Raw genomic sequence first — 110,412 nt, 5'->3', positions numbered from 1 at the left:
CTGAAGGATTACGGCGGGCTGGCCTTTACCCTGAAAGAGCTGAGCGAGATGGCGGGCGTGACCTCTTCGGTGGTCAAGGGGCTGGTGAAACAGGGGGTTGTGCGCGAAGAGGATACGCCGCGCGATGTGCCGTTCTTTCGGCTGGATTCGGAACATGCGGGCAAGGAGCTGACCGCCGATCAGGCGGCGGGTGCCGAGGCGCTGCGGGCCGGGGTACGGTCCGGTGATTATGGCACCACGTTGCTGCGCGGGGTCACAGGCTCGGGCAAGACCGAAGTCTACCTCGAGGCGGTTGCGGAAACCCTGCGCATGGGGCGTCAGGCACTGGTGCTGTTGCCCGAGATTGCGTTGACGGCAGAGTTTCTGACGCGGGTTGAGGCACGGTTTGGGGCAAAGCCTGCCGAGTGGCACTCGGGCGTGACCATGACCGAGCGTCGCCGTATCTGGAAAATGGTCGGGCAGGGGGGTGCGCAGCTGGTGATTGGCGCGCGGTCAGCGCTGTTTTTGCCTTATCAGAACCTTGGGCTGATCGTGGTCGATGAAGAGCATGACACCTCGTACAAACAAGAGGACGGGGTGTTGTACAATGCCCGCGACATGGCGGTGCTCAGGGCCAGCATTTGCGGTGCACGGGTGGTGCTGGCCTCGGCCACGCCTTCTTTGGAAAGCTGGGCCAATGCGGACGCCGGGAAATACGACAAGCTGGAGTTGACCGCGCGTTTTGGCGAGGCTGTGTTGCCGGAAATGCGCGCGATCGACATGCGGGTCGAAGACCTGCCGTCGAACCGTTGGATTTCCCCGACATTGCAAAAGGCGGTTGAAGCGCGGGTGGACCGTGGCGAACAGGCGTTGCTGTTTATCAACCGGCGCGGCTATGCGCCGGTCACGATCTGCCGGGCCTGTGGTCATCAGGTGGGCTGCGACCATTGCGATGCGCGCATGGTCGAGCACCGGTTCCTGAAGCGGCTGGTGTGCCATCAGTGCGGCGAGACCAAGCCGATGCCCGAAGAATGCCCTTCGTGTCATGTCGAGGGCAAGCTGGCCCCGGTGGGTCCGGGCGTGGAGCGGTTGGCCGAAGAAGCCCAGGCGTTGTTTCCGGACGCGCGGTTGGCGGTGTTGAGTTCGGACCTGTTCGGGTCAGCGCGGGCATTGAAAGAGGGGATCAACACGATTGCCGAGGGCGGGGCGGATGTGATCATCGGCACGCAGCTGGTGGCCAAGGGACATAACTTTCCTCTGCTGACCTTGGTGGGCGTGATCGACGCGGACCTTGGGCTGCAGGGTTCGGACCTGAGGGCAGCGGAGCGCACGTTTCAGCTGATGCGGCAGGTTGCGGGGCGCGCCGGGCGCGCAGAAAAGCGCGGTGAGGCGATGTTGCAGACCTTTCAGCCGGAGCATCCGGTGATCCGCGCCATTCTGGCCGGGGACGAGGTCGGGTTCTGGAGTGCAGAGGCCAATGAACGTCGTCATGCGGGCGTGCCGCCCTATGGGCGCATGGCGGGGATCATCCTGTCGTCGCCGGATGTGCAGCAGGTGTTCGACCTGGGCAATGCGCTGGCGCGCAATGATGGTGCCCTGCGCGAGGTTGGGGCGCAGGTCTTTGGGCCCGCGCCCGCGCCAATTGCCCGCGTGCGGGGACGACATCGGGTGCGGTTGTTGGTGAAAGCGGACAAGGGCGCGCCCATTCAGGCGGCGGTGGCCAAGTGGATCGGACAGTTTCGTCTGAAGGGGGATATCCGCCTGAGTGTGGATATCGACCCGCAGAGCTTTTACTGACCGGCGTTTTGGGGGCGCTGCCCCCGGAGTTCCAAATGCCAGCATTTGGAACCCCTCCCCCGGGATATTTTTGGCCAAAAGAAGCCTGGGTTTGGGCGTGGATCAGGCCGTCGCGGCAGCACCGCCGCGTTGATCGACAAAGAGATCGGTGGCCATGGCGCCAATCCACATGGCGAAGAGTGCCGCCCACGCGGTGCCAGCAAAGATCGACCCGCCGGTGACGCCCGCGCCAATGGCGCAACCGCCCGCCAGCATGGCGCCAAAGCCCATGAGAACGGCACCCGTCATGGAGCGGCGCATGTTGCTTTCGCCGTCAAAGCCCTGAAACTTGAATTCGCGGGAGATCACCGCCGCGAGGAACGAGCCGATGACAACGCCCGGGACCAGTCCGATGTCAAACTCGAGCACCGAGTTGCGGTCCAGGAAGAACATCAGCGTGTGTGCCGAAGGGCCGGAGAAGGTGGCGCTTTCGATCTGTACCGGGTCAAAGGCGACCTGGGCGAGGCCGTAGGTCAGCACCCAGCCCACGGCCACGGCAAAGCCGACTCCCGAGGCAAAGATCAGCCGCGATGCGCCAATGCGGTTCTTGCGCGCGATGACCAGCGCGAGGCAGGCCATCACCGCGCCAAAGGCGAGGCCCGACAGGTCGGGCAGGCCGAGAGTTGCGATCAGGTCCATGTTGCGTCCGCCGTCGGTGATCCAGAGGCTGGCCAGTTTGTCACGCCACGGCGACAGGATGCCTGAGAGGCTCATTTGTGCCACCACGGCGAAGATCAGGCCAGAGACCACAGACCGCAGGTTGCCATTGGCGGCCAGCACCAAGAGGCGGCCCGAACAACCGCGCGCAAGCACCATGCCAACACCGAACAGGAGCCCGCCGATGATGGCACCGGACCACGAGCCGGGCACCGCCATCATGCGGGCATCCGCCGTGTGCATCAGCCCCAGGGCCTGCGCACCCTGCACCCAGACAATCGCCGTGGAAATCGTCAGCAGCCAGACCGCCACCTTGTCACCCAGTTGCCCGCGGGCAAATTCGACCGTGGCGGCGCGCAGGCAGAACCGCGACCGTTGCGCCGCGACGCCAAAGATGATGCCCGTAATCAGGCCCAGCACAGCTGCGGTGGGCGCTTCTCCGATGTTTTCAACAAGCGTGAGGATGTCCATGGAAACCCCTTCAAGAATATGAATGGGTCGATATATGCCCGTATGGGCCATAAACGACTTTGATACAGATCACAGTTTGTCGCGTTTCGGCTCGCCAATCCGCCAAAAAGGGCATAAGTCCGAAGCATGTTAAGCAAAATGAGTCTCGCCGACGCCAAGGCCTTGGCGCTTTGGCGCCAGCCCGTCGGGCTGCTGTTCGTGATGGCAATGGCGATGCCGATTGCCTTTTACGCGTGGTATGCGCTTTTGAACAACTTCGTGATCGAAGTGGCGGATTTTGATGGCAAGGACATTGGTCTCTTGCATACGGTGCGCGAGATCCCGGGCTTTTTTGCCGTGGGTGTGATCGCCATCATCATCTTTGTGCGCGAGCAGGTCTTGGGCATGGTCTCGCTGGTATTGCTGGGCGTGGCAACGGCGTTCACGGCGTGGTTCCCGTCGCTTGGGGGGCTGTTGATGCTGACCTTCCTCAGCTCGCTGGGCTTTCATTACTACGAGACGGTCAACCAGTCCCTGCAGTTGCAATGGCTGCCCAAGGACAAGGCACCGCAGGTTCTGGGCTGGTTGATGGCGGTGGGATCGGGCATGTCCCTGGTGGTTTTTGTGCTGATCGTGCTGATGTGGGACACGCTGAATCTGACCTATAACATCGTGTTCATGGCCTCGGGTCTGGTCACGGCGGCGGCGGCGCTGTTCTGTCTCTTTGCCTATCCACAATTCGAAGCGCCAACGCCGCAGGTCAAGAAGATGATCCTTCGCAAGCGCTATTGGCTGTATTATGCGCTGCAGTTCATGTCGGGCGCACGGCGGCAGATTTTCATGGTGTTCGCAGGCTTCATGATGGTCGAGAAGTTCGGGTTCGAGGTGCATCACCTGACTGCGCTTTACCTGATCAACCTGGTCATCAACATGTTTGTAGGACCGTTACTGGGCAAGGCTGTCGCCCGGTTTGGCGAACGCGCAACGCTGATTTTCGAATACATCGGGCTGGCCATTGTGTTCCTGGCCTATGGCGGCATTTACTGGTTTGGCTGGGGGGTGACCGTGGCGGCGGTGCTTTATGTGATCGACCACATCCTGTTTTCGCTGGCGCTGGCCCTGAAGACCTATTTCCAGAAGATTGCCGATCCCGGAGACATCGCGCCCACGGCGGCGGTTGCCTTTACCATCAACCATATCGCCGCTGTTTTCCTGCCGGTCCTGTTGGGATTGTTGTGGGTGGTTTCGCCCGGTGCGGTGTTCCTGTTGGCCGCGGCCATGGCGCTGATCTCGTTGTCGCTGGCCTTGCTGGTTCCGCGCCACCCGGAAAAGGGCAATGAGACGCGGCTTAGCCGCTATGCCACGGCACCGGCGGAGTAAGGCATGGCACAGCGTGGACGTTTTCTGACCGGATCGACCATGGGGCATGTCGTGCGCATGACTCTGACCGGCGCGACGGGCATCACCTTTGTCTTCCTTGTTGATCTCGCCAATCTGTTCTGGCTGTCACAGGTGGGTGATCCAAAGCTGGTCGCTGCCATTGGGTATGCCTTTGCGGTTCAGTTCTTTTCGGTCAGTACGGGCATCGGTTTGATGATTGCCGCAACGGTGATGGTCTCAACCCGGATTGGCAAAGGGCAGCGCGAGCGCGCACGGCGCGAGGCAACCACGTCGATGATCCTGACGGTGGCGTTCCAGGCCCTGGTGGCTGCGCTGATCGTTGCGTTCCGCTATCCGCTACTGGATCTGGTGGGGGCCGAGGGCGAGACACGGGACCTCGCGGCGCGCTATCTGGCGATGACCGTGCCGTCTCTGATCATCATGGCGGTGGGACTTGTCGGGTCGGCAGTGCTGCGCGCCGAGGGGGATGGCAAGCGGGCGATGTTTGTCACGCTGACCTCGGGCACGATTTCGATGGGGGTAGACCCGTTCCTGATCCTGTACTTGGGCTGGGGGCTGGATGGCGCGGCGATCGCGCTGATCCTGTCGCGGTTCATCCTTGCGGGTATGGCGCTGCGCTTTGCGATTGGCACCCATAACCTTTTGGCGATTCCGCGCTGGCGCACGTTCAAACGGGTTCTGCGGCCCTATTTCCTCATCGCGTTTCCGGCCATGCTGACGCAGATTTCGACGCCCTTTGGCAATTACCTTCTGACTGGCGTGATTGCCGGGTTCGGAGACGATGCGGTGGGGGCATGGGCCGTTGTCAGCCGCCTGACCGTCGTGGCCTTTGGCGGCATCTTCTCACTGTCCGGGGCCATTGGCGGTATCTACGGGCAGAACTTTGGCGCCAAACAGTACGACCGCCTGCGCGACACATTCCGCGACAGCCTGATCTTTTGCGCCAGCTACACCATTGTAGCGTGGCTGTTGCTGAGCCTCTCGGCCAACTGGATGATCGCCACCTTTGGCCTCAGCGAAGAAGGCGCCGCGGTGTACCGCGCGTTCGCCTATGTCGGCTCGGCGGCCTTTGTGCTGGTGGGGGCGCTGTTCGTGTCGAACGCGACGTTCAACAGTCTGGGCAAGCCGATGCGCTCGACCCTGTCGAACTGGACCCGCGACGGTCTCTTGATGTTGCCTGCGGCGATGCTCGGGGCGGCCTGGTTTGCAGCCCCCGGCGTGGTCTATGCGCAGGCCTTGGCAGGGGGGCTTGCCGGCGCCCTTGCGGCGCTCTGGAGCTGGCATTTCCTGAAAGGCATCGGGCGCGAGGCTTGACGGCAGTCAGACAAGCGCCTAGGCCCCGGACAACCCTATCTGGAGCCATCCCATGCCCACATTTACCGCCCTGACCACTCTCCCCGGACGAGAGAACGCCGAAAAACTCAGCGAGGCGCTGGAACGCCTGACCCCGGAGCCAACCGGTGTCGGGACCTTTGAAATGGAAGATGGCTCGGGCCTGTGGGAAATTGGCGGCTATTTCACCGAGGCGCCGGATGAAACCGGGTTGGCGGTTCTGGCCGCGGCCTTTGGGGCCAAACCCTTTGCGATCTCGGAACTGCCGGACACTGACTGGGTGGCCAAGGTCAAACGCGAGTTGGTGCCGGTCGAGGCGGGACGTTTCTTTGTCTACGGCAGCCACGACGCGGACAAGGTGCCCGCAGACAAGGAACCATTGTTGATCGAGGCGGCGATGGCTTTTGGCACGGGCCACCACGGAACGACGCTGGGCTGCCTCAAGGCGCTGGACCGGCTGGCGAACGAAGGCTTTGTCGGCAAGAATGTCGCTGATATTGGTTGTGGTACAGCCGTGCTGGCGATGGGGGCCGCGCGGATCTGGCCCGACGTTGTGCTGGCCAGCGATATTGACGAGGTTGCCGTGGATGTGGCCGTGGCCAATGTGACGGCCAACGCCCTCGAAGGCCGCGTGCACTGTGTTGAAGCGGCAGGTTTTGACCATCCCGACCTGGCTGCCAAAGCCCCGTTTGATCTGGTCTTTGCCAATATCCTCAAGGCACCGCTGGTCATGCTGGCCCCTGAAATGGGGGGCAATATCTGTGCAGGTGGTCATGCAATCCTGTCTGGCATCCTGAACGAACAGGCCGACGAGGTGGTCGCGGCCTATGATGCGACCGGCTTTGATGTGCATACCCGTGAAGAGATCGGCGAATGGACCACGCTGACGTTGACGCACCGGTAAGCCAATTGAGGCAATTCTGCCCAAATTGGATGGGGTTGCCTTATTTCTGCCACAATTTTACGCCATTAAGGTCATGTTCGGTGGGGGCCGAACCTGAGAAGTCTGTCATGAGCGATTCGTATAACGAGTTTCAAGATCGTGTTGCCCGCATCTACAGTGCGCAAGGCAACAAATCCCTCCTTCGCAAGAACACCCGCGCGGTTTATGTTCAGGGCCAGGATGGCTACACCGTAATTCGCGGTCGCGAGCCCCGCCGCCCGTTCCCGTGGTCTGGCCTCGTGCTGTTGCTGGTTGCCTTTTTCATGGTGAAAGGCGCAATCATGGCCAACATGGGTCCTGAATTCTACACCCGAGAAGTGGCGCAGCTGGAACCGACAACCGTGCTCGAACATTTCCGCGTCTGGACCATGGGCGCCGACCCTGTGTCGTCCTGGGTGGCACAAATTCTGAAATCTCTCGGCTGATCCCTCCAATTCAGCAAGAAACGGCTCCGGTCTCTCTCCCGGAGCCGTTTTCTTTTGCGCGGTCCATTTCGCGTGCTCCCTGTGGGCAAGGCCCCGGACAAAAAAAGAACCGCAGCCGGGAGGAGCTGCGGTTCTCTTTGATCTTACGATCCGAAAACAACGGGCGGTGACGAAAGCTTCGTCAGCCGATGTTTTCGATGTCTGCGCGGGTCAGACCGATGTCGTCCAGCTCGCGGTTGGTGAGTGCCGACAGAGCGACGCGTGTTGCACGCTTGTCGTTCCAGTCTACAACTGCGCCAACCAGAGCGGCGAAGGCTTGGCCAATACGGCCAGCAAAACCAGCAGTTTCAAACTGCACGCGGGTGGTGTCAAAAGCGGCCATATCAATCTTCCTTCTGTTTTGGTTGATGGTCTGCGTTTTCGTAAAGCCGCATTTAGGGGCAGTTTGCCAAAGGAACAAGCAGCGAAAATTGCATAGGTGATATGCAATGTGCGCATATGTTAAATCCTGCGTAACCTATGGTTACAAAAGGTAAAAATCCGTGTCAGCACGTGTCGTAATCTGACGTTTCCAGTGTCGTTTTCAGGCCGGGCAATGTTCCTATTGCATAGCCGCGCCAAACCTATGCTTTGTGTGCAAAGCTCTTGGGTTTGTTCTGGTTTTGTGCTAGTGGGTCAAAAAAGCAACAAAACGTGGCAGGTGGGCGAAGAAATGCGGATACTTGGAATCGATCCAGGCTTGCGGAACATGGGGTGGGGCGTGATCGAGGCCCACGGCAGCCGACTCAGTCACGTCGCAAATGGTATTTGCCACTCGGTCGGCGAGGATCTGGCCAGCAGGCTGTTGTCGCTGCATGACCAACTGGTCGAGGTCGTGGAACGGTATGCCCCAGAGCAGGCAGCGGTGGAAAACACCTTCGTCAACAAGGATGCGGTGGGCACGCTGAAGCTGGGCCAGGCCAGGGGCATTGCCCTGTTGGTTCCGGCCAGGGCGGGGCTGACCGTGGGAGAGTATGCTCCCAACAAGGTTAAGAAAACCGTCGTGGGTGTGGGCCATGCGGACAAGCAGCAGGTTGCCTATATGGTCAAGCTGCAGCTGCCGGGCGTGGTGATCAACGGGCCGGATGCCGCTGATGCGCTGGCGATTGCCATGTGCCACGCCCATTACATGCGCCCCGGCACCGGGCTGGAAGCGGCTTTGAAGAGGGCAGGCGCATGATCGGAAAAATCTCGGGCCGGATTGATTATCGCAGCACCGATCACGTTTTGATCGACGTGCGGGGCGTGGGCTATATGGTCTATTGCTCGGACCGCACCATGGCGGCGTTGCCGAGCAATGGCGAGATGGTGACGCTCTACACTGATCTGTTGGTGCGCGAAGACCTTCTGCAGCTCTTTGGCTTTACCTCGCTTCTTGAAAAGGAATGGCACCGGCTCTTGATGTCGGTACAGGGCATCGGGGCCAAGGCTTCGCTGGCGATCCTCGGGGCTTTGGGGGCGGAAGGGGTTGGTCGGGCAGTCACGCTGGGCGATGTCACCGCGATCAAGGCCGCAAAGGGTGTAGGTCCCAAGACCGCGCAGCGCGTGGTGATCGAGTTGAAGGACAAGGCGCCCGGCGTCATGGCGCTGGGAGGCACGCTGTCGCAGGCCACGGGCGAGGCGCCGGCGTCTGACGATGTGCTGGAGGAGCCGTTGGATTCGCCGGCGCGAACCCCGGTGGCGCGTGGGGCAAGCGGGGCTGCCGCGGCCTCGACCCAGGCCGAGGCGCTGTCGGCGCTGTCGAACCTAGGGTATGGTCCGGGCGACGCGGCGCAGGCTGTGGCGCAGGCATCCGGGGATGACCCCGAAGCAGATACGCCCGCGCTGATCCGCGCGGCCTTGAAACTGCTCGCGCCAAAAGGTTAAGAGATGGAAAGATTTTCTAGAAAATCTTTCTCCCCGCCAATTCTTCTAGAAGAATTGGCCCCCCAGGAGAGATCATGAGCGAACCCGACCCGACATTGCGCCCCGAGCCGCGGCCCGAGGATGCCGACCGCGCCCTGCGTCCCCAGGCGTTGGAAGAGTTCATTGGTCAGGCCGAGGCCCGTGCCAATCTGCGGGTCTTTATCGAATCGGCCCGCCGCCGGGGCGAGGCCATGGACCACACGCTTTTCCATGGCCCTCCGGGTCTTGGGAAAACCACACTGGCGCAGATCATGGCGCGCGAGCTGGGGGTGAATTTCCGCATGACCTCGGGGCCGGTTCTGGCCAAGGCCGGAGATCTGGCGGCGATCCTGACCAACCTGGAAACCCGTGATGTGTTGTTCATCGACGAGATTCACCGCCTGAACCCGGCGGTGGAAGAGGTGCTGTATCCGGCGATGGAGGATTTCGAGCTGGACTTGGTGATCGGCGAAGGCCCCGCTGCGCGCACAGTCCGCATCGAGTTGCAGCCCTTTACACTGGTTGGGGCAACCACACGTCTGGGATTGCTTACGACGCCGTTGCGGGATCGGTTTGGAATTCCGACCCGGCTGCAGTTTTACACCGAGGACGAGTTGCACGAGATCGTCACCCGCAACGCCCGCAAGCTGGGTGTGCCTGCGGATGAGGGCGGCGCGCGCGAGATTGCGCGGCGCTCGCGCGGGACGCCGCGGATTGCCGGACGGCTGTTGCGCCGGGTGGTGGATTTTGCACTGGTCGAAGGGGATGGCCGGGTGACCCGCGATCTGTCGGATAGTGCGTTGACCCGCCTTGGGGTGGATCACCTGGGGCTGGACGGCGCCGATCGCCGGTATCTGACCTTCATCGCCGAGAACTACGGTGGTGGCCCGGTGGGGATCGACACGATTTCGGCGGCCCTGAGCGAGGCGCGTGATGCCATTGAAGAGGTGATTGAACCTTTCCTGTTGCAGCAGGGGCTGGTGCAGCGCACGCCGCGTGGGCGGATGTTGGCGCAGAAGGCCTGGCGACATCTGGGGTTGCAGGCACCAAGGCGGCCGGATCAGACGGAACTGTTTGAGTAGGGGCGCTGCCCCTCTGGGCCGTTGGCCCATTCACCCCGGGATATTTTTGGCCAAAAGAAACCAGCCGGGGCATGGTGATCTTCGGGGGGTTGCGATTTAGGCCGCATGCCGGGTATTTGGCGGGCATGACCGGAGCTCTTGCCATGACACCTGAAGCCGTTGAAAACCTCTTTACCAATCGCAATGGAAACTATGTCTTTGCGCGCTGGGGGCGCCCCATTGTGCCGATCGTGTTTGGTGTCGAGGATCAGACCCTGGCCACCGTGAAGGGCGCGATTGAGGCGGTTGCCGTGCTGGCGGGCCATCAGATGGCCGAGACGGACCCCGAGCTTGGTGCCAATCTGATGGTGTTCTTTTTCCGTGAATGGGACGAATTGCTGGGCGTGCCTGATCTGGATCGCCTGATCCCTGACCTTGCGCCGCTTGTGGCGCGGCTGAAGGCGGGGGACGCAACGCAGTACCGGGCGTTCCGGTTCGACGATCAAGGTGCCATTCAGGCGGCGTTTGTTTTCCTGCGCATGAATGACGAGATGTCGCGGATTCCGGCGGAAACGCTGGCGCTGGGGCAGGCCGTGCAGACCATCCTTTTGTGGTCAGAGGCTGCCTTTGCCGAGACCTCGCCGCTGGCGGTGCTACCTGACAGCGGCGCAACCGTGCTGCGCCCCGAGATCGCTGCGATCATCGCGGCAGCCTATGACCGCATGATGCCTGTCGCTGCGGATGATAGCAGCCATGCGCTGCGTATCTTTGCGCGGCTCAGGCTTGATCCCGAGGGCTGATGCGCAGTTTTGTGGCGCTGGAGTTGCCGGATGCGGTGCGCGGCGAGATTGTCGCGCTCCAGGCTGCGTTGCGCCCCGGACGCAAGGTGCCCGAGGAAAACCTGCACCTGACGCTGGCCTTTCTGGATGATCAGCCCGAGCCGGTGTTACAGGCACTGCATGACCACCTGAGCCAATGGCAGGCAGCGCCCTTTGATCTGTGTTTGACCGGGTTGGATATGTTCGGCGGTAAACGCCCCAGGCTCCTCTATTTGAGTGTTGCGGCCAATCCGGCGCTAATAGCCGTACACCGCCATGTGCGCCAGATAGCGCGGGAGGTTGGCATAGATCTGCCGCGTGAGAGGTTTCGACCACATGTGACCCTCGCGCGGTTTGGCCGAGACCTGCATGAGGAACAAATGGCACAGATTGGCCGTTTCATGGCCAGATACGGTTCGGTGACGATGCCGCCCTTTGAGGTCAGCCAGGTTCATCTGTTTGGCTCTACTTTGCATCCTGAGGGTGCAGTGCACGAGGTGTTGGCGACCTATCCGCTCAGGACGTGACGTCCGGGGTTGCCTTCCTTCGGCCCAGTTGCTTTTGTGACGCCATGTTCTGAGTGAGCCTACCCATGACCCACAAGCTACCGATCCGCGTCTACTATGAAGACACAGACATGGCGGGCATCGTCTATTACGCCAACTACCTGCGCTATATTGAGCGGGGGCGCAGCGAATGGGTGCGTGACAATGGCATGGACCAGAACGCCATGAAGGCCGAAGGCGTGGTGTTTGCGGTGCGCCGGGTTGAGGCGGATTACCTGCAACCGGCCAAGCTGGACGACGAACTGGTTGTGGAAACCGATGTGCTCAGCGTCACGGCGGCGCGCATGGTGATGGAACAACACGTCAAGCGCGGCGGAGAGGTTCTGTTTCACGCCATGGTCACCGTCGTGTGCATTGGTGACAATGGCATGCCCACCCGACTTCCGGCGAAAGTTCGCCAAATGTTGAACTGACACAGGCGAATTCGCGCATATGACGCCAAATTGATGGTGTTCCCCCTGCCTTTCCTGTAGGTTTCCTGCAAAACAGGGCCTGAAAATGGGCCGAACAATGAGCAGGCAGATTACATGGACGTCGAATTCTCGATGTGGAGGCAGATTGCTGAAGCCTCTTTTGTTGTACAAATTGTGATGGTGATGCTGGTGGGCGCGTCCTTTTGGTCGTGGTCGGTCATCATCCAGAAACTCATCTCTTACCGGACGGCGCGCAGCGAAGCGGCAAGCTTTGACCGGTCCTTCTGGTCGGGAGAACCGCTGGACGGGCTGTTCGAAGAGATCGGGCCCACCCCCAAGGGGCGGTCGCAGCGGATTTTTGCAGCCGGCATGATGGAGTGGCGGCGCAGTCACCGTCAGGATGGCGGGTTGATCGCCAATGCCACCAGCCGGATTGACCGCTCGATGGATGTCGCCATCGCGAAAGAATCCGAAGACCTGCAGAAAGGCTTGCAGATCCTCGCCACGGTTGGCTCGACGGCCCCGTTCCTGGGCCTGTTCGGCACGGTCTGGGGGATCATGAACTCGTTTATCGCCATCGCGGGTGAGCAGAACACCAACCTTGCGGTTGTTGCGCCGGGTATTGCCGAGGCGCTGCTGGCGACCGCGCTGGGTCTGCTCGCCGCCATTCCGGCGGTGATCTTCTACAACAAACTCAACGCTGACAGTGACCGCATCATCTCAGGCTATGAGGCATTTGCCGACGAGTTTGCCACCATCCTCAGCCGCCAGTTGGACGCCTGAGACATGGGGGCAGGGGTAGCCAAAAAAACGGGTGGCGGGTCGCGCAGACGGCGGCGCAGCCGGGCGCAGCCGATGGCCGAGATCAACGTGACGCCCTTTGTCGACGTGATGCTGGTGCTGCTGATCATCTTTATGGTGGCCGCCCCCTTGCTGACCGTCGGCGTACCGGTGGAATTGCCCAAGACGTCGGCCAACCCCCTGCCGGGTGAACAAGAGGCGCCGCTGACGGTGACCATTTCTGCGGATGGCTCGGTGGCGATCCAGACCACGCCGACGCCGATGGATCAACTGGTGCCCAAGCTGCGCGCCATTGCGGCCGAGAGGTCGTCTGACCGGGTGTTCCTGCGGGCTGACGGCGCGCTGCCCTATGAAATCGTTGTGCAGATCATGGGCGCGCTCAACGCCGGAGGCTTTTCGGATATCGGCCTTGTCACTGACATCGGCGGCCCGGCGCTGGACGCGCCTGCGAACTGAGGCCGCCCATGCATATCGGGCATTATATCTCGGGACTGGCCCATGCCGGGGTGATCGGCTGGGCGCTTTGGGGCGGCAGTTTTCGCGACGACCCGCCACCGTTCGAGGTGTCCGGTGTGTCGATTGTCACCACCGAAGAATTTGAACGGGCCTTGGCGGCAGAGCAGTCGCCATTGACCGCGACCGAGGTCACAGTGCCTGTGGCGCCATCCCTGTCCGACGCGGCCCCGGCGCTGTCCTCCGAGGCTGATGAGACACCGGAGTTGCAAACCCCCGATAGTGCCAGCGCCGAAGACCCCGACAGCCAGCCTGACCTGAGTGACATCACCGCGCCGAAACCTGCCGAGGTGACGGATACTGCGCCAACGCTGTCACCTCCGGGCGAGGAAATGGCCGTGCTGATCCCGCGCGACCAGACACGGCCCATGGTGCGCCCTTCGGACCGTGTGGCGCCGCAACCTGTCGCACCGCCGCCGCCGGATACCAAAATCGACGAGGTCTTGCAGGAAGCGACCAAGCCGGATGACACCCCGAGTGATAATGTCGAAGAACCCAAGGAAGAGACCGCCCCCGAAGAGGCCGCGACCGAAATCGTGACCGAGGCCAAGGAACAGGTGGCCCTGGCGCCCAAGGCCTCTTTGCGCCCTGTGCTGCGTCCCGGCTCGCGCCCGACGCCGCGTCCGCAGACCAACAGCGGCAGCGCGGCTTCCAGTTCGACGGATGCTGCCGTTGCGGCCGTGCTGGGCGAAGAGCCTGCCGCGCCTAGTGGTCCGCCGCTGACCCAGGGCGAAAAGGACTCGATGCGCATTTCGGTGCAGAACTGCTGGGTGGTGGATGTCGGCGGGCAATCGTCAAACGTCACCGTCACGGTGCGTTTCAACCTTGATCGCGAGGGCAAAGTGTCCAGTGCGATTGAGCTGTTGTCGTCCCAAGGCGGCGATGATCGTGCAGTGGAAACCGCCTATCAATCCGCCCGGCGCGCCATCCTGCGCTGCCAAAAAGGTGGCTATAAACTGCCGATTGAGAAATATGACCATTGGCGTGAGGTCGAAATCACGTTTAATCCGGAGAAAATGAGGCTGAAATGATGCGTTTGCTGGCAAGTCTGTTGATGGGCGTGATGGTCCTGGGGTCCATGGCCATGGCCCAGAGCGGTCCCTTGCGGATCGAGATCACCGATGGTGTGGTCGAACCCTTGCCCTATGCGGTGCCGGAATTTGTTGCCGAAAGTTCCGGTGCCAACCAGCTTGCCGCCGATCTGTCGCGTGTCATTGCCGAGGATCTCTCGGGCACCGGCCTGTTTCGGGAGATCCCCGAAAAGGCGCATATCAGCCAGATCACCAATTTCTCCAGCCCCGTACAGTTTGCCGACTGGAAGGCGATCAATGCGCAGGCGCTGATCACCGGCGCGGTCTCGGTTTCGGGCAATAACCTCGAAGTCAAGTTCCGCGTCTATGACGTTTTTGCCGGTCAGGAATTGGGCAATGGTCTGCGCTTTAAGGGCACCACCGATGGCTGGCGGCGCATGGCGCATAAGGTGGCTGATGCGGTCTATAGCCGGATCACCGGCGAGGGCGGCTATTTCGACAGCCGCGTGGTCTTTGTCTCCGAGACCGGCCCCAAGAACGACCGCCGCAAGCGGCTGGCCATCATGGATTACGATGGGGCGGGCCTGCAATACCTGACGGATTCCAATGCCATCGTTCTGGCCCCGCGGTTTTCGCCGACCGGCGACAAGGTGCTTTATACGTCTTATGAAACCGGCTTTCCGCGGGTCTTTGTGCTGGACGTGGGCAACGTCCAACGCAAGGTCCTGCAGGATCAGGAAGGCACGATGAGCTTTGCACCGCGTTTTGCGCCGGATGGCAAAAGCGTGGTGATGTCGATCACCCAGAATGGCAACACCGATATCTTTTCGATGCCGATCAACGGTGGCAATCCGCGCCGCCTGACCTCGTCCCCCGCCATCGACACCGCCCCGAGCTTTAGCCCGGATGGCAAACAGATCGTCTTTGAAAGCGACCGCTCGGGCAATCAGCAGCTTTATGTGATGAGCGCCAATGGTGGTGAGCCTAAGCGCATCAGCTTTGGTCAGGGCCGCTACGGGACGCCCGTCTGGAGCCCGCGCGGTGACCTCATCGCCTTTACCAAGCAGAACAAGGGCCGCTTTCACATCGGCGTCATGCGCGCCGACGGCAGCGAAGAGCGTTTGCTGACCGCATCCTTTCTGGACGAAGGCCCTACATGGGCCCCCAATGGCCGCGTGATCATGTTCACCCGCGAAACCCAAGGGGCGGACGGGTCTGCGGCGCTCTATTCCGTGGACGTCTCGGGGCGTAACCTGAAAAAAGTCCGCGTGCAGGGCGGGGCGTCTGACCCGGCGTGGTCACCATTGCAGTAACAACATCCGATTTTGCCCTGAGGCCGCGCCCATGGTAGAAAGAGACATAACGAGAAAACGCGAAAGCGAGGCATTGAAATGAGCAGTTTTACCAAAGTGGCCCTGTTGCTGGCGGGATTGGCGCTGGCGGGCTGTGACAACTCCGGCGTCTTTGGTCTGGATGACACCCTGGGCAACGATGCCGCGACCGAGGCGAATTACGAACAGGGCAGCGTCGACGACCCCACGTCGGTGGCGCATTTCCAACAGGTTGTAGGCGACCGTGTGTTGTTTACCGTCGATCAGTCCGACCTCACCGAGGACGGCAAACTGGTGCTTTTGAGCCAGGCCAACTGGCTCTTGGAAAACAGCGCCTACAACGCCGTCATCGAAGGTCATGCCGATGAACAGGGCACCCGCGAATACAACCTCGCGCTTGGGGCCCGCCGCGCCAGCGCGGTGAAAGAGTTCCTGGTCTCCCGCGGCATCGCAGGCACGCGTCTGCGTACGGTGAGTTACGGCAAGGAACGCCCGATCGAAGTCTGCTCGGCCGAGGCCTGCTATGCCCAGAACCGCCGTGCCGTGACCATTCTGCAAGCTGACCTCAGCGGCTGATAAGGAAGACCCCGATGCGCCTGATCGCGACTTGTTTTCTGGCTGTTACCCTGGCTTTGCCGGTTGGGGCACAGGCCCAGACCACTGAAACCCTCGCCGATATCCGCCAACAGCTTTCGGTGCTCTATGTCGAGTTGCAAAAGCTCAAACGCGAGTTGTCGACCACCGGCGCGCCAGCGGGCGTGAACGTGGGCGGCACGACGCTGGACCGCCTGAACGCCATCGAGGATGAGCTACGACGCCTGACCGGGCGCACGGAGCAACTGGAGAACCGCGTGGAACGGGTGGTACAGGACGGCACCAACCGCATTGGTGACCTCGAATTCCGGCTGGTTGAGCTTGAGGGCGGTGACCTCTCTACTTTGGGTGAGACCACCACACTTGGTGGCGATGTCGCGGTGCCATCCCTGTCGGATGGGACGCTGACCGAAACGGCGCCAACCACCGAGACCGAGCTCGCCGTGGGGGAAAACGCCGACTATCGCCGTGCCCGTGCGGCCTTGGATGGCGGTGACTACACCAGTGCGGAAACCCAATTCTCGGCGTTTCTGGCCACCTATCCCGGCAGCCCCCTGGCCCCGCAGGCGCATCTTGGCCTTGGCCTGGCGATGGAGGGCAAAGGCTCGTCCGATCAGGCCGCTATCGCACGGGCATTCCTGGAAAGTTATTCCAGCGACATGACCAGCCCGGTTGCGGATCAGGCGCTGTTTCATCTTGGTAAATCGCTGGGTCATCTTGGCAAGATCAACGAGGCCTGCGTGACTCTGGGCGAGGTCCACGCCCGCCACCCCGGTTCTGACATGGTGGTGCAGGCGCAGACCGAAATGCGCAATCTGGGGTGTTCGTGACACCAACAGAAATCGCGGCACTTTTTGATCGGCACTTCTCTGATGCCTTGCCTTCATCGGTTGGTGTTGCCGTTTCCGGCGGCAGCGACTCGCTGGCTCTGTTGCACCTCGCGGCGGATTGGGCGGCCTGCCATGGCATCGCCGTCCATGCCGCCACTGTCGATCACGGTTTGCGCCCCGAGGCCAAGGACGAGGCCCGTCACGTCTCTGACCTCTGCGCAGGGCTGAACATCCCGCATTCGGTTCTCAGTTGGCAGGGTTGGGACGGGCAGGGCAACCTGCAGGCCGAGGCCCGCAAAGCCCGCTATCACCTCTTGGCCGAGTGGGGACAGGCCCATGACCTCGACCAAATCCTGATTGGCCACACCCAGGACGATCAGGCCGAAACCTTTCTGATCCGCCTATGTCGCAAGTCCGGTGTCGAAGGACTTGCCGCGATGCAGCCGGTGTTTGATCGCCACGGGCAACGATTTGGCCGCCCATTGCTGGGTGTCGCACGCGACTCTCTACGGGAGCTGTTGCAGGCGCGTCACGTCACCTGGTGTGACGACCTGTCCAACACGGACCCCACGTTCGACCGGGTCCGTGCGCGCGAAGCTCTGCGCCATCTGTCTCCGCTGGGCCTTGCGGCAGAGACACTGGCGGCGGTGTCACGGAATCTGGCGTCTGCCCGGGATGCGTTGGATCATGTCACACGACAAACTGCGCAAACCTGTTGCCGGGTGGAACACGGTGACGTTGTGTTTGAGGCGGCGTCGCTTTTTGCGCTGCCGGACGAGATCACCCATCGCCTGTTGGGATCGGCACTGAAATGGATTTCCGGCAGTGAGTATGCACCACGCAGCGAGTCGATCGCTAAACTGCGCGCCGCGTTGCGTGCCGGGCAGACCGCAACCCTGTCGGGATGCCTTGCCACAGCCGCAAGGGGCGAGATTCGCCTGACACGAGAGGCTGGCGCGGTTCAGGGCCTCATCTCGCAGACACCAAGGTGGGATCGCTGGGAAATCACCGGTCCCTGGCAAGAGGGCATGCAGATTCGCGCGCTCTCGTCTCGGGATCTCTCCGGGCTGCCCGAGTGGCGCGACACAGGTTTGCCACGCAAATCTCTCCTCGCCAGCCCTGCGGTGTGCTATGATGAAATCCTCATCTCGGCGCCGCTTGCGGGGTTTGCGCAAGGCTTTGCTGCTAATCTTTTGCCCAATCGTGCAAATTTGCCGGTTCTGGGCGACTGACATGCGATAATTCGCATTGAACATGCTGTCGTGATGTCTATTTAACAGTACAGTCTGCCGTGATAGGGACGGCGTAGACCGACGACTGGGAGAAATTGCCTTGGGCAACGCACGCAATATCGCATTCTGGGTGGTTCTGTTTCTGCTGATCCTGGCCCTGTTCAACTTGTTCAGTGGCGGCAACAGCACGCTACAAAGCCGCGCGGTCGGGTACTCCGACTTTGTTGCAGCTGTCGAGGCCGGGCAGGTCTCCAGCGTAACGCTCGACGGCGAACAGGTTCGCTACAAGTCCAGTGATGGCAGCGACTTTGTCACCATCATGCCGCAGGACGCCGAGGTCACCTCGCTCCTGCTTGAATCCGGGGTTCCGGTCGAGGCGGAAAGCCAGCAGCAGTCGGGCTTTCAGTCCTTCATCCTGTCGCTTCTGCCGTTCCTTCTGCTGATCGGTGTCTGGATCTACTTCATGAACCGCATGCAGGGCGGTGGCAAAGGCGGCGCCATGGGCTTTGGCAAATCCAAGGCCAAGATGCTGACCGAGAAACAAGGCCGCGTGACCTTTGATGATGTCGCGGGCATTGATGAGGCCAAGGAAGAGCTGGAAGAGATCGTGGAATTCCTGCGCAACCCGCAGAAATTCTCGCGCCTTGGCGGCAAGATTCCCAAGGGTGCATTGCTGGTGGGCCCTCCGGGCACCGGTAAAACCCTTCTGGCACGTGCCATTGCAGGCGAGGCCGGTGTGCCGTTCTTCACCATCTCTGGCTCGGACTTTGTGGAAATGTTCGTCGGTGTCGGTGCATCCCGTGTCCGCGACATGTTCGAACAGGCCAAGAAAAACGCGCCTTGTATCGTCTTTATCGACGAAATCGACGCCGTGGGTCGCCATCGTGGCGCAGGCTACGGCGGTGGCAACGATGAACGCGAGCAGACATTGAACCAGCTGCTTGTCGAGATGGATGGGTTTGAGGCCAACGAAGGCGTCATCATCCTCGCCGCGACCAACCGCAAGGATGTTCTGGACCCTGCATTGCTGCGTCCGGGCCGTTTTGACCGCAACGTGACTGTCGGCAACCCCGACATCAAAGGCCGCGAGAAAATCCTCGGTGTGCACGCCCGCAAGACCCCGTTGGGTCCCGACGTGGACCTGCGCATCATCGCGCGGGGTACACCGGGCTTTTCCGGTGCCGATCTGGCGAACCTCGTCAACGAGGCAGCGCTGATGGCAGCCCGTGTGGGACGCCGTTTTGTCACTATGGAAGATTTCGAATCTGCCAAGGACAAGGTCATGATGGGCGCCGAGCGCCGTTCGATGGTGCTGACCCAGGACCAGAAAGAGAAAACCGCCTATCACGAAGCGGGCCACGCGGTTGTGGGCCTCGCCCTGCCGGAATGTGACCCGGTTTACAAGGCGACGATCATCCCGCGCGGTGGCGCGCTGGGCATGGTGGTATCTCTGCCGGAAATGGACCGCCTGAACTATCACCGTGATGAATGCGAACAACGCCTCGCGATGACCATGGCCGGTAAAGCCGCCGAGGTGATCAAGTATGGTGAGGACCACGTCTCTAACGGTCCCGCCGGTGACATCATGCAGGCCAGCCAATTGGCGCGCGCCATGGTGATGCGCTGGGGCATGTCGGACAAGGTCGGCAATATCGACTACGCCGAAGCCCACGAAGGCTACAGCGGCAACACCGCCGGTTTCTCGGTCTCGGCCCATACCAAAGAGCTGATCGAAGAAGAGGTAAAGCGCTTTATCCAGACCGGTTATGACCGCGCCATGGAAATCCTGCTCGAACGCAAGGATGAATGGGAACGTCTGGCCGAGGGTCTTCTGGAATACGAAACCCTGACCGGCGACGAGATCAAGCGCGTCATGAAGGGTGAACCGCCCCATGCCGAAGACGATGGTGACGACGCCGACGAAGGCAGCGCGCCCAGCGTGACCGCCATTCCGAAAACCAAGCCCCGCAGCAAGCCCTCGGGCGAGGGCGGGATGGAGCCGGAACCCTCTGCATGACGTCTGAGACGACACAACAAGATTGGAACCCCGGGGCCTATGACAGGTTCCGGGGTTTGCGCTTGCAGCCTGCGCTCGACCTGTTGTCGCGTGTGGGGGAATTGCCCAATGGCACGGTGGTGGACCTTGGGTGCGGCAATGGCGTGATGGGCCCTGCGCTGGGTGCACGTTTTCCGCGCCGCAAGATCGTGGCCGTCGACAATTCGCCCGCCATGCTGGAAAAAGCCGCCGAGGCGCGGGACTATGCCGTGCTGCAAGAGGGCGACATTGCCACCTGGCATCCGGACCTTACGCCTGCACTGATCTTTTCCAACGCGGCCCTGCAGTGGCTGGGGGATCATGACCGGCTGTTGCCCCGTTTGGCTGACCTGTTGCCCGCTGGTGGCGTGCTGGCCGTGCAAATGCCGCATCAGAATGCCGCCATCTCGCATGCTGGCTGGAACGAGGCTTTTGCCGGTCTGTTTGGCGACCAGCAGGTAGATCAGGGTCCAATGGTTCTGGAGCCAGAACAGTATTTCGATATGTTGTCGCCGCTGGGTGACGTGAATGTCTGGCAAGTCACCTATCACCAGCACCTGGACGCCTCCGACCGGGGCCATCCCGTGCGCCGCTTTACCGAAAGCACCTATGCGCGGCCTTTCCTCAACGCCGTGGACGCAGGCGACCAAGACCGCTTGATCGACGCCTATGAAGCGATTATTGCCCCGCACTACCCGTTGCGCGGCGATGGCTCTTGCCTGTTTCCGTTCCGCCGCCTGTTCTTCACCCTGCGCGTCCTGTGACGCACTGACCCGAGATCGTGATATGCCCGCCCTGTTGCCCACCGAGTTTTTTGCTGAAATCCTTTGGCTCGGCCGTGTGGCCGACAGCGTCGAAGACCTGAGCGCCGAGCCGCTTGACGCCATGGACCTGAGTTTCGAAGGCATCCCCGAGGATTGCCATGCGGGTCTCACGCGGGCCTCTTGCAGCCGTGTCAGGGCGCAGCACCCGCGCGGCACCACCATTGCCAACACACGTCAGGTGTCGATTCTCTCGGCAGAGGAACTGGAAGAGATTTCCGATACTCTCGGCATTGACGAATTCGACCCCGCCTGGATCGGGGCCTCGATGATCCTGCGTGGTATTCCGGACTTTACCCATGTGCCACCGTCTTCGCGTCTGCAGGCTGACAATGGCGCCTGCCTGGTGGTGGACATGGAAAACCGCCCCTGCGTCCTGCCGGGCCGCGTGATCGAAAAACAAAACCCCGGACACGGCAAGGCTTTCAAGACCGCAGCCCTGAAAAAACGCGGTGTCACGGCCTGGGTCGAGCGCGAAGGCACGCTGGCTGTCGGTGACATTCTGCGGCTGCATATCCCCGACCAACGCGCCTGGGCGCATTTGGAATCGGCCCGCGCGGAATAGGGCGCCCTCCCGGGTCTCGGCAAAAATACGTTTCCAAAAAGAAACCTTCCCTGTCGCAACCGACGCAACAGGCGTGGGAAATGTCGGAAATGCAACCTGCGTCAGCGGCGGTTGACGGTATGCCTATGTCCACAAAGTAAATCCCTTCACCGTCCGGGACAGGAACCGCCATGAGCTACAAGAGTGATATCGAAATTGCCCGCGAGGCAAAGAAACGCCCGATTCAGGAAATCGGTCAAAAGATCGGGATCGGGTCAGATGACCTGCTGCCCTACGGCCACGACAAGGCCAAGGTCAGCCAGAGCTTCATCAACTCGGTTCAGGACCGTGAAGACGGTAAGCTGATCCTGGTGACCGCGATCAACCCGACCCCTGCGGGCGAAGGTAAGACCACCACCACCGTGGGTCTGGGCGATGGCCTGAACCGCATCGGCAAAAACGCGATGATCTGTATCCGCGAAGCGTCCTTGGGTCCGAACTTTGGCATGAAGGGCGGCGCTGCAGGCGGCGGCTATGCACAAGTTGTGCCGATGGAGGACATGAACCTTCACTTCACCGGTGACTTCCACGCCATCACCTCGGCGCACTCGCTTCTGTCGGCGATGATCGACAACCACATCTACTGGGGCAACGAGCTGGAAATCGACGAACGCCGCGTGGCCTGGCGTCGTGTGGTCGACATGAACGACCGCGCCCTGCGTGACATCGTTGTGTCGCTTGGCGGCGTATCCAACGGCTTCCCGCGTCAGACCGGCTTTGACATCACCGTGGCTTCCGAAGTCATGGCGATCCTCTGCCTCGCCAACGATCTGGAAGACCTGCAAAAGCGTCTGGGCGACATCATCGTGGCCTACACCCGCGAGCGCAAAGCGATCTACTGCCGCGACATCGGTGCGGATGGCGCCATGACCGTTCTGCTGAAAGACGCGATGCAGCCGAACCTGGTGCAGACCCTGGAAAACAACCCGGCCTTTGTACACGGCGGCCCGTTTGCCAACATCGCCCACGGCTGTAACTCGGTCACCGCCACCAAGACCGCGCTGAAGCTTTGCGACTATGTCGTGACCGAAGCGGGCTTTGGCGCCGACCTGGGTGCTGAGAAGTTCATGAACATCAAGTGCCGCAAAGCCGGTATCGCGCCTTCGGTTGTGGTGCTGGTTGCCACCGTGCGCGCGATGAAGATGAACGGCGGCGTGGCCAAGGCGGACCTCGGCGAAGAAAACGTCGAAGCGGTTGAAGCCGGTTGCGCCAACCTCGGCCGTCACATCGAGAACGTCAAATCCTTTGGCGTACCGGTTGTGGTTGCCATCAACCACTTCGTCACCGACACCGACGCCGAAGTGCAGGCGGTCAAGGACTACGTTGACTCGCACGGCTCCGAAGCGATCCTGTCGCGTCACTGGGAACTGGGCTCGGAAGGTTCAGAAGATCTGGCCAAGCGCGTGGCGGAAATCGCCGATGCGGACGCTGCCAACTTTGCGCCGATCTACCCCGACGAGATGTCGCTGTTCGACAAGATCGACACCATCGCCAAGCGCATCTACCGCGCTGACGAAGTGCTTGCCGACCAGAAGATCCGCAACCAGCTGAAAGACTGGGAAGCGGCCGGGTACGGCAACCTGCCGGTCTGCATGGCCAAGACGCAGTATTCGTTCTCGACCGACCCGACTCTGCGCGGTGCACCCACCGGTCACTCGGTTCCCGTGCGCGAAGTGCGCCTGTCGGCAGGCGCCGGTTTCATCGTGGTTGTCTGCGGTGAAATCATGACCATGCCCGGCCTGCCACGCACGCCGGCGGCGAAATCGATCTGCCTCAATGACGCAGGCGAGATCGAAGGCTTGTTCTAAGCCCAAAAATGCGCTTTCTGCGGTTCGGGAACGCCGGACCGCAGAAAGACGAACCATGACCACGCTGACACCTCCGGAAAACTGCCAGTCGATGCAGGCGCTACGCGCGGAAATCGACGCATTGGATCGGGACCTTGTTGAAATGCTGGCGCGACGTGCAACCTACATCGACCGCGCGATCGAGCTGAAACAGGCCAACGGCTGGCCCGCCCGCATTCCTGACCGTGTTGAAGAGGTGGTCGACAAGGTTTGCCAGACGGCCAAGGCACAGGGGCTGGACCCCGCATTGACCGAGACCCTTTGGCGGCAATTGATTGACTGGTCCATCACGCGCGAGGCGCAAGTGATCCGGGCCGAGTAAGAGGGAAAGCAAAATGGCGGCACATGTAATCGACGGCAAGGCCTTTGCGGCCACGGTGCGCGAAAAAGTGGCGGGGCACGTCTCCCGTCTCAAGGAAGAAAACGGCATTACCCCCGGTCTGGCCGTGGTGCTGGTGGGCGAAGATCCCGCAAGCCAGGTCTATGTCCGCTCCAAGGGCAAGCAGACGGTCGAAGTCGGCATGAACTCTTACGAGCACAAAATGGACGCTGACACCTCGGAAGAAGATCTTCTGGCGGTCATCGACCAGCTGAACAACGACGCTTCGGTGCATGGCATTCTGGTGCAACTGCCGCTGCCGGGTCATCTGAACGAAGACCTCATCATCAACTCTATCGCGCCGGAAAAAGACGTCGACGGCTTCCACATTTCCAATGTCGGCCTGCTGGGCACCGGTCAGAAATCGATGGTGCCCTGCACCCCGCTCGGCTGCCTGATGATGCTGCGCGATCACCATGGATCGCTCTCGGGCATGAATGCCGTGGTGATTGGCCGTTCGAACATCGTGGGCAAGCCGATGGCGCAGCTTCTTCTGGGTGACAGCTGCACCGTGACCATCGCACACAGCCGCACCAAGGACCTGCCCGAAGTGGTGCGTGGCGCCGACATCGTGGTTGCCGCCGTAGGCCGCCCCGAAATGGTTCCGGGTGACTGGATCCGCGAAGGTGCCACCGTGATCGACGTGGGCATCAACCGCATCGACGCGCCGGAAAAAGGCGAGGGCAAAACCCGTCTTGTGGGCGACGTACACTATGAAAGCGCAGCCGCCGTGGCCGGTGCGATCACGCCGGTGCCGGGTGGCGTCGGTCCGATGACCATTGCCTGCCTCCTGGCCAACACCGTGACAGCCTGCTGCCGCGCCAACGGTCTGGCCGAGCCCGAAGGCCTGACCGCCTGAGACACCTTTCGTAGGTCGGACAAATTTGTCCGACCTACCATCACCCGCGCCACTCAGCCCGTTGCGACGGGCACCATGGTGCCGGTCAACATGGCGATGTGTTTTTCGCCATTCGCGCTTTGCGCATAGACATCTGACTGCACCACCACCAACCGTCGCCCCGGCTTGATCACACGGCCTTCGGCCCGCAGGCGGTCTCCGGTGGCAGGTGCCAGCAAATTGACCTTGATTTCAGCGGTCAACACTTCCATATCCTCCGGCATTACCGTCAGCGCCGCGTACCCCGCGGCGGTGTCACCCAATGCAAACGTCAATGCAGCATGGCCAAAACCCTGTTGCTGGCGACAACCCGTCAAGATCGGGGAGGCCAAAGTAACAAGACCTTTATCCATATTCACAATTTCGACAGCCATCGTCTTCATCATCGACTGAGCCGCAAAGCTGTCGCTAATCTTTTTTCTTATTACCGGTGACAAATCCACGGGAATTCCCCTTTTTGGCCAAGGCTTAACCATTCAGTCTTAGGGTCAATCTGAACCGGGGAGCCGACCCTGGCAACCGTCACTTTTTAGCAGGGGATATCGCACGCGAGTGACCCAGACCAAGATGACAATCCTCAAGGAAACCTTTGCGACTGTTCTGTCGCCGGTTTGTCTTACAATCTGGGTCGTAGCGACGGTTGTCGCCGTCGTGGCGGGGCCGTTTGGGACCTATTCGGCACTGTCCAGCGGTGAGAGATTGGCCTATTGGGGCTTGATTTCGCTGACCTCCGTGCCGCTCGGCTATGGCTGCGTCGCCATCGTCAACATGTTCTGGACACAAGGGAAACCCCTGACCCGCGATATCCTGCGCTCTGGCTTTGCCATTGTGGTGATTACGGCAGATGTCTGGCTGATATCCAATATGTCGGTCTGGGGCGGGCAACATGTGCCAAGCTTTGGCCTGTTCCTCAGTTTTGTGACCCTGATCGCCTTTGCTGCGACCATGACCAAATACCTGACCCTGGCGGCACTTTCGGGGCTGTCGGCCCAGGAAGAGCCGAAGCCTGACGAGACCCCAGACCCCCCACGCCTTTTGCAGCGTCTCCCCCAGGCCGAGGGGTCATCTGTTCTGCATCTCTCGGTGCAGGATCACCTGGTTGAGGTCAACACCTGCGCCGGGTCCCATTCCGTGCGCATGCGGTTTCGTGATGCCTTGGGCGAATTGGATGGGGTCGAGGGGTATCGCGTGCATCGCTCGCATTGGGTGGCACATGCGGCCATTTCTGGTGTCGAGCGTGAAAATGCCCGCGTCTTCCTGCAACTGACCAACGGAAATCGCATCCCTGTCAGCCGCAATTACCGTCCCGAGCTGGAAGAGGCCGGCATCCTCTAAAGCCTTTTGCCTTCAACCTGCGCCCCAGATGATAGACAAAACGCTTTAGCGTGGCATCGCCACCAGCCGTGGTGTCTGTCCGGTCATGATGGCGCGGGCTTCTTTGCGCATCAGGCCCTTCAACGCCGCATCCGTGCTGCGCAATCCCCCGGTATAGGTGCCATAGGCGGGCAGGATCACCCGGTCACTGTCAAACAGAAACGCCGGGCGAGACACTGTGCGCAACCGTGTCTGCACTTTGACCTTGGGGTGGTAATGTCCTGAAATTTCACCGCTTTTCCCCGGCTTCGCGATGTGGCGAAAGGTCAGCGGCGGCAGCGGCAACTCAGCCAGATGGGACCCGCCCAGCCCGATCGGTCCCGGATCATGGTTGCCCTCGATCCAGACCCAGCGCCGCCCGGCCTGTAGCCGCGATATCCACAACCGGTCTTCTTCCGGCAGGGCTCCGACTGCGGCCATGTCGTCAAAACTGTCGCCCAGACAAATCACGGTGCCTGCGTTGGTGTGTTGCAGGTCGTTTTCCAGCCGGATCAATGTATCCTGTGTCTCATACGGGGGCAGGGTGGTCCCGCCCCGGCGCGCCATGCGTTCGGATTTGCCCAGATGCAGATCCGAGACACATAAAATGCTGCGCTCTTCCCACCACAAAGCGCCCGATCCAAGAGCCGTCAGCTGCGCACCAGCAAGAGTGAAAGGAAGACCTGTCATGGTTCAATTGGTGACGCGATTCGACGTCCGTAGCAAGGGGCCAGCGCGTCACATCGTCAGCCCGGCATCCCGCATCAAGGCAGCACTTTCCTCGGCCAGCAGCCGTTCCTCTGCCTCGCCATCCACGCGCACCTTGCCAACTTCCAGAAACAGCGGGGCCGACAGCGGCGTCACGTGGTCCAGGCGCACCAGATCAATACGCCCGTCAATGCGGGCCAGCATCTCGTCGATCCGGGCAAAATCCACCAGGCCGCGCATCGCCTCGTCCCGAGTAATCCGCATCAACAGGTGGTCGGGATCGTATTTCAACAGGGTGTCATACAGAATGTCGCTGGAAAAGGTCGCCTGCCGCCCGGATTTGCGTGCACTTGGCGTGTTGCGCTCGATCAGCCCCGCAATTGTCGCCGCCCCACGAAAGGTGCGTTTCATCAGCGAGTTTCCGGCCAGCCACCCGTCCAGCCCGTCGCGCAGCGCCTGCGGATCAAACAGCGGCACCGGATCGCCTACCGCATCCAGCCCCCAGATCAGCGTCGCATAGTCCGTGGCGACAAACCCCATCGGTGCCAGCCCCATCTCTTCCATGCGCTTGGTCAGCAACAGGCCCAGCGTCTGCTGCGCGTTACGTCCGGCAAACCCGTAGACACACAGGTTTTCCCGCCCATCGCGGGGAAAGCTCTCGACCAGCAGCCGGTCTGGTTCCGGCAACCGCGACAGGTCGCGTTGCAGGCGCAGCCAGTCGGCCGTGTGGTCCGGCAACTCGGGCCAGTCCTGCTGCTGGAACAACCGCAGGATTCGCTGCGACAGCTGCGTCGAGGTCGAGAACTTGGTGCCCATGAACGTGGCAATCTTGGGTTTCCTGGTGGCATTGCGGGTGACCTCAACGGTCATTTCGCGCAGCCCCTCATAGCGCACGATCCGCCCGCCGATCAGGAATGTGTCGCCGGGGGTCAGCGAGGCGGCAAACCCCTCTTCGATCTCACCCAACGGCTTGCCGCCGCGCGAGCGTTTCAACCGCACTTTCAGCGTGTCGGTGTCCTGAATGGTGCCCGCATTCATCCGTATCCGTGCTGCGGCACGGGGATCGCGCAATTGCCACTGCCCATCCGGGCGTTGCTGCAGCCGCTGCCACTGGTCATAAGCGCGCAACGCATAGCCCCCGGTGGCGCAGAAATCGAGGCAATCGTCAAACGCGGCCCGGCTCAGCCCCGCATAGGCCCCGGCGCTGGTCATCTCCTTGAACAGTGCCCCGGCCTCAAACGGCCCCGAGGCCGCGCGCAACAGGATATGCTGGCACAGGACGTCGCGCGGACCCGGCCCGCGGGTTTCCCCATCCAGATCATGCGCCTCTACCGCCTGCAGCGCCGCCACGCACTCGACCACTTCGAATCGGTTGGCGGGCACCAACAGCGCCTTGGACGGCGCGTTGTAGCGGTGATTGGCCCGCCCGATCCGCTGCACCAGCCGTTTCACGTTCTTTGGCGCGCCCACCTGGATCACAAGGTCCACATCGCCCCAGTCGATGCCAAGATCCAGACTGCCAGTGCAGACAATCGCCCTCAGATCGCCGCGCACCATCGCCGCCTCGACCCGCTCGCGCTGTACCCGATCCAACGAGCCATGGTGGATGCCGATGGGCAGACTGTCCTCATTGGCCAGCCACAGGTTGTGAAAGAAAATCTCGGCCTGCGCGCGGGTGTTGTGAAAGATCAGCGTGGTTTTGTGCTTTTTCACCTCTGCCATGACGGCGGGAATGGCATAGGCCGCACCACCGCCGGACCAGGGAGGCGGTTCGTCTGTCACCAGCATGGCAATATCGGGGTCCGGTCCGGGGTCCGCCACCAGAATGTCACAAGGATCGGGATGCCGCGCCAAAAGCCCCGCAATTTCGTCCGGCTTATCCACCGTGGCCGACAGACCCACCCGGCGCATCCCGGGGCAAATCGACTGCAACCGCGCCAGCGCCAGCATCAGCTGGTCGCCGCGTTTGCTTTCGGCCAGTGCATGGATTTCATCCACGATCACCCGCTGCAACCCGGCAAACATGCGCGGCGCATCTTCGTACGAGGTCAAGAGCGCAAGGCTTTCGGGCGTGGTCAGCAGGATATGTGGCGGGTCCACCCGCTGCGCCTTTTTCCGGGTCTGCGAGGTGTCCCCGGTGCGATCCTCGATACGGATCGACAGCCCCATCTCGTCGACCGGGGTGCGCAGGTTGCGTTTGATATCCGCCGCCAGCGCCTTGAGCGGCGAGATATAGAGCGTGTGCAATCCCTGATGCGCGCCCTCGGCCAGATCGGCCAGCGTCGGCAGGAACCCGGCCATGGTCTTGCCGCCCCCCGTGGGTGCAATCAGCAACTGACAGGCCGCATCGGCGCGCGCCAGCATCTCCAGCTGATGCGGATGCGCCTGCCAGCCTTTGCTGGCAAACCAAGTCTCAAACAGGGGGGGCAGGCCGCGTGGGGCCAACTCTTAACCCTCGGCCGGTCCGCAGAACAACCGATAGAGCATACCAATCACTTCCGACGTGTTGTTGTCGGCCAGACTGTAATAGATCGTCTTGCCATCGCGCCGCGTGCTCACCAGCCCCTCTTCGCGCAGCCGTGCCAGCATCTGGCTGACCGCGGCCTGACGGATTTCCAACAGGCTCTCCAACTCGCCCACCGACTTTTCACCCGAGCCGAGATGGCACAGGATCATCAGCCGTCCTTCGTGGGCCAGCGTCTTAAGATAGGCTGCGGCTGCAGCGGCGCTGCGCGCCATTTCCGCAGGCGGGGCAGGGGGTGTCTGCATATTCACGTGCGCGTCTTCCTATGGTCTTTCCTTGGGTATAACATGGCTTTTTCAGCATGGCGAGATTGACTGTGATATGACGCGACAACGCCAGGATCTGTGCTTTTCATCCTGAGGCGCGCACAAAACATCAACAACTTGGCAAAATGAAATGATATGTTATTACATTATATTCAAGCCAGTCCACCAAACCGGATGCAGGCGCACATGACCCTTGGGAGCACTCGGTAAAACGCCATGTCTGATCAGCCAATGCACGTTCTCGCGATTCGCGATCTCAGCTATGCGTGGCCGCGTACAACGGCGCCGGTCCTGTCGATCAGGGACCTGACCATTTCGGCGGGCGAGTCGGTGTTCCTGCGCGGGCCCAGCGGCAGCGGCAAATCCACGCTTCTGTCCGCGATTGCCGGGGTGATCGAGACACAACCCGGCATGGTGTCTGTCGCGGGGCAGGATATCGGTGCCATGCGCAGCGCCGCCCGCGACCAGCTGCGGGCCGATCATCTGGGCATTGTCTTTCAGGTCTTCAACCTCGTGCCCTATCTGTCCGTGCTCGACAATGTGCTCTTGCCCTGCCGTTTTTCACCGACCCGCCGGGCGCGGGCTGGCGGCGGCAATGCCGAAACCGCCGCGCGCGACCTGCTCGCCGGGTTCGGGCTGGGGGATCAGGCCATGCTGCGCCGCCGTCCCGGCGACCTCAGCGTCGGTCAGCAACAACGCGTGGCTGCCGCCCGTGCCCTGATCGGGTCCCCCGACCTTGTGCTCGCGGATGAACCGACGTCGGCGCTCGACAGTGACCTCAAGGCAGAGTTCGTCGATCTGTTCCTGTCCGAGTGCAAAAAAAGCGCCGCAGCGCTGTTGTTCGTCAGCCATGACCGCACACTCGAGCCGTCGTTTTCGCGCAGCCTCGAGTTCACCGCCCTCAACACTGTCCCGCAGGCCGAGGGCGCATCATGCTGAAACTCGCCTGTCTCTCCCTGGCCAACCGCCGCTTTTCTCTGGCTCTGACGGTGCTGGCGATTGCGCTGTCTGTGGCGCTGATCCTCGGGATCGAACGCCTGCGTGACGCCGCCCGCGAGGGCTTTGCCAGCACCATTTCCGGTGTCGATCTGATCGTGGGATCGCGCGGCAGTGACCTGCAGATCCTGCTGGCCACGGCCTATGGCGTCGGCTTCACCTCGAACAGCCTTGGCTGGGAAACCTATGAAAACCTCCAGGCACTGCCCCAAACCGAATGGGCGGTGCCGTTGGCGATGGGTGACACCTATCGCGACTTTCCCATTATCGGCACGACCGAGGCCTATTTTGAACATTTCAGCTATGGCAAAGGGCAACAGCTGACGCTGGTGGATGGCGTTGGGTTCGATGGCACTGAATCCGCCATTCTGGGCGCCGAAGTGGCGCGCAGCACGGGGCTTTCGGTTGGCGGGACGCTGATCGCTGCCCATGGCTCTGGCCCGGTGCGCAGCGAAGATCACGATGACCACCCCTTTACCATAACCGGCATTTTGGCTGCGACCGGCACCCCGGTTGACCGGATGATCTATGTCCCCCTCAGTGGGTTTGCCCTGTTGCATGTGACCGACAAACCCGCCGCTGATCCGCTTGAGGGGATGATGGCAACAGAGCTGACGGAAGATGATCACACCAACGAGCACGACAGCCATGACCACGCCGACGAGCACGACACCCATGACCATGACGCCCACGACCACGACCCTCATGACCACGGCGCTACTCCGGATCAGATCAACGCCGTCTTCATCGGCCTGACCTCGAAATCCCAGACCCTCTCGGTGCAGCGCTGGATTGCCGAGTACGAGGACGAGCCGCTGACCGCCGTTCTGCCCGGCGCGGCGCTGCTGCAGCTGTGGTCGATCACCGGCATCGCCGAACGCACCCTGCGCATCGTCGCCATGGCCGTTGTGGTGGCAGGTATCCTGGGCATGCTCACCATGCTCTCGGCCACGCTCGAGGCGCGCCGCCGCGAGTTTGCCATCCTGCGCGCCGTCGGGGCCACACCCGGCAAGATCGGTGCGCTGCTCTTTGTCGAAGCGGCCCTGATCACAATCGCGGGACTTCTGGGGGGTGTGGTGATCCTCTATCTTGTGCAGACGGTCTCGGCTCCGATATTGTCTGAACGCGTGGGGATCGACCTCGCGCCGGGCCTGCCCGTGGTGTCTGAGCTGCGGCTCCTTGGGGTGATCTTCGCGGTTGGGGTGGCGTCGAGCCTGCTGCCCGCCCTGCGCGTCTATCGCGTGACCGTCAACGACGGGCTGAACCTGAGACTGTGAGAGAGTGACATGAAACACCTGCCAGCGCTGACCCTCCTGATCTCTCTTGCGCTGGCAGGGCCCTCCTTGGCCGCAGAGCCGAAAGAGATCGGCTGGGGTGATCTCCAGCCCGAGGTGGAAGAGGTGGAGAACCCCTTTGAATACCTGACCTACGAGGAAATGACCGACCTGCGGGTTCAGCTCAAGTGGACCACCGCCTCGGCCGAGCAACAGCAAAACCCCGAGTTTCGCGAACTGGCCGAGGGCGCCATGGACCGGCTGGCCGAGGCCGGGCATGACTTTCAGGATCTCATGGAAAAGCGTGATATCCTGATCAAGGCCCGCACCAAGGCCAACACCTCGCCCAATGAGGAACTGATCGGCGAAAACGTCCGCATTCCGGGCTATGTGCTGCCGCTCGAGTTTGATGGACAAAAGGTGATCGAGTTTCTGCTGGTGCCGACAATCGGGGCCTGCATCCACACCCCGGCCCCCCCGGCAAATCAGGTGGTGCATGTGACCTATGCAGACGGGATCGAGGTCGACGGCCTGTTTTCGGCGGTCTGGGTCGAGGGCGCGTTGACCGCCGACCTGAACCGTCAGGCCATCAACTTCAGCGATGGTATCGCGCCAGTGTCCTCGACCTACATCCTGTCCGCCAGCACAGTGGTGGATTACGAATAGGTCCCATGCCGTACTGGCAGGGCGCGCCTGTTCCCACAAGGCAACTGGCCAGGCCTCTGGCGACGCAAGTTACGAGATCTGCAATCTGTCCGGCTCACTGATGCTAGTATCACCCCGCCGCAGGCTCAACCCTGCTCCAAAACCCGCCCCGGATTGCCCACGACAACTGTGCCCGCGGCCACGTCTTTTGTGACAACACTGCCAGCCCCGATGACCGCACCATCTCCAATGGTGACACCCGCCAGAATGATCGCGCCGCCGCCAACCCAGACACGGTTGCCGATCCGCACGGGCAGGGCCTTTTCCAGCCCCTCAACGTTGCGCTTGACCGGATCCTTGTGGTGTTCCGCACAGTAAATCTGCACGTTTGGCCCGAACTGGCACTGGTCTCCAATGGAGACGGTCGCGCAGTCCAGAATGGTGCAGCCCGCATTCAGATAGACCTGATGGCCCAACGTAATGTTGACGCCATAGGCGCAATGAAACGGCGCCTCGATATAGGCGTCGCCCACGCGCAGCAGCCGGGCGAGGTCCGGCCCCATCGCCCCGCGTTGCTCTGGCGGCAAGGTGTTGTGCTGATGCACGGCAGATCGCGCGGTCTGACGCATCGCCTCCAGTTCGTCATCCAGACAGGTGTACCACTCACCTGCCGCCATCTTGTCCCGCTCACTGCGCATATCGGGGCTAGTCCTCGATCGGCGGTGCGCCACCTTCGAAATTGTTGCCCTCAGCATAGTTACAAGGCGCATCCTGCATTTCCAGATGCAGCCCGGTGCCGGTCCACGGATGCGCACGGGCCAGATCCTCGTCCACTTCAATGCCCAGACCGGGTTCCGTCGGAGCCTCGATGAATCCGTCTTCCACCCGGAACGACGACTTGATCAGCCCATAGTGAAAATCTGTCTCGATGCTTTCGACCAGCAGACAGTTGGGGATCGACACGCCCAGCTGGATATTGGCGGCCCACTCAATGGGCCCGGCATAGAGATGCGGCGCCATCTGGGCGTTATAGACCTCGGCAATGGCCGCGACCTTTTTCATCTCCCAGATGCCGCCCGCACGCCCCAGCGCCGGTTGCAGGATCGTGGCCGCACCCTGACGCAGCACCTCGGCAAACTCGGCCTTGGTGGTCAGCCGCTCGCCCGTGGCCACAGGTGTGGTGACCCCGCGCGCGACCTTGGCCATCTCGGCATAATTGTCCGGCGGGATCGGCTCTTCGAACCACAGGGGCGAATAGGGCTCCAGCGCCGTGCCCAGCCGGATCGCCCCCGCCGTGGTGAACTGCCCATGGGTGCCGAACAACAGATCTGCCTTGTCGCCCACAGCCTCGCGAATGGCTTTGCAGAACGCCACCGACTTGGTGATGTCATTCATCGCGGGCATATGGCCGCCGCGCATGGTATAGGGGCCGGCGGGATCAAACTTCACCGCCGTATAGCCCTTGTCGACCGCAGCAGCTGCGCTTTCCGCCGCCATCTCGGGCGAGGACCAGAAGGTGTTGATGTCCTGATCGGGCAGGGGGTAGAGATAGGTATAGGCCCGCAGCCGGTCGTTCATCTTACCACCGATCAGCGCATAGACCGGGCGGTCGCGATCCTTGCCCACCATATCCCAGCACGCCATTTCCAGCCCCGAATAGGCCCCCATCACCGTCAGATCAGGGCGCTGCGTGAACCCCGAGGAATAGGTGCGTCGAAAGATACGCTCGATGTTTTCGGGGTTTTCTCCAAAGAAATACCGCTCGAACACATCACGGATCACCGGCCCCATGGCCTCGGGTGAAACCGAAGACGCATAGCACTCGCCCCAGCCCACCACGCCCGTGTCGCTGGTGACCTTCACAAAGATCCAGTACCGCCCACCCCAACCGGGGGCCGGTGGGGCCGTGATGATGACGTCCAACTCTTGCACGCGCATAGGTTCTCTCCCTTTTTGTGCCCTCACGGTAGCCTGCCATTGACCCGGTGCAAGGCTGAATGCGTCAGGCATTTGTCGTCTATGGCCGAATTCGACAGGTTTTTGACGCCAAGTCAGCCGTGACAGCACGCGCCGCAATGGGCAGGCTCTTGACCAGCGGAGGAGTGGATCATGATGAAACGTATTCTGGCAGGGCTGTTGCTGATTGTCGTGGCACTGGTGGCGGTGATCGGCATCAGAACCATGATGTACAAACCCGAAACCGTGACCCAATCCGAGCGCTTCATCTTTGACGCCGACCTCGACAAGACCGTGGCGACACTGGCCCGCGCGGTGCAGTTCGAAACCGACTCCACCGACATGACGCGCCCCGATTTCCGCGCCTTCCTCGACTTTCTCGCCACCAGCTACCCCGGCTTCCACGCCACGATGGAGCGGGTCGAGTTGGACCCGGTGACCCCGCTCTACAAATGGCAGGGCAGTGATCCAGACTTGCAACCGGTGCTGCTGGCAGCCCATTACGACGTGGTCCCAATCGCGTCCTTCATCAAATGGACCTACCCGCCCTATGGCGGCGTGGTCGAAGACGGCTATGTCTGGGGCCGCGGCACGCTCGACAACAAGGGCGCGCTGATCACCATGGTCGCCGTGGTCGAACAGTTGATCGCCGATGGCTTCACCCCCAAACGCACGATCTATTTCAGCTTTGGCGGCGATGAGGAAACCGGCGGCAAGGGCGCACAGGCCGTTGCCGACTATCTCAACACCAACAACATCCGCCTCGCCTGGGCGCTGGACGAAGGCTCTTTCGTGCTGGACGACATCATTCCCGGCCTCGACGTGCCGGTGGCCAGCATCAACCTCTCGGAAAAAGGCTACGTGACGCTGAAACTCGTCGCCACCTCGGGCGGCGGACATTCCTCAATGCCGCCGCGTGACACCGCCGTGGGCAAGCTGGCAGGCGCTGTGTACCGCCTTCAGAAGAACCCCGTACCCGGCGGCCTGACCGGCGTCTCGGCGGAATTCTTCGACGCGCTGGGCCGTCATTTCTCACTCGACAAACGCGCGATTTTTGCCAACCGCTGGCTGTTTGATCCGGTGCTGACCGGTATCCTCTCCGGCTCGCCCTCCACCGACGCCATGCTGCGCACCACCACCGCGCCCACCATGCTCGAAGGCTCGCCCAAGGAAAACATCCTGCCCACCCGCGCCGTGGCCACCATCAACTTCCGCATCCATCCGCGCGACACCGTCGACAGCATCATCGAGCACGTGCGCGACGCGATTGACGACGACAGCATCGAGATCGAGGTGAACCGCGAATTTGCTTCGCCCGCGTCACCGGTCTCAGACAGCTCCGGCCCCGGCTACCTCGACATTCAGGCCGCAATCCGCGACGCCTTTGGCCCCATCGCCACCGTGCCCGGCCTGACCATCGCCGCCACCGACGCGCGCCACTATGCCAAGGCCGCCGACGCCGCCTATCGCATCAACCCCTTCCAGATCACCGGCGACGACCTCACCCGCTTTCACGGCATCGACGAGCGCCTGTCGATCGACAACATCCAGGCGGGCATCAACTTTTACGCAGCGCTGATCGGGCGGCAGTAGTCTGAATTCCGGGATAGAATTCAAAATCTGTAAAGGTGAACGGTAAAGGCAATACCCGATTGTGGCGAGTTCCAAGATGAGGTAACTGGCTGATACGGCGAGTCTATTGCCGCACGTACCCAACTCATCCGGTCCGATGTACAAATACGCCCTTCAACTATTCCGTGTCTATTGGCAGTTTATCCTGGCAACATCGGTTATCTTGTTTGCCTTCGACATCTGGGCAGCCACCAGCGCCATCAAAGGCCTTGTACCAAAATTCTTTGTCTATGGTTTTTTGATCTTCAACTTCCACTTCACCACGCTCAAAGGCATCCGTGTGTCGGCGTTCGGCAGCATACCACCGGGCGGTAAGCCGACCTTTAACTTCTGGTTTGCCTACGGGCTTCCTGTTGCCGCAATTGTGGTGGTCTTTTTCGTTTCGTTCAACGCGCTGAACGAACCGTATGGAACTTCGGCGGCAGGATATTCCACGCTCATAATGTTGGTTGCGTTTGGTCTCTTCCTCGCTCTGTTCGGCACAATGATCCCGGCGGCGACCGTGGGAACATCAGTGGGACTGCGCGCAGCCCTCCGGCGCTCACGCCAAAGCTTTTGGTTTGTCCTGTGGAGGCTGATCCTCGGGCCCGGTCTTTATGGGGTATGCCTGTTTTCTCTGGTCATCGTGTTGCAGAACAAGGGGATCATTCCCCCTGAGCCACAGGCTTTTGCGCAAGTGACACCAATCAACGCGCTCTGGTCCGTCACCATTACCATCTTGGGCCTCTTCAACAGCGCTCTGACGGCAACCATCCTTTCGATGGCTTATCTTCATGTGGAAGAGCAAGGGCGAAGACCACAACTCTAGCCAATGACAGGGTCTTACGGTCGTCAGATGCGCTCGTTTTGGGCAATCGCACAATCGACGATTTCTGTGTCGCACAGCGGCAGGCGGGCATGGATTCCGACGCCCGCATCGGGCGGCAACCGGTGCCTTTGGCCGAGTTTGGCGGCAAAAAGTTGCCGTGAGGGCAATAAACTGCCCCCTGTGCCGCAATCGCGCATTTGCGAAACGGGTGACTTCGTGTAGGGCATCTGCAGGGGATGTCCCCGGACCTTTGAAAAACAGGCGCATGTTCGATATCTCCGACTCTACACCGCACGTCTCTCAGACACGCGACCCGAAAGAATGGGTCAAAGTCCTCTCGAAATACCGCGAGCCCAGCCTCCTGCGCAGCGTTTACGAGCTCGCCATCACCCTCGGGCCTTTTGTCGCCCTATGGGCGCTGGCCTGGTGGTCGCTGTCTGTCAGCTACTGGCTGACACTGGCGATCTCCCTGTGCAACGCGGGATTTCTCCTGCGGCTTTTCGCGATCCAGCATGATTGCGGCCATGGTGCGTTTTTCAGCAGCCGCAAAGCCAGCGACTGGCTGGGGCGCGTGCTGGGGGTGCTCACCCTCACGCCGTATGACGTCTGGCGGCGTACCCATTCCATCCACCACAGTTCCGCCGGCAATCTGACACGACGCGGCATCGGTGACATCCATACCAAGACCGTGGCCGAGTATCAGGGCCTGAGCCGATCGCAGAAACTGGGCTATCGCCTGTATCGCCACCCTGTTGTCCTGTTCGGCTTTGGGCCGGGCTATCTGTTCCTGCTGCAAAACCGTCTGCCCTTTGGCCTGATGGACAGCCGCCGCTACTGGATCAGCGCCATGGGCACCAATATCTCGATCTTTGTCTGCCTGACGCTGGTTTTGTATTTCGGTGGGCTGATGCCGGTGCTTTTGATCTTCCTGCCCTCGACCCTTCTGGCCGCCACTGCAGGCATGTGGCTGTTCTATGTCCAGCACCAGTTCGAGACCACGCAATGGGACACGGACGAGAACTGGCAAATGCATGATGCCGCCCTGCATGGCAGCTCGCACTACGTGATGCCTGCCACGCTGCAGTGGTTCAGCGCCAATATCGGTATCCACCATGTGCACCACCTCTACAGCCGCATCCCGTTCTATCGCCTGCCCGAAGTGCTGCGCGACAACAGGGAACTGGCCGAGGGCAATCGCATGACCATCCGCCAAAGCCTTGGCAACGCCCGTCTGCATCTCTGGGACGAAAAATCCCGCCGCCTGTTGTCCTTTGCCCAGGCCCGTGCGCTGGGCGGAACAGCCAGCCCGGGCTGAGCCCCGCTTTTATTGTCCGGGGCAAGTGCCTATCTTCACTGGAAACAGCGAGGTAGGCGCACATGGGTATGCTCATCAATGGAAACTGGGACGACACCGCGGATCGTTCGATGGTGTCGGGCACATACCGTCGCGAGCAAAGTGCGCTGCCGACATCTATCAACCCAGAGCTGCTTGGCAGCATGGGTGCGCAGCAAAACCGCTTTTTCCTGATCGCCTCGGCAAGCTGCCCGTGGTCGCACGGTGCCGTCATCGCGCTGGTGCTTTCGGGGCTGGGGGACCAGATTGGCATTCAATGGGCCGGAGGTCCACGCCGCCAGGGCTATGGGCTGTTGCCGGGCGGGCCTCTTCCCAAACGATCAACCTATCAGCACCTGCATCAGTTCTACACCGCGACGATCCCTGTCTACACCGGCCGCGCGACGGTGCCGGTCCTGTGGGACGCGCAGTCCGAGACAATCCTGTCCAACTCATCGGCAGACATCATCCTGGCCTTTGACGCCATCAGCCCCGAGATGTCATTGCGTCCGGACCATCTCGGGGATGAGATCGACGCGCTGACGCAGTATATCTTTGACGGCCTGTCGAATGCTGTCTACCGCGCGGGCAAGTCCCAGCGGCAGGACGAATATGACGCGGCGGTCGATCTGGTCTTTGACACTCTGGACGCGTTGGAAAACCGCCTTGCCGGCAAAACCTATCTGTTCGGAGACAGGCTGACGGGGGCCGATGTCAGATTATTCGCCACGCTGGTGCGGTTCGACACGGTCTATGCCACGCATTTTCGCTGCACCCGAAAACGGCTGGTCGACTACCCGCACCTATGGCGCTTCACGCGGCAGGTATTCCAGATGCCGGGCATTCGGCAGACCGTGGACTTCGCGGAAATCCGCTATGGATACTATGTCAACGACGGTGACCACAATCCGCATGACATCGTGGGTCAACAGCCAGAGATTGACTGGGACAGCAAGGCGGGCATCGCCGACTAGCGGACGTCTTGCGCACTCTGGCGTTGGGTCAATCGCCAGGGCGTCACGCGCAATGCGCATCCACCAGCCGTTGCACCATCGGCGCAAAGTGCTGAAAACCCGGCGTCTCCATATCCGCACGTTTGCCCGCTTCGTCCAGATACCGCACCTGGATGATCTTTTCGAGGTTCGGGTTCTTTTGAAACGCGGCCACTTCTTCGGCAGACATCGGCCCGCCCTGCAACTCCAGCGTATGGACCGAGGCCGGGGACAGCCGCTTGAAATACTCAGGCTTGGTGGCACAGAGATACCGCTTGGCCGCCACGTGGTACAAAACACAATCGGTGATGACCGACGGAAAGAACGGTGCCAAAACTTCGGCACCGGCATCCTCGTGGTGCCGGTCTTCGGTGTCGGTGGGCGCATAGGTGCCAAACTCAGACGTGAAATGCCCGATGTCATGCAGCAACGCGCCGACAATCACATCCTCGGGCATGCCGTTCTGTTCGGCAATCGTGGCGCCCTGCAACATGTGCTCGGCCATGGTCACCGCCTCGCCAAGGTATTCCTCGCCGCCGCGCCGGTCAAAAATGTCCCCCAGAAACGCAACGATGTTGTCTTTGGTCAGGGTGCTGAAATCCGGCTGGCTCATGCGCTTGCCTCCAGGGCGGCCAATGTCGACAAAACACCGTCCTTATCCGCGTAACAACCCTGCAACCAGCGGCTGCCTTCACCGGAATACCCCTTGCGGGCATGCAGCACGCGGGTGTTGTCCACCACAAAGGCCTCGCCCGGTTCCAGCTTGAACACCACCTCCATGGCTGCGTCATCAATGATGTCCGACAGCTGGCGATAGGCGGCGTAATAGGCCTCCATGTCCTCAAACGGAATGTCCACCAGCGGCGCAATCGAGCGCGAGTTGAAGCGCACAGCCCGCAGGGTGCCATCGGGGTCCAGCTCGATCATCGGACGGCGCGACTGCAGCTTGACGCCAGCGCTGCCGGAATAGGAAAACCGCGCGGTATACTTGGCGAGCAGGTCAAATCCCGCCGGATTTTCCGCCTTTAACCGCAGCGCACAGGCGTAGCCGTCCACCACCATGTTCTCGCCACCCGTGGCCGAGTTGTCGAGGCACGACAGCACCTGGATCGAGGGCACCGGGTCGCGATAGGGGTTGTCCGTATGCGCCTGCAGGCCCAGCCCGGTAAAGGCGAGGTTCACCGGGTTGACCTCGGTGCGCACCTCGAAATGCCGCCCGTAATTGGTCTCGCGCACATAGCCGAACAGATCGACGATCTTATATAGGTTGCCCTCTTCCACCGGCAGGTTGGTCACCTTGGCAAACCCATAGCGCCGGACCATCTCCAGCCAGTCGCGCCGCGCCGCATCGTCGCTGCTCAGCGCGGCATAATCCCCCGAGGGCACGGCTGTGTTCAGCGCACCGTCCCAGGCCTCGACCCCGTCGGCCAACTGCCCCGGCTCGCGGGCCTGCGGTTGGTCATAGGCATGTGCCGCCAGCCAGCCCAGATCATAGGTTGCGTCATGCCCATCAGGGTCAAACGTCAGCGCCAGCGTGTCACCTTCGACCGCCGCCGCGCGCACGGTGGCGTTCAGCGACAGGTCCGCCATCGTAATCAGCCGCTGCCCGTTCGAGGCATCCCGCGTCGCGCCATCAATCGCGTTGTCGCGCAGCCAGATCGCGTGGAACCGGCTGGCGCCTTCTGGCGTGTGCAGCGTCAGCACGGCGCCGTTCTGGGAAAGTGAAACTTCGGTCATGAGGCAAATGTCCTGTAAATGTGTTTCCGTGGATAAACTGCCCATGTTAACTCATTATGGCAAATTATCCTTTTCGTGTCTGAGAGGGCGATTCCCTAATGCAAACACCCAGCTTCGACCAACTGCCCCTGGAATGGATCCGCGCGTTCGAGGCCGCCGCGCGGCTGGGCAGCTTTACCGCCGCCGCCGCCGAAACCGGCCTCACCCAATCCGCCATCAGCCAGCGCATCGGCCATCTTGAATCGCGCCTCGGCACGCGTCTCTTTTTGCGCCTGTCCCGCCAGATCAGCCTCACGCCCGAGGGCGAGGCCTGGCTGCCACATGTGCAGCTGGCGCTCGAAGGGTTGCGGGACAGCACCGAGGCGCTGTTTGGCGTGGCGCGCAACCGCCTGACCATCTCGGCCTCCAGCTCGATCACCGACCTCTGGATCGTGCCTCGTCTGGCGCGGCTGACGCAGGACACCGGCGCGGAAATCCGTCTGCGCACCATGGTGGTGACCACCGGCGAGGCGCGCGAGGATGATGCCATCCGTGTTCGCTACGGGGCAGGGGACTGGCCCGTCGCCTTCCGCGCGCCGCTTTACGAAGAACGCCTCAGCCCCGTTGCCGCGCCCGCCCTGTTCGAACAGGGCGCCTGGGCCGATCTGCCGCGCATCTCGGTTGCGGGCCCGCGCCCCGGTTGGCGGCAATGGTCGGAACGCTTCGGAACCCCGACGACGCCGGTGCCGCACCTGCGCTTTGACACCTTCGCCTCGGCCCTTGCCGCCACCCGCGCGGGTCTGGGCGTGCTGCTGGCCTCATTGCCGCTGGTGCAGGCCGATCTTGACGCCGGCACAGTCAAAAGGGCCAGCCCCAGGGAGCTGACCCATCATGAAACCTATTGGCTTTTGGCGACCAAGGAACGCCTGTCGCGGCGGCAATGGCACCAGCTGACCGCCAGTCTTACCGAGACCTGACGGGCTCTCGGGACCAAGCGATTTCGAAATCGCTTGGCCGCGGACGATGCGCGCCTATTTGAACAGGATCACGTTGCGTTTGGCGGACCCGGTCTTGGTGTCCTCAATCGCCTCGTTGATCTGATCCAGCGACCAGCGCCCCGAGATCAGCTCGTCCAGCTTCAGCCGTCCCTGATCATAGAGATCGACCATCCACGGAATATCCCGCTTGATCACCACATCGCCCATCTTGGACCCCTGCATGCCCTGTCCCATCGCGGCGAGGATCACCGGCTCATAGCTGGATTCCTGACCCGAGTGCGGCATGCCCACCATGATGACCTTGCCGCCGCCCGCCAGATAGCGCGGCGCGTCGTTATAGGCCGGGATGGCACCCACGGTCACGATCACCGCATCCGCCCCGCGTCCCATGGCGCGCATCGCCTTGACCCAGGGCTTCTTCTCGGTGGCGAGCACGCCATCGGTGGCGCCGAACTCTTTTGCGATGGCCAGCTTTTCCTCGCTGACATCCACCGCCACGATACGCCGGGCACCCGCGATCCGCGCGCCTTGAATGGCGTTGAGACCCACACCCCCGGTGCCGATCACCACCACGTCCTGACCCGCGCGCAATCCGGCGGCATTCACCACCGCGCCAACGCCGGTGATCACGCCACAGGCAATCAGGCTCGCCGCCTCCATCGGGATATCCCCGGTGAACTTCACCACCTGGCTCTGGTCCACCACAACCTTTTCCGCAAAAGCACCGCAAGCCATCGCCTGGTGCAGCTTGCCACCGTCCGCCGTGGTCAGCGGCCCCTTGTCACCATCATAAGGCGTCTCGCAGCCGGTCGGGCGTCCGCCGGAACAGGAGGGGCAGGACCCGCAGGCCCGGATCAGCGTCACGATCACGCTGTCGCCGACAGAGACGCCATTCACGCCCGCACCCACCGCGCTCACGCGCCCTGCGGCCTCGTGGCCGTAGACTGCAGGCAGCGATCCGCCCCAGCCCCCTTCGGCATAGGTGATGTCGGAATGGCAGATGGCCACCGCATCCAATGTTACCTCAACCTCGGCCATCTCAGGGGCCCGCAGGTTGACCTCTTCCACCACAAGCGGCGTGCCGAATTCGTGACATACCGCAGCTTTGATCTTGCTCACTGGGAAACTCCATTCTCCGTTTCAGCCAGCGTCGCGCCGCTGGAAACGCAAAGCAAGACAGAATGAGACAAAGACCGGTCGCAAACGCGCTAAACGCGGCGTCGCGAGCGCAGAAAGACCAGGATACCCACAACCATGAAACAGGCCGACAGCAGAAAGGGGGCGCCAGGGGCGTAGAGTCCCGCCTCGGGTCCCGAGAATCGCGCAAACACCAGGGTCATCACCAGCGGCGTGACGATGGTGGCCAGCGACACCAGGCTCGCCAGGACTCCCTGCAATTCGCCCTGCGCATCATCCGCCACACGCCGCGACAGGATCGCCTGCAACGCCGGAAAGCCGACGCTGGCCGTGGCCACGATCGGGATCGCCAACAGCACCAGCGTCGCATTGCTGGCAAACCCGAAGTAGACAAGAAAGATGAACTCGCCGCACAGCCCCAACACCACCACCCGCCGGTCCCCCAACAGCCGGATCGCCGGTTTGACCAGAAACGCCTGGGCAAAGGCATAAAAGCCGCCGTAAATCGCCAGAGACACGCCGATCATGCGCGGGGACCAGTCAAACAACTCGGTGCCGTAATAGGGCCAGATCACCGAGTAGACGATCATCGCCACCTCGTAGAAGAAATAGGTCAAAAGCAAAAGCGCCACCCCCGGCAGCCGCCCAATGGCGCGAAAGGCACCAAACGGGTTGGCGCGCTTCCAGTCGAACGGGCGGCGCAGGGTCTCGGGCAGGCTCTCGGTCAGGACAAAGAACCCGACCAGTGCCGTGGTCGACGCCAGCACGGCCGCGACGACAAAGGGCGTGCGCGTGCCGAACTCGGCCAGCATCCCGCCAAAGGCCGGGCCAATCACGAACCCGATGCCAAAGGCCGCATGCACATAGCCAAAGCGCATCGCCTTGTCGTCTCCTTTTGAAACATCAGCCATATAGGCCATGATGGTGGAAAAGGTCGCCGCCGTAATGCCGCCCACGATACGCCCAACCAGCAACAGCCACATGGTATCCGCCAGCGCCATCACCACGTAATCCAACGCCATCACCACCAGCGCGATCAGCATGACAGGGCGGCGTCCGAACCGGTCCGAGATATTGCCGATCACCGGCCCGAACAGGAACTGCATGACGGCAAAGGCCGTGGTCAGGATACCGCCCCAGATCGCCGCATCCGCAAGTGAACTGCCCGAGACCTCCTGGATGAGGTCCGGCATCACCGGCAGGATCAAACCGATTCCCATCGCGTCGATCATCGCAATCGACAGAACAACCAACAGGGGCAGGCGGGACGACATAAAGACACCAAATGCGGAAAAAAAATCAGGCCCAAGGGCTAACAGGGGCCCGCGCGCTTGGAAATCCGCCCGGTTACAGTTTCCTGACCCGTTGCACAAAAGCACCCCCGGCCTCGGGCGCATGTCCCATGTGCCGGGTCGGATCGAACAGCGCGGCTGCGTCCAGCGCCGGGAAATCCCGCGCCACCAACACCTGCAACGCCACGCCGCTGTCCTGCGCCTCTTTGCACAGCGCCTTGGTCACCGCCTGCGCCTCGGGGCGCGGCATCTCGGCGACAAGCGCATAGGACAACGCCTCGGCGTGGATCAGGCCCAAGGGGTCACCCACGGTCTCAAGGTTTGGCTCCAGCCCCTCCAGCATCGTCCGGGCCACGCTCAGCGCCGAGGCCGCCCCAAGACAGATCTGCGGCAATACCAACCATTCCGTGAACCACGCCGCCCCGTCGCGCTGATGCCTGTGCACCGAGGCCGCCCTGAGCGTCGCCTCCAGCCCGCGCGCCTGATGCCCCAACGCCACCAGGCCCGAGGCCGCCACCGGGTTCTGTTTCTGGGGCAGGGTGCTTGAGGCCCCGCCGCCGCCCAGGGTGACGTCGCCAATCCCCGACATCGCCATGACAATCACGTCCTCGCCGATCTTGGCCAGCGCGCCATTCACCCGCACCAGCCAATCGGCAATCCGCAACACCGGGGTGCGGTCCGTGTGCCAGCTGCGCCCGGGGTCCGTCAACCGCAGCGCCTCGGCCACCTTGCCGCGCAATTCTGCCGCCCTTGGCCCATAGGTCGCGCCCGTGCCCGTGGCCCCGGCCAGTGACACCATCAGACAGGTTTCGCGCAACCCCGGCAGCTCCTCTGCAAGTGAAATCAGGGGGTTGCCCCATTCCGCCACCTGCGCGCCAAAGCTCGTCACATTGGCGTATTGCCCAAAGGTCCGCGCCGCCATCGGCGTCTCTGCATGGGTCTCGGCCAGCGTGGCAAGCCGTTTCAAAACGGCTTGGACATCGCCCTCCAACAAGCTCAAAAGCTGGCGCAACCGCAGCATCAGGCCTGTGTCGATGATATCCTGCGAGGTCGCGCCCCAGTGCAGGTATTGCGCATGTTCCGGGGCCTCCATCGCCTTGCGAAATTCGGCCACCAGCCCCGGCACACTGACGCCGTTCTGCCCGGTCGCGCCCGCCAATGCGCCGGGATCAATCTGTATCTCCATCGAGGTCCGGTGGATCAACGCGCCTGACTCTTCGGGGATCACCCCCATCTCGCCCTGCACCTTGGCCAAGGTGCCCTCAACCAGCATCATCGCCCGCACCTCGGCAGTGTCCGTGAACAACCGCCCGGCATCCCCGCTCGGGAACAGTTTGGAAAACAGCGGACTATCAAACACCGACCCGGCCATGGGTGTATCCTTTCTCAGCTTCTGGACCGTCGCGTGACACACGGGACGGGCACTGGGTGTCTCTGATCCTCAACAAATCAGGATTGCGCCCACCGACCTAATGCAGTTTGGTCAGAGGCGAAAGGGAAGGCACCTGCGGACCCAGGGATTTTCAAAACCAATTCAAGCTAAGCCAGATGCAATTTCATCACTACCAGACCCTCCACGACCTGCGCCACGCGGCGGATTTCCTGCTGTCACATCACACCAAACAACGGGGGCACCGTGCAAGCACACTGGCTCAGGCCCTCGCGGAGGCCATCAATGGGCGCGATCCCCTTGCCGCATTGCCCCTTACACAGGATGACGTGACTTATTGGGAGGTCATCGTCTGGACGCCAGAGGCAGATGCACAATCGCGGCTAACCGCCCATTGTGTCTATTTGCACGATCTTTTGTTCAAAGAACAATCAAACGACCTGTCACTGGAATGGGATGGCATCTCTGACGCACTCAACGATGCCCCCAATGGTGTGCGCTCTGCCATTGCGCGCGGGTTCGCGCTGGCCGATCCGTCTCTGAACATTCCATTGAACTCGCGGGTTACCCAGCCGCGCGATCAGGTGATCTTGCCACTGCAGGATTTGGCCCGCAGTATGACGCCCGAGATGATCGACCATGTGTCGAAACTTGACTACGGCAAGGAGGTCAAGACCCATCACAAAGCGATTGTAGACCTGCTTCGCAGTCCCGATCTGCGGTATCCAGAAGGTGAGTGCTGGTTCCCGGCCGAGGTGATTGAACTGGCGTCTCACACCCCCGAATTGCCCGCCTTTGTCCCCTGCACCGCTATCGTCCTCATCAACGCATTTAATGACGGCGATGGGGATATTCATGCGAGCTTTCGGTGGTCTATTGGTCGCGCCATCTATCGAGCGTTGGTTGACGACCAAAAACATCCCCTGTTGGAAGCCTTCAGGCACCTTGCAGAAAGTGAGCCAGATTGGGATCCGTTTTTCGAGCATGCCCACAAGCGCACCATCACAATGGATCACCTCGTAGACTGGCAGCCCTAACTACTCCTTCAAAATCCCGTCAATCATCGCCGCCAACCCCTTGGGGTCTGCAAAAAACGGCGAATGGCTCGTGGCCATCTCATAGACGTCTTCGGCGGGCCAGTCAGCCACCATCTCGGCCTGAAACTCGGTCGGGATCGCGTTGTCGTAGAGCGTGCGAATGTAGCTTTTCGCCACCTCCAGATGCCCCGTCCCCAAGCGCGCAGGCGTGGTCTGGGGCAGGGTGGCTTGGATGCTCAGATGCTCCAGCGCAAACTCGGTCGTGCCTGCCGGGCAATCGGCATAAAACACCTCCTGCGCATGTTCGGGATAGACACCATAAGACAGCCCGTCCTCACCCCGATCCACCGCCTTCAGGATCGGCTGGCGCGGTGCGAGCTTGCGCATATCCACCAGCGACAACCCCTCGCGCGGGATATAGGCACAAAGATAGATCAGCCGCCGAAACCTCTCGGGCGCGATATCAGCCGCCAGGGTCGCCGGGAACCCACCCCAACTGTGCGCCACCACCACCGTATCCGTGCCCAGGGCGTCCACCACGGCCTGCGTACAGCTCTCCAGCGTCACTTGATCCAGCGGCGTGTCATCGCTCCCGTGGCTTGGCATGTCCATCACGCGCACGTCATGCCCCAACGCCCCGAGGACGGGGGTCAGATCGCGCCAACACCACGCCCCGTGGCAAGACCCATGCACCAAAAGGATGTCAGACATGGCCAGTCTCGCGCAAGAAATTGGTCAGAAGTTCGGCGTATTCCTCCGGCTTTTCAACACACGGCAAATGCCCCGCGCGCCGGATCAACGCAAACTGCGACCCCGGCACCAGATCGACGGTCTCGCGCACCAGATCAGGCGGCGTGCCACCGTCCTCGGACCCGGCAATGCCCAGCACAGGCAACCGCAGCGCCGCCGTGGGCGTGTAGAAATCCGTGCCCGCAATGGCATGGCTGCAGCCGATAAAGCCCTCAACCGGCGTGCGCGTCAGCATGTTGCGCCAAATCTCCAGCTCGGGCGTCCTGGCAAAATCCTTGCTGAACCAGCGCTCCATCGTGGCATCGGCCACCGCCTCCATGCCGCCGTCTCGCACTGCGCCGATCCGGGTATCCCAGACCTCGCGCGTGCCGATCTTGGCCCCGGTGTTCGACAGCACGACACTGCGCACCATATCCAGCCGCTTGGCCGCCAGCCCTTGCGCAATCAGCCCGCCGATGGACAGGCCGACAAACATGGCCTCGCGCACCTCCAGCATATCCAGCAACTGCTCCACATCCCGCACCAGCGCACCCATGGAATAGGGCGGTTTCGGACAGGTCGACAGCCCATGGCCGCGCTTGTCATAGCGGATGATCCGCAGACCCTCGGGCAGATGCGGCAACACCGGGTCCCACAGCCGCATATCGGTGCCCAATGAGTTGGCAAAGACAATCGGCGCACCTGCCGGGTCGCCATCCTCGCGGTAATGCAGCCGCACATCCCCCAGATCCGCCATCTTCATCGCTGATCTCCGATCTTCATATGCGCCATGACCTGCCCATGGTCGCTGGCCAGTTTGTTATAGGGCGCCTCGGCGTGGCTGCCATCGGTCAGATGGTCATTCAGAACCGAATAATACTCCATCTCGCCAATGCGCTCGGCGTTGTCGGGATGGAAATGCCGCGACATGTATATCTGATCCAGGCTCTCATACACCCCGCCAAAGGCCGAGGTGAACACCATGTCCCGCAAGGATTTCTGCACAAACAACTGCTCACCGCTGACCAGCTGATGCTCCAGCACCGCCCTGGTGATCGCCTTGTTCTCTTCGCTGGAATAGCGGTCGTTATAATCCCGCGCATCATGGCGCAGCATCCAGGAATAGTTCCGGAACGGCACTTCGCCCGAGATGATCTCGGAACTCACCGCATGTTCGCCATCGTTGAAATCGCCCAGCACCATGACCGGGCGACCCTGCCGCAACTCACCGACAATCTCGCGCCGCAAAACCCAGGCCTCGGCCATCCGCCGCACGGCGGCGCGCAACGCCCCCATGGCGCGCCCCACCGGGTCATAGCGCGTCAGATCCGCCTCGCGGGCATACTCCGCACCCCCAGACTTCAGGTATTCGCCCAGCTTGGATTTCAGATGACAGTTGAACACCGTCACCACATGCGCCCCCACCGGAATGCGCACCTTCAGGATGGGCCGTGAAATCCGGCTCAGCGTATAATGCCCCGCATCCTCGCCGGTCAGCTCGCGAAACGGGATTTCCACAGGCGTCTCCAGATCCTGAATGATCTCCGGGTCCCCGACAAAGCCGTACCGCGACAGCACCGCCACCCCGGGCCGCCGCTGCCCCGGACCGCCATCATTCAGGTTCGGCGCAAAGGCCAGCGCGGCCTCCCTGTATCCCTCATATCCCAGTTTGCGAAAAATCGCCTTCTTGCGGTAACTCTTGGTCTTTGACGGCAACACCGCGTCATTGCTCTCCTGCCCAATGCGATCGGTTTCCGCGATCACATCGCGCAGCGCCTTTTCCTCAAAGATCTCCTGAAACCCCACGATATCGGCATCCATCGAGAACATCTGCTGCGCCAGCCAATCCTCTTTCCAGGCGTATTCCTCGGGCGTGTAACTCTGAAACTGATAATACTCCTGATCCGCTCCGATCAGGTTCTTCACGTTAAAGGATGCAATCGTAAACCGGGTCATACCTCTCCCTTCCGAAACACGCCCACGACAGATGCGCCACGCCCCTGCTTCGTATTGCCAAAAATACTCAAAAACCTACCCTACCACAGACGCGCCGCGCTCAGCCAAAACGCGCCAGCGCCTCGGCAAACATCTCCGCATCCACATTGCCCCCGGTGCAGACCGCCACCACAGCCTCGCCGTCAACCTTACCCCCATGAAACAACGCCGCCGCCAGCGCCACCGCGCCACCCGGTTCCACCACGATCTTCAACCGTGAAAACGCCAGCGCCATGGCCCGCATCGCCTCATCCTCGCTGACCACGATCCCCGGCCCACACAGCCGCTGCATGATCGGAAAGGTGATCTCGCCGGGGCTGGGTGTCACGATCGCATCACAAATCCCCCCCGACGTCCGGGCGTTTTCCTCGATCTGTCCGCTGGCCAGTGACCGCGTGGCATCGTCAAACTCTTCTGGCTCGACAGGCCTTGCCCGCAACCCCGGTGCCTCCGCCTCCAGCGCCAGCGCAATGCCCGAGGTCAGCCCGCCCCCGCCGCAACAGACCAGCACATCGGCCTCGGACACGCCCATCGCGCGCGCCTGCGCGGCAATCTCCAACCCCGTGGTGCCTTGCCCCGCAATCACCTGCGGCTCGTCATAAGGCTTGATCATCGTCAGCCCGCGCGCCTCCTGATGCGCGCGCCCGACCTCTTCCCGGCTTTCCCCGCCGGGCCGATCATAGAGCACCACCTCAGCCCCCAAAGCCCGTGTATTGTCGATCTTCATCTGCGGCGCATCCGTCGGCATCACGATCACCGCAGGGCACCCGTGCTTTGCCGCCGCCAGCGCCACCCCTTGTGCGTGGTTGCCGCTGGAAAAGGCGATCACACCGCGTTTGCGCGTCTCTTCGTCCAAGGCCGAGACCGCCGACCAGCCACCGCGAAACTTGAAACTGCCGGTGTGCTGCAGGCACTCCGGCTTTACCAGCACCCGACGCCCGGCAATTTCGTCCAGAAAGGGCGAGGTCAACATCGGTGTGCGCCGCGCATGTCCCGCCAACCGCTCCGCCGCCGCGCGGATCATCTCGATATTCATCTGCGCAACTCCTCAATCCATGCCCGCAACGCCATGACCGACTCGGCCTCGTCCAAAAAGGGCACATGCCCGCGATCCGGCACCGTGGCCGCAATCATCCCCGGCATCCGCGCCTGCATCTCTGCCAGCGTCTTCGCACTCAGCAGGTCCGAGTTGCCGCCGCGAATACAGGCCACCGGCAGGCCCTTCAGCGCCTCGAAAAATGGCCAGAGGTCCGGCGCCTCGGCCTCGGGGTCAAATCCGGCCAGCACCGCATCCCTGAGCTTGGGGTCATAGTTGATGGTCAAACCGCCGTCGGTCTCGACAAAATGCTTTTCCACCTCTTGCCGCCAGCGGCTTTCCGGCACACCCGCAAACCCAGCCATCCGACTGCCGATCACCTCTGCCGCCTCGTCATGGCTCTGCCACACCGGATTGCGGCCCAGGTAATCCACCACCACCGCCAGCCCGGCCAGCTCCAGCACCGGGCCGACATCGACAAAACACACCCCCGCCAGCCGGTCGCGCGCCATCGCCGCCAGGGTCAGCGCGATCAACCCGCCGCGCGAGGTGCCCAGCACCGCCGCCTGACCCAACCCCAGATGATCCATCAATTCCACCACGTCCTGCGTTTCACGCGGGATCGTGTAACTCATGTGGTCCTCAGCCCAATCCGACTGCCCGCGCCCTCGGTAATCCAGCCGCACCACGCGGCACCCCGCCAGCGCCGGCATGGCATAGTCAAAATCCGCGCCATTGCGCGTCAGCCCGGACAGGCAAAGGACCACCGGCCCTTCACCCTCATCCGTGTAATGCAGCGACAGCCCGTCACTCGTGGTAAAACGCGACATTCAAACTCCTGTCAGATCGGGAATGGTGGTGAGATCGCTCAACACATGTTGCGGCACCCACGGCAGCCGGTCCATCGGCTCGCCCGCGCGGTTGACCCAGGCCGTGGTGAACCCATACCCAGTGGCCCCCGCCGCGTCCCAGCCGTTGGACGAGACAAACAGCACCTCGTCGCGCGCGCAATCAAAGCGTTTGGTGACCAGCTCATAGACCACATCCGCGGGCTTGAAGATGCCCACATCCTCAACGCTCAACACATCGTCCAGCACATCCCCGACACCCGCACTTTGCACCGCGCCATCCAGCATGGCGGGCGAGCCGTTAGACAGGATCGCCCTGTTCAACCCCTTGGCCTTTAACGCGTGCAGCATCGCAGGCACCTCTGGATAGGCCGACAGCTCCCAGTAAAGCGCCAGCAAGCGTTCGCGCAATTCCGCGTCCCCGCCCAGACCGCTGTTCTCCAGCGCCCAGTCCAGCCCGTTCTGTGTGACTTCCCAGAAATCGGTATGTGCGCCGGTGATCGCCCGCAGCCAGGTGTATTGCAACTGCTTCAACCGCCAGTCATTCGCCACCTTCGGCCAATGCGCGGCAAAGGCCTCGCGCCCCGGTTCCGCTGCCGCCTCGCGCGCGGCGGCCGCCACGTCGAACAACGTGCCGTAAGCGTCAAAAATACATGTGGTGATTGCCATATCCGCGTCCCCCTTTGCTGCGCATACTGGCAGGCTTGGACGCCCTGTCAAAGCCTGTTTGCACTTCCTGCCCTCACGTCCTAGTGTGCGCCACCTTTTGGCGGGGCGATCCCGCAGCACAACCCAGAACTGGACACCACATGAGCACTGCAAAATCGGGCGACAAGGTCCGTATTCACTATACCGGCACCCTGAACGACGGCTCGGTTTTCGACAGCTCCGAGGGCCGCGACCCGCTGGAGTTCACCCTCGGCTCGGGTCAGGTCATCCCCGGTTTTGACACCGGCGTGACCGGCATGGCAGTGGGCGAGAAAAAGACCATCGAGATCCCTTGCGCCGAGGCCTACGGCGAGTCGAACCCCGGCGCCATTCAGGACGTGCCGCGCGATCAGATCCCGGCGGAAATCCCGCTCGAGGTCGGCCTGCAGCTGCAGATGCAATCCCCCCAGGGCCAGGTCATCCCCGTCACCGTGATCACCGTCACCGACGACACCGTGACGCTGGATGCCAACCACGCGCTGGCGGGCAAGGATCTGACCTTTGCGCTGGAACTGGTCTCGATCGGCTGACCGCCTGATCCACGCGCCCCGACAAAGCCCGCATTTCTGCGGGCTTTTCTTTTGCCGTGACTTGCGTCAGCCTCGGGATCAGAGAGGACCGCGTCATGACCCATTGGCTGAACCATCGTTTCGACATCCCGCACCCGATCATTCAGGCCCCCATGGCAGGCGTCTCCAGCCCCGCCATGGCCGCAGCGGTCTGCAACGCCGGGGGCATGGGCTCGCTCGGGGTGGGGGCGATGACCGCCGATGCCGCCCGTGCTGCCATCCAACAGACCCGCGCTCTGACCGAGCGGCCCTTCAACATCAATGTCTTCTGCCACGGCCCCGTGGCCCGCGATGCCAAGGTTGAAGCCGACTGGCTCGCCGCCATGGCCCCGGAATTTGCCCGTTTCAACGCAGCACCCCCCGATGCGCTGAACGAGATTTACCAAAGCTTCCTGACCAACCCCGACATGCTGGCCATGCTTGTCGACGAGGCCCCCACCGTGGTCAGCTTCCACTTCGGCCTGCCCGAAGCCTCGGTGATCTCGGCACTCAAATCCGCGGGCATCACGCTCTTGGCCTCGGCAACCTCACTGCCTGAGGCCCACGCCTGTCAGGCCGCCGGCATCGACGCCATCGTCGCGCAAGGGATCGAGGCGGGCGGCCATCGCGGCATCTTTGACCCCACCGCCCCGGACGCCGAACTGACCACCGACGCGCTGGTCGCTCAGCTGGCGCCGCACATCGACCTGCCGATCATCGCTGCCGGAGGCCTGATGAATGGCGGCGACATCGCCCGTGTCCTGTCGCTCGGCGCGGAGGCCGCGCAGCTCGGCACCGCCTTTATCGCCAGCACCGAATCTCTGGCCGATGCCGCCTATCGCGCGGCCCTGCGCGCGCCGTCCTCATATCCCGCCACGCTGACACCGTCAGTCTCGGGCCGCCCCGCGCGTTGCCTGCGCAATGGCTTCATCGCGTGGTCCGAACAGACCGACGCCACCATCCCGGCCTATCCGGTCGCCTATGACGCGGCCAAGGCGCTGGCCGGGGCCGCGGCATCGGCTGGCGTATCCGGTTTCGGAGCGCAGTGGTCCGGGGCAGGGGGGCTTTGGGCGCGGCACGGATCGGCAGGTGACATCGTGACCTGGCTGGTGGCGGAACTGGCGGCCAGCCAAAGGGGGTAAAATCCCTGAAAACCTTAAGCCGGGGTTAACATATTCATGTTGTACAACTTGGAGAGGTTCCCCAAAAAAAGTTGTACAACATGGAGAAAACCGCACCGAAGCGCGGTTTTACCGTAACATATCCAATTTTAATCAAATCCGAGGTTTCGGGTCAGAGGTTCTCGGGCTGCGGCATGCCCAGCACATGATACCCCCCGTCCACGCGGATGATCTCACCGGTGGTGAAACAGCCCGCGTCCGACGCCAGATAGACCGCCGTGCCGCCCACTGCCTCAAGTGTTGCGTTTGACCGCATCGGCGCGTTGGCTTCGGTCTGACGAAACGTCTTGCGCGCCCCGCCAATCGCCGCCCCGGCAAGGGTTTTCATCGGGCCCGGAGAGATTGCATTGACGCGAATACCGTCCGGTCCAAGGTCATTGGCCAGGTAGCGCGTCGCCGCCTCCAATGCCGCCTTGGCGACCCCCATGACGTTGTAAAATGGCGTCACGCGGTTCGATCCCTGATAGGTCAGCGTCAGCACCGTGCCGCCGCCGTTTTCCTTCATCAAAGGGTGCGCGCGGCGCGCCACTTCGATCAGGGAGTAACAGGAAATATCCAATGAATTCTTAAAGTTATCCCGGCTCGTGTCGAGGAAACGCCCAGTCAGCTCGTTCTTGTCGGAATAGGCAATGGCGTGCACGATAAAGTCCATCGTCGGCCATTTCACCCCCAATTGTTCAAACGCAGTGTCGAGCGAGGCATCGTCGGTGACGTCGACGTCCACCAAGAAGTCACTGCCCAGTTTTTCCGCCAGCGGGCGCACCCGTTTGCCAAAGCCTTCGCCCTGATAGGTAAAGGCCAGCTCGGCCCCCGCCTCGGCCATGGCCTTGGCGATGCCCCAGGCGATGGAGCGTTCATTTGCAACGCCCATGATCAGGCCGCGTTTGCCTTTCAAAAGACCACTCATACCGCTTATCCTTTGTATTTCGACAGGATCATCGACCCGTTTGTGCCGCCAAACCCGAACGAGTTTGTCATCACCGAGTCCAGCCCCGCATTCTCCACCAACGCGGTCGCAATCTCACCATCCTCAATCGCCGGATCCTGCGTCTCAACGTTGATCGACGGCGTGATGAAATCATTGTCCAGCATCAACAGACAGAAGATCGCCTCCAAGGCGCCAGCCGCGCCCTGGGCGTGCCCAGTCATTGATTTTGTTGAAGAAATTGGCGGTTGGGTCTGTCCTTCGAACACCCGGCGCACCGCTTCGACTTCTCCGACATCGCCCACAGGCGTCGATGTACCGTGGGCGTTGATGTAGCCGACGCTGCGGCCTTCGGGCAGGGTCGACAACGCCAGCCGCATGGCCCGCTCACCGCCTTCACCAGAGGGCGCAACCATGTCGTGCCCGTCCGAGGTGGCCGCAAATCCGGTCACTTCTGCGTAAATCTTGGCGCCCCGCGCCAATGCGTGATCCAGGTCTTCCAGAACCACGATACCACCGCCGCCCGAGATCACGAAACCATCGCGGTTTTCGTCAAAGGCTCGGCTGGCTTTTTCAGGGGTGTCATTATACTTGGATGACATCGCGCCCATGGCGTCGAACAGACAGGACAGGGTCCAGTCCAATTCTTCACCGCCACCGGCAAACATCACGTCCTGCTTGCCCATCATGATCTGCTCTGCGGCATTGCCGATACAGTGCAGCGAGGTCGAGCAGGCCGAGGTGATCGAATAGTTTATGCCCTTGATTTTAAAGGCAGTTGCCAGGTTTGCCGAGATCGTCGATGACATGCACTTGGGCACTGCAAAGGGCCCGATCCGCTTGGTCGCGCCGGTTTTTTCCACGGTCTGGTGTGCGGTCAGCATGGCACTTGTCGACGGGCCTCCCGAGCCTGCGACAAGCCCGGTGCGCACGTTCACAACATCGTCTTCGCCCAGACCCGCATCCGCGATCGCCTGCTGCATGGCGATATGCGCATAAGCCGCGCCATCCCCCATAAAGCGCAGCGCGCGTTTGTCGATATGCTCTTTGGTGTCGATCTTGAGTGTGCCCGCAATCTGGCTGCGGAACCCGTGCTCAGCCATTTCCGGGCTGGCTTCGATACCTGATTTTCCGGCTTTCAGCGAGGCGATGACCTCTTCGGCATTGTTGCCGATGGACGAAACAATGCCCAATCCGGTGACGACGACACGACGCATACGTGCACTCCCTTATCTGCTTATGCCTTTAGTAGGCATTGCAGGGCAGGGGTGCAAGATGGGTTGGCCTTACGATGTGTTTGGGTAAGTCCGACGGCAATCACCAAAGGGCGTGTGATCCGCAGCAATGCCGAGAGAAACAGGCGCATTGAACGACATGAAAAAGGAGGCCAGAAGCCTCCTCAATCGTTCGATATCAGCGGGCAGGCTCAGGCGTCCGAGAGCACCACTTTCATATCTTTGACGTCGTAGATGATCTCACCATCGGCCTCAACGATGCCGTCGGCAACGCCCATGGTCAGGCGGCGTGTCTGGATGGCTTTTTTGAAATCAATCTTATATGTCAACATCTTACGGTCTGGGCGCACCATGCCGGTCAGTTTGACTTCGCCAACACCAACGGCCATGCCGCGCCCCTGCCAGCCGCGCCAGCCGAGGTTGAAGCCGGTCAATTGCCACAGGCCGTCCAGACCCAGACAGCCGGGCATGATCGGGTTGCCGGGAAAGTGGCAGTCAAAGAACCACAGGTCCGGGGTGATGTCGAACTCGGCCAGGATGTGGCCTTTACCATGGGCGCCGCCATCCCCCGAGATTTCGGTGATACGGTCCATCATCAGCATCGGCGGGGCCGGGAGCTGCGCGTTACCGGGGCCGAAAAGCTCGCCGCGGGCGCACTTCAGGAGATCCTCTTTGTCGAAGCTGGTTGGAAAATCGGCCATGCAGGCATGTCCCCTCTTTATCGTGTCAGTTCTCTCTGGTCCCGTCTAGCACCGCCCGCGCGTGTCCCGCAAGTGCACCCATTCCACGAGGCGGTCTGTGTGCCTGTTGCGCCTGCGACTGATTTTCAATTGAAAAACCCTATGCGAACAGGCATATTAACCTGTGAACCAAGGGGATCGCCAGCATGACGATGCAAGCTAATGAAGTAGGGGCCAAATGGCTGAACGAGGCGGGCCTGCGCCCGACACGTCAGCGCGTGGCTCTGGCTGCCTTGTTGGTGGGCGACGGTATGGACCGGCACGTCACCGCCGAAAGCCTGTTTGACGATGCCCGTGACCATGGCGAAAGTGTTTCTCTGGCAACGGTTTACAACACGCTGCGCGCGTTCTGTTCTGCCGGATTGATGCAGGAAATTACCGTGGATGGGTCGAAGAGTTACTTCGACACGAACACGCATGACCACCCGCATTTCTTCTGGGAAGACCGTCGCGAGCTCACGGATGCGCCTGCGGAGCAGTTGGAAATTCGCCGCCTGCCGGATGTTCCCGAAGGGGCAGAAATTGCCAAGGTCGACGTGGTGATCCGCCTGCGCGGCAAATAAGCTATCGCGAATTCGTGACGTAACGAGGGGCATTGCGCCCCTTTTTTTGTCGTGCCAGCATGGGCGCGAAACAACGGGTGATTTCCTATGAAAGCTGCAGTTTATCGCGCCTTTGGCGCGGCTCGGGATGTTCTGAAAATCGAAGAGCTGGCCCAACCGGCGCCCGCGGCAGGAGAGGTCCTGGTACGCGTCGCCTTTTCCGGTGCGAACCCCTCTGATGTCAAGGCGCGGGCCGGGACACGTCCGGGTGTGACCAAACCCGCCTTCCCCGAGATCATCCCGCACTCTGATGGGGCAGGTGTCATCGAGGCGGTTGGAGAGGGCGTTGATCCAACCCGCGTTGGCGCGCGTGTCTGGATCTGGAACGGCCAGTGGCAACGGCCATTTGGCACCTGCGCCGAATACATTGCGTTGCCGTCGGAGCAGGCTGTGACCCTGCCGGATGCCGTCACTCTTGAAACCGGCGCGGTTTTGGGGATTCCCGGTCTGACTGCCGCGCAGGCGGTGTTCGGCGGTGGGGATGTTGTCGGCAAGACCCTGTTGATCAGCGGCGGCGGTGGTACGGTGGGATTTCTCGCCGTGCAACTGGCGCATTGGGCCGGGGCCAAGGTCATTGCGACAGGCTCGCCCCGTGACTTTGACCGCATCCACAGCGCCGGGGCAGACGTGGTGTTGGACTATCGCAGCGAGACACTGGCGGCCGATATCCTCGCGGCCAACGGCGGTGATTTTGTCGACATGGCGATTGAAGTCGAGTTTGGCCTGAACATCGGCATGGTGGCCGAGGTCATGCGCCCCAACGGGCGGGTTGCGATCTATGGGTCCGGTCTGAACATGGTGCCCACGATTGCGTTTGGTCCGATCCTGTTCAAGGCGCTGACGTTAGACGTGATCCTGATCTACCTGCAAGAGGCGGCGGATCGGCAGATGTGCATCGACAAACTTCACGCCGCACTGTGCGAGGGTGGGTTGGTCATTCCGGTTCAAGAGGCCTTGCCGCTGGATCAGGCCGCGCGGGTTCAGGAAATGGTGGAAGAGGGTGGCAGAGCCGGGGCGGTTCTGGTGTCGATGTCTTAGACTTCGGGGTCAGTCGTGCACGATCCGTCGCCCGTGGATACGTTTTACGGGGACGCTCTGCGGGTCAAACCCAACGAGGCAACGCGTGTTGATGGCCCAGCCTTCAAATGCTTTGACGCCCTGTGCCAATTCCTGCCGCGTTGGTGCCGAGGGGCGGCGATACGGGAGAATGCCGCAACGCGGGCAAAAGTAGTCTTTGGCGGTTCGGCTGCCCCATTCGTACAGGCCAAGGTGATCCAGCGGTGTCAGCAGTGTCAACGCGCGTTCCGGCACACGGAAAATCAGGGCCCCACGCTGATGACAGATGGAACAGTCGCAGATGCGGACATGATCGATGTCCGCTTCGACCTGAAATCGCACGAAACCGCAATGACAGGCCCCATCATAAAGCATGCTGTTAGAACCACTGCCCGGGTTCCATCAACCCGAGATCCAGCAGCTGACGAGAATGCCACTCGAACGGCACCGAATTGTGCCAGGTGAACGAGGTGATCTCGTCCCGGCTGCCGGGGTTGCGCTTTAGCGCCTTGGCCGTTCGGAACGAACAGACAGCGGCGGTCAGGTTGTTGTGCCATTCGCAGCTGTAGGTGTTGTATTCCTCATCGTTGAAGGTGAAGTCGTCGCGCATCTTTAGTCCCGGCTTGGTCAAGAAGATGGAAATCCGATCAATCTTGCGCCGTTGCGAGGGGATGTGCTCTTCGAACCGCCAGCGCAGACCGCCAAAGAAATCCAGTTGCCGCTCCTTGGGGTGATTATGGTTGGCGCTGTCCGGGCGGGCGAGGGCATAATAGCCTGAGCGATCCATATGCGCCTCTTCCAGTGAAACGGCCTGCGGGAACGCGGCCAAATCCTTGGCGTAGAGGTCGATCACATATGTCAGCATCGCCTGGCGCCGTTCCTCGCTGTGGAAGGTCACCATCTCGCCGATGCTGCGGTTTTCGCAGAAAGGGAAAAACAGATATTCGGCGTTGAAACAGTAGTATAGCCATATGCCCGGTGCCGCTTCGATGACCCGGTTGATGGCATCGACCATCGCGCCGCCGGTTGGGTGTTCCATGGTGACCCGGTGTATCTGCTCTTCCAGATCGACCGGCAGCTCAAAGCTTTCAGGAATGAAACACACAACCTGTTTGAACCGCAGTTCAAGGTGGTGGCGCAGGGTGGTTTCGACCTCGGTATCATCTTCGGCAAAAATCAGGGCAACAGGCCCTTTGGCCAAAAGGGTGGCGCCACTGCGCAGAAACTGGGAAATAGACGCGAAATTCATGAACATCCTGCCGTTTTGCCCGCCAGAGTCTTTCAATTTTGTGTGCATTGCAAGCCACTGTGCTTTTGATGTAGTCAGACGCCCTGAAACCGCGATGGGACCGGGCACATGGCCGACACGAAGAAGCTTTATATCAAGACCTATGGTTGTCAGATGAATGTCTACGACAGCGAGCGTATGGCCGAGGCCATGGGCGGTGCGGGATATGAGACCACTGACAGTCCCGATGATGCGGACATGATCCTGCTCAACACCTGTCACATCCGCGAAAAAGCTGCCGAAAAGGTCTATTCCGAGTTGGGGCGTTTCAAAGGGCTGAAGGCTGAGAAACCGGATCTGAAAATCGGCGTCGCCGGGTGTGTGGCGCAGGCCGAGGGCGAAGAGATCATGCGGCGCCAGCCCTTGGTGGATCTCGTTGTCGGGCCACAGGCCTATCACCGCCTGCCCGAAATGGAAGCCAAGACACAAGAAGGCGTCAAGGCGCTGGACACCGATTTTCCAGAAGAAGACAAGTTCGAGAAACTGAAAGGCCGCCCCAAAGCCAAGCGCGGTCCAACGGCATTTTTGACGGTGCAGGAGGGTTGCGACAAGTTCTGCGCCTTTTGCGTGGTGCCCTATACCCGTGGTGCCGAGGTCAGCCGTCCTGTCGACCGCATCCTGAGCGAGGCGCGTGATCTGGTCGACCGTGGCGTGCGTGAAGTCACGCTTTTGGGTCAGAACGTGAATGCCTATCACGGTGCGTCGACAGGGGGCGACAGTTGGTCTCTGGCACAGCTGATCTGGCAACTCGACAAGGTTGACGGGCTGGAGCGCATCCGCTTTACCACCAGCCACCCCAACGACATGATGGACGACCTGATCGAGGCGCATGGCACCTGTTCCAAGCTGATGCCCTACCTGCATCTGCCGGTCCAGTCCGGCAGCAACAAGATCCTCAAGCGCATGAACCGCAGCCACGACCGCGACAGCTATTTGCGGCTTGTGGAACGTATTCGTGCGGCCCGTCCGGATATCCTGTTGTCAGGCGATTTCATCGTTGGTTTCCCGGAAGAAACCGAGGCAGATTTTCACGATACGATGGACCTGATTGAAGAGGTCAAATACGGCCAGGCGTTCAGCTTCAAGTACTCCTCGCGCCCCGGCACTCCAGCCGCCGAAAGACCGCTGGTGGATGATGGTGAAGCCACAGAACGTCTTTATCGCTTGCAGGCGCTGATCACGAAACAACAACGCGAGATTCAGGACAGTATGGTTGGTCGCGAGGTCAGCGTGCTGTTCGAAAAACCGGGTCGCCTCGAAGGGCAGATGGTGGGCAAATCCGAGTATCTGCATGCGGTGCATGTCAGCGGCTCGGATGCGCAGATCGGTGACCTGAAACGTGTGAGAATCGTTGAGAGCGGGACAAACTCTCTGGCAGGGGTGCCGATTCTCGATTGATCGGGGTTTCGAAACAATTTGGCGTCAGTTCAAACGTTGTTGGTCAGCGTGGGATAATTCTACAATTCGGTCCGGTGATCCGCGCGGCTTGCCACGAATTTGCCACATTCAGCCACCACATATTGTGAATTCTTCTTCACACACTCTCTAAATTTGCTACAGTACGGGCATATTCTATTTCTGGGTGCATTGCTGCGTATTGTCGTCTGGCACCCCGTTGATAATGGCAGAGGATATTGCTGTGGCGGAGAAAAAGATCAAAATCGCCCAGGCCGCATTGGGGGGAATTGCCGCATTTTGTTTGGCGCTTGTTTCCATTGCAGAGCCTGTGGCTGCTCAAACCCAGCGCACGGTGCTGGGGCAGGAATATGTTCCCACCATCTGGGTTGATCCGGACGGATGCGAGCACTGGGTGATGGACGACGGGGCCGAGGGCTACATGACCCCGCACGTGAACCGTCAGGGTATCCCGGTATGCCGTCGCGGCAACGTCTGCGGCGTGATGAATTCGGATCAGTTTTTTGCCACGGATCGCTATTCGATCAACTCGGCGAATCGTCAGCGTCTGCAACAGTTCTTTTCGGACGCCACCGCATCGGCCTTTATCATTGCAGGGCACACCGATAGCCGCGCATCGGACGAATACAACATGCGCCTCAGCTACAATCGTGCGAATGAAGTGGCCAAGGTGGCCCGCTCGACCGGTGCCCGTGTCATCGACGTGCGTGGCTATGGCGAACGGCAGCCACGTGCTTCGAACGGCACCGCGTCTGGCATGGCCCAGAACCGCCGCGTTGAAATCATCTGTATCCGCTAAGGGGAAATGACATGAAAATTGTTAGAGGTATTGTTCTCCTTGCAGCGGTGGGTGCCATTGCTGCCTGCGACAACAAAGTCAACAAGACGGTCGACCGCGGTTGGGATTCGAAACATCTGAGCCAGCTCAAAGCGGGCATCTGGGTGGATCCCAACGGGTGTGACCACTGGATCATCGACGATGGCTTTGAAGGCTACCTGTCTCAGCGTCTCGACAAATACGGCAAGCCCGTGTGTTCGGGCGCGGCACCTCCGGGTGTGGCCACCGGTCCCTTCAAGAAGGGGTCTCCGATCAAAGACCAGATTTGATCCGGGCTTTTTGCCAAAGGATTGGGCCGTGCGGGCAATCGCGCGGCCTTTTTCGTGACACTCACGTGAATTTTCGCAACTGGCCGCTTGCACCTGCCGCGGCAACTTGGCACCATTTCGGTATAGAAGACTCACACTGAGCAGGAGAGTTGATTGGCCACAGGTGCCCTGACCCCACCGCCCACACCGGAAAAAATCGCAGAAACGCTGATTGAGTTTCCTGACAATAGATTGCTGATTGACCTCTGCGGCGAATACGACCGCAACCTTGCCGACATTGAGCAGAAGCTTTCGGTTCAGATCATCCGCCGTGGCAATCAACTGGCCATACATGGCGACTCGGCGGCGCGTCTCGAAGCGCATGAAGTCCTCAAGGCGCTTTATGAGCGGTTGGAGGGTGGCAAAGACGTCGAAAGTGCCGATATCGATCGCGAAATCCGCATGGGTTCTGCCGAAGAGGGCACCGGTGCGCGCGACGGCGACCAGCTTGAGATGTTCAAGGGCGGCCCGGTCGAGATCAAGACCCGCAAAAAGCTGGTCGAGCCGCGCACAGATGCGCAGCGGGCCTATGTCTTGTCGCTGTTCAACAACGAACTGGCCTTTGGCATCGGCCCGGCGGGCACCGGCAAGACCTATCTGGCGGTGGCGGTGGGCGTTTCGATGTTCATCCAGGGGCATGTGGACCGGATCATCCTGAGCCGTCCGGCGGTCGAGGCGGGGGAAAAGCTGGGCTATCTGCCGGGGGACATGAAGGACAAGGTCGACCCCTACATGCAGCCGCTTTACGACGCGCTGAATGATTTCCTGCCGGGCAAGCAGCTGGCCAAGCTGATCGAGGAGAAAAAGATCGAGATCGCGCCGCTGGCCTTTATGCGCGGGCGCACGTTGGCCAATGCCTTTGTGGTGCTCGACGAGGCGCAGAACGCTACGACCATGCAGATGAAGATGTTCCTGACTCGTCTGGGCGAGGGCAGCCGCATGGTGATCACCGGCGACCGTTCACAGATCGACCTGCCTCGGGGCGTGCCATCGGGGCTGAAAGACGCCGAGCGGTTGTTGGACAAAGTTGGTGGCATCAGCTTCAACTACTTCACCGCCAAGGACGTGGTGCGCCATCCGCTTGTGGCTGCGATTATTGAAGCCTACGATGCAGATGCACAAAGGGCGCTGGCAGGTCGGGAAAAGAACACCTGATCCTCTTCTTTTGGCCAAAAATATCCACGGGGGTGTGGGGGCAGTCAGCCCCCACTCGTATTCAGGCATGTTGACAGACACCATTTTGGAAGATCCCCGATGGGAAGAGCATGGCCTGGTTGACGCGGCCGAATATGCGGCCACGGCGGCGCTGGTGTACCTGAAAATGCAGCCGGGGGATTTTACCATCTCGCTCCTGGCCTGTGACGACGCGCGCATCGCCGTCTTGAACGCAGACTTCCGCGACAAACTCCAGCCGACAAATGTCTTGAGCTGGCCGTCTCAAGAGTTGGCGGCGGACGAAGAGGGCGCACGGCCCGACCCTCCCGAGCCCGATCGCTTCGAGGACCAGACCGAGCTGGGTGATATTGCCATCGCTTATGACACCTGCCAGCGCGAGGCCGAGGCGGCGGGCAAACCTTTTGACCATCATGTGACACATTTGGTCATTCACGGGGTTTTACATCTCTTGGGTTATGACCATATCCGTGACAAGGATGCCACGTTGATGGAAGGCATCGAGACCGCCGTACTTGGCAAACTGGGCATTCCTGACCCATATAAGGACTAACGAGGGGATTTCCCCCGACTGGAAAGGAAAAATGGGCGACAGTTCCGACGGGTCCTCTAACGCAGCGCTGAGCGCGCAGGCCGAGGCCCCCACAATAGAAAAGAGCGGTTTTTTTGGCCGCATCGTCAAGGCTTTGTCTCCGTCCGATGAGGGCGTAGACCTGACACCAGAGACCCCTGACATCCCCCGCCCACAGACCCGCGGCATGATCAACCTGCGTCGGATGCGGGTGGAAGACGTGGCTGTGCCCAAGGCGGAAATCATTTCTGCCGCGGATGACGTGACCCGGGACGAGCTTGTGGCGCTGTTTCGCGATACCGGTCTGACACGCGTGCCCATCTACCAGGGGACGTTGGACACGCCAGTAGGCTTTGTGCACCTCAAAGATTTTGCGCTGCGTCACGGATTCAACGGCTCCGGAGGTTCGTTTTCTCTAAAAGAGCTGCTGCGTCCCTTGTTGTTTGTGCCGCCTTCGATGACGATTGGCGTGCTTCTCACCAAGATGCAGGCCGAGCGTCGCCACATGGCCCTGGTGATTGACGAATACGGCGGCGTGGACGGTCTCGTCACCATTGAAGACCTGATCGAACAGGTGATCGGCGAAATCGAGGACGAACACGATCTGGAAGAAGATCAGTATTGGGTTCAGGAAAGTCCGGGGTCTTACCTCGCACAGGCCAAGACGCCACTGGAAGACTTTGAGGCCGAGGTCGGGCGCAGCCTGTCCGGCCACGAAGACGTCGACGTCGAGGATGTCGAAACCTTGGGCGGACTGGTCTTTACGCTGTCCGGCAATGTTCCGGCACGTGGCGAGGTCGTTGCCCACCCGGACGGAACCGAGTTCGAGATCGTCGATGCCGACCCGCGCCGAATCAAGCGCCTGCGCGTTCGGTTCACCGAGGCACAGGATGGCTGACCAGCTGACGCGCTGGTTCGCAACCCTGAGCAGACGCTGGCGTCTCTTGCTCCTGTTTGCTTTCGGCGCAGTGGCTGCACTGGGCCAAGCGCCATTCTCGCTCGTGATCCCGAGTTTTCTGGGATTCGTGGCAGTATTTGCCATGTATCCCGCCCTCTCGTCGTCACGGCAGGCTTTTGGCGCGGGATTTGTCTTTGGCACGGGGTATTTTGCGGCATCGCTGCACTGGATCGTCGAGCCGTTCCTTGTGGATCTGGCGCGTCATGGCTGGATGGCCCCCTTTGCGCTGGTGTTTCTGAGCTGCGGTTTGGCGCTTTTGTGGGCGACGGCATTCGCACTTTCACGGCGGATTTCTGTTCAGCGCTGGGCGCTTGTCCCGATGCTGGCGGGGGCTGAACTGGTTCGCGCCTATCTCTTCACCGGCTTCCCTTGGGCGATGCCATCATATGCGCTCGTCAATGGAATTGCTGGGCAGGGGGCGTCCTGGATTGGCCCGCATGGTATGAACCTGGTGCTTCTGGCCACTGCCTGTGCGCTTGCGGATTGGCGGGTTCGAAAGCCCATCGCCTTAATTGGCGTAGTGCTGGTGGTTTTGTCGGCTTGGCCGCTCTCTCAACCGCACCCTTCTGACGGGCAGGGCAGGATTGTGCGGCTTGTGCAGCCCAACGCGCCGCAACATCAAAAGTGGGATCCTGACTATATGCGGATCTTTTTTGACCGGGCCTTGCGCTCGACCCGATCCGGTCTGGCTTTGCCCGATCTCATCGTGTGGCCAGAAACCTCGGTTCCAACGTCTTTGGACCGCTCGACTAACACCCGCGCAGCCATAGCAGAGGCGGCCCGCGGCGTGCCGGTGGTGATTGGCATCAACCGTTACGATGGGCTCAGAGCCTATAACTCGGCGGTTGTTCTGGATGGCGAAGGCGCGATTGGCGATGTCTATGACAAGCATCACCTCGTTCCCTTTGGCGAGTATGTGCCCTTTGGAAACTTGCTGTCACGCTTTGGCATTCACGGATTGGCCGCGCGCGAGGGCGGCGGCTATAGCGCTGGTCCGGGTCCTCGTTTGATCGACGTCGGAGTGCTGGGGCATGTCCTGCCACTGATCTGTTACGAAGCCGTGTTCCCGCAGGATATGCGGGTAGATGGCGCACGACCGGACGTATTGATGCAGATTACGAATGATGCGTGGTTCGGCAGGTTCTCTGGGCCGTATCAGCATCTGGTTCAGGCTCGGATGCGCGCCATAGAGCAGGGTCTGCCAATGGTGCGCGCGGCAAACACGGGCGTGTCTGCTGTGATAGATCCGCGCGGGCGTGTGGTTGCGTCGCTGGATTTGAACACAGAAGGATTTCTTGATGCCGCTCTGCCAGAGCCAATGGCGATTACAGTTTATGGCCAAACCGGAGATTGGCCGATTATCGCCATCGTTTTGGCAACACTTGGTCTGTTATTCCGCGTACGACGCAGCGAAAGCAATTGACCCCCGACTCGAGCGCACGTAAGCGTAACTTCAATCTGTCGTTACAACGGCTTCCTGGCGTGGCGACCAACATTGCAATGGAGCACCCCATGACAAGACAAAACTACACCTTCACCTCAGAGTCCGTTTCTGAGGGGCATCCTGACAAGGTGTGCGACCGGATCTCGGATGCGGTTTTGGACGCCTTCCTGACCGAAGAACCCGAGGCTCGCGTGGCGGCTGAAACCTTTGCAACCACCAACCGGGTCGTGATTGGCGGCGAAGTGGGGCTTTCCGACAAGGACAAGCTGCATGAGTACATGGGCCGTATCGACGAGATCGCGCGCGCCTGTATCAAGGACATCGGTTATGAGCAGGACAAGTTTCACCACGAAACGGTGGAAGTGACAAACCTGTTACACGAGCAATCAGCGCATATTGCCCAAGGGGTTGATGCTGCTAGCGGCAAGGACGAAGGCGCTGGCGACCAGGGCATCATGTTTGGCTACGCCACAACCGAAACCTCGGCTTTGATGCCGGCCCCGATCCAATACAGCCACGCGATTCTGCGTCGGCTGGCGGAGGTGCGCAAATCGGGCGTTGAGCCAACTCTCGGGCCCGATGCCAAGTCGCAGCTTTCTGTGATGTATGAGAACGGTAAGCCCGTCGGCGTAAGCTCGATTGTCTTGTCGACCCAGCATCTTGATGCATCGATGACATCTGATGATGTGCGTGCTGTGGTAGAGCCTTACATCCGCGAGACCCTGCCAGAGGGTTGGATCAGAGCGGACACCGAGTGGCACGTGAACCCGACCGGCAAGTTTGTGATTGGCGGACCGGATGGTGATGCAGGTCTGACCGGTCGCAAGATTATCGTCGATACTTATGGTGGCGCAGCGCCCCATGGCGGGGGCGCTTTTTCCGGCAAAGATCCGACAAAGGTAGACCGTTCGGCGGCCTATGCCGCGCGCTACCTCGCCAAGAACGTGGTGGCCGCAGGTATGGCCGAACGCTGCACCATCCAGCTGTCCTATGCGATTGGCGTCTCCAAGCCACTCTCGATCTATGCGGATACGCATGGCACCGGGCAAGTGGCAGATGCGGCGATCGAAGCTGCGGTGGCTGGTGCGATGGACCTTACCCCGCGAGGCATTCGCGAGCATCTGGGCATGAACCGTCCGATCTATCAGCGCACGGCGGCTTACGGCCACTTTGGCCGCGATCCCGAGGCGGACGGCGGCTTTAGCTGGGAAAAGACCGATCTGGTCGAGACGCTCAAAAAGGCAGTCTAACCGGACGCGACACCAAGGCATTTCGAAATGCCTTGGTCCGCGCAAAACAACAAAGGCCAGAGCTTTCCGCCAAGGAAGGCTTTGGCCTTTTTCTGTTCCTGTGCCAGTCTGATCCAGCGAACAGGGAGGGTTTTTCATGCTGATCGACGTGGCATTGCCGCTATCGCTGGCTTTCATCATGTTTTCATTGGGCTTTGGATTGACGTTTGCCGATTTCGGCCGGGTTCTGGCCATGCCCAGGGCGGCGCTGACTGGGATGGTTTTGCAGGTGATTGCCGTTCCACTGGTGGCGTTTGGTCTGCTGAAGCTGGTCAATCTGCCGCCCGCGCTGGCCTTTGGCGTCATGATCTTGGCATTTTGCCCCGGCGGCGTGACCTCCAACATCCTGACCAAGCTTGCTGGCGGCAATGTGGCCTTGTCCATCACACTGACGGCCATCGTGAGCCTTTTGTCCGTGGTGACCGTGCCGATCCTTGTGGACTGGGCCGCGGGGGCCTTTCTGGGTGAGGCAGCGGTACAGATCAATGTCACCGGGATTGCGATCTCGATGTTTGCCATCACCGCTGTGCCAGTGTTGATCGGCTTGTTGCTGCGCTTTGTCGCCAAGGGTTTTGCCGAAAGGACCGAGAGCGTGATTTCCACCATCGCCGTGGTTCTGTTTGTTGTCATCGTGATCGCGGCCTTGGCGACCAACTGGCAGATGTTTATCGACAACATTGGCCGACTTGGTCCTCTGTTGATCGGCATGAACGCGCTATTGCTGATCTTGGGAGTGCTGATCGCGCGTGGCGTGGGGCTGTCTGGCGGGGATGGCTTGTGTATCTCGGTGGAAATGGGCGTGCAGAACGCGGCGCTGGGCATCACCGTGGCCGGGTTGGTTGCCAAGACCGGGGGTATCCCGGAATTTGCCGTACCGGCTGCGTTGTACGGCATCACCATGTACGTTGTGACCATCCCCGGCATGTTCGTTCTGCGGGCAATCTTCGGCAAAACTTGACCTCGTGCCCGCAAAGGGGCACATGGCCCCTCACCAAGATGGGACCAGGTTCATGACAGACTCGCAACATCCTTCCGGCGCACCCTGGCGCAACTTTTATGGTCGCTTCAAAGGGAAAGGCCTGCGCAAGTCGCAAGAGGCTTACCTCGACGAGGACCTGGCGGCACTGTCGCCGGGCGCAGTGGGCTGGGACGAAAACCCGGACCGCACCAACATCGACCTGCAGGCGTTGTTTGGGGGTCGGGACGTCTGGCTCGAGATTGGTTTTGGCGGTGGCGAACACATGGTGCACCAGGCCGTCAGCAATCCGGATGTGGGCATCATAGGGTGTGAACCCTACATTAACGGCGTTGCCATGTTGCTGGGGAAAATCCGCGAGGCAAAGGCCGACAATATCCGCGTGCACCCCGGCGATGCGCGCGACATGTTTGACGTTCTGCCAGATCAGAGCATCTCGCGTGCCTTTCTGCTTTACCCCGATCCCTGGCCAAAAAAGCGTCATCACCGCCGCCGCTTTGTGACCCCGGAACATCTGGCGCCTTTGTCGCGCGTGCTGAAACCGGGGGCCATCTTTCGGGTGGCAACCGACATCCCCGACTATGTTCGGCAGACGCTGGAGCAGGTGCCCCGGCACGGGTTGGAATGGCTGGCGGAACGGCCTGCGGACTGGCGTGAGCCCTGGGATGATTGGATATCGACCCGGTATGAACAAAAGGCCTTTCGGGAAGGGCGAACACCACACTACCTGACCTTTCGCAAGAGATAGCCGACGATAGGGGCCAGCCCCTCTTGTCCCGGACAGAGCCCGGGACAATTCACCCCGGGATATTTCTGGGCCAAAAGAAGAGGCAATTCGCGCATTTACGTGGGCGAGTTGCTGCGCTAACAGGTTTGGGCAACAGGAGAGGATTTGCACATGTCCGGTCACGGCACCCCTATTCCCATGACATCGCATGCCTGCGGCCCTCTTAAGGGTGAGGCCAATGTGCCCGGTGACAAGTCGATCTCGCATCGGTCCATGATCCTGGGGGCCATGGCAGTTGGAGAGACGCGCATCAGCGGGCTGCTGGAAGGCGAAGATGTGCTGGATACGGCCAAGGCCATGCGTGCTTTCGGGGCTGAAGTCACGGACCATGGCAACGGCAATTGGACAGTTCATGGTGTTGGTGTTGGTGGGTTTGCCGAACCGGAAAACGTGATTGATTGCGGCAACTCGGGCACCGGGGTGCGACTGATCATGGGGTGCATGGCAACAACCGGGATCAGCGCAACCTTTACCGGCGACGCCAGCCTGAATAAGCGCCCCATGGCGCGGGTCACGGACCCGATTGCCCTGTTCGGCGCGCAGTCGTTCGGGCGCAGCGGTGGGCGGTTGCCAATGACTATCGTCGGCGCGGCCAATCCGGTGCCCGTGCGCTATGAAGTGCCGATGCCCTCGGCTCAGGTGAAATCAGCGGTTCTGCTGGCCGGGCTGAACGCGCCGGGGCAAACCGTGGTGATCGAGAAAGAAGCCACACGCGATCATACTGAACGAATGCTGTCCGGGTTCGGCGCGGAAATCACCACCGAAGTGACGGAACAGGGGCGTGTCATCACGCTGACCGGCCAGCCCGAGTTGAAGCCGCAGACCATTGCCGTGCCGCGTGATCCGTCTTCGGCGGCTTTTCCTGTCTGTGCAGCGCTGATTACCCCCGGTTCGGATGTGCTGGTGCCCAACATCGGCCTGAACCCAACCCGCGCCGGCCTGTTCACCACACTGCGTGAGATGGGGGCGGACCTGGCCTATGAAAACGAACGTGAAGAAGGCGGCGAACCAGTTGCGGATCTGCGTGCGCGGTTCTCGCCGGACCTGAAAGGCATTGAGGTCGATCCGACCCGCGCCGCCAGCATGATCGACGAGTACCCCGTCCTATCCGTTGTGGCGGCCTTTGCCGAAGGCGACACGGTGATGAAGGGCGTAAAGGAGCTGCGGGTCAAGGAAAGCGACCGCATCGACGCCATGGCCAACGGATTGCGCGCCAATGGTGTGGACGTGGACGAAGGCGAAGACTGGTGGGTTGTGCACGGGCTCGGCCATGGCAACGTGCCAGGGGGCGCGACCTGTGAAAGCCACCTCGACCATCGTATCGCCATGTCATTCATGGTGCTGGGAATGGCCACACAGAACCCAGTGCGCGTTGACGATGGCGCGCCCATTGCAACCTCTTTCCCAATCTTTGAGCCGCTGATGGCCGAACTTGGGGCAAGGATAACAAGAGACACCGATTGAAGCCTTACACCAAAGCCCTGATTGCCCTGACACTGGTGACCGCAGTCACCTATGGGGTGCTGGTCGGGGTTGGGGCGACCCATCTGGTGCTGGGCGAGGCGAGGCTAAAGCCCTTTGACCTGCGTGTCCTGGGCTACACAGCATCTGACGCCGAGGCCTATCTGGCGCTGATCAAACCGTCCCAAGTCACGCTGTACACCGGTTTTCTCCGCAAGCTCGATACGGTGTTTCCCTTGCTGTTTGGATTGTGGTTGGGCTGGTGTCTTTGGGGGCTGACGCGGCGCATGCATCCCTGGTCACGGATCATCCTTTTGGTGGTTCCGGCAAGTTACACGCTGATGGAACTCTGTGAAAATGCGCTGGTTGCTGACATGGTTCTTGGGTTTCAGGCCCCGGTCGACACGACCCTTGTGGCGCTTGCCAGCAGTTACACCATCTCCAAGTTCGTGACGCTTTTTGTTGCTTTTGGTCTTTTGTTGGCCATGATGCTTCTAAAAATCAGGCCCTTTGGGGAGGGTCTGGACAGCTGATCCCCAAAGAACAATCGGGGAGGGGACTATGCAGCGAGCCTTTTGGCTGAGTTTCTCAGCGGCCATGGCGATCTATCTGACCATGGTGTTCTGGTCCGTGCCTTTTATTGTCGGGCAGGCCGGGGGGCAGGCGCCTTTTGATATGCGGCCCATGGGATATTCGTTGGAGGACGCCAAGGGCTTTCTCGGTGCGCTCACGCAAGACGGGCGCCTGTTCTATTTGGATGTGCAGCAAAAGCTGGACATTGCTTACCCGGCACTGCTGGGGATGTCTCTGATCCTGGGATTGCAGCTGGCTTTGCGGCGGCCCTGGGGCACTGTGTTTGGCCTGGTTGCCTTGATGGCGACGGCGGCAGACTATTTTGAGAACCACATTGTTGCGGGCATGTTGCAGACAACGCCGGACATGCTGGACCCGGCGACAGTTCAGGTTGCGAGCTTCCTCACCATGAGCAAATCGGTTGGCCATATGACCTGTTTCGTGGCCTTGCTGCTCGGGGCATCGACGCACTTGATGCGGCGGGTATTGCGTTAGGGCTTGCACAGCCATTGAGGCCTTGGGATACACGGGGCACGCACCCAGATTTTGAGGCAAGACATGCAGTTTACCATTGCGATCGACGGACCGGCAGCGGCTGGAAAGGGAACGATTTCAAAAGCGGTGGCAGCGCATTTCGGTTTTGCGCATTTGGATACGGGGTTGTTGTACCGGGCGGTGGGGGCGAAGACGCTGGATGGGACGGATCCTGTCCTAGCCGCCAAGGCCTTGATTGCACAGGATTTGGATGGAGATGCTCTGCGCACTCCCGAAGTGGCGCAGGCCGCCAGCAAGGTTGCGGTGATTGCCGAGGTGCGCGCGGCGCTGGTGGATTTCCAACGCGCTTTTGCCCGGAGGCTTGGCGGCGCGGTGCTGGACGGACGCGATATCGGAACTGTCATTTGCCCCAATGCCGAGGCTAAGTTGTTTGTCACCGCCAGTGCCGAGGTGCGCGCGGAGCGGCGGTATTTAGAACTGAAAAACAAGGGGTTGGACATCACGCTTGCGCAGGTTCTTGCGGATGTGAAAGAACGCGATGCGCGCGATATGGATCGTGCCGAAGCCCCTCTGAAGCCTGCCGTGGATGCCACGATGATCGACACGTCGGACCTGAGTATCGAGGCCGCTGTATTGCAAGCTGTTGCTGCAATTGACGCAGCGCGGAACAGCGGAACAGAGGCATGACATACACGATTGTTACGCTTTTGCATGAACAGCAGCTGGCCTACGTGCAGACCCCCAAGGTCGCGACCACAACCATGTTCAACGTCATGCATGGTATTGCTGGAGTGCCCGGAAAGGGGGGGAAACCACGTGAAGAAGCGCGGGATCCTGAGATTGCGAAAGCCCTGCAAGGCAAGGGGCTGGAACGTCGTGCCTTGCGTGCGGTTGAACTGCAAGGGCTACAGACAGAGTACGCGGAGTATTACTGGTTCTGCATTGCCCGCAACCCGATCAATCGTATCGTATCAAGTTACAACAGCAAGCTTCAGCGATACGCCAAGACCTTTGCCAAAGGCATCTACCTACGTAGTCGATTGGCCACGCTGGGCGACGGTCTGAAGACGTTGGATGATTCCAGAAACACGTCTCGTCAAGTTGCGCGTCGAATATCTTTCGATGACATGCTTAAGGGTTTGAAAAAGAATGGAGTTTCTTTCGATCAACACTTTGAGGAACAAGCGGTTCTCACTGCGCAATCCAGCCTGACCTATGACCAGATTCTAAAGTTGGAAACCCTAGATGACGATCTTGCCTCGCTTGCATCCAGGACCGGCGTTGGACCGATTGAAGCAGTTCGGAAGGCCAAGTGGAATTCTTCGCTGCAAACCGGGTTAACAGTGGCGGATCTGACCCGTCGACATATGGAGCAGATTGTTGATCTGTACCGCCAGGACTTTGAAGTTTTTGGCTATTCCTTGCCAGAATGACTTTTTGTCTGCACCCCCAAAAAACCGCATCTGCATCGCGTCGGTATAACGTCGGTATTACGTCGGTATTCTGTTAACTCAAAGGTAACCTTCACGCCTGCCTCACCGCGAAGTGTTTCGCCTTGGGGCAAAGGCCAAGGCTATCCTGTTGCTGTCAGAACGGGGGCAGGGGTCATGCGGTTTCTCATCATAGCTTTTCTAACGATTGCAGCTTCGGTGGCTCTTGCCAAAGATCCGGTGCCTGAACCGCCAATGACCTACGAGCGCCTGGGGCGCATCATCTTTGCGCTCGATCCCGACGCGGACCCTCGCGGCGATATGTTCGAGATGCGGGTGGCAGAACGGCTTGTGGTGGTCGTGACCGACCGGCAGGCTGACCGCATGCGGGTGATGGTGCCGATCCGCGAGGCCCACGACCTGAGCGAAGCCGATCTGCGCCGCATGATGCAGGCCAACTTCGACAGCGCGCTGGATGCGCGCTATGCGGTGGCCAATGGCATCCTGTGGTCGGCTTATATCCACCCGTTGTCGCCGCTGGAAAAGGAACAGTTCATCTCGGGGCTTGTCCAGACTGTCACCGCGGCCGAGACCTATGGCACCTTCTACACCGGCGGTAGTGTGCAATTCGGAGATGGCGACAGCAACGACCTGCAACAGCAGTTGCTTGAGGAATTGTTGAAGCGCGGCCAGGACCTCTGACGATCAGGCGCTTTTGGGCAGCTTCTCGGCTGCGGCATCATAAGTCGCGCGCGCTGCATCAATGGTCTCAAGGTTCTCAAGACCCCACATGGCAAGCGCCTTGACCGGCTCGCGGAAGGATTCCCCCAAGGGGGTCAGCGCATATTCGACTTTGGGCGGAATGGTGGGGTGATAGGTGCGGCTGACCAGCCCATCGCGCTCCAACTCGCGCAGCGTCAGGCTGAGCATGCGTTGAGAGATGCCGAGGTTGCGCTTTAGCTCGTTGAAGCGCAAAACGCCGTACTGGCTGAGCGAGGCAACGATCAGCACGCTCCAGCGATCTCCGACCCGTGACAGGACTTCGTTCAGGCGTTTGCAATCGGGGCATTGGGCGATCGGGGCCAAGGTGGTTCCCTCCATGATACCGGGTCTCAAAAATGTGCCTTCTTGCGGCACTTTCTGGTGCTGACTATATCGTCGGTATCAAAAATATACCACCCTTTGAAAATCTCCCGAAAGAGGACTGACGATGTCGAACAGCACGCTTATGGAAAAGCTGAACTGGCGTTATGCCACCAAGAAAATGGACCCCAGCAAGGCGGTTCCGCAGGAGAAAGTCGACCAGATCGTCGAAACCATCCGCATGGCGCCATCGTCAAGCGGGACACAGCCGTTTGAGCTGTTCGTCATCACAAACCCCGAGATTCGTGCGGACATACGCAAGGTCGGCTGGGACCAGACACCGATCACCGAGGGCTCGCACCTGTTGGTGTTTGCCGCATGGGACAACTATTCTGCGGATCGTATCGACGCGGTCACCGCGCAAATGACCGAAGCGCGCGGCGAGTTGCCGTTGCTGAACCAGTATTATGAAAAGCTGAAAGCGACCTATCTGCCGCGTGACGCACAGACCAACCACGATCACGCCGCGCGTCAGGCCTATATCGCGCTGGGCTTTGCCATGGCGGCGGCGGCTGAGTTGGACGTGGACTGTTGCCCGATGGAAGGGTTTGATGCCGCGAAAGTGGACGAGATTCTGGGCCTGAAGGAAAAAGGCCTGCGCTCGGTCGTGTTGTTGCCGCTGGGCTACCGTCAGGACGGTGCCGACTGGCTGCTGCCGATGAAGAAGGTCCGCAAGGCAAAAGAGGCCATGGTGACCGAGATCGCCTGAGGGTCTTAACTGTTGTGAATTAGAGCAGGGGTGCGGTTGGTCGCGCCCCTGTTTACGTTTGGATAAACATTGGGCTGGAGCCGGTGAAGGTTCCGGCATTAATCTGCGGTTAAACTGTATTGGAATGGCCGCTGGCGGGGCGGCCTTAGGCCAAGGTCCGGGGACTTGATCCAACAGGTGTTGCTCCCGACCGGACGTGGCAATTGTGGTCAAGAAAGGACCTGCCTTATTTGTGCCACAATTCGTTTGGATACTGGCCGTGTTACCAAGTGGCACTTTTCCCGTAAAAAAATCAGAAAAACACCCGAAAATCGGGAAAACATAGCCAGCGTTGAGGCAGGCGATCAGTATGGCGACGATTTCGTTCTATGCGCGTGGTGACAGCAATTCCGCGAATAATGCTGCATTGAATGCGCAGAATACCAACACGGTTCCGACCACGGAAATTACCTTTTCCAGTGGCGTAAGCGGCGATCTGCAACTGGAGACAAATGGTGGCGCTCCGGATCCGGATACGACGATCATCATTAATGGCGTCGAGATGACCTTTACCGTGAATTTCTCGGGGGCACTGCCAAACACAAACAAATTGTCCAACGTGAACGGTGTGGATTTGCGGGGAGAGCCCATCGTGGTCATCACCACCGAAGATGGGCAGCGTCTGTTTTTCCTTCCAAACGGTGTATCTCAGGCCACCATGGATGCGTTTCCCAACGGGGCGCATGACCTTGATGCTGTGACAACGGTTGATGATGTGCCGGTGTGCTTTGTGGCAGGCACGGAGATTTTGACCCCAAGGGGCCACGTCCTGGTCGAAGAACTGATGCCGGGAGATTTGGTCACGACCTATGGCGGCAAGACTCGTCAGTTGAGGTGGATTGCCAGCCGCTACATGAGTTTCTCAGAGCTTCTGGTGGAACCACGGTTTCGGCCTGTTTGTCTGCCCGCGGGGTTTTTAGGGCGGGATGGACCGCATAAGCCGCTTTGGCTTTCGCCACAGCACCGGTTCTTGTTTCGCGGGTGGGAAGCAGAGTTGTTGTTCCGGAACGCAGAGGTTTTTGTTCCGGCAGCAAGTTGCAGGGATCTGCCAGGCGCTCCGGTGGCGGACATCTCTCAGGGCGTTGCCTATTATCACCTGTTCCTCGATTGCCACGATGTTCTGATTGCGAACGGATTGCCCTGCGAGAGCTTGTTTCCGGGGGACGGTGCGATTGCCAGCCTGACCGAAGCCGCGCGCGCGGAACTGGCCGCGTTATTCCCGGAACATGGGGGAAACTGGGCGGGGTACGGCCCCACCGCGCGGCAAAGCCTGTCACGCAAAGAGGGGGACCTGTTGCTGGCCTATTCCGGTTTGGATCAAGCGCGGTCAGAGCCAGAACAGGATGCGACTGGGTTTGCTGTACAGGCGGCCTAATGCAATTTTGCCGGGATTTCGTGCGGGCAATGAGGGCATAGCCCCGGATGCCCGCGCGTATTGATTCTTAGGGGCGTGTGACGGACAAAACCCCCGTCCATCCGGCGTCCTTCAGATCAAAGGGCAGATCGCGGATCGCGACTTTGCCGTGGGCAACGCCGATCAGGCCTTCGCGCACGATCAACTCCAGTGCTTCGGTGTCTTCGGCCGGGAAACTGGCCATCTGGGTCTTAGCGTCGGCACTGACGATACCTGCCAGATAGGGGAGGCCGGATTTCGGCCCCATGTCCACAGCCTTGACCACTTCTTCGGGGGCGACGGGGACAGTGCCGGTTTCACCCTCGGGGCTGCTGAACGTAAAGGTCAGGCGAAAGTCCATTTCTCCAAGGATCGAGTCGCTCTGGGCGAGCATGGCAGAAGGCAGGGCGGTCAGGGTCGCCAGACCGACCAGAAGTTTGCGTTTGGTGAGTTTCATGCGGTACATCTCTTCTCTGTTCGAGCTGCCTCTTCATAGCCGAGCACGCGCCGCATGAACTTGTCCAAAATCAAGGGGTGGCCTTGCATCATTGCCCAAAACGGTCTAAACGCCCCCTGTCCAGAGACCGTCAAGAGTCGCGGATGTGGTGAGTAGGGCCCGAGGGAAATCCTTTGGCCCTTATTGTTTGTGTGTGACGCCACAGTCGTTTTCTTGGCCAAGCGGCCCGGGACGCAATGAAACCAAGACCGGCGGAGACAACCGCACGGCCCGAAAAAATGTTTGTAAAGGAACCTGAGACCTCATGGCTCAAAACACATCGATGGAGGAATTCGAAGCCCTCCTGAATGAAAGCTTCGAAATGGACACCCCGAACGAGGGTTCGGTTGTCAAAGGCAAGGTCATCGCAGTTGAAGCGGGCCAAGCCATCATCGACGTCGGCTACAAAATGGAAGGCCGCGTTGATCTGAAAGAATTCGCAAACCCTGGCGAAGCTCCTGAAATCGCCGTTGGCGACGAAGTAGAAGTCTTCCTGCGCGCGGCTGAAAACGCCCGTGGCGAAGCGGTTATCAGCCGTGAGATGGCCCGCCGCGAAGAAGCCTGGGATCGTCTGGAAAAAGCATACGCCGACGACGCGCGCGTCGAAGGTGCGATCTTTGGTCGTGTCAAAGGCGGCTTTACGGTTGACCTCGGCGGCGCCGTGGCCTTCCTGCCCGGCAGCCAGGTTGACGTGCGCCCCGTGCGCGACGCAGGCCCGCTGATGGGTCTGAAGCAACCCTTCCAGATCCTGAAAATGGACCGTCGTCGTGGCAACATCGTTGTGTCGCGTCGCGCTATCCTCGAAGAGAGCCGCGCCGAACAGCGCGCCGAAGTTATCGGCAACCTCTCGGAAGGTCAGACCGTGGAAGGCGTTGTCAAGAACATCACCGAATACGGTGCGTTTGTTGACCTCGGCGGCGTTGACGGCCTCTTGCACGTCACCGACATGGCATGGCGCCGTGTGAACCATCCTTCGGAAATCCTGTCGATCGGTGAAACTGTCAATGTACAGGTCATCAAGATCAACAAGGAAACCCACCGCATCAGCCTCGGCATGAAGCAGCTGCAAGACGATCCATGGGATCTGGTTGCTGCCAAATATCCGCTGGAATCGGTGCACACTGGTCGCGTCACCAACATCACCGACTACGGTGCCTTTGTTGAGCTGGAGCCCGGCGTTGAAGGTCTGGTTCACGTCTCGGAAATGTCCTGGACCAAGAAGAACGTGCACCCCGGCAAGATCGTTTCCACAAGCCAAGAAGTCGAAGTCATGGTGTTGGAAATCGACGGCGCCAAGCGTCGCGTCTCCTTGGGTCTCAAGCAGACCATGCGCAACCCGTGGGAAGTGTTTGCAGAAACCCACCCCGAGGGCACGCAGGTCGAAGGCGAAGTCAAGAACATCACCGAATTCGGTCTGTTCATTGGCCTCGACGGCGAGATCGACGGCATGGTTCACCTCAGCGACATCTCGTGGGACGAACGTGGCGAAGACGCGATCCAGAACTACCGCAAAGGCGATGTGGTTCAGGCCGTTGTGTCGGAAGTTGACGTCGACAAAGAGCGTATCTCGCTCTCGATCAAGGCGCTGGGTGGCGACAAGTTCGCAGAAGCCGTTGGCGGCGTGAAGCGTGGCTCGATCATCACCGTCGAAGTCACCGCGATCGAAGACGGCGGCATCGAGGTCGAGTACGAAGGCATGAAATCCTTCATCCGTCGTTCGGACCTGTCGCGCGACCGTGCAGAGCAACGCCCCGAGCGTTTCTCGGTCGGCAACAAGATCGACGTCCGCGTCACCAACGTCGACAGCAAGACCCGTCGTCTGGGCCTGTCGATCAAGGCACGCGAGATCGCCGAAGAGAAAGAAGCCGTGGAACAGTACGGTTCGTCGGATTCGGGTGCGAGCCTGGGCGACATCCTCGGCGCCGCGCTCAAGTCGGGCGACGACTAACTCTCGTCTTTACAAGTGATTTGGAAAGGCCCTCGCATTTGCGGGGGCCTTTTTGTTTGACCGGCGGGTCGCGGCGGGGAATGGTGTGTTCCATGGATCTGAGTGGCGACTGGACCGGTGTGTTCGACTATGGGCTTGAGACGAGGGATGCGGTGCCGTTCACGGCAACGCTGATGGATGTTGGCGGCGTGGTCTGGGGCGAGACGCAGGAACCCAATACCTTTGTGCCGGACGCGGGACCCGAATTGATCGCCGACGTCAGTGGCACGCGCAGCGGAGTCGAGGTGCATTTTCGCAAAGCCTATCTCGGCAGCCCGCGGGGCGGGGCCTACCCTATCCACTACACTGGCCACATCTCGGCCGGCGGAAAACGCATCGAGGGGCGGTGGCGTATCAATGTTCCGGGCGTGCCCTTTGGTGGGCCTTTTGTGATGACACGGATCACGGGGATCGCGGTGACTCGCGAGAGGGCACTCAAGACGCAAGTCGAAGCCACCTGAAGCGCACGTGATGCGGGCAAGGCTTGCCCGCAATCCCCAAGACCAGAAAATCGAATTTGCCGCCGCATGTCTGAGAGTGCTTGGCGTTGCCAATCTTGCACTGCAAAAACTGCAGGGTCATGAGGGTTGGCACCTCGCGCCAGCGGTACAGGCCATTTGGAAAGACAATTTCAGTTCCGAATCAATGGCTTCTCTGCGATGCGGCAGCGCTTGGGTTTCGCCCGCTTCGGGGGCGTGAACCAGCGAAGTTTCGCTGAAATGGGCATATCCGCGCCCCAAATGTCGGAAATTCCCAAAGATTTGGGCGCAATTTGTTTCCGTTTTCCGGGATTGTTCCTATAGTTGCCGGGATGCAAGCGACAAGACGTGCACGCCCAGGGAGACACCACTTATGATCCGTTCGGAACTCATTCAGAAAATCGCAGATGAAAATCCGCATCTATACCAACGGGATGTTGAGCGGATCGTGAATACGATCTTTGATGAAATCACAGACGCGATGTCCCGCGGCGACCGGGTTGAGCTGCGCGGCTTTGGCGCATTCTCGGTCAAGAAGCGTGACGCACGGGTGGGGCGCAATCCCCGCACCGGCGAAAGCGTGAAGGTCGAAGAAAAGCATGTGCCCTTTTTCAAAACCGGAAAGCTGCTGCGCGACCGTCTGAACGGAAAGTAAAACATGCGCTATATTCGCTATGGCTTTTGGGCCGTTGTGGGAATTGCCCTGATCTCGGTGGCGATGGCCAATCGAGGCATTGTTCAGCTGAGACTGTTTCCTGATGCAATCTCGGATTTGCTGGGATTGAATCACACCATTGCCCTGCCATTGTTCATCGTCATTCTGATGAGCATCGCCGTCGGTCTGTTGATCGGCTTTGTCTGGGAGTGGCTGCGCGAGCACAAGCATCGCTCGGAAAAGAACCGCACCCAGCGCGCGTTGAAACAGACACAGCGCGAAGTGCGTCGGCTCAAAGGCGGGACTGAGGCCAAGAAAGACGATGTTCTGGCGATCCTGGACGAGGCGTCCTGACGGCACTGTCAGAGTTTTTGAAGTGAAGAAGGGCTTGGGCGTTTGCCTTGGCCCTTTTGCGTCTGTATTGGGGGCCTATGGATATCCGGGTCAAGATTTGCGGGCTGACCGAGCCTGAACATGTGGTTGCCGTGGCAGAGGCTGGGGCGGCCTATGCGGGATTTGTTTTCTTTGAAAAGTCACCGCGCCATGTTTCGGTAGAAAAGGCGCGGCATTTGGCATTAGAGGCGCCTATTGGCCTGGCCAAAGTGGCGCTGACGGTAAATGCAGACGATGCCACTCTGGATCAGATCGTTGAAACTGTTCCGCTGGACATGTTGCAACTGCATGGGGCGGAAAGCCCTGAGCGGGTGGCCGAAGTGAGGGAACGCTATGGGTTGCCCGTCATGAAGGCTGTCGGGATCGCTGAAGAGGCGGACCTTGTGGCGCTGGCAACCTATGGCGCGGTGGCCGACCAGCTGCTGGTGGACGCCAAGCCGCCGAAAGGGGCGGACTTGCCGGGGGGCAACGGGCTGGCCTTTGACTGGCGATTGGTCAATCGCAAGTATTGGCCGTGTCCGTGGATGTTGGCCGGGGGGCTCACCCCTGACAATGTTGCCGAAGCTGTGCGCATGACGGGCGCGCGGCAGGTGGATGTCTCGTCGGGTGTAGAAAGCGCTCCGGGGGTGAAAGACGCCACGCTGATTCGGGCATTTGTCGAGGCTGCCAAGGGTGTCGGTCAGGGCGCGCCGATCCTGCGCTAGCGCCTTTTACGGCCCATTAACCTTGTTCACGGCAGGGTGGGGCATGACCTCGATTCCCGATCATCTGACAGCCGAACTATGGCTCAAGCAGTTCTTTGGCTCGGCAGAAGCACGCCGGGGCGGTGTGGTTAAACGCAAGGTGCGGGATGTCGAAAGGTTGGTGGGGCGGGATGCTTTTGCACAAGAGGTCGCGCGGCGCGGCTATCGCGCCTATGAGAACGGGCGCCACTTTGTCGTGTTCTGCAATCAGGGGCCAATCTATCGTGTGGTGCCAAGGGCTTTCGAAAGCCCTTGAGAAATCCGCTTGGAAGCGGATTGTCCCCGCGGTTTCGAAACCGCGGATCAAAGCGTTTCGAAACGCTTTCCCGCTTGCCCAGCGGGGTTGTGCGCTCTAGGTAGAGTGGATGCAAGAAAAGGGCAAAGACATGGCCGACGATCTGTTCAACAGCTTTATGAATGGTCCCGACGAAAAGGGGCGTTTTGGGGATTTTGGCGGGCGCTTTGTGTCTGAGACGCTGATGCCGCTGATCCTGGATCTTGAGGCCGAATACGAAAAGGCCAAGACTGATCCCAGCTTCTGGGCCGAGATGAACGACCTGTGGAAGCACTATGTCGGCCGCCCGAGCCCGCTGTATTTTGCCGAGCGCACGACACAGACGCTGGGGGGCGCCAAGATCTACCTCAAGCGCGACGAGCTGAACCACACCGGTGCGCATAAGGTGAACAACGTGCTGGGCCAGATCATTCTGGCGCGCCGCATGGGCAAGACCCGCATCATTGCCGAAACCGGTGCTGGTCAGCATGGCGTGGCCACGGCTACGGTCTGTGCCAAATTCGGTCTCAAATGCATCGTCTACATGGGGGCGCATGACGTGCAGCGTCAGGCCCCGAACGTGTTCCGCATGCGCCTGTTGGGGGCCGAGGTGATCCCGGTGACCTCGGGACGTGGCACGCTCAAGGACGCCATGAATGACGCGCTGCGCGACTGGGTGACCAACGTGCGTGACACCTTCTATTGCATCGGCACCGTGGCAGGCCCGCACCCCTATCCAGCGATGGTGCGCGACTTTCAGTCGATCATCGGCAAGGAAGTCAGAGAACAACTGCCCGAGTACGAAGGCGAAGGCGCGCTGCCCGACACCGTGATTGCGGCCATTGGGGGCGGGTCAAACGCCATGGGTCTGTTCTATCCGTTCCTCGACGATCCCTCGGTGGGCATCATCGGGGTTGAGGCTGGTGGCAAGGGCGTGAACCAAAAGATGGAGCACTGCGCATCGCTGACAGGTGGACGTCCTGGCGTGCTGCATGGCAACCGCACCTATCTGTTGCAGGACGATGACGGGCAGATCCTCGAAGGCTATTCGATTTCGGCGGGTCTGGACTATCCCGGCATCGGACCCGAGCACAGCTGGCTGCACGAAACCAAACGGGCGCAGTATGTCTCGATCACCGACAAGGAGGCGCTGGAGGCGTTCCAGTTCAGCTGTGAGCAAGAGGGTATCATCCCTGCGCTTGAACCCTGTCACGCGCTGGCCCATGTGATGAAGATCGCGCCGACCCTGCCCAAGGACCACGTGATTGTCATGAACATGTGTGGCCGTGGCGACAAGGACGTGCAGACCGTCGCGCGCTACCTCGGCTTTGACATGAGCGATACCGAAGGTCGCAGCGCGGACTGACCATGTCACCTGACCTCGCTTTCCGAAAGGGCACGCCTGACGTGCCCTTTTTTGCGTTCAGGGACCTAGGTCGGTTCGTCTTCGTAATCTGATGGCGGGTCTTCATCTGGTTCAGGCTCAGGCTCAGGGTCTGGATCCGGATCAGGTGAACCACCGCCTGCCGGGGCTGCGGAACCCGCATCACCGGACGGTTTTTCGTAATAGGGATGCATGCTGCACACATCGCTGTTTCCGAAATCACCGGTGTCTTTGCCCAGGCAGGCGGCGTGGGATTGGCCGGTCAAAAACAGGAATAGTCCGGCAATAAGGACAATCAAATTTGGCTTAATCATGGCTCCTCTCAAAACTTGAACACGTTTGTGCAATCCGAAGAGTGTGCCTGAAATCGCGTCATTTTTCAAATTGGCGCCGCGGTCGGCTACGCTGTAGCCCTTTGTTTCATGTGCTTTCATCTGTGTGGAGGTCTTCATTCCCGAAGATGCGAAGCCCTGATGAATGGTGCCCATGCGCCGTGCACATAACCGCATAAACCGTGGTTTATCCGCATAAACCGGCGTTATGCGACGCTGCCAATAAACCTCTGCTCAATAGAGATTGGCGCGATCCGGCTGCAGGTTCTCAGCACCAGAGCACGTCTGCCCGTGCTCGACAAAGTGCTAACAAGGAGATCAAAAATGAACCGCATTCTGATGACCACCACCGCAATTGTTGCGGGATGGACCGTGCAGGCCCAAGCCGACAGTTTTTCGGATCGTGCGCTGGCGCACTTTCAGGAACAGGGCTACACAAGCGTTGAGATTGAAGACAATGGCACGACAACCACAGTCGAAGCAGTGCGCAACGGGATCGAGATCGAGACGGTTTATGACAATGCCACGGGTGCGGTCCTGAGCCACGAAACCGAGCCCTACTCGGGTGATGATCATGATGACGACGATGATCACGATGACGATGACGACCATGATGACGATGATGACCATGATGACGACGATGATCATGACGATGACCACGATGACGATCATGATGAGTCCGACGGCGACGATGGGGATGACGGCGATGATGGCGACAGCGGTGATGATGGCGACAGCGGTGATGACGGTGACAGCGGTGATGACGGTGACGGAGATGAAGGTGACGACGACTGATTATGCACTTGCATAGTTTTTGTTGATCTTCATGCTGGCCGAAACCTTTTGTGAGTGTGGCTTCGGCCAGCAGCCTGGGTAAACAACATGGCTTGGAACAGACTGAAATATCTTGGGATCGTATTGCTGGTCGCAGCCGGGCCCGCCTTGTCCGATACTGCGGCGGATCGGGTGGTCGAACAGCTGCGCCGTCATGGCTATACCGAGATTGAGGTGTCCCGTACCTGGCTGGGCCGCACACGCATCTTTGCAACCGCACCCCAAAAAACCCGCGAAATTATCCTGAATCCACGTACCGGCGAGGTTCTTCGAGACCATCGGCGCACCAAGGAAGACGCCTTTGAAGACCTCTTTGAAGAGGATGAGGATGATCGCGACAAGGACGATTCCGCGGGAGGGGACTCCGGCGAGGACGGCGAAAGCAGCGACGACGGCGATGATGGGGGAGACGACGACAGCAGCGACGATAGCAGCGACGACAGCGGCGATGACAGCGGCGACGACAGCGGTGATGACGGCGGAGATGATGGCGGCGGCGACGGGGGCGACGATGGCGATGATTGACCCGTTGTGCCACGGTCCTCTTGATCAGAGGGGGCCAGAGTGAAACCCGGTTTTCTGATGCTCCTCCTGATCCTTGTGCAGGGGGCCTGTGCCATTTTCTTCGTGTCTGACATCCTGCTGAACGTTCTAGGCGTGCGCTCGGTCCCGATCAGCTGGCAAGCCCGTGAGATGCTGGAACTGGGCGCTGCAATCGGGCTGGTGCTGGGCGTTGTCCTGGGGTGGGTGGTGCTTCGCCGCACAGCCGAACGCAGGCGCGAGGCCGAGGAAAGCCTGCGGGTCGTACAGACCGCCTTTCACGATGTTCTTGAAGAAAAATTTTCCGAATGGCGGCTCACTCCGGCCGAACGTGACGTGGCGCTGTTCTCGCTCAAGGGGTTGTCGCTGCAAGAGATTGCAGGCCTGCGTGAAACCTCGGAGGGCACGGTGAAGGCGCAAAGCAACGCGATTTACCGAAAAGCCGGGGTCAGCGGGCGGGCGCAGCTGCTGAGCCTGTTCATCGACGATCTTCTGGCTGAGGCCTGAGGCGGGCTGGCCGTTGCTCAAGGTCCGGGAGGAGAATTTTCTAGAAAATTCTCTGGGTGGCAAATCCTTCTAGAAGGATTTGTTGCGTCAATCGGCGGCGTGTTCCTGCAAAACGTCAAGCGGCACAACGTCCAGCGTCTTTTCATGGGTGGCCTCCAGCCGGACCCTCGGGGCGCAGCCCTCGTCATGGGCCTGAAAAAAGCGCGAGGCACATAGGCACCATTGATCGCCGGGTTTGAGGCCCTGAAAACCAAATTCGGGACGCGGGGTAGAGAGATCGTTGCCGACGTACTTGGAAAAGGCCAGGAACTCGGCCGTCATCACCGCGCAGACCGTGTGCAGGCCCTGATCTTCGTAGCAGGTGTTGCAATGGCCATCGCGAAAGAATCCGGTGACGGGATCGCGCGAGCACATCTCAAGGGTGGTGCCCAGCACGTTGACCGAGGGTTCCATCTGCATTGGCGCGCTCCTGCTGTCGGATGACAGACAATCTAGGGCAAGAGCGCGCCTGCGCCAATTGCGTTTGTGTCAGAGACCTTCGGCGATGCGGCGGAACATGGCGATGTTGCCGTCGGTGACGCCATCCTCTTTGAACTTGCGGTCGGCTGAGTTCATCGCGATCACAACACCCATCGGGCGGTTGATATAGATGTATTGCCCGTAGATGCCGATGCCAAAAAACTCACCCTCGCGCGCATCTTTGGGCATCCACCACTGGTAGCCGTACTGCAGCTTGCCCGGTGCGGTCTTGGCACTTGGCACGGTGCTTTCGGCGACCCAGTTGGCAGGCACCACCTGTTTGCCGCCATAGCGCCCGTGGTTCAGGAACATCTGCCCAAAGCGGGCGTAATCGCGGGTGCGGATGTTGAGACCACCCAGCACAAAGGCCACGCCAACGCCGTCCGCGATGTAATAGGGGCTTTCTTCGTAACCCAGTGGCTGGATGATCTTTTCCGACAAAAGACCTGCGATGTGGCGACCAGTGGCCCCACGGATCACCATGCCCAGAATATGCGTGTCGATCGAGACATATTGCCATTGGGTGCCGGGGGCGACAAAGGTCTCGGTCAGGCCTGCGGCAAAGCCGTCCATCGTGCCGCCAAGCGCAATGACCCGGCCCATGCGATTGATGTCAGAGTTAAAGTCGAGATAGTCCTCGTCAAATGTGACGCCCGACGACATGCGCAAGACATTACGGATGGTCGCGTCATTGTAGGCCGTGCCTTTGAGCGAGGGCGCATACTTTGTCACCGGATCGTCGAGGCTGTCGATAAAACCTTCGGCAACGACAACACCAAAGAGCGCCGACAGGTAGGATTTGGCAACGGACCACGAAACACGGCGATCTTCGGGCGTGGTGCCCTGATAATAGCTTTCATGAACCAGGGCGCCGTCTTTCAGCACAACCAGACCGGTGACTGAGCGTGCCTCGGTCCAAGGGGCGAGGTCAGCAGGCATGGGCGCGTCAGCGCCGCGCGGCAGGTCCGAGACAGGGCCGTCTCCGCGCGAGACTTCACGCGTCAGGAAGGCGGCATTCATGTTGGAAAAGTTGGTGACGATTTTTTCCTCGGAAAACAGCGTGTTCACCGCCATCAGCCGGTGAATTTCTTCACGTTTCCAGACATAGATTGCAGCCGCCGCTACGATCAACAGCAACAGGATTCGGCCAAGCCATTTGCCAAAGGTCCGCATGGTGTTCTCTCCCCTTTTGGCCGAATAGCACTCGGAAGCGATGCTTTTGGCAAGTCTTACGTTAGGTGAGGCGGGTTGGCCCCTGCCAATCCACCCAACGGCCATGGAAATCGATGCGGCCCAGATCGTGGGTTTCATCCCCGGGCCAGAGGCGCAGGGTCAGCCGCGCGCCGGGCAGGTCGCTGTTGTCGGTTTCCATCGAAAGCCAGCCCAGCGGGTGGGCGTCCGTGGCCGTCGCGCCTGCGGTTTCGATCAGGGCGGTACCGCGTTTCTGGGCGGCGTCCGGAAAATATTGCCAGGCCACGGTGGAATAGATCAGGTGCAGTTGACCGGGCACATGGGGCAGGCGGGTGTCCAGCCAGTCGATGGCGTCGGCACGGTCCACCGGCGCGTCCTGCAGCGCGATGGCAGCGCGGGTGCGCTGCAAACGTTCGGCCTGATCCGGCCAGAGGTATGCCATCAGGCGCAGGGCGTCCTCGGGGTTATGCGCGTCGAGCGGGTTAAGGTCCACGCCGCGCCGCTCGGCAACGGGCAGGGTGACGGGGGCAGGGGCGGGGCCTTGCCACCGGGGCGCGAGGGTAAACGGGGCGGTGCCGGGGCCGTAACGGGCGTCGCCAATCTCCAGCGCGAATTGATCGAACATCAGGTTGAGCCCGCCGCTTGACCCCAGTTCCGACAGGCGCAGAGGCAGCGCGTGTCGGGTGGCAATGAGCGACGCCCCGGCGATAAGGGCCGCAGCGCGGCGCACCTCGTTGGTCTGGGGCGCATGGGTGACCCAGTCGCACATGAAGGCGTCATGGGTGTGCAGAGCGGTATCGACCGCTTGCCACAGGGTGTCGTCACTAACCGTGGCCGGGGGATAGGTGGCCTCCAGCCCCGTATCCAACCCCCTGAGGCGCAAGGCGTGCAGACCGCCACAGACGCGCAGCGGCAGCGAAGCGGCCATGGGGCCGATGTCACCCGACCAGTTGGCAAGTTTCTCGGCCAGCTTCGTATCGTCAGGCCAGCGGGCGGCGAGCAGGCGCAGGAGACGGCCCATGAACGGGCTGTCCAGCCCTTCGCAATGGCCCGCCTGTTCTAGAAACGCCGCGCGCAACGCCGCCGTCATCGGAACTTGTCCACGAGCTTTTGCAGCGGACTGCGGGCGTCGTCTGTTGGCGTGGGGGCGGCGGGGTTTGCCCCGGCGGCCGTGTCGCCTTCGGGTTTGGGTTTCGGTTTGGAGGTCGAGGAGCGCGGCGGGTTCACGCGCAGCGCCACGGCGTTCATGAATTTGCCGGTGTCGTCGTCGGCCAGATGTCCCGCGCCATCCGAAATTCCGCGCAGCACATCGTCCAGCCAGTCTTGATCCGCCTTGGCAAAGTCGCGCAGCACATAGCCCGAGACCGCGTTCTTGTTACCGGGGTGGCCAATGCCGATGCGCACGCGGTCATAATGCGGGCCGATATGCTGGTGGATCGAACGCAGGCCGTTGTGGCCCGCATGGCCGCCCCCCGCCTTGACCCGGCACTTGCCGGGGGCGAGGTCGAGTTCGTCGTGGAACACGGTCACATCGGTCGAGTCGAGTTTGTAAAACCGCATGGCTTCGCCCACGGATTGACCCGAGAGGTTCATGAAGGTTTCGGGGCGCAGTAGCATGACCTTTTCGCCACCCAGACGGCCTTCGCTGATGGTGCCCTGAAACTTGGATTTCCACGGACCAAAGCCGTGATCCTCGGCAATGCGCTCAAGCGCCATAAAGCCGATGTTGTGGCGGTTGCCCGCGTATTTTGTGCCGGGATTGCCCAGCCCCACAAAGAGTTTCATGGCCTGCCGTCCGCGTGTTGAAGGTTTCCACGATCTATAGATGCGCGGGGGCGTGGACGCAATCAACCGGCCCAATTCGCGTCAACCAAAAGAAAAACGCGGCGCCAAACGGGCCGCGTTTTCCAATTCGATGCCAGTAAAGTGGCGCCGAGGGTTATTCCTCTGCGGCCTCTTCCACGGCTTCGTCTTCGTCGCCTTCTTCGTTCTCGGAGGAACGCAGACCCGACGGAGCCGAGATGTTGGCGATCACAAAGTCGCGGTCGATGGTTGGCTTGGCGCCGTCCGGCAGGGTTACATCCGAAATGTGCACGATGTCGCCCACTTCCATACCCGCAAGATCGACAACGATCTTTTCGGGGATGTCACCGGCGGTCACGTTCAGCTCAACCTCGGGACGGACGATGGTCAGAACGCCACCCTTCTTGATGCCGGGGGCTTCTTCTTCGTTGATGAACTCAACGTGGATGAAGAGGCTGATTTTCGAGGTGCGGCGCAGGCGCAGCAGGTCGATGTGGGTCGGCAGGTCTTTGACAACGTCGCGCTGAACGCCACGGCAGATGACGCGCACGTCTTCCTCACCTTCAACCTTGAGGTTGAAGAGGGTCGACAGGAAGCGGCCTTGCTTCAGCTTTTTCAGCAGAACGTTGAACGGGATCTGGATCGCTTGCGGGTCAGTTTCGCCGCCATAAACAACACCAGGTACAAAGCCGTCGCGACGTGCTTGACGAGCGGCGCCCTTGCCTGTCCCCGTCCGGACTTCGGCATGAAGATCAGGGATCTGTCCAGCCATTTGAATTCTCCAATATGGTTAGGGCGGGGCTCCTCCAAGGCTGTAGCCCCGCGTGAAGCCGCGCCTATAGCGCAGCTTTGGCTTGTTGGAAAGGGGATTCGCACGGGTTTTCCCCGATTTTGCAGGGTTTTTCGCGCGTTTGGCGTCAGTCTTCGGTATAGTCTCTGAGAATGCCGCCTGCATCCTGAATCCGCGCATAAAGATCAAAGTCCCTGGACCGCGCGGCGCGCAGCTTGGCTTCGACTTCGGAAGAAAGTTCCGCATCGCCTTTGGGAGAGACATTCCTGGCCTGAAGCGTGATCTCGGTTTCAAAACGCTCTTCGAGAAAGTCCAGCAAGAGGCTTTGGGACTCGTAGGCAAACAGGTGGTGCACGGGGACCTTGCCACTTCGGGTCGACAGGCAGTTGAACTGTGATCCCACACCTCGGCCGACGAGCGGTTTGTCTGAGATGACGTCGAGCACAAATTCGTCAAAGCTGATGCCCACCGTGCTGTGGACCGAGTTGCGAATCTTGTCGCGCTTGCGAAAGTTGTACCAACTGCGCAGCTGGTCCAAAGGCTCGCGCATGACGGCAAAGCGTTCCGGGCGCAGCCTGAACGAGCTTTCCAGCGCAGGCGCGAGTCCCTTGTGGAACTTGCCCACCGTCATGTGTTTGTACCGCTTGCCAAAGGCGATATCTGCGTGTTTGCGCAGGGCGCCGGTCAGCGCCTGTGTTCCGGTTTTGGGAACCGCAAAATATGCGAGCTTCTGCTTGTAAAAAACCAACATGGATCACTACCTGCCTGACAGGCGCACTATCGCGCGCCAGCCGGGGCAAGTCAAAGGGGTTGGTGACAGGTCAGCTTTGCCAGCGCCCTTCAAAATCTTGGGGAATCAACAGGATATCCCGGCCAAGTTCATCTATGCGACGACGACCACACAGCGCCATGGAGATGTCCAATTCGTTGCGGATCACCTCCAGAGCGGTCTCCACGCCTTTCTGCCCCATTGCCCCCAGACCATAGACAAAGGCGCGTCCGATATAGGTGCCCTTGGCCCCCATTGAGACGGCCTTCAACACGTCCTGACCCGAACGGATACCACTGTCGAGGTGCACTTCGACCTGGTCGCCGACCGCTTCGAGGATCGAGGGCAGGGCACGGATCGAACTCAGCGCGCCATCCAGCTGGCGGCCACCGTGGTTCGACACGATGATGGCATCCGCGCCGACCTTGAGCGCCATCTTGGCGTCTTCGGCATCCAGAATGCCCTTGAGGATGACCTTGCCGCCCCAGTCCTCTTTCAGCTTGGCAATCTTGCCCCAATCCAGGGTGGGGTCGAAACTCTCCTTGGTCCATGCGCCCAGATCGGCGGCGTCCGAAATGCCATCCACATGGCCAACAATGTTGCCAAAGTTGCGCCGCTTGGCGCCGAGCATCCCGATGCCCCAGGACCATTTGGTCATCAGGTTGGCAATGGTTGACGGGGTCAGTTTGGGCGGAGCCGAGAGACCGTTTTTCAGGTCCTTGTGACGCTGGCCCAGGATTTGTAGATCAAGCGTAATGACCAGGGCCGAACACTTGGCATCCTTGGCGCGCTGGATCAGGCGGCTGACGTAATCCGTATCGGTCATGGTGTAGAGCTGGAACCAAAACGGTTTGCTGGTCGCCTCGGCCACTTCCTCGATCGAGTTGATCGACATGGTGGACAGCGTAAAGGGCACACCGAATTTCTCGGCCGCGCGTGCGGCTTTGATCTCACCATCGGCGCATTGCATGCCCGTCAGGCCGACCGGGGCAAGCGCGACAGGCATCGAAACCTCTTCGCCAATCATCTGGGTGGCGGTCGAGCGACCGGTCATATCCACGGCAACGCGCTGTTTCAGGTAGATCTTGTCAAAATCCGAGGTGTTTTCGCGAAAGGTCTGTTCCGTCCAGCTGCCCGACTCGGCATAGTCATAGAACATGCGCGGCACGCGGCGGTGATAGATGCGTTTCAGGTCGTCGATGCAGGTAATGACGGGCATTTTGGCTCACTTTCCCTCATATTGGTAAATGTTCTTTACCAATATGGTCTATTTTTGGCAAGTGCAGCAATGCGCACATATGACCAATTCCAGCGGTGTCGCTGGAAAATTGGTTCAAAACATGTGGGTTACAGGCCGTATCAGCGCGGTTTTTCGTGCATGTAGGCGATGCTGAGAGCCGTAGCGGCGAGCATGGCCGGGAGAATCGTCAGCACCGTTGCCAGGGTGCGAAACAGCACCCGCGGGATCAGGCTGTCACCCAGCGATCCGATCATCCAACCGGCTTGCCCCAGCACCATGAAACCGATGAAGCTGACGGCAAGGGGGCCTATCAACAGGTTCATGGCCGTTTTTGCAAAGGTCGCGCGACCCCGCCGCAGGGCCGCACCAAGCGATGTGTCGCCCCGCTCGGCACAGGCGGGCAGGGTGGTGCCGATCAGCGCAAAGATCAGCACAAAGGCGGGCACCGTCAAAACCACGCCCCAAAGGGCCAGTTCGATCTCAGCCAAAAAGGCGTCAGGGTCGAGAATGCCAGCCGCGTTCAAAGCCATGAACCCGCCAGTCATCACCAGCATCAGCGCGATGAAAAAGGCCATGAACCGCAGCACATAGCCAAAAAGCGGGATGCGCGAGTCATCCGCGCCGCGTGTCGGCAGGGGGTCAGACCAGCGAAACACTTCGCCCAGCTGGATCATGCGATGCGTGTACAGCATGGTCATGCCCGCAAAGACCAGCGTCACCACGCCAACCGAGGACATCAGCATCTCGAGCATCACCACAACCAGCACGACAACCGCATAAAAGGCGATGTTGCGCCGGACCGTGGCAAGGGCGAGGGGATACATCCGGCTCAGGCGCTGTGCGCGCCGTCGGCCAGCGATTTCACAAAGGCCAGAACCTCGTCCACCGGCTTGCCCGCAGCGATCTGGCTGACGATGGCCGATCCGACCACAGCACCGTCGGCAACGCTGGCGATGGCCTGCGATTTCTCGGGTGTGTTGATGCCAAAGCCGACGATCACAGGCAGGTCGGTGGACGCCTTGATGCGGGCCACTTCCGGGCCGACGTCTGCCGCCTGCGCCTCGGCTGCACCGGTGATGCCGGTGACCGAGACGTAATACACGAAACCGCTGGTGTTTTGCAGCACTTTGGGCAGACGCTTTTCATCCGTGGTGGGGGTGGCAAGGCGGATAAAGTTCAACCCCGCAGCCTGTGCGGGAATGCAAAGCTCCTCGTCCTCTTCGGGGGGCAGGTCGACAACAATCAACCCGTCAATCCCTGCGGCCTTGGCGTCCGCCAGAAAGGTCTCGACGCCGCGATTGTAGATCGGGTTGTAATACCCCATCAGAACAATGGGTGTGGTGTCGTCGGTCTTGCGGAACTCGGCCGCCATATCCAGCGTACGTTGCAGGGTCATGCCTGCCTCGAGCGCGCGCTGACCGGCCAGCTGAATGGTCGGGCCATCCGCCATGGGATCGGTAAAGGGCAAACCCAGTTCGATGATGTCCACACCGGCACCTGGCAAGCCCTTGACCACCTCGAGCGCGGTGTCATAGTCGGGATCCCCCGCCATCACGTAAGACACAAAGGCCTTTTTGCCCTTGGCGTTCAGGTCGGCGAATTTCTGATCGATGCGAGTCATGGGCACCCCTTATGTCTGTCGCAGACCGATGTGCCCAAATCCGCCGGGGAAATCAATCCTCCGTCACATCCGATTTACCTGTGTCCCTGCGAAACAACGCAATCATGCGCCGCAACAACGAAGGGCGCCCGCCAAACGCGCGGATTTTCGGCCGACTGCTCAGGCGGTCAAACTCGTGCACATCGATGACCCGCTCGGCGCAGCCGCAGCCTTCGCCCAAAGCCACCTTGCGGTAGTAGAACTTTTGAAAATCATGTTCGCGCATCATGTGTCTCCTCAATCTGTCAGTACGCCAATCATCCAGCTTGTGCCGAAACGGTCGGTCACCATGCCAAATGCCGGGGAAAAGAAGGATTCTTCATAGGGCATCATGATGCTGCCACCCTCAGCCAGCGCATCAAACAGCTTTTGCCCAGCGGCCTTATCGGCCACCGGATGATTGACCGAGACCGCGGCCATGGCCTCTGCAGGCATTCCAGGGGGATGATCCGAGGCCATCAAACAGGCGTCGCCCAGCATGATGTGGGAATACATCACACGGTCTGACGGCGGCAGGCCTTCGCTGGCAGGGGCATCCGTATAGCGCATGATCTGCACATCGGTGGCCCCAAAGAGATCGGCATAGAACTGCATCGCCTCGGCGCAATTGCCATCGAAATTGAGATAGGGAATGAATGCCATGAAAATTTCCTCCTGAAGCGCAGCCTAACACATGGCTTGCGTCGCCCTAAGTCTAACCCTAGAAGCACACTCAAATGTGACACTGGAGGCCGATATGGGCTTTAAAATGGGGATTGTGGGGCTGCCGAATGTGGGCAAGTCCACGCTGTTCAACGCGCTGACCAAGACCGCGGCGGCGCAGGCTGCGAACTTTCCGTTCTGCACGATCGAGCCGAATGTCGGCGAAGTGGGCGTGCCCGACGCGCGGCTGGACAAGCTGGCGGCGATTGCCCAGTCGAAACAGATCATCCCGACACGCATGACCTTTGTGGACATTGCGGGCCTTGTGAAGGGCGCGTCCAAGGGCGAGGGGCTTGGCAACCAGTTTCTCGCCAACATTCGTGAAGTAGACGCCATTGCCCATGTGTTGCGCTGTTTTGAGGACGGCGACGTGACTCACGTCGAAGGCCGTGTCGATCCGGTGGCTGATGCCGAAACCATCGAAACCGAGCTGATGCTCGCCGATATCGAAAGCATCGAAAAGCGCCTGCAGGGTCTTGTGCGCAAGGTGCGCGGTGGCGACAAGGAAGCCATGCAGCAGGAACGTCTGTTGAAAGACGCGCTTGCCGTGCTGGAAGAGGGTCAGCCTGCCCGCGTGGTCGAGGTGTCCGAAGACGACACCAAGGCGTGGAAGATGCTGCAGCTCTTGACCACAAAGCCGGTGCTTTTTGTGTGCAACGTCGGCGAATCCGAGGCGGCCGAGGGCAATGAACACTCTGCCAAAGTGGCCGAAATGGCCGCGGCTCAGGGCAACAGCCACGTCGTGATCTCGGCGCAGATCGAAGAAGAGATCAGCCAGCTGGAAGACGACGAAGCCACCATGTTCCTCGAAGAAATGGGGCTGGAAGAGGCCGGGCTGGACCGCCTGATCCGCGCGGGCTATGAGCTGTTGCATCTGGAAACCTATTTCACCGTCGGCCCGAAAGAGGCCCGCGCCTGGACCATCAAGCAGGGCACCATGGCCCCCCAGGCGGCTGGCGTGATCCACGGCGACTTTGAAAAAGGCTTTATTCGCGCGGAAACCATTGCATATGACGACTTTATCGCCTGCAATGGCGAACAGGGCGCCAAAGAAGCTGGCAAGATGCGCGCCGAGGGCAAGGGATACGAAGTGAAAGACGGAGACGTCATGCACTTTCTGTTCAACACCTGAGGCGTCACGACCGGCGCAACGGCCCTCTTGAGGAGAGACGGATATGCGGCGGTCACTGACGGGATTGCGCAAATGGGGCGAGATCATCTATTGGATGCGGCAGGCCGATGCTGCCGCTCCCAGGTTTCGCGTCCGCCATTCTGATGACATGTCCTTTGTATGGGACGTGGCGATTGACCCGATCCCGGGCGGTTTTGAACTGATCTACTCGAACGACCTCTTGTCGTGGAAGCACCCGCAATTCGTCAGAACCATTGGCAAGATCGCCCCGGCGCTGTTTGCCCGCGCCCGCGCCGGCGATGGGGTTGGGCGCATTGTCGTCAACGTCTCTGACGGCGACTACTTCAGCAACGCGGGCTTCATGTATTGCACCAACTGGGAGCCGATCACGACACTGCCGGACTGGTACTTTTTCCGCTCGCACGGGTTCCGCGACATGCGCGAGAAGGTGACCGACCTGTCCGTGCCCTGGGATCAGAGGACCGAAGACATTGTCTGGCGCGGCGGGGTCACCGGGAACGGCTATTTCACGGTGTTTCCGCACCTGATGACGCACCCCAAGACAATCCAGCGCCTGCACCTGGCGGAACGCGCCAAGGGCACCGAGCTGGACTTTGCCTTTCGCCATCCGCAGGACGATCACCGCTACGCCGCTTTGCAACAGGCCGGGCTGATCCGCGACCGCATCCCCGCAACGGATTGGTTTGGCAAGAAATTTGCCGTGGATATCGACGGGTTCTCCTGTACCTGGGACAATTTCTTCCACCGCCTTCTGATGGGGTGCTGCGTGCTGAAAGTGGGCAGCGCCTTTGGCTATCGGCAATGGTACTACGGTGATCTGCGCCCGTTTGAGCATTATGTGCCGATCCGGGCCGATCTGAGTGACCTGGAGGAAAAACTCGCCTGGGTGCGAGCGCATGATTCCGAGGCCCGCGCCATCGCCGAGGCAGGCCAGCAGCTGGCGCTTGCCATGACATTCGAACGGGAAATGCTGCGCGGCGCAGAGGCGATAGAAGAAAACTGGGCCCGTTACGTCTGAGGCCCTGAAAGGCGCGGATTTTCCACTTGTCATCCCCTGCCACCCCCGGCTATACGCGTCGGCGGAGACGTGGCCGAGTGGTCGAAGGCGCTCCCCTGCTAAGGGAGTAAACGTTAACGCGTTTCGAGGGTTCGAATCCCTTCGTCTCCGCCATAACTCACTGAAAACAAATGTATTTTCAAGGTTCTCTAGAGATGCTTTGCTCAAAACCATTTAATGTGTTTTACCGCATTTTAAGGTGAATTGATGCATACTGCACGGATTATCCGTGCAAAATCCGTGCAGTCCGTTCCGGGTTCGGTCCAATAACTGCAGCCGAGTCCAATTGAAAAGTGCTTTCCTAATTTCACTGAAAGATGACGCCAGCTATGTCAAAGCCCACGGATTGAGTGGTTGCCCATGCGGACTTCACAAGTCAATTTGATCGAATAGAAGAATCTCTCGCCAGAAGCTTTGCATTGGTGAGTGGATGCTATTCATTGAGGAAAATTATGACCGACACAGACATTACTGAGGTATTGATTCAACGGGCCAAGGAGGCCGGTCTCGAAGTAGAAGATCGAGAGGTAAGGTACCCAGACGAAGTTCGAACTCTTCGATATGTACAGATTCCCTGTGGAAAAGAAACGAGACCCATTTTAGTTTCCTCAAACGACAAAGCTGAAGAACTTCAATCAATAGAGTTCGAGAAGTATTCGTTCTTGGGTGACTATGAAGCGATTGTTGACCTCAAGATCGGAGCGATTGAAGCAGCCCTTTCATCAAGAGATCTGATGGGCACTTCTGCGATAAGAAGACAACTTGGTTTCTCATCAACTTTTTCAGGTGATGAAGAGGTGGATGGGGAGGAAAGTGAGGAAATTACCTTACAAGCTGAGGGTCCGGACGGCGTTCATTTGGAGATATCGAATGGGACTAAGGAGCTTCAAGTTTTGGCTTTACGTCCAACGATGCGCCGGCAAAACGCATTGAGCATCAAATTGTTTCTTAACAAACCACTGGGTCACGATTCGGCACTGCATCATCTCGAAACGATTTCAAATTCCCTGTTTTTTCAAATTGATATGGAGCGAGGTATCACACTGTCGCTTAGGAAGAGTTTGCGTAGGCGTCGCCCAATCAGACGCATGGCGTCTGGCTCGGATGACATGGCCTCTCTACAATTTCCGACTTACGAGTACGACAGTGCGCCAATATCTTTGTATTGGTATGCTAAAAGTGCTCGTGGCATGCCGCTGTTGCAGTTTCTAGCATATTATCAAGTGGCTGAGTACTATTTCCCGAATTTCTCCAAACTTGAAGCGGTAAGAACTGCGAGGAAAATCCTCAAAAACCCTACCTTTAGAGTTGATCGGGAGTCAGACCTGACGAAACTCATTTCGTCTATTTCGGGCGGGGGCCGAACTGGAAGCAGTGAACGTGACCAAATGAAGGCAACTGTCGCAGAGGTTCTCTCATTGGATGACGTTAGAGAGTATTTTGATGATAATGAAGACATCGCTAAAATTGTTGAAAAAAAGCACAAAGGGATCACGGACAAGACGGTAAATCTGAATAGGAAAGAGCATGACCATCGGCCAGATATCGCCGAGCTTTTGTACGATATCCGTTGCCGCATTGTGCATACAAAGAATGATTTCGAAACCACTGGATCAGAAATGCTCCTACCGTTCTCCACAGCTGAGGAAGACCTATGGGCATACGTAGACTTGATGCAATTTGTTGCCAGGCATGCGCTTATTAGATCGAGCACTGCTCTGCGACCTATTTGACTAAGTATTTTGCTGTATGGAAACACCCCTCGAATTGCGCGATCCGTGCAAAATCCGTGCAGCCATTTTCGAAACGCAACTTAAGTGACTAATTTGACTCACAAAAAATGCATAGTTCCTCGCCCCTGCTAAGGGAGTAAACGTTAACGCGTTTCGAGGGTTCGAATCCCTTCGTCTCCGCCACCAACCCCCCAATCTGCTCACACGGATGAAACCGATTTTCGGGAACGCAAGGTCTGCGTTGTGCTTGCCGTCATCGTTTTTACTGACGGATGGGTTCGGGGTTTCGGGTGTGTTTGTCCAGTAACAGACTGCCGCATGTTTCCTTCACGCGGGCCGTCTCAACCGACGTCTTGATCCATGTTCGGGTGCCACACACCGCTGATCAGGTTTTCCCCCATCAGTTTCTGCGGATCGGGGCGGAAATCCTGTACTTCCTGAATGGCGTCCAGAATGGCGCGGGTTTCCTGGCGCATGGCCAGCAGCGCGGCTTCGGCCTCTTCCGCTGTGACGGCCTGAAACTGGAAGGGTTTGCCGGGTCCCAGTTGTGCAAGACGGGTGAGGTCGGCAGCAATGACGGTGGCGATCTTGGGGTAGCCGCCGCTGGTTTGCCCTTCGACCAGGAGCACCAGAGGCTGACCTGACCCCGGCACCTGGATCGCGCCGGGCACCGTGCCGTCCGACACGATGTCATGCCCCCTGATTGCGGGCAGAGGGGTGCCATCAATCTGTGCTGCCATACGGTCGATACGGGCCGAGACGCGGTGCTCTTGGCTCAGGAAACGCGCCAGCACATCGGGCGCAAAGAAATCGTCCTGTGGGCCCAGCAGCACCCGGATTGGTGCCGCCGTGACGTCGGGCAGGGCGCGGGTGGCGACATGGTTGGCGATCTCAGCACCGTCCCCCAGCGGCAAACAGTCTCCGGCCCGCAGGGTGCGCCCCTCAAGACCGCCCAGCGAAAACCGCAGGTGCGTCGCGCGTGACCCCAGAACCGGCGGCGTGTCGATGCCGCCACCAATTGCCAGATACCCCCAGAGCCCTTTGCTCAGAGCGCCAATGCGCAGCTCTTGCCCCGGTTCCAGCCGCAAGGTCGCCTGCGCTTTTACCGGCTGCCCGTCAATCGACACCGAGGCACCGGGGCCGGTGACCGCCACCGTCGCGGCGCGCGTCACGCGAAACCGCCCGCCGACATAGGCAAACTCGATGGCCGCCGCATCAGGCGCGTTGCCGACCAGCCGGTTTGCCATCTGAAAGGCCGTGCGATCCACGGGTCCGGCTTCGGACACTCCAAAGCCGCGCAAACCCAGCCGTCCGCCGTCCTGAACGGTCGAAAGGGGCCCGGTTTCCAGCACCTCAAGGTTCATGACCCGGCCTCCGGGGTCACAATGGCCTGACCTTCAGCTTGCCGCGCCGACAGGGCCGCACCCTCTTCGGCGCTGACCGGGACAAATTCGACACTGTCCCCGGCGCGGAACAGGAACGGATCGGCGCGGGACGGGTCAAAGGCCTTGACCGGCGTCCAGGCGACATAGCGCCAGCCCGACGGTCCGGCGACCGAGTTGATATTGGCCTGCTGACCGCCAATGCCGATGGCTCCTTCGGCCACGTTCTGGCGTGGGATGGCCAGACGCGGGGTATGCAGCACCTCGGGCAGACCCCCGAGATAGGCAAATCCGGGTGAAAATCCGATCATGTAGACACGGTAGATCGCAGCACTGTGCGTATCGACAAAGCCCTGACGGCTCAGCCCCTTTTCCCTCGCCAGATCCTCGAGATCCAGTCCGACCTCACCGCCATAGACCGCAGGAATTTGCCACCGACGCCCCGGCACGACCTGATCCGCGCCGAGGGCATCGCATGTCCGGCGCAGGATCGCCTGCATCTCGGCGCCGGGGCAGAGGCCGGGATCAAACCGCACCAACAGCGCGCGATAGGTCGGCACCATTTCCAGCAGACCCACGGGGGACACCGCCTCAAGCGCCGCGGCCAGTGCCGTGACCTGACTGTTCACGGCCTCGTCAATCTGATCGGAAAGCTCCACGCTGAACGCCTGTTCTCCACAGCGCAGGATGCGGGCCGGAACGGACATGTCTTGGGGGTCTCCAAATCGGGGCAAGGCAGGCATCACCGTAGTCACGCGGTTCGGGAATGAAAAGCCCGCGCGCAGCCCAAGTGAGCCATTTTCAAACCCGCGCTCAGCCGCTACGGTTTTGCCCTGACAGCAGCGCAGCAAAGGATACCCCAGCCATGGTCAAGACCGTCGATTTGAACTGTGACATGAGCGAAAGTTTTGGTGCCTATACGATTGGGGACGATGCCGCGATGCTGCAGGTGGTGACCTCGGCCAACATCGCCTGTGGCTTTCATGCGGGCGACCCGGTGGTGATCCGCGACACGATCCGGCAAGCGGCGCAAAATGGTGTCCGGGTCGGCGCACACCCGGGTTTTGCCGATCTCTATGGGTTTGGCCGCCGCCGCATCATCGGAGACAAACCCGAAGACCTCGAGGCGCAGTTGATCTATCAGATTGCTGCCGTGCAGGGCATGTCCGCCGCGCTGGGCCACCCCATCACCCATGTGAAAACCCACGGAGCGCTGTACAACATGGCGTCCGAGGATGAGACGCTGGCCCGGGTTTGCGCCAGCGCCGCGCGGGCGGTTGATCCCGGCTTGGTCTTTGTCGTGCCACCTTATTCACGGATGTATGACGCGGCTCAGGCCATGGGAATGCCGGTGGTCTGCGAGGTTTTTGCTGACCGCACCTATACGCCCGAGGGCACGCTGACCCCACGCTCAGAATCCGGTGCGGTGATCCACGATGTCAGCCAAAGTGTCGATCAGGTGCTCGAGATGGTACTGAATGGTGTGATCCCGACCACCGACGGTCAGAAGCTGCCGGTACAGGCGGACACGATCTGCGTCCATGGCGACACGCCCGGGGCGGTCGAGATGGCGCGCAACCTGCGTCGCCACCTGACCGAGGCCGGGGTAACTGTTCAGGCGTTTGTCTGACGCTCGCACGCGGTGGGGACCCCGACTTTCGCGCCTCCCGGCACCGTTCGCAGCCGTAACCTTTGGTTCTGGCAGTACAAACACCGACGCAATACCGACGTGATACCGACGTAATACAGACCCCGGTTTCGGCCATTAACCACAGGGTTTTCAGGCCGATTCACTGCCAAACCCGCTGCGCTTGTCGCACGGTCGGGTCAGACATTCTTTACCACCGCACAGCGGATCAGAACGTCGGTGGCGTACAGGCGCTGACGATGACGCATTTCTCGGGGCCGACCTGCCGAAACCGGTGGGGATTGCGGCTGTCAAAGTAATAGGCATCGCCGGGCCCAAGGATTTTGCGCTGATCGCCCACGGTAACCTCGATCCGCCCCGACACCACGATTCCGCCCTCTTCAGCCTCGTGCCCGTACATCACACGGCCCGTGTCGCCACCGATGTCATAGGTTTCCAGCAGGATCATCATCGCCCGACCATAGAGCGTCGTGCCCACCTGCTTCAGCGACAGCTTGCCCTTGCTGATCTCGGTCAGCTCTTCGGCGGCATAGAAAACCGTCTTTTCGCCCTCGGGCTCATAGGCAAAGAATTCCGACAAACCCACGGGAATCCCTTCCAGAATCCGCTTTAGCGCGCCGACCGAAGGGTTCATCTTGCCCGATTCAATCAATGAGATGGTCGAGTTGGTGACCCCCGCCTTTTTCGCCAGCGCACGCTGGGACAGGCTCGCGTGTTCCCGAAAGGCGCGCAGGCGAAGCCCCACTTCAATGGCGTCCGGGTCGGTGTTTTCCATGTTTCGGATACTCAACGTTCTTGATTTGCGTCGTTATATTTCAACGGCTTGCCGCAATCAAGAAACAGTCTGTTTGGCAGTCCTTATCATCTCTATTCTGCCTTGCAATCCAATTGCGGCACGATGCCCGCCAAATGAAAGGACAGCCCATGTCTAATGCAGAAATCTCCGCCCGCCGCTCTGCCGCCGTTGCACAAGGCGTTGGCGTTCAGACCCAGATCTTTGCCGAACGTGCCCTGAACTCGGAAATCTGGGACGTCGAAGGCAACCGCTACATCGACTTTGCCGCTGGCATTGCTGTGGTCAACACCGGTCACTGCCACCCCAAGGTGATGGAGGCCGTGCAGACCCAGGCCGCCAATTTCACCCACACCTGCCATCAGGTTGTTCCGTACGAAAACTACGTGCGTCTGGCCGAGCGTCTGAACGACGCCGTGCCCGGTGATTTCGACAAGAAAACCGTCTTTGTCACCACCGGTGCCGAGGCCGTCGAGAACGCCATCAAGATCGCCCGCGCCGCCACCGGACGTCCCGCCGTGATCGCCTTTGGTGGCGCCTTTCATGGCCGTACTTTCATGGGCATGTCCCTGACCGGCAAGGTCGCGCCTTATAAGAAAGGCTTCGGCGCCATGATGCCCGATGTCTATCACGTTCCCTTCCCGATCGACCTGCACGGCAGCTCGACCGAGGATGCGTTGGGCGCGCTGACCAAACTGTTCAAGGCCGACCTCGATCCCGAGCGCGTCGCCGCGATCATCCTCGAACCTGTACAGGGCGAGGGCGGGTTCTACCCGGCCCCTGCGGACCTGATGCGCGGCGTGCGGTCCCTGTGTGACGAGCACGGCATCGTGATGATTGCCGACGAAGTTCAGACCGGCTTTGCCCGCACCGGCAACATGTTCGCCATGGACGGCTACGACGTGGCCGCAGACATCACCACCATGGCTAAGGGTCTCGCTGGCGGTCTGCCGCTGGCCGCCGTCACGGGCCGTGCCGATCTGATGGACGCCGCCGCCCCCGGTGGTCTGGGCGGCACATATGGCGGCAACCCCTTGGGCATCGCTGCGGCCAATGCGGTGCTGGACGTGATCGAAGAGGAAGACCTCTGCGCCCGCGCCAATGAGTTGGGGTCGCGTCTGAAACAACGTCTCGAGTCCATTCGCGCCCGCACCCCCGAAATGGTCGACATCCGGGGCCCCGGCTTCATGGTGGCCGCCGAATTCAACACCCTCGATGGCCAGCCGAACCCTGACCTCACCAACGCGATTCGCGCCGAGGCAATGAAGCGTGGTCTCATCCTCTTGACCTGTGGCGTCTACGGCAACGTGGTGCGCTTCCTCGCGCCGATCACCGTGCAGGACGAGATCATGAACGAAGCCCTCGACATTTTGGAGGCGTCCATCGACGCCGCGAAAGGATAAATCATGCTGGATAGCAAAGACGTTGTGGCGTTGGATCTGAAGGATGCAACGCTGCTGGAAACGCGCGCCTATGTGAACGGGGAATGGATCGCCAAGGATGCGACTTTCCCGGTCTACAACCCCGCCACTGGCGATCTGATCGCCAAGGTCACCGACATGGACGTGGCCGATACCACAGCCGCGATTGATGCCGCCTATGCAGCCAAGGCTGACTGGGCCGCATGGACCGGCAAGGAACGCGGTGCAGTGCTGCGCAAGTGGTTCGATCTGATGGTGGAAAACGCCGACGATCTGGCAACTATCCTGACAGCTGAGATGGGCAAACCCTGGGCCGAAGCCCGTGGCGAAATCCTCTATGGTGCCTCGTTCATCGAGTGGTTCGCGGAAGAGGCCAAACGCGTCTATGGCGATGTGATTCCCGGCCACCAGCGCGACAAGCGCATCGTGGTGCTGAAACAGCCCGTGGGCGTGGTCGGCTCGATCACCCCGTGGAACTTTCCCAACGCCATGATCGCCCGCAAGGTTGCGCCAGCGCTGGCGGTGGGCTGCACCTTTGTGGCACGCCCGGCGGAACTGACCCCGCTTTCAGCGCTGGCAATGGCGGTCCTGGGTGAACGCGCCGGTATCCCTGCGGGTGTCCTGAACGTGATCCCCTCGTCAAACAGCGCTGGCGTGGGGCAAGAGCTTTGCGCCAACGACAAGGTCGCCAAGATCACCTTCACCGGGTCAACCCGTGTGGGGCAGATTCTGATGCGCCAGTGCGCCGACACCATCAAGAAGATGTCGCTGGAACTGGGCGGCAACGCGCCTTTCCTGGTGTTCGACGACGCCGACATCGACGCCGCCGTCGAAGGCGCGATGATCGCCAAATACCGCAACAACGGCCAGACCTGCGTCTGCGCCAACCGCATCTACGTACAGGCGGGTGTCTATGACGCCTTTGCCGACAAGCTGGCCGCAGCCGTCAAATCGCTGAATGTTGGCGATGGTTTTGCTGACGGTATCACCACCGGCCCGCTGATCAACGAAGCAGCCGTGGCCAAGGTCGAAGACCACATCTCGGACGCTGTGTCGAAGGGGGCCACAATCATCGAAGGCGGCAATCGCTCGACCCTTGGCGGCACCTTCTACGAGCCGACCGTGCTGACCGGTGTCACGACCGAGATGAAAGTCGCGCGTGAGGAAACCTTTGGTCCCGTCGCGCCGCTCTTCAAGTTCGAGGATGAGGCCGAGGTGATCGCCATGGCCAATGACAGCGAATTTGGCCTCGCGTCGTATTTCTACAGCAACGACCTCGCCCGTGTCTGGCGCGTGGCTGAGGGGCTCGAATCGGGCATGGTCGGCATAAACACCGGCCTTATCTCGACCGAAGTTGCCCCCTTTGGCGGCATCAAGCAGTCGGGTCTGGGCCGCGAAGGCTCCAAATACGGCACCGAGGATTTCCTCGAGGTCAAATACCTCTGCATGGGCGGCATTGGCTGACCCATTTGATCTGTTCAAGAAATCGGGCGGTCGGTGCGTTTCCGACCGCCCTTTTTTGTGGGTTGTGATCCCCCTCGGGCAGACCTTGGGCATTGCCAGCAGCTGGGTTCGCTCTCCTCATCCGAACCGTGGCGCGGCAGCTCTGCAGATGTTCAAAATCTCCTCAGACAGACTGCCATCAGCCAACGCCCAAATGGCCGGATAGGCTGTCGCGTCGCATGGTGGCCGGAGCGGAAATATTGTATCCTGCACAAGACGTTAACGTAATGAGGTTTCCATGTTTCGTCTTTCCCTGATTCTGCACCTGTTCATCGGCTCCACCATTTCTGGTATCGCCATTGTTGTCGCTCTCGTGGCCGAGGTTTCGTCGCCCTGGATCATCCTGTGGGTTGCCGTGGCCGGGTTTCTGCTGGCCTTTCCGGCGTCCTACCAGGTGGCACGCAAACTCTACGAAAACGGCTAAGGTTTTTTCCTGAAATCTGCCCTTAGGCCTTGTTCAGCCACGCCTGCAGGGTCTGAATGAACTCACGCGGCTTTTCCGCGTGCAGCCAATGGCCCGCGCCCGCGATCTTGACGAACCGCGCTTTGGGAAACAGATCGCGGATCACCGGGCGATGCGCAGGTAAAACATAGTCCGACGTTGCGCCAGACAGGAACAGCGTCGGCCCGTCATAGCACCCCTGAACCTCGGGAAACCCGAGGATCTTGGGCATCTCCGCCTCCAGCACATCGAGGTTCAACCGCCAGCGCCGTTCCTTGACGTCCAGCGATTGCGTGAAGAAACTGCGCAAAGTGGGATCGTCGATGGTGGCCGCCAGCTGATCCACCGCATCCGCGCGCCTCTCAACCCCGTTCATATCGACCGACCGCATCGAGGCGATGTTCTGGTTCTGGTCGTGTTCGTAAGCCACCGGCGCAATGTCGGCCACGATCAGCCGGTTCACCAGCTCGGGCCGCTGCAACGCCAGCACCATCGCCGCTTTGCCCCCCATCGAATGTCCCAGCACGTCCATCGGGGCGCCCTGCGCTTCAATCACCTCGGCCAGATCGCGCGCCATATCCTCGTAGCCATGGCTGTCCTGCCACGGGCTTTGGCCATGGTTGCGCTGGTCGACCGAGACCACCCGGCGCTCCGGTGCCAGCCGCTTGGCCACCGCCCCCCAATTGCGGCCAGAGCCAAACAGGCCATGGACAATCAACAGATCGGGCTGGTCGGTGCGGGTGCCATATTCAAGCGTGTTCAACATGGGCATTTGATACCGCGCCGCATCGCGCCACACCAGCCCTGTTGAGCGCCCGTGCCAACCTCGTCTAAGGTGCGCGCATAGGAGGCCCCCGTTGATCGATCCCACCCAGCTCAGCAAACGCAATCGCGCCCTGACGCGCCTCGCTTGTGACACGTTCCGCTTTGAGACCGACAGCCTGGCCCGCGCCATAAAAAAGGCCGGCCGCCGCCTGCCGCCCAAGGTGCACAAACAGGCCGCTATCCTGATTGAGGCCGAGCAACGCGCCGGTCACCCAAAGCTTGCCTTGATGCTTGATGCGGATCAGATCAACCGTGCCGCCGAGGCCGTTGAAACCGCCCTCAAGGCCATCGACCCCGCCGATCAGCGCAAAGGGCTGGTCCTGTCGACCCTCGGCATGATGTCATTCAACCTGATCGTGGTGTTCACCGCGCTTGTTATCATCCTGTTGTGGCGCGGCTTTCTGTGACCACGGCTGCGGATAGAGCATGTCGCGAAACACCAGTGTGACCGTGACAAAGCTGACGTAGAGCAACAGATACCAGCTGCCCATCTTGGCCAGACTCACCCAGTCCGATGTGCTCTGCCCGGTGTAAAGCCACGTCTTCGTCGCCGTGCCGATATTCTCCGCCAGCCACAGAAAGATGCTCGACAGAAATGCCGCCACCGGCAGGGGCATCCAATAGTCATCGCGCCCGATCCGATACCAGACCCGCGTGCGGGCAAAGATCACAATGGTCGCCGCAAACAGCCCCATTCGGATATCCATCACAAAATGATGGGCAAAGAAATTCACATAGATCGCCCCGGCCAGCACAACCGTCATCCAAAACGGCGGGTAGGGGGCAAAGCGCATCTCGAACAACCGGATCACCCGCGCCATGTAGGACCCCACAGCGGCATACATGAACCCGGAATACAGCGGCACGCCCCACAGCTTGAACAACCCGTCGCCCGGATAGGCCCAGCTGCCCGCATTGACCTTGAAGATTTCCATCGCCGTGCCAGTGAGGTGAAACAACAGGATCACCCGCGCCTCGCGCCAGCTCTCCAGCCGGAACAACAAAAACAACACCTGCAAAAACACCGCCCAGATCAACAGCGCATCATAGCGCGCAATCGGCCAGTCTGCCTGCCAGAGGCGCGCCGTCACCACCATGGCGATCAGCAACAATCCCCCAAACAGGCTCGCCCAGCCCTGTTTCAGCAGAAACATCACCAGCTCAGACACCGCAAATGGCAGCTTGCTGCGCATCCAGTCACCCAGATGGCGCTCCATGCGTCTCGTGGCGGAAAGCGGCCTGCTCATCCCTCCTTGTTACCGCGACCGCTGCCCATTGCAAACCCACCCCCGGCTTCATTTCGCCAAAAATACTCCGGGGTGAATTGGCCAACGGCCAAGAGGGGCAGCGCCCCTTGCACCGCTTGCCCCATGGGCTTGTGATCTGTAGGAATGAACAAGGTTCAAGAAAAGGACAGCACCCATGACCGGCAAAGTCGCCAAGCGTCGCGCGGATCTGAAACAACGGCTGATCGAGGCCGCCGAGGCCCAGATCGTCAGGGGCGGCATGGCCTCGGTCAAAGCCCGTGACCTCGCCACGGCTGCGGGTTGTTCGCTGGGGGCGATCTACAACGTCGTTGATGACCTGCAGGACCTGATTCTTGAGGTGAACGGCCGCACCTTTCTGAAGCTCGGCCAAAAGGTCGAAGACTCGGTGGCCGAGACAGACGCCAGCCCCCGTGGGCGGCTGATTCTGATGTCCAACGCCTATCTCGATTTTGCCGCGGAAAATGCCAACCTCTGGCGGGCGCTGTTTGACGTCCGAATGCCTGCCGACGGGCCGGTGCCCGACTGGTACCTGAGCGCCCTTGGTAAGTTGTTTGCAAACATCCGCGCGCCTTTGGGCGACCTCTTTCCCGAGATGGACGATCAGCCGCTCGAGCTGATGACGCGCGCCATGTTCTCCTCAGTGCATGGCATTGTGCTGCTGGGCCTCGAGAACCGCATTTCCGGCGTGCCGCAGGACAACATACGCCAGATGATCGCGCAGGTGCTGTCGCGGATCGGGCCAGAAGAAAAAATCTAAAAAATTTGAACGATGTTCAAAAAGATTCTTGAACATCGTTCACAGCCTCTTATATGTCCATTCGTGAACAATGTTCAAAAATGGAGAATGGCATGTTCGGAACTTTGAAAACCCTGATCGCAGGCGCATCCGCCCGCAGTGAAGAAACAGTCAGGGATATTTACGCAATTGATTTGATTGACCAAAAAATCCGCGAGGCGACCCATAACCTCAAATCCGCCAAGATGGCTCTGGCCAGCCTGATCCAGCGTGAACGCGCCGAGGTTCGCCAGATCGAGGCGCTGCAGACGCGCATTGACGATCTGATGACCCGGACAGGCGAGGCACTGAACGGGGGGCGTGAAGACCTCGCCACACAGGCGGCACAGGCCGTGGCAGATCTTGAAAATGAACGCGCGGCCCGTCAGCAGACCGTCGAACGGCTCGAGGCTCGTATCCTGCAATTGCGCCAATCGGTCGACACCGCGCATCGCCGTATCATCGACCTCAAACAAGGCGCCATCGCCGCCCGTGCTGCGCGCCGTGAACAGGGCATCCAGCGCCGCGTCAACCAGCACCTTGGCGGGGACAACGCCATGCAAGAGGCAGAAGAGCTGATTTCCCGCGTCCTCGGAGAAGACGACCCCTTTGAACAGGGCGAAATCCTGCGCGAGATTGATGGCAACCTCGACCACAAAACCCTCGCCGGTCGCATGGCCGACGCAGGCTTTGGCGCGCAAGGCAAAAGCACCGCTTCTGACGTGCTGGCGCGCCTGAAATCCGACGCATAACCCCAACCCAAACGCACAGACCCCAAATTCAACAGGAGTAAATCTCATGCTTAACGATCGTACAGACCGCGGCCTCATCATGTTCATCAACGGCGCAGGCGTTGCCCTCGCCTACGGCCTCCTTGCTCTCTCGCTTTGGCTCTCGACAGATGTGCCGCTCTCGACCAAGGGCTATTGGGGCATGGGCATCGTCCTGTTGACCATCAGCCTGATCAACATCGTGAAGTACCGCTTTGACAGCCGCTCCAGCGATGATCGCATCCGCCGCATCGAAGAGGCGCGCGACGAAAAGCTGTTGGAAGAGGCGCTGATGGACCCGGTGTCCAAAGTCTGACCTCGCCGCCAATCTCCAAGGCACCCGGGGTCCGGCCCGGGTGCCTTGCGTTTCAGGACTTTGCCGAGGCGAGCAACCATTTCGCAAACGCTTTTTGTTGTCCGCTCAGGGCGCCAGGCAACGTCAGCAGATAGTACCCGAGATCGCGCACCGGCAGGCGGCAGATCCGGGTCAGCGCACCACGTGCCACGTCTCGTTCCACCAGGGATTTGGGATGCACCGAAACCCCCAGATCGGCCAGGGTCGCGGACAGCACCAGCTCGTTGGTTTCCAGCACCGTCATGCCGACCTGATCCAGGTCCACACCGGCCTCTTCGACAACACGCCGCCACTCCAGCATATGCGGCTCCATGATCCACGGCAGCGTCGCGGCCTCATCCAGACAATCCACGGTCCGTCCCTCAAGCACCGCAGGCGTGGCCACAATCCAGAACTCGCCTTGCGTCAGCAACCGGCTGTCCAGCCCGCGCCAGTTGCCGTCGCCGAAACGGATCGCCATGTCGAAACCGTCGCGGCGCAGATCGACCAAAGACGTGCTGGGGTTGATGTTGACCGACACCTCCGGATGGGCCTGCCAGAAGCTGCCGATCCGCGGCATCAGCCAGTTGGCCGCAAAGGACGGCGTCACGCTGACGTTCAGCGGGCGGTCCTCTTTCTGTCTTTGCAGGGTCGCCACGCCATCGGCGATGATGGCAAAACCCTCGCCCAGTTCCTGTGCCAGCTGACGGCCCGCATCTGTCGGCGCAACGCCACGACCCGAGCGAAAGAGCAGGGGCTGGGACAGCTCCGCCTCCAACTGGCGCACATGCTGGGCAATGGCGGCATGGGTGACGTTCAGCTCTCTTGCGGCAGCGCTCAGACTATTTAGGCGTGCGGCAGCCTCAAAGGCCCTCAGGGCTGACAGAGAGGGCAGGGTGGACCAATCCATACTGTAACTCCAGCTTACATGTTGTAAATCATATTGAATGGAAAGCTGACGAAAAGTCCATAATTTGATCTCATCGAACGAATATGGAGTATGGAAAATGTTTGGAGTACTATCAAATAGCTTTCGGGTTGCAGCGCGGCAAGACCGCTGGAGCGCGGCCGACTTTCCGCGCAGTTCCGAAGAGCTCCTGCCAAAACACTGGCGTCAGGAGAGACGCGAGAGATTTGCGCGCAGATCATCTGAGCCACGTGACGGCGCGGCCACAACACCGAAGCTTACCAGCCGGTGAGCCAACAAAAAACGCCCGGCCAGATGGCCGGGCGTTCTGCGCAAATCCTCTTGGATTTACAGGTTTGGATACATTGGGAATTTGGCGCAGAGGGCTGCGACTTTGGTGCGGACGGCGGCTTCGACCTCTGCGTTGCCGTC

At 60.4% G+C, this 110,412-nt stretch carries 122 protein-coding genes, 1 tRNA gene and 1 riboswitch (1 of these 124 only partly in view); of the genes, 79 read left to right on the top strand and 44 right to left on the bottom strand.

Annotation, left to right across the window (positions count from 1 at the left end; translation table 11 throughout):
* Positions 1–1,776, top strand: partial view of a primosomal protein N' gene (locus tag EK369_RS14155; protein ID WP_127114919.1) — the 3' portion only. Its footprint begins 420 nt before the window's first position; the window shows 1,776 of its 2,196 coding nt (coding positions 421–2,196); its start codon lies beyond the left edge, outside the window; it ends in the stop codon at positions 1,774–1,776.
* Positions 1,777–1,878: 102 nt separating this feature from the next.
* On the opposite strand, the gene EK369_RS14150 is transcribed toward EK369_RS14155, so the two are convergent.
* Entirely contained in the window at positions 1,879–2,943 is a 1,065-nt protein-coding gene (locus EK369_RS14150) for a YeeE/YedE family protein (RefSeq protein ID WP_127114918.1), read from the bottom strand.
* A 126-nt stretch (positions 2,944–3,069) separates the two neighbouring features.
* Between EK369_RS14150 and EK369_RS14145 the strand changes: the two genes are divergently transcribed.
* From EK369_RS14145 to EK369_RS14130, 4 genes are all read left to right on the top strand, one after another.
* The gene (locus EK369_RS14145; RefSeq protein ID WP_127114917.1) at positions 3,070–4,302 is read left to right on the top strand and encodes an MFS transporter; all 1,233 of its coding nucleotides are present in this window, start codon (positions 3,070–3,072) and stop codon (positions 4,300–4,302) included.
* Between the two features lie 3 nt (positions 4,303–4,305).
* The gene (locus EK369_RS14140; RefSeq protein ID WP_127114916.1) at positions 4,306–5,637 is read left to right on the top strand and encodes an MATE family efflux transporter; all 1,332 of its coding nucleotides are present in this window, start codon (positions 4,306–4,308) and stop codon (positions 5,635–5,637) included.
* 52 nt (positions 5,638–5,689) lie between these two features.
* Positions 5,690–6,559 (top strand): 50S ribosomal protein L11 methyltransferase, encoded by an 870-nt coding sequence (locus tag EK369_RS14135; RefSeq protein ID WP_127114915.1) that lies wholly within the window; start codon positions 5,690–5,692, stop codon positions 6,557–6,559.
* A gap of 107 nt (positions 6,560–6,666) precedes the next feature.
* Positions 6,667–7,023, top strand: coding sequence for a hypothetical protein (locus EK369_RS14130; protein ID WP_127114914.1), 357 nt, complete (start codon positions 6,667–6,669; stop codon positions 7,021–7,023).
* Positions 7,024–7,204: 181 nt separating this feature from the next.
* Here EK369_RS14130 and EK369_RS14125 read toward each other — a convergent pair whose 3' ends face one another.
* Positions 7,205–7,405 carry a DUF1127 domain-containing protein gene (locus EK369_RS14125; protein WP_127114913.1) on the bottom strand — a complete coding sequence of 67 codons (201 nt, stop codon included), beginning with the start codon at positions 7,403–7,405 and terminating at the stop codon, positions 7,205–7,207.
* 330 nt (positions 7,406–7,735) lie between these two features.
* Between EK369_RS14125 and ruvC the strand changes: the two genes are divergently transcribed.
* The 19 genes from ruvC (at position 7,736) to folD (ending at position 24,681) form a co-directional block, all read left to right on the top strand.
* On the top strand, positions 7,736–8,242 hold the full coding sequence (gene ruvC / locus EK369_RS14120; RefSeq protein ID WP_127114912.1) for a crossover junction endodeoxyribonuclease RuvC: 507 nt from the start codon (positions 7,736–7,738) through the stop codon (positions 8,240–8,242).
* Positions 8,239–8,928, top strand: a complete 690-nt coding sequence (ruvA, locus tag EK369_RS14115; RefSeq protein WP_127114911.1) for a Holliday junction branch migration protein RuvA — start codon at positions 8,239–8,241, stop codon at positions 8,926–8,928. Before ruvC ends, ruvA begins: the two co-directional genes overlap by 4 nt.
* A gap of 74 nt (positions 8,929–9,002) precedes the next feature.
* Positions 9,003–10,028, top strand: coding sequence for a Holliday junction branch migration DNA helicase RuvB (gene ruvB, locus EK369_RS14110; protein WP_127114910.1), 1,026 nt, complete (start codon positions 9,003–9,005; stop codon positions 10,026–10,028).
* Positions 10,029–10,153: 125 nt separating this feature from the next.
* The gene (locus EK369_RS14105; protein WP_206198093.1) at positions 10,154–10,807 is read left to right on the top strand and encodes a hypothetical protein; all 654 of its coding nucleotides are present in this window, start codon (positions 10,154–10,156) and stop codon (positions 10,805–10,807) included.
* Complete coding sequence (gene thpR / locus EK369_RS14100) at positions 10,807–11,352, top strand: RNA 2',3'-cyclic phosphodiesterase (protein WP_127114909.1); 546 nt, start codon at positions 10,807–10,809, stop codon at positions 11,350–11,352. The genes EK369_RS14105 and thpR overlap by 1 nt, the downstream gene beginning before the upstream one ends.
* Before the next feature lie 65 nt (positions 11,353–11,417).
* Positions 11,418–11,804 carry a tol-pal system-associated acyl-CoA thioesterase gene (gene ybgC, locus EK369_RS14095; RefSeq protein ID WP_127114908.1) on the top strand — a complete coding sequence of 129 codons (387 nt, stop codon included), beginning with the start codon at positions 11,418–11,420 and terminating at the stop codon, positions 11,802–11,804.
* A 114-nt stretch (positions 11,805–11,918) separates the two neighbouring features.
* A complete protein-coding gene (tolQ, locus tag EK369_RS14090) occupies positions 11,919–12,587 on the top strand; it encodes a protein TolQ (protein ID WP_127114907.1) in 669 nt (222 codons plus the stop codon).
* A gap of 3 nt (positions 12,588–12,590) precedes the next feature.
* Positions 12,591–13,061: a protein TolR gene (gene tolR / locus EK369_RS14085; RefSeq protein ID WP_127114906.1), complete on the top strand. Its 471-nt coding sequence runs from the start codon at positions 12,591–12,593 to the stop codon at positions 13,059–13,061.
* 8 nt (positions 13,062–13,069) lie between these two features.
* Positions 13,070–14,149 carry a cell envelope integrity protein TolA gene (gene tolA / locus EK369_RS14080; RefSeq protein ID WP_127114905.1) on the top strand — a complete coding sequence of 360 codons (1,080 nt, stop codon included), beginning with the start codon at positions 13,070–13,072 and terminating at the stop codon, positions 14,147–14,149.
* Complete coding sequence (gene tolB, locus EK369_RS14075) at positions 14,146–15,462, top strand: Tol-Pal system beta propeller repeat protein TolB (RefSeq protein ID WP_127114904.1); 1,317 nt, start codon at positions 14,146–14,148, stop codon at positions 15,460–15,462. Before tolA ends, tolB begins: the two co-directional genes overlap by 4 nt.
* Positions 15,463–15,540: 78 nt before the next feature.
* Positions 15,541–16,056, top strand: a complete 516-nt coding sequence (gene pal / locus EK369_RS14070) for a peptidoglycan-associated lipoprotein Pal (protein ID WP_127114903.1) — start codon at positions 15,541–15,543, stop codon at positions 16,054–16,056.
* Between the two features lie 14 nt (positions 16,057–16,070).
* Positions 16,071–16,904: a tetratricopeptide repeat protein gene (locus EK369_RS14065; RefSeq protein WP_127114902.1), complete on the top strand. Its 834-nt coding sequence runs from the start codon at positions 16,071–16,073 to the stop codon at positions 16,902–16,904.
* The gene (tilS, locus tag EK369_RS14060; protein ID WP_164727004.1) at positions 16,901–18,136 is read left to right on the top strand and encodes a tRNA lysidine(34) synthetase TilS; all 1,236 of its coding nucleotides are present in this window, start codon (positions 16,901–16,903) and stop codon (positions 18,134–18,136) included. Before EK369_RS14065 ends, tilS begins: the two co-directional genes overlap by 4 nt.
* 100 nt (positions 18,137–18,236) lie before the next feature.
* Complete coding sequence (gene ftsH, locus EK369_RS14055) at positions 18,237–20,153, top strand: ATP-dependent zinc metalloprotease FtsH (protein WP_127114900.1); 1,917 nt, start codon at positions 18,237–18,239, stop codon at positions 20,151–20,153.
* Positions 20,150–20,935 carry a methyltransferase domain-containing protein gene (locus EK369_RS14050; RefSeq protein ID WP_127114899.1) on the top strand — a complete coding sequence of 262 codons (786 nt, stop codon included), beginning with the start codon at positions 20,150–20,152 and terminating at the stop codon, positions 20,933–20,935. The genes ftsH and EK369_RS14050 overlap by 4 nt, the downstream gene beginning before the upstream one ends.
* Before the next feature lie 22 nt (positions 20,936–20,957).
* Positions 20,958–21,557 carry an MOSC domain-containing protein gene (locus tag EK369_RS14045; protein WP_127114898.1) on the top strand — a complete coding sequence of 200 codons (600 nt, stop codon included), beginning with the start codon at positions 20,958–20,960 and terminating at the stop codon, positions 21,555–21,557.
* Positions 21,558–21,727: 170 nt separating this feature from the next.
* Positions 21,728–23,404 carry a formate--tetrahydrofolate ligase gene (locus EK369_RS14040; RefSeq protein WP_127114897.1) on the top strand — a complete coding sequence of 559 codons (1,677 nt, stop codon included), beginning with the start codon at positions 21,728–21,730 and terminating at the stop codon, positions 23,402–23,404.
* Positions 23,405–23,459: 55 nt separating this feature from the next.
* The gene (locus tag EK369_RS14035) at positions 23,460–23,765 is read left to right on the top strand and encodes a chorismate mutase (protein ID WP_127114896.1); all 306 of its coding nucleotides are present in this window, start codon (positions 23,460–23,462) and stop codon (positions 23,763–23,765) included.
* A gap of 13 nt (positions 23,766–23,778) precedes the next feature.
* The gene (gene folD / locus EK369_RS14030) at positions 23,779–24,681 is read left to right on the top strand and encodes a bifunctional methylenetetrahydrofolate dehydrogenase/methenyltetrahydrofolate cyclohydrolase FolD (protein ID WP_127114895.1); all 903 of its coding nucleotides are present in this window, start codon (positions 23,779–23,781) and stop codon (positions 24,679–24,681) included.
* 53 nt (positions 24,682–24,734) lie between these two features.
* Here the strand turns inward: folD and EK369_RS14025 are convergent, their stop codons facing one another.
* The gene (locus tag EK369_RS14025; RefSeq protein ID WP_127115002.1) at positions 24,735–25,157 is read right to left on the bottom strand and encodes a PaaI family thioesterase; all 423 of its coding nucleotides are present in this window, start codon (positions 25,155–25,157) and stop codon (positions 24,735–24,737) included.
* Positions 25,158–25,272: 115 nt separating this feature from the next.
* On the opposite strand from EK369_RS14025, the gene EK369_RS14020 reads away from it, so the two are divergent.
* On the top strand, positions 25,273–26,055 hold the full coding sequence (locus EK369_RS14020) for a LytTR family DNA-binding domain-containing protein (RefSeq protein WP_127114894.1): 783 nt from the start codon (positions 25,273–25,275) through the stop codon (positions 26,053–26,055).
* A 45-nt stretch (positions 26,056–26,100) separates the two neighbouring features.
* On the opposite strand, the gene pdeM is transcribed toward EK369_RS14020, so the two are convergent.
* Genes pdeM through EK369_RS14005 form a run of 3 tightly spaced genes read right to left on the bottom strand, consistent with a single transcriptional unit; the run spans position 26,101 to position 29,550 of the window.
* Positions 26,101–26,763, bottom strand: a complete 663-nt coding sequence (pdeM, locus tag EK369_RS14015) for a ligase-associated DNA damage response endonuclease PdeM (RefSeq protein WP_127114893.1) — start codon at positions 26,761–26,763, stop codon at positions 26,101–26,103.
* Positions 26,764–26,811: 48 nt separating this feature from the next.
* The gene (locus tag EK369_RS14010; protein WP_127114892.1) at positions 26,812–29,226 is read right to left on the bottom strand and encodes a ligase-associated DNA damage response DEXH box helicase; all 2,415 of its coding nucleotides are present in this window, start codon (positions 29,224–29,226) and stop codon (positions 26,812–26,814) included.
* A 3-nt stretch (positions 29,227–29,229) separates the two neighbouring features.
* A complete protein-coding gene (locus tag EK369_RS14005; RefSeq protein WP_235871433.1) occupies positions 29,230–29,550 on the bottom strand; it encodes an ArsR/SmtB family transcription factor in 321 nt (106 codons plus the stop codon).
* Between the two features lie 237 nt (positions 29,551–29,787).
* Between EK369_RS14005 and EK369_RS14000 the strand changes: the two genes are divergently transcribed.
* The 3 genes from EK369_RS14000 to EK369_RS13990 are packed head-to-tail and all read left to right on the top strand — an operon-like array spanning position 29,788 to position 32,507.
* Positions 29,788–30,510, top strand: coding sequence for an ABC transporter ATP-binding protein (locus EK369_RS14000; RefSeq protein ID WP_127114891.1), 723 nt, complete (start codon positions 29,788–29,790; stop codon positions 30,508–30,510).
* The gene (locus tag EK369_RS13995; protein ID WP_127114890.1) at positions 30,504–31,844 is read left to right on the top strand and encodes an ABC transporter permease; all 1,341 of its coding nucleotides are present in this window, start codon (positions 30,504–30,506) and stop codon (positions 31,842–31,844) included. The genes EK369_RS14000 and EK369_RS13995 overlap by 7 nt, the downstream gene beginning before the upstream one ends.
* 9 nt (positions 31,845–31,853) lie before the next feature.
* On the top strand, positions 31,854–32,507 hold the full coding sequence (locus tag EK369_RS13990) for a DUF3299 domain-containing protein (protein WP_127114889.1): 654 nt from the start codon (positions 31,854–31,856) through the stop codon (positions 32,505–32,507).
* A 125-nt stretch (positions 32,508–32,632) separates the two neighbouring features.
* Here the strand turns inward: EK369_RS13990 and EK369_RS13985 are convergent, their stop codons facing one another.
* Both EK369_RS13985 and EK369_RS13980 read right to left on the bottom strand, forming a co-directional pair.
* Entirely contained in the window at positions 32,633–33,184 is a 552-nt protein-coding gene (locus EK369_RS13985) for a sugar O-acetyltransferase (protein ID WP_127114888.1), read from the bottom strand.
* A gap of 7 nt (positions 33,185–33,191) precedes the next feature.
* Complete coding sequence (locus tag EK369_RS13980; RefSeq protein ID WP_127114887.1) at positions 33,192–34,424, bottom strand: mandelate racemase/muconate lactonizing enzyme family protein; 1,233 nt, start codon at positions 34,422–34,424, stop codon at positions 33,192–33,194.
* A gap of 171 nt (positions 34,425–34,595) precedes the next feature.
* On the opposite strand from EK369_RS13980, the gene EK369_RS13975 reads away from it, so the two are divergent.
* The 5 genes from EK369_RS13975 (at position 34,596) to EK369_RS13960 (ending at position 39,189) form a co-directional block, all read left to right on the top strand.
* A complete protein-coding gene (locus EK369_RS13975; RefSeq protein WP_127114886.1) occupies positions 34,596–36,035 on the top strand; it encodes a M20 family peptidase in 1,440 nt (479 codons plus the stop codon).
* 136 nt (positions 36,036–36,171) lie between these two features.
* Complete coding sequence (locus tag EK369_RS13970) at positions 36,172–36,882, top strand: hypothetical protein (RefSeq protein WP_127114885.1); 711 nt, start codon at positions 36,172–36,174, stop codon at positions 36,880–36,882.
* Between the two features lie 38 nt (positions 36,883–36,920).
* On the top strand, positions 36,921–37,043 hold the full coding sequence (locus tag EK369_RS22310) for a hypothetical protein (RefSeq protein WP_268920615.1): 123 nt from the start codon (positions 36,921–36,923) through the stop codon (positions 37,041–37,043).
* A gap of 104 nt (positions 37,044–37,147) precedes the next feature.
* Positions 37,148–38,197: a fatty acid desaturase gene (locus EK369_RS13965; RefSeq protein WP_127114884.1), complete on the top strand. Its 1,050-nt coding sequence runs from the start codon at positions 37,148–37,150 to the stop codon at positions 38,195–38,197.
* A 62-nt stretch (positions 38,198–38,259) separates the two neighbouring features.
* Positions 38,260–39,189 carry a glutathione S-transferase C-terminal domain-containing protein gene (locus tag EK369_RS13960; protein ID WP_127114883.1) on the top strand — a complete coding sequence of 310 codons (930 nt, stop codon included), beginning with the start codon at positions 38,260–38,262 and terminating at the stop codon, positions 39,187–39,189.
* 43 nt (positions 39,190–39,232) lie between these two features.
* Here EK369_RS13960 and tmpB read toward each other — a convergent pair whose 3' ends face one another.
* Positions 39,233–39,820, bottom strand: a complete 588-nt coding sequence (gene tmpB / locus EK369_RS13955) for a (R)-1-hydroxy-2-trimethylaminoethylphosphonate oxygenase (protein WP_127114882.1) — start codon at positions 39,818–39,820, stop codon at positions 39,233–39,235.
* Positions 39,817–40,944: a 2-trimethylaminoethylphosphonate dioxygenase gene (tmpA, locus tag EK369_RS13950; protein WP_127114881.1), complete on the bottom strand. Its 1,128-nt coding sequence runs from the start codon at positions 40,942–40,944 to the stop codon at positions 39,817–39,819. The genes tmpB and tmpA overlap by 4 nt, the downstream gene beginning before the upstream one ends.
* A 98-nt stretch (positions 40,945–41,042) precedes the next feature.
* Here tmpA and EK369_RS13945 point away from each other — a divergent pair, with 98 nt between their 5' ends.
* Positions 41,043–41,900 (top strand): LysR family transcriptional regulator, encoded by an 858-nt coding sequence (locus tag EK369_RS13945; protein ID WP_127114880.1) that lies wholly within the window; start codon positions 41,043–41,045, stop codon positions 41,898–41,900.
* Positions 41,901–41,954: 54 nt separating this feature from the next.
* On the opposite strand, the gene EK369_RS13940 is transcribed toward EK369_RS13945, so the two are convergent.
* From EK369_RS13940 to EK369_RS13930, 3 genes are all read right to left on the bottom strand, one after another.
* The gene (locus tag EK369_RS13940) at positions 41,955–43,040 is read right to left on the bottom strand and encodes a Zn-dependent alcohol dehydrogenase (protein ID WP_127114879.1); all 1,086 of its coding nucleotides are present in this window, start codon (positions 43,038–43,040) and stop codon (positions 41,955–41,957) included.
* A gap of 89 nt (positions 43,041–43,129) precedes the next feature.
* Positions 43,130–44,332 carry a TCR/Tet family MFS transporter gene (locus tag EK369_RS13935; RefSeq protein WP_127114878.1) on the bottom strand — a complete coding sequence of 401 codons (1,203 nt, stop codon included), beginning with the start codon at positions 44,330–44,332 and terminating at the stop codon, positions 43,130–43,132.
* Between the two features lie 73 nt (positions 44,333–44,405).
* Positions 44,406–45,722: a lyase family protein gene (locus tag EK369_RS13930; protein WP_127114877.1), complete on the bottom strand. Its 1,317-nt coding sequence runs from the start codon at positions 45,720–45,722 to the stop codon at positions 44,406–44,408.
* Positions 45,723–45,898: 176 nt separating this feature from the next.
* Between EK369_RS13930 and EK369_RS13925 the strand changes: the two genes are divergently transcribed.
* Complete coding sequence (locus EK369_RS13925; protein WP_127114876.1) at positions 45,899–46,777, top strand: hypothetical protein; 879 nt, start codon at positions 45,899–45,901, stop codon at positions 46,775–46,777.
* On the opposite strand, the gene EK369_RS13920 is transcribed toward EK369_RS13925, so the two are convergent.
* From EK369_RS13920 to EK369_RS13895, 6 genes are all read right to left on the bottom strand, one after another.
* The gene (locus tag EK369_RS13920) at positions 46,778–47,488 is read right to left on the bottom strand and encodes an alpha/beta fold hydrolase (protein ID WP_127114875.1); all 711 of its coding nucleotides are present in this window, start codon (positions 47,486–47,488) and stop codon (positions 46,778–46,780) included.
* Complete coding sequence (gene pcaD / locus EK369_RS13915) at positions 47,481–48,269, bottom strand: 3-oxoadipate enol-lactonase (RefSeq protein WP_127114874.1); 789 nt, start codon at positions 48,267–48,269, stop codon at positions 47,481–47,483. Before pcaD ends, EK369_RS13920 begins: the two co-directional genes overlap by 8 nt.
* Positions 48,266–49,462 carry an endonuclease/exonuclease/phosphatase family protein gene (locus EK369_RS13910; RefSeq protein ID WP_127114873.1) on the bottom strand — a complete coding sequence of 399 codons (1,197 nt, stop codon included), beginning with the start codon at positions 49,460–49,462 and terminating at the stop codon, positions 48,266–48,268. The genes pcaD and EK369_RS13910 overlap by 4 nt, the downstream gene beginning before the upstream one ends.
* Positions 49,463–49,562: 100 nt before the next feature.
* Positions 49,563–50,537, bottom strand: coding sequence for a threonine ammonia-lyase (locus EK369_RS13905; RefSeq protein ID WP_127114872.1), 975 nt, complete (start codon positions 50,535–50,537; stop codon positions 49,563–49,565).
* A complete protein-coding gene (locus EK369_RS13900) occupies positions 50,534–51,367 on the bottom strand; it encodes an alpha/beta fold hydrolase (RefSeq protein WP_127114871.1) in 834 nt (277 codons plus the stop codon). Before EK369_RS13900 ends, EK369_RS13905 begins: the two co-directional genes overlap by 4 nt.
* Positions 51,368–52,054 (bottom strand): haloacid dehalogenase type II, encoded by a 687-nt coding sequence (locus tag EK369_RS13895; RefSeq protein WP_127114870.1) that lies wholly within the window; start codon positions 52,052–52,054, stop codon positions 51,368–51,370.
* A gap of 140 nt (positions 52,055–52,194) precedes the next feature.
* Between EK369_RS13895 and EK369_RS13890 the strand changes: the two genes are divergently transcribed.
* Both EK369_RS13890 and EK369_RS13885 read left to right on the top strand, forming a co-directional pair.
* Positions 52,195–52,623 (top strand): FKBP-type peptidyl-prolyl cis-trans isomerase, encoded by a 429-nt coding sequence (locus tag EK369_RS13890; protein WP_127114869.1) that lies wholly within the window; start codon positions 52,195–52,197, stop codon positions 52,621–52,623.
* 95 nt (positions 52,624–52,718) lie between these two features.
* On the top strand, positions 52,719–53,783 hold the full coding sequence (locus EK369_RS13885; protein WP_127114868.1) for an NAD(P)H-dependent flavin oxidoreductase: 1,065 nt from the start codon (positions 52,719–52,721) through the stop codon (positions 53,781–53,783).
* A 151-nt stretch (positions 53,784–53,934) separates the two neighbouring features.
* On the opposite strand, the gene EK369_RS13880 is transcribed toward EK369_RS13885, so the two are convergent.
* From EK369_RS13880 to fabA, 3 genes are all read right to left on the bottom strand, one after another.
* Positions 53,935–54,729, bottom strand: coding sequence for an enoyl-ACP reductase FabI (locus EK369_RS13880; protein ID WP_127114867.1), 795 nt, complete (start codon positions 54,727–54,729; stop codon positions 53,935–53,937).
* 5 nt (positions 54,730–54,734) lie between these two features.
* Entirely contained in the window at positions 54,735–55,964 is a 1,230-nt protein-coding gene (fabB, locus tag EK369_RS13875) for a beta-ketoacyl-ACP synthase I (RefSeq protein ID WP_127114866.1), read from the bottom strand.
* A 209-nt stretch (positions 55,965–56,173) separates the two neighbouring features.
* The gene (gene fabA / locus EK369_RS13870; RefSeq protein WP_127114865.1) at positions 56,174–56,683 is read right to left on the bottom strand and encodes a bifunctional 3-hydroxydecanoyl-ACP dehydratase/trans-2-decenoyl-ACP isomerase; all 510 of its coding nucleotides are present in this window, start codon (positions 56,681–56,683) and stop codon (positions 56,174–56,176) included.
* Positions 56,684–56,868: 185 nt separating this feature from the next.
* On the opposite strand from fabA, the gene irrA reads away from it, so the two are divergent.
* Positions 56,869–57,285, top strand: a complete 417-nt coding sequence (gene irrA, locus EK369_RS13865; RefSeq protein ID WP_127114864.1) for an iron response transcriptional regulator IrrA — start codon at positions 56,869–56,871, stop codon at positions 57,283–57,285.
* A gap of 87 nt (positions 57,286–57,372) precedes the next feature.
* On the top strand, positions 57,373–58,362 hold the full coding sequence (locus tag EK369_RS13860; protein WP_127114863.1) for an NADPH:quinone reductase: 990 nt from the start codon (positions 57,373–57,375) through the stop codon (positions 58,360–58,362).
* A 9-nt stretch (positions 58,363–58,371) separates the two neighbouring features.
* Here the strand turns inward: EK369_RS13860 and EK369_RS13855 are convergent, their stop codons facing one another.
* On the bottom strand, positions 58,372–58,755 hold the full coding sequence (locus EK369_RS13855; RefSeq protein WP_127114862.1) for a GFA family protein: 384 nt from the start codon (positions 58,753–58,755) through the stop codon (positions 58,372–58,374).
* A gap of 4 nt (positions 58,756–58,759) precedes the next feature.
* Complete coding sequence (locus EK369_RS13850; protein WP_127114861.1) at positions 58,760–59,629, bottom strand: hypothetical protein; 870 nt, start codon at positions 59,627–59,629, stop codon at positions 58,760–58,762.
* Positions 59,630–59,737: 108 nt separating this feature from the next.
* Here EK369_RS13850 and miaB point away from each other — a divergent pair, with 108 nt between their 5' ends.
* The 16 genes from miaB to EK369_RS13770 all read left to right on the top strand — a co-directional run bounded on the left by miaB (position 59,738) and on the right by EK369_RS13770 (position 74,089).
* Positions 59,738–61,066: a tRNA (N6-isopentenyl adenosine(37)-C2)-methylthiotransferase MiaB gene (gene miaB / locus EK369_RS13845; RefSeq protein WP_127114860.1), complete on the top strand. Its 1,329-nt coding sequence runs from the start codon at positions 59,738–59,740 to the stop codon at positions 61,064–61,066.
* A gap of 223 nt (positions 61,067–61,289) precedes the next feature.
* On the top strand, positions 61,290–61,883 hold the full coding sequence (locus EK369_RS13840; protein ID WP_127114859.1) for an OmpA family protein: 594 nt from the start codon (positions 61,290–61,292) through the stop codon (positions 61,881–61,883).
* Positions 61,884–61,894: 11 nt separating this feature from the next.
* Positions 61,895–62,191 (top strand): hypothetical protein, encoded by a 297-nt coding sequence (locus EK369_RS13835; protein ID WP_127114858.1) that lies wholly within the window; start codon positions 61,895–61,897, stop codon positions 62,189–62,191.
* Positions 62,192–62,344: 153 nt separating this feature from the next.
* On the top strand, positions 62,345–63,385 hold the full coding sequence (locus tag EK369_RS13830) for a PhoH family protein (protein WP_127114857.1): 1,041 nt from the start codon (positions 62,345–62,347) through the stop codon (positions 63,383–63,385).
* Positions 63,386–63,452: 67 nt separating this feature from the next.
* Complete coding sequence (ybeY, locus tag EK369_RS13825; protein ID WP_127114856.1) at positions 63,453–63,956, top strand: rRNA maturation RNase YbeY; 504 nt, start codon at positions 63,453–63,455, stop codon at positions 63,954–63,956.
* Positions 63,957–63,987: 31 nt separating this feature from the next.
* Complete coding sequence (locus tag EK369_RS13820) at positions 63,988–64,872, top strand: hemolysin family protein (protein WP_127114855.1); 885 nt, start codon at positions 63,988–63,990, stop codon at positions 64,870–64,872.
* Positions 64,865–66,355, top strand: a complete 1,491-nt coding sequence (gene lnt / locus EK369_RS13815; protein ID WP_127114854.1) for an apolipoprotein N-acyltransferase — start codon at positions 64,865–64,867, stop codon at positions 66,353–66,355. The genes EK369_RS13820 and lnt overlap by 8 nt, the downstream gene beginning before the upstream one ends.
* 35 nt (positions 66,356–66,390) lie before the next feature.
* Positions 66,391–66,440, top strand: a riboswitch (SAM-SAH riboswitch).
* A gap of 4 nt (positions 66,441–66,444) precedes the next feature.
* The gene (gene metK / locus EK369_RS13810; RefSeq protein WP_127114853.1) at positions 66,445–67,626 is read left to right on the top strand and encodes a methionine adenosyltransferase; all 1,182 of its coding nucleotides are present in this window, start codon (positions 66,445–66,447) and stop codon (positions 67,624–67,626) included.
* 136 nt (positions 67,627–67,762) lie between these two features.
* Positions 67,763–68,623: a bile acid:sodium symporter family protein gene (locus EK369_RS13805; protein WP_127114852.1), complete on the top strand. Its 861-nt coding sequence runs from the start codon at positions 67,763–67,765 to the stop codon at positions 68,621–68,623.
* A gap of 52 nt (positions 68,624–68,675) precedes the next feature.
* The gene (trmB, locus tag EK369_RS13800) at positions 68,676–69,389 is read left to right on the top strand and encodes a tRNA (guanine(46)-N(7))-methyltransferase TrmB (RefSeq protein WP_206198091.1); all 714 of its coding nucleotides are present in this window, start codon (positions 68,676–68,678) and stop codon (positions 69,387–69,389) included.
* Between the two features lie 150 nt (positions 69,390–69,539).
* The gene (gene aroA / locus EK369_RS13795; protein WP_127114850.1) at positions 69,540–70,892 is read left to right on the top strand and encodes a 3-phosphoshikimate 1-carboxyvinyltransferase; all 1,353 of its coding nucleotides are present in this window, start codon (positions 69,540–69,542) and stop codon (positions 70,890–70,892) included.
* Positions 70,889–71,422, top strand: a complete 534-nt coding sequence (locus EK369_RS13790) for a hypothetical protein (protein ID WP_127114849.1) — start codon at positions 70,889–70,891, stop codon at positions 71,420–71,422. The genes aroA and EK369_RS13790 overlap by 4 nt, the downstream gene beginning before the upstream one ends.
* Before the next feature lie 28 nt (positions 71,423–71,450).
* Entirely contained in the window at positions 71,451–71,957 is a 507-nt protein-coding gene (locus EK369_RS13785) for a hypothetical protein (protein WP_127114848.1), read from the top strand.
* A 63-nt stretch (positions 71,958–72,020) separates the two neighbouring features.
* Positions 72,021–72,644 carry a (d)CMP kinase gene (cmk, locus tag EK369_RS13780; protein WP_127114847.1) on the top strand — a complete coding sequence of 208 codons (624 nt, stop codon included), beginning with the start codon at positions 72,021–72,023 and terminating at the stop codon, positions 72,642–72,644.
* Positions 72,641–73,390 carry a sulfotransferase family 2 domain-containing protein gene (locus tag EK369_RS13775; protein WP_127114846.1) on the top strand — a complete coding sequence of 250 codons (750 nt, stop codon included), beginning with the start codon at positions 72,641–72,643 and terminating at the stop codon, positions 73,388–73,390. The genes cmk and EK369_RS13775 overlap by 4 nt, the downstream gene beginning before the upstream one ends.
* Before the next feature lie 174 nt (positions 73,391–73,564).
* Positions 73,565–74,089 carry a hypothetical protein gene (locus EK369_RS13770; protein WP_127114845.1) on the top strand — a complete coding sequence of 175 codons (525 nt, stop codon included), beginning with the start codon at positions 73,565–73,567 and terminating at the stop codon, positions 74,087–74,089.
* A gap of 3 nt (positions 74,090–74,092) precedes the next feature.
* Here EK369_RS13770 and EK369_RS13765 read toward each other — a convergent pair whose 3' ends face one another.
* Positions 74,093–74,488 (bottom strand): winged helix-turn-helix transcriptional regulator, encoded by a 396-nt coding sequence (locus EK369_RS13765; protein WP_127114844.1) that lies wholly within the window; start codon positions 74,486–74,488, stop codon positions 74,093–74,095.
* Between the two features lie 109 nt (positions 74,489–74,597).
* Here EK369_RS13765 and EK369_RS13760 point away from each other — a divergent pair, with 109 nt between their 5' ends.
* Positions 74,598–75,239, top strand: a complete 642-nt coding sequence (locus EK369_RS13760; RefSeq protein WP_127114843.1) for an NAD(P)H-dependent oxidoreductase — start codon at positions 74,598–74,600, stop codon at positions 75,237–75,239.
* Between the two features lie 349 nt (positions 75,240–75,588).
* Positions 75,589–76,653 carry a Hint domain-containing protein gene (locus tag EK369_RS13755; protein ID WP_127114842.1) on the top strand — a complete coding sequence of 355 codons (1,065 nt, stop codon included), beginning with the start codon at positions 75,589–75,591 and terminating at the stop codon, positions 76,651–76,653.
* A 67-nt stretch (positions 76,654–76,720) separates the two neighbouring features.
* Here the strand turns inward: EK369_RS13755 and EK369_RS13750 are convergent, their stop codons facing one another.
* Complete coding sequence (locus tag EK369_RS13750) at positions 76,721–77,128, bottom strand: hypothetical protein (protein WP_127114841.1); 408 nt, start codon at positions 77,126–77,128, stop codon at positions 76,721–76,723.
* A 304-nt stretch (positions 77,129–77,432) separates the two neighbouring features.
* Between EK369_RS13750 and rpsA the strand changes: the two genes are divergently transcribed.
* The 7 genes from rpsA (at position 77,433) to trpB (ending at position 83,064) form a co-directional block, all read left to right on the top strand.
* The gene (gene rpsA, locus EK369_RS13745) at positions 77,433–79,115 is read left to right on the top strand and encodes a 30S ribosomal protein S1 (RefSeq protein WP_127114840.1); all 1,683 of its coding nucleotides are present in this window, start codon (positions 77,433–77,435) and stop codon (positions 79,113–79,115) included.
* A gap of 92 nt (positions 79,116–79,207) precedes the next feature.
* Complete coding sequence (locus EK369_RS13740) at positions 79,208–79,615, top strand: hypothetical protein (protein ID WP_127114839.1); 408 nt, start codon at positions 79,208–79,210, stop codon at positions 79,613–79,615.
* 391 nt (positions 79,616–80,006) lie between these two features.
* Positions 80,007–80,288: an integration host factor subunit beta gene (gene ihfB / locus EK369_RS13735; RefSeq protein ID WP_127114838.1), complete on the top strand. Its 282-nt coding sequence runs from the start codon at positions 80,007–80,009 to the stop codon at positions 80,286–80,288.
* A gap of 3 nt (positions 80,289–80,291) precedes the next feature.
* Entirely contained in the window at positions 80,292–80,642 is a 351-nt protein-coding gene (locus EK369_RS13730; RefSeq protein ID WP_127114837.1) for a lipopolysaccharide assembly protein LapA domain-containing protein, read from the top strand.
* Positions 80,643–80,719: 77 nt separating this feature from the next.
* Positions 80,720–81,385 carry a phosphoribosylanthranilate isomerase gene (locus EK369_RS13725; RefSeq protein ID WP_127114836.1) on the top strand — a complete coding sequence of 222 codons (666 nt, stop codon included), beginning with the start codon at positions 80,720–80,722 and terminating at the stop codon, positions 81,383–81,385.
* 43 nt (positions 81,386–81,428) lie between these two features.
* The gene (locus tag EK369_RS13720) at positions 81,429–81,680 is read left to right on the top strand and encodes an N-(5'-phosphoribosyl)anthranilate isomerase (protein WP_127114835.1); all 252 of its coding nucleotides are present in this window, start codon (positions 81,429–81,431) and stop codon (positions 81,678–81,680) included.
* 130 nt (positions 81,681–81,810) lie between these two features.
* Positions 81,811–83,064, top strand: coding sequence for a tryptophan synthase subunit beta (trpB, locus tag EK369_RS13715; RefSeq protein ID WP_127114834.1), 1,254 nt, complete (start codon positions 81,811–81,813; stop codon positions 83,062–83,064).
* A gap of 65 nt (positions 83,065–83,129) precedes the next feature.
* Here trpB and EK369_RS21820 read toward each other — a convergent pair whose 3' ends face one another.
* Positions 83,130–83,570 (bottom strand): hypothetical protein, encoded by a 441-nt coding sequence (locus EK369_RS21820; RefSeq protein WP_164727003.1) that lies wholly within the window; start codon positions 83,568–83,570, stop codon positions 83,130–83,132.
* Positions 83,571–83,738: 168 nt separating this feature from the next.
* Here EK369_RS21820 and EK369_RS21815 point away from each other — a divergent pair, with 168 nt between their 5' ends.
* From EK369_RS21815 to EK369_RS13695, 3 genes are all read left to right on the top strand, one after another.
* A complete protein-coding gene (locus tag EK369_RS21815) occupies positions 83,739–84,209 on the top strand; it encodes a PepSY domain-containing protein (RefSeq protein ID WP_164727002.1) in 471 nt (156 codons plus the stop codon).
* 87 nt (positions 84,210–84,296) lie between these two features.
* The gene (locus tag EK369_RS13700; RefSeq protein ID WP_127114832.1) at positions 84,297–84,773 is read left to right on the top strand and encodes a hypothetical protein; all 477 of its coding nucleotides are present in this window, start codon (positions 84,297–84,299) and stop codon (positions 84,771–84,773) included.
* A 39-nt stretch (positions 84,774–84,812) separates the two neighbouring features.
* The gene (locus EK369_RS13695) at positions 84,813–85,295 is read left to right on the top strand and encodes a helix-turn-helix transcriptional regulator (RefSeq protein ID WP_235871428.1); all 483 of its coding nucleotides are present in this window, start codon (positions 84,813–84,815) and stop codon (positions 85,293–85,295) included.
* A gap of 87 nt (positions 85,296–85,382) precedes the next feature.
* On the opposite strand, the gene EK369_RS13690 is transcribed toward EK369_RS13695, so the two are convergent.
* The 11 genes from EK369_RS13690 to EK369_RS13640 form a co-directional block, all read right to left on the bottom strand.
* Positions 85,383–85,754: a DUF2237 family protein gene (locus EK369_RS13690; RefSeq protein ID WP_127114831.1), complete on the bottom strand. Its 372-nt coding sequence runs from the start codon at positions 85,752–85,754 to the stop codon at positions 85,383–85,385.
* A 69-nt stretch (positions 85,755–85,823) separates the two neighbouring features.
* On the bottom strand, positions 85,824–86,987 hold the full coding sequence (locus EK369_RS13685) for a serine hydrolase domain-containing protein (RefSeq protein WP_127114830.1): 1,164 nt from the start codon (positions 86,985–86,987) through the stop codon (positions 85,824–85,826).
* A 61-nt stretch (positions 86,988–87,048) separates the two neighbouring features.
* Positions 87,049–88,095, bottom strand: coding sequence for a DUF2332 domain-containing protein (locus EK369_RS13680; RefSeq protein WP_127114829.1), 1,047 nt, complete (start codon positions 88,093–88,095; stop codon positions 87,049–87,051).
* Positions 88,092–88,790 (bottom strand): aminoacyl-tRNA hydrolase, encoded by a 699-nt coding sequence (pth, locus tag EK369_RS13675; protein WP_127114828.1) that lies wholly within the window; start codon positions 88,788–88,790, stop codon positions 88,092–88,094. The genes EK369_RS13680 and pth overlap by 4 nt, the downstream gene beginning before the upstream one ends.
* Positions 88,791–88,944: 154 nt before the next feature.
* Entirely contained in the window at positions 88,945–89,580 is a 636-nt protein-coding gene (locus EK369_RS13670; protein WP_127114827.1) for a 50S ribosomal protein L25/general stress protein Ctc, read from the bottom strand.
* 145 nt (positions 89,581–89,725) lie between these two features.
* Positions 89,726–90,349 carry a hypothetical protein gene (locus EK369_RS13665; protein WP_127114826.1) on the bottom strand — a complete coding sequence of 208 codons (624 nt, stop codon included), beginning with the start codon at positions 90,347–90,349 and terminating at the stop codon, positions 89,726–89,728.
* A gap of 70 nt (positions 90,350–90,419) precedes the next feature.
* Positions 90,420–91,586 (bottom strand): alpha-hydroxy acid oxidase, encoded by a 1,167-nt coding sequence (locus EK369_RS13660; RefSeq protein WP_127114825.1) that lies wholly within the window; start codon positions 91,584–91,586, stop codon positions 90,420–90,422.
* A gap of 140 nt (positions 91,587–91,726) precedes the next feature.
* Positions 91,727–92,431, bottom strand: a complete 705-nt coding sequence (locus tag EK369_RS13655; protein ID WP_127114824.1) for a hypothetical protein — start codon at positions 92,429–92,431, stop codon at positions 91,727–91,729.
* 5 nt (positions 92,432–92,436) lie between these two features.
* Positions 92,437–93,228, bottom strand: a complete 792-nt coding sequence (gene trpA / locus EK369_RS13650) for a tryptophan synthase subunit alpha (RefSeq protein WP_127114823.1) — start codon at positions 93,226–93,228, stop codon at positions 92,437–92,439.
* A gap of 52 nt (positions 93,229–93,280) precedes the next feature.
* Positions 93,281–93,493, bottom strand: coding sequence for a hypothetical protein (locus EK369_RS13645; protein ID WP_164727001.1), 213 nt, complete (start codon positions 93,491–93,493; stop codon positions 93,281–93,283).
* Positions 93,494–93,504: 11 nt separating this feature from the next.
* Positions 93,505–93,909 carry a VOC family protein gene (locus EK369_RS13640; RefSeq protein ID WP_127114821.1) on the bottom strand — a complete coding sequence of 135 codons (405 nt, stop codon included), beginning with the start codon at positions 93,907–93,909 and terminating at the stop codon, positions 93,505–93,507.
* A gap of 94 nt (positions 93,910–94,003) precedes the next feature.
* Here EK369_RS13640 and ychF point away from each other — a divergent pair, with 94 nt between their 5' ends.
* From ychF to EK369_RS13620, 4 genes are all read left to right on the top strand, one after another.
* Complete coding sequence (gene ychF / locus EK369_RS13635) at positions 94,004–95,101, top strand: redox-regulated ATPase YchF (protein ID WP_127114820.1); 1,098 nt, start codon at positions 94,004–94,006, stop codon at positions 95,099–95,101.
* A gap of 43 nt (positions 95,102–95,144) precedes the next feature.
* Positions 95,145–96,140, top strand: coding sequence for a glycosyl transferase family 90 (locus EK369_RS13630; RefSeq protein ID WP_127114819.1), 996 nt, complete (start codon positions 95,145–95,147; stop codon positions 96,138–96,140).
* A gap of 63 nt (positions 96,141–96,203) precedes the next feature.
* Positions 96,204–96,293 (top strand) — tRNA-Ser (locus tag EK369_RS13625).
* Positions 96,294–96,631: 338 nt separating this feature from the next.
* A complete protein-coding gene (locus EK369_RS13620) occupies positions 96,632–97,912 on the top strand; it encodes a hypothetical protein (protein ID WP_127114818.1) in 1,281 nt (426 codons plus the stop codon).
* Positions 97,913–98,253: 341 nt separating this feature from the next.
* Here EK369_RS13620 and EK369_RS13615 read toward each other — a convergent pair whose 3' ends face one another.
* Together EK369_RS13615 and pxpB are read right to left on the bottom strand one after the other, a co-directional pair.
* Positions 98,254–99,276, bottom strand: a complete 1,023-nt coding sequence (locus EK369_RS13615) for a 5-oxoprolinase subunit C family protein (RefSeq protein ID WP_127114817.1) — start codon at positions 99,274–99,276, stop codon at positions 98,254–98,256.
* On the bottom strand, positions 99,273–100,001 hold the full coding sequence (gene pxpB, locus EK369_RS13610) for a 5-oxoprolinase subunit PxpB (RefSeq protein WP_127114816.1): 729 nt from the start codon (positions 99,999–100,001) through the stop codon (positions 99,273–99,275). Before pxpB ends, EK369_RS13615 begins: the two co-directional genes overlap by 4 nt.
* Positions 100,002–100,159: 158 nt before the next feature.
* Here pxpB and EK369_RS13605 point away from each other — a divergent pair, with 158 nt between their 5' ends.
* Positions 100,160–100,924, top strand: coding sequence for a LamB/YcsF family protein (locus EK369_RS13605; RefSeq protein WP_127114815.1), 765 nt, complete (start codon positions 100,160–100,162; stop codon positions 100,922–100,924).
* Between the two features lie 226 nt (positions 100,925–101,150).
* Here the strand turns inward: EK369_RS13605 and EK369_RS13600 are convergent, their stop codons facing one another.
* Positions 101,151–101,717 (bottom strand): cupin domain-containing protein, encoded by a 567-nt coding sequence (locus EK369_RS13600; RefSeq protein WP_127114999.1) that lies wholly within the window; start codon positions 101,715–101,717, stop codon positions 101,151–101,153.
* Positions 101,718–101,866: 149 nt separating this feature from the next.
* Between EK369_RS13600 and EK369_RS13595 the strand changes: the two genes are divergently transcribed.
* The 3 genes from EK369_RS13595 (at position 101,867) to EK369_RS13585 (ending at position 105,083) form a co-directional block, all read left to right on the top strand.
* Positions 101,867–103,138 carry a 4-aminobutyrate--2-oxoglutarate transaminase gene (locus EK369_RS13595; RefSeq protein WP_127114814.1) on the top strand — a complete coding sequence of 424 codons (1,272 nt, stop codon included), beginning with the start codon at positions 101,867–101,869 and terminating at the stop codon, positions 103,136–103,138.
* 3 nt (positions 103,139–103,141) lie between these two features.
* Positions 103,142–104,620, top strand: coding sequence for an NAD-dependent succinate-semialdehyde dehydrogenase (locus tag EK369_RS13590; protein ID WP_127114813.1), 1,479 nt, complete (start codon positions 103,142–103,144; stop codon positions 104,618–104,620).
* 277 nt (positions 104,621–104,897) lie between these two features.
* On the top strand, positions 104,898–105,083 hold the full coding sequence (locus tag EK369_RS13585) for a CTP synthetase (RefSeq protein ID WP_127114812.1): 186 nt from the start codon (positions 104,898–104,900) through the stop codon (positions 105,081–105,083).
* Positions 105,084–105,105: 22 nt separating this feature from the next.
* Here EK369_RS13585 and EK369_RS13580 read toward each other — a convergent pair whose 3' ends face one another.
* Positions 105,106–105,867, bottom strand: a complete 762-nt coding sequence (locus EK369_RS13580; RefSeq protein ID WP_127114811.1) for an alpha/beta fold hydrolase — start codon at positions 105,865–105,867, stop codon at positions 105,106–105,108.
* A gap of 91 nt (positions 105,868–105,958) precedes the next feature.
* On the opposite strand from EK369_RS13580, the gene EK369_RS13575 reads away from it, so the two are divergent.
* Entirely contained in the window at positions 105,959–106,333 is a 375-nt protein-coding gene (locus tag EK369_RS13575; protein WP_127114810.1) for a hypothetical protein, read from the top strand.
* Here the strand turns inward: EK369_RS13575 and EK369_RS13570 are convergent.
* Positions 106,268–107,173: a DUF817 domain-containing protein gene (locus tag EK369_RS13570; protein WP_235871427.1), complete on the bottom strand. Its 906-nt coding sequence runs from the start codon at positions 107,171–107,173 to the stop codon at positions 106,268–106,270. The genes EK369_RS13575 and EK369_RS13570 overlap by 66 nt on opposite strands.
* 175 nt (positions 107,174–107,348) lie before the next feature.
* Between EK369_RS13570 and EK369_RS13565 the strand changes: the two genes are divergently transcribed.
* The 3 genes from EK369_RS13565 (at position 107,349) to EK369_RS13555 (ending at position 109,055) form a co-directional block, all read left to right on the top strand.
* Positions 107,349–107,951: a TetR/AcrR family transcriptional regulator gene (locus EK369_RS13565; RefSeq protein WP_127114809.1), complete on the top strand. Its 603-nt coding sequence runs from the start codon at positions 107,349–107,351 to the stop codon at positions 107,949–107,951.
* Positions 107,952–108,043: 92 nt separating this feature from the next.
* Positions 108,044–108,721 (top strand): PspA/IM30 family protein, encoded by a 678-nt coding sequence (locus EK369_RS13560; RefSeq protein WP_127114808.1) that lies wholly within the window; start codon positions 108,044–108,046, stop codon positions 108,719–108,721.
* 46 nt (positions 108,722–108,767) lie between these two features.
* Positions 108,768–109,055 (top strand): YiaA/YiaB family inner membrane protein, encoded by a 288-nt coding sequence (locus tag EK369_RS13555; RefSeq protein ID WP_127114807.1) that lies wholly within the window; start codon positions 108,768–108,770, stop codon positions 109,053–109,055.
* A 52-nt stretch (positions 109,056–109,107) separates the two neighbouring features.
* On the opposite strand, the gene EK369_RS13550 is transcribed toward EK369_RS13555, so the two are convergent.
* A complete protein-coding gene (locus EK369_RS13550; RefSeq protein WP_127114806.1) occupies positions 109,108–109,983 on the bottom strand; it encodes a LysR family transcriptional regulator in 876 nt (291 codons plus the stop codon).
* Positions 109,984–110,412: the final 429 nt, after the last annotated feature.

Source organism: Shimia sediminis (assembly GCF_003990645.1).
Classification (GTDB): Bacteria; Pseudomonadota; Alphaproteobacteria; order Rhodobacterales; family Rhodobacteraceae; genus Shimia; species Shimia sediminis.
Note: the sequence above shows the minus strand (reverse complement) of the source record. Positions and strands in the feature narration are given on the sequence as shown.

Coding starts and splice junctions, on each gene's coding strand:
- EK369_RS13550 (WP_127114806.1), bottom strand. CDS start 109,983: ATGGATTGGTCCACCCTGCCCTCTCTGTCAGCCCTGAGGGCCTTTGAG.
- EK369_RS13645 (WP_164727001.1), bottom strand. CDS start 93,493: ATGCGCGAACATGATTTTCAAAAGTTCTACTACCGCAAGGTGGCTTTG.
- EK369_RS14125 (WP_127114913.1), bottom strand. CDS start 7,405: ATGGCCGCTTTTGACACCACCCGCGTGCAGTTTGAAACTGCTGGTTTT.
- fabA (WP_127114865.1), bottom strand. CDS start 56,683: ATGGCCGATTTTCCAACCAGCTTCGACAAAGAGGATCTCCTGAAGTGC.
- EK369_RS14050 (WP_127114899.1), top strand. CDS start 20,150: ATGACGTCTGAGACGACACAACAAGATTGGAACCCCGGGGCCTATGAC.
- EK369_RS13770 (WP_127114845.1), top strand. CDS start 73,565: ATGCGGTTTCTCATCATAGCTTTTCTAACGATTGCAGCTTCGGTGGCT.
- EK369_RS13970 (WP_127114885.1), top strand. CDS start 36,172: ATGTACAAATACGCCCTTCAACTATTCCGTGTCTATTGGCAGTTTATC.
- ruvB (WP_127114910.1), top strand. CDS start 9,003: ATGAGCGAACCCGACCCGACATTGCGCCCCGAGCCGCGGCCCGAGGAT.
- EK369_RS13930 (WP_127114877.1), bottom strand. CDS start 45,722: ATGGCCGGGTCGGTGTTTGATAGTCCGCTGTTTTCCAAACTGTTCCCG.
- pxpB (WP_127114816.1), bottom strand. CDS start 100,001: ATGTCCGTTCCGGCCCGCATCCTGCGCTGTGGAGAACAGGCGTTCAGC.
- EK369_RS13730 (WP_127114837.1), top strand. CDS start 80,292: ATGCGCTATATTCGCTATGGCTTTTGGGCCGTTGTGGGAATTGCCCTG.
- EK369_RS13665 (WP_127114826.1), bottom strand. CDS start 90,349: ATGTTGGTTTTTTACAAGCAGAAGCTCGCATATTTTGCGGTTCCCAAA.
- EK369_RS14035 (WP_127114896.1), top strand. CDS start 23,460: ATGACCACGCTGACACCTCCGGAAAACTGCCAGTCGATGCAGGCGCTA.
- EK369_RS13945 (WP_127114880.1), top strand. CDS start 41,043: ATGCAAACACCCAGCTTCGACCAACTGCCCCTGGAATGGATCCGCGCG.
- pth (WP_127114828.1), bottom strand. CDS start 88,790: ATGAAACTCTTTGTGGGGCTGGGCAATCCCGGCACAAAATACGCGGGC.
- cmk (WP_127114847.1), top strand. CDS start 72,021: ATGCAGTTTACCATTGCGATCGACGGACCGGCAGCGGCTGGAAAGGGA.
- ruvC (WP_127114912.1), top strand. CDS start 7,736: ATGCGGATACTTGGAATCGATCCAGGCTTGCGGAACATGGGGTGGGGC.
- pcaD (WP_127114874.1), bottom strand. CDS start 48,269: ATGAAGATGGCGGATCTGGGGGATGTGCGGCTGCATTACCGCGAGGAT.
- EK369_RS13605 (WP_127114815.1), top strand. CDS start 100,160: ATGGTCAAGACCGTCGATTTGAACTGTGACATGAGCGAAAGTTTTGGT.
- EK369_RS13600 (WP_127114999.1), bottom strand. CDS start 101,717: ATGGAAAACACCGACCCGGACGCCATTGAAGTGGGGCTTCGCCTGCGC.
- EK369_RS13700 (WP_127114832.1), top strand. CDS start 84,297: ATGGCTTGGAACAGACTGAAATATCTTGGGATCGTATTGCTGGTCGCA.
- EK369_RS13630 (WP_127114819.1), top strand. CDS start 95,145: ATGCGGCGGTCACTGACGGGATTGCGCAAATGGGGCGAGATCATCTAT.
- EK369_RS13740 (WP_127114839.1), top strand. CDS start 79,208: ATGGATCTGAGTGGCGACTGGACCGGTGTGTTCGACTATGGGCTTGAG.
- EK369_RS13595 (WP_127114814.1), top strand. CDS start 101,867: ATGTCTAATGCAGAAATCTCCGCCCGCCGCTCTGCCGCCGTTGCACAA.
- EK369_RS13685 (WP_127114830.1), bottom strand. CDS start 86,987: ATGCGGACCTTTGGCAAATGGCTTGGCCGAATCCTGTTGCTGTTGATC.
- ybeY (WP_127114856.1), top strand. CDS start 63,453: ATGTTGACAGACACCATTTTGGAAGATCCCCGATGGGAAGAGCATGGC.
- EK369_RS13990 (WP_127114889.1), top strand. CDS start 31,854: ATGAAACACCTGCCAGCGCTGACCCTCCTGATCTCTCTTGCGCTGGCA.
- trpA (WP_127114823.1), bottom strand. CDS start 93,228: ATGACTCGCATCGATCAGAAATTCGCCGACCTGAACGCCAAGGGCAAA.
- EK369_RS21820 (WP_164727003.1), bottom strand. CDS start 83,570: ATGGGCACCATTCATCAGGGCTTCGCATCTTCGGGAATGAAGACCTCC.
- EK369_RS13975 (WP_127114886.1), top strand. CDS start 34,596: ATGATGAAACGTATTCTGGCAGGGCTGTTGCTGATTGTCGTGGCACTG.
- EK369_RS13750 (WP_127114841.1), bottom strand. CDS start 77,128: ATGAAACTCACCAAACGCAAACTTCTGGTCGGTCTGGCGACCCTGACC.
- pdeM (WP_127114893.1), bottom strand. CDS start 26,763: ATGACAGGTCTTCCTTTCACTCTTGCTGGTGCGCAGCTGACGGCTCTT.
- EK369_RS13585 (WP_127114812.1), top strand. CDS start 104,898: ATGTTTCGTCTTTCCCTGATTCTGCACCTGTTCATCGGCTCCACCATT.
- EK369_RS13960 (WP_127114883.1), top strand. CDS start 38,260: ATGGGTATGCTCATCAATGGAAACTGGGACGACACCGCGGATCGTTCG.
- fabB (WP_127114866.1), bottom strand. CDS start 55,964: ATGCGTCGTGTCGTCGTCACCGGATTGGGCATTGTTTCGTCCATCGGC.
- EK369_RS13655 (WP_127114824.1), bottom strand. CDS start 92,431: ATGTATCCCCTCGCCCTTGCCACGGTCCGGCGCAACATCGCCTTTTAT.
- irrA (WP_127114864.1), top strand. CDS start 56,869: ATGACGATGCAAGCTAATGAAGTAGGGGCCAAATGGCTGAACGAGGCG.
- EK369_RS13985 (WP_127114888.1), bottom strand. CDS start 33,184: ATGCGCAGTGAGCGGGACAAGATGGCGGCAGGTGAGTGGTACACCTGT.
- tolQ (WP_127114907.1), top strand. CDS start 11,919: ATGGACGTCGAATTCTCGATGTGGAGGCAGATTGCTGAAGCCTCTTTT.
- EK369_RS13995 (WP_127114890.1), top strand. CDS start 30,504: ATGCTGAAACTCGCCTGTCTCTCCCTGGCCAACCGCCGCTTTTCTCTG.
- EK369_RS13785 (WP_127114848.1), top strand. CDS start 71,451: ATGCAGCGAGCCTTTTGGCTGAGTTTCTCAGCGGCCATGGCGATCTAT.
- EK369_RS14000 (WP_127114891.1), top strand. CDS start 29,788: ATGTCTGATCAGCCAATGCACGTTCTCGCGATTCGCGATCTCAGCTAT.
- EK369_RS14140 (WP_127114916.1), top strand. CDS start 4,306: ATGGCACAGCGTGGACGTTTTCTGACCGGATCGACCATGGGGCATGTC.
- metK (WP_127114853.1), top strand. CDS start 66,445: ATGACAAGACAAAACTACACCTTCACCTCAGAGTCCGTTTCTGAGGGG.
- EK369_RS13980 (WP_127114887.1), bottom strand. CDS start 34,424: ATGCGCGTGCAAGAGTTGGACGTCATCATCACGGCCCCACCGGCCCCC.
- EK369_RS13885 (WP_127114868.1), top strand. CDS start 52,719: ATGACCCATTGGCTGAACCATCGTTTCGACATCCCGCACCCGATCATT.
- EK369_RS13720 (WP_127114835.1), top strand. CDS start 81,429: ATGACCTCGATTCCCGATCATCTGACAGCCGAACTATGGCTCAAGCAG.
- folD (WP_127114895.1), top strand. CDS start 23,779: ATGGCGGCACATGTAATCGACGGCAAGGCCTTTGCGGCCACGGTGCGC.
- EK369_RS13910 (WP_127114873.1), bottom strand. CDS start 49,462: ATGACCCGGTTTACGATTGCATCCTTTAACGTGAAGAACCTGATCGGA.
- EK369_RS14150 (WP_127114918.1), bottom strand. CDS start 2,943: ATGGACATCCTCACGCTTGTTGAAAACATCGGAGAAGCGCCCACCGCA.
- miaB (WP_127114860.1), top strand. CDS start 59,738: ATGGCCGACACGAAGAAGCTTTATATCAAGACCTATGGTTGTCAGATG.
- EK369_RS13590 (WP_127114813.1), top strand. CDS start 103,142: ATGCTGGATAGCAAAGACGTTGTGGCGTTGGATCTGAAGGATGCAACG.
- EK369_RS13895 (WP_127114870.1), bottom strand. CDS start 52,054: ATGGCAATCACCACATGTATTTTTGACGCTTACGGCACGTTGTTCGAC.
- EK369_RS13850 (WP_127114861.1), bottom strand. CDS start 59,629: ATGAATTTCGCGTCTATTTCCCAGTTTCTGCGCAGTGGCGCCACCCTT.
- EK369_RS13640 (WP_127114821.1), bottom strand. CDS start 93,909: ATGGCATTCATTCCCTATCTCAATTTCGATGGCAATTGCGCCGAGGCG.
- EK369_RS13935 (WP_127114878.1), bottom strand. CDS start 44,332: ATGTCGTCCCGCCTGCCCCTGTTGGTTGTTCTGTCGATTGCGATGATC.
- EK369_RS13840 (WP_127114859.1), top strand. CDS start 61,290: ATGGCAGAGGATATTGCTGTGGCGGAGAAAAAGATCAAAATCGCCCAG.
- EK369_RS13835 (WP_127114858.1), top strand. CDS start 61,895: ATGAAAATTGTTAGAGGTATTGTTCTCCTTGCAGCGGTGGGTGCCATT.
- EK369_RS13680 (WP_127114829.1), bottom strand. CDS start 88,095: ATGACGGCGGCGTTGCGCGCGGCGTTTCTAGAACAGGCGGGCCATTGC.
- EK369_RS14065 (WP_127114902.1), top strand. CDS start 16,071: ATGCGCCTGATCGCGACTTGTTTTCTGGCTGTTACCCTGGCTTTGCCG.
- EK369_RS14145 (WP_127114917.1), top strand. CDS start 3,070: ATGTTAAGCAAAATGAGTCTCGCCGACGCCAAGGCCTTGGCGCTTTGG.
- lnt (WP_127114854.1), top strand. CDS start 64,865: ATGGCTGACCAGCTGACGCGCTGGTTCGCAACCCTGAGCAGACGCTGG.
- EK369_RS13860 (WP_127114863.1), top strand. CDS start 57,373: ATGAAAGCTGCAGTTTATCGCGCCTTTGGCGCGGCTCGGGATGTTCTG.
- EK369_RS13580 (WP_127114811.1), bottom strand. CDS start 105,867: ATGTTGAACACGCTTGAATATGGCACCCGCACCGACCAGCCCGATCTG.
- EK369_RS13565 (WP_127114809.1), top strand. CDS start 107,349: ATGACCGGCAAAGTCGCCAAGCGTCGCGCGGATCTGAAACAACGGCTG.
- thpR (WP_127114909.1), top strand. CDS start 10,807: ATGCGCAGTTTTGTGGCGCTGGAGTTGCCGGATGCGGTGCGCGGCGAG.
- EK369_RS14130 (WP_127114914.1), top strand. CDS start 6,667: ATGAGCGATTCGTATAACGAGTTTCAAGATCGTGTTGCCCGCATCTAC.
- EK369_RS13615 (WP_127114817.1), bottom strand. CDS start 99,276: ATGAACCTTGAGGTGCTGGAAACCGGGCCCCTTTCGACCGTTCAGGAC.
- EK369_RS13775 (WP_127114846.1), top strand. CDS start 72,641: ATGACATACACGATTGTTACGCTTTTGCATGAACAGCAGCTGGCCTAC.
- tolR (WP_127114906.1), top strand. CDS start 12,591: ATGGGGGCAGGGGTAGCCAAAAAAACGGGTGGCGGGTCGCGCAGACGG.
- EK369_RS13855 (WP_127114862.1), bottom strand. CDS start 58,755: ATGCTTTATGATGGGGCCTGTCATTGCGGTTTCGTGCGATTTCAGGTC.
- EK369_RS13805 (WP_127114852.1), top strand. CDS start 67,763: ATGCTGATCGACGTGGCATTGCCGCTATCGCTGGCTTTCATCATGTTT.
- EK369_RS13690 (WP_127114831.1), bottom strand. CDS start 85,754: ATGCAGATGGAACCCTCGGTCAACGTGCTGGGCACCACCCTTGAGATG.
- trmB (WP_206198091.1), top strand. CDS start 68,676: ATGACAGACTCGCAACATCCTTCCGGCGCACCCTGGCGCAACTTTTAT.
- EK369_RS13570 (WP_235871427.1), bottom strand. CDS start 107,173: ATGAGCAGGCCGCTTTCCGCCACGAGACGCATGGAGCGCCATCTGGGT.
- EK369_RS13555 (WP_127114807.1), top strand. CDS start 108,768: ATGCTTAACGATCGTACAGACCGCGGCCTCATCATGTTCATCAACGGC.
- EK369_RS13560 (WP_127114808.1), top strand. CDS start 108,044: ATGTTCGGAACTTTGAAAACCCTGATCGCAGGCGCATCCGCCCGCAGT.
- aroA (WP_127114850.1), top strand. CDS start 69,540: ATGTCCGGTCACGGCACCCCTATTCCCATGACATCGCATGCCTGCGGC.
- EK369_RS13920 (WP_127114875.1), bottom strand. CDS start 47,488: ATGTCTGACATCCTTTTGGTGCATGGGTCTTGCCACGGGGCGTGGTGT.
- rpsA (WP_127114840.1), top strand. CDS start 77,433: ATGGCTCAAAACACATCGATGGAGGAATTCGAAGCCCTCCTGAATGAA.
- EK369_RS13670 (WP_127114827.1), bottom strand. CDS start 89,580: ATGGCTGGACAGATCCCTGATCTTCATGCCGAAGTCCGGACGGGGACA.
- EK369_RS13890 (WP_127114869.1), top strand. CDS start 52,195: ATGAGCACTGCAAAATCGGGCGACAAGGTCCGTATTCACTATACCGGC.
- trpB (WP_127114834.1), top strand. CDS start 81,811: ATGGCCGACGATCTGTTCAACAGCTTTATGAATGGTCCCGACGAAAAG.
- EK369_RS14105 (WP_206198093.1), top strand. CDS start 10,154: ATGACCGGAGCTCTTGCCATGACACCTGAAGCCGTTGAAAACCTCTTT.
- EK369_RS13765 (WP_127114844.1), bottom strand. CDS start 74,488: ATGGAGGGAACCACCTTGGCCCCGATCGCCCAATGCCCCGATTGCAAA.
- ihfB (WP_127114838.1), top strand. CDS start 80,007: ATGATCCGTTCGGAACTCATTCAGAAAATCGCAGATGAAAATCCGCAT.
- tolB (WP_127114904.1), top strand. CDS start 14,146: ATGATGCGTTTGCTGGCAAGTCTGTTGATGGGCGTGATGGTCCTGGGG.
- EK369_RS14135 (WP_127114915.1), top strand. CDS start 5,690: ATGCCCACATTTACCGCCCTGACCACTCTCCCCGGACGAGAGAACGCC.
- EK369_RS13965 (WP_127114884.1), top strand. CDS start 37,148: ATGTTCGATATCTCCGACTCTACACCGCACGTCTCTCAGACACGCGAC.
- EK369_RS21815 (WP_164727002.1), top strand. CDS start 83,739: ATGAACCGCATTCTGATGACCACCACCGCAATTGTTGCGGGATGGACC.
- tolA (WP_127114905.1), top strand. CDS start 13,070: ATGCATATCGGGCATTATATCTCGGGACTGGCCCATGCCGGGGTGATC.
- EK369_RS13900 (WP_127114871.1), bottom strand. CDS start 51,367: ATGTCGCGTTTTACCACGAGTGACGGGCTGTCGCTGCATTACACGGAT.
- EK369_RS14045 (WP_127114898.1), top strand. CDS start 20,958: ATGCCCGCCCTGTTGCCCACCGAGTTTTTTGCTGAAATCCTTTGGCTC.
- EK369_RS13820 (WP_127114855.1), top strand. CDS start 63,988: ATGGGCGACAGTTCCGACGGGTCCTCTAACGCAGCGCTGAGCGCGCAG.
- ychF (WP_127114820.1), top strand. CDS start 94,004: ATGGGCTTTAAAATGGGGATTGTGGGGCTGCCGAATGTGGGCAAGTCC.
- EK369_RS14040 (WP_127114897.1), top strand. CDS start 21,728: ATGAGCTACAAGAGTGATATCGAAATTGCCCGCGAGGCAAAGAAACGC.
- EK369_RS13925 (WP_127114876.1), top strand. CDS start 45,899: ATGCAATTTCATCACTACCAGACCCTCCACGACCTGCGCCACGCGGCG.
- EK369_RS13725 (WP_127114836.1), top strand. CDS start 80,720: ATGGATATCCGGGTCAAGATTTGCGGGCTGACCGAGCCTGAACATGTG.
- EK369_RS13755 (WP_127114842.1), top strand. CDS start 75,589: ATGGCGACGATTTCGTTCTATGCGCGTGGTGACAGCAATTCCGCGAAT.
- EK369_RS13880 (WP_127114867.1), bottom strand. CDS start 54,729: ATGAGTGGTCTTTTGAAAGGCAAACGCGGCCTGATCATGGGCGTTGCA.
- ruvA (WP_127114911.1), top strand. CDS start 8,239: ATGATCGGAAAAATCTCGGGCCGGATTGATTATCGCAGCACCGATCAC.
- pal (WP_127114903.1), top strand. CDS start 15,541: ATGAGCAGTTTTACCAAAGTGGCCCTGTTGCTGGCGGGATTGGCGCTG.
- EK369_RS13660 (WP_127114825.1), bottom strand. CDS start 91,586: ATGCCCGTCATTACCTGCATCGACGACCTGAAACGCATCTATCACCGC.
- EK369_RS14005 (WP_235871433.1), bottom strand. CDS start 29,550: ATGCAGACACCCCCTGCCCCGCCTGCGGAAATGGCGCGCAGCGCCGCT.
- EK369_RS13620 (WP_127114818.1), top strand. CDS start 96,632: ATGACCGACACAGACATTACTGAGGTATTGATTCAACGGGCCAAGGAG.
- tmpB (WP_127114882.1), bottom strand. CDS start 39,820: ATGAGCCAGCCGGATTTCAGCACCCTGACCAAAGACAACATCGTTGCG.
- tmpA (WP_127114881.1), bottom strand. CDS start 40,944: ATGACCGAAGTTTCACTTTCCCAGAACGGCGCCGTGCTGACGCTGCAC.
- EK369_RS13905 (WP_127114872.1), bottom strand. CDS start 50,537: ATGAATATCGAGATGATCCGCGCGGCGGCGGAGCGGTTGGCGGGACAT.
- EK369_RS13760 (WP_127114843.1), top strand. CDS start 74,598: ATGTCGAACAGCACGCTTATGGAAAAGCTGAACTGGCGTTATGCCACC.
- ybgC (WP_127114908.1), top strand. CDS start 11,418: ATGACCCACAAGCTACCGATCCGCGTCTACTATGAAGACACAGACATG.